The organism is Thalassotalea profundi, from assembly GCF_014653195.1.
In the GTDB taxonomy this organism is placed as follows: Bacteria; Pseudomonadota; Gammaproteobacteria; order Enterobacterales; family Alteromonadaceae; genus Thalassotalea_B; species Thalassotalea_B profundi.
In genome coordinates, this window is the sequence record NZ_BNAH01000002.1 from 173,014 (window position 1) to 288,356 (window position 115,343).

Genomic DNA, 115,343 nt, shown 5'->3' on the forward strand with positions numbered 1-115,343 from the left:
TTCATTATCCTTCATGTCTAAGTCGTACCATAAAGCCACTTGGGTTGCTTTTCGGTTACTGTCTTCTAACCATATTGCAACGTAAGGCTTATGATATTCAGCAACATTCATACGCGGGATTTCAATCTCCATTAACAAGCTTTTATCAGCAGCAAATGTATAATTGCTAAATAAAGTCATTGAAAATAAAGAAAAAGTTAACCAAAACAAACGATTCATTGATATTCCTTTTAAATATTTATTTAGTGTAAATTAGTTAAAATAATAATAAGTGGTAATAACACACCTAATGAGACAAATGGCCAAGTCGACAATCTAAATGAAGCTTGCTTATACAATAGCCATAAACCACTTAAGCAAAAAACAATACAGCCAACAGCAAAAGCATCGATAAACCAAATCCAAGCAGTATTGGTATAACGACCCTTATGTAAATCGTTGAAGAATGATATCCATCCGCGATCGGTGCGCTCATATATAAGTTCTCCACTATCTAAATCAATAGAAAGCCAAGCGTCCACTCCAGGCTCAGGGATTGAGAGGTAAAACTCTCCATCACTTAATTCGCCTTCTGCATATTTTGATATCGAAATATTGTGTTCTGAAATTAAAAGCTGCCTAACATCATCGGGTAATGAGTTAGGCGCTACACTTTCACTTTCATGACGCAATATCCATGCGTGCAACACATTATTAGGCAGTTGAGTTTCAACGGTAGTGATATCATTTTTAGCTGGAATATCACCGGCATGGTTTAACGTAATACCTGTCCAAGAGAAAAACAGCATACCAATACTACAAATACCCGCACTGATCCAATGCCATTGACGTGCGTTACCTAAAGATATTTTCATATACTGCTTAATTTCCTCTTACTGTCGCCTTGTATTAGAAGGAAGCTTTAACACTTACCCAAAAACTACGCGCTTTGTCTTTAATATTGTAGTCATCTGTAAATATGACTTCGTCATTATCAGCTACGTAAATACCGTCATTATCTAGATCTACATAATCGGTTGCATACGAAGTGAAGTCTTCATCAAGTAGGTTGTTTATGCGTAGATTTACAGTTACATTTTCACTAAATTTGTATCTTGCACCCAAGTTTACTGAGTTATAGTTTTTATAATAAAGTGGTTTATCTAAAACACTGTTCCAGTCTCTATAACGATCTGAGCGAATTTCAAGTTGTAAATAAGCATTCAACTCTTCAGTAATTGTCCAATCTGTTGTGATATTTGCCATATGCTCTGCCGTATTCGTTAGAGGTTGGCCAGCACTTGCACCACTTTTTTGCTCGCTGTCTGTCCAAGTGTAGTTAGCACTTGCATTCCAATCTTGCGATATAGCAACTCTACCAGCAATTTCAATACCCTGAAGATCAACTTTATCTATGTTAATTTTTTGGCTATATGTTGTGTAACCTAAAGAATCATAAGCGCCTAAATTAACACAAGGACGAACACCGTTTGTTGCTTCACAACTTTGTACCGTATCGCCACGTGCTATTTTATCTTCAAACTTCGTATTAAAGTACGTGATATTGAAATTATGATCATTTTCATCATCACTCCAATATAATGCAATTTCACTGTTAACACTGGTTTCAGGTGTTAAATCTGGATTACCTGCAAACGGTGAAGTGCCTTGACCACCAAAACCTGTGATACCGTCATAAAGATCTGTGGTTTGTGGGGTTTTAAAGCCGGTACTAACACCACCTTTTATTGTCCAATTATCTGATAAGGTATAAACTGAATATAAACGTGGAGAAACATTGCTTCCAAACACATCATGATTATCGTATCGAATACCTGCTGTAATTGTTAATGGATCAATAATTGTCCAGTTATCTTCAATAAATAATGCATACATTTCTTGCTCTTGTACGCCATTTTCACGAGCATCTTCCATTCCGAAAACGCCATCGAGTAATTCACCTTTAGTAATTTGAGTTCCAATGACTAAATTATGATAGCCAGCTAAATTTTCTAAAGGAATATCTAAACGCGCATCTAATGTATATTGACTACTTTCTAATGGACGCTTATTTCTAGGTAAGAAGGTTTCTTCAGCTAACGCTTTACGAGTGGCTTCATCCATACCTGCATATTCGCCAGTAGCGTAGTACATTTCTCCTAATAACTGACGCTCTGCAACACTTAATGGCATAGTACGGCCATTATTTTGAGTGTCAACATAAGCTAAAGAGATAAATGAACGACCAAAATCCCATTCTGCATTATAGGTGAGTGACCACCATTGACGATCAAACTCTTGATCTGCCGCATAACCGGCGCGAGGGTTAACTTGGCCACTTCTCTCAGCCCAAATAGATTCAATATTATCTTTTGTTCCTAATGGATAGCTTATACTACCGCTCTCAATATCGTAAGTTGGTGTATTATCATATTTTTGATGTGAGTCATCGTAGTCAAAGCGAATGCGGTGAGCTTCACTTGGGGTAAATGATAAAGAAAAGCCATATTGTTGGTTGGTATTATCAACCGTTTTACCACCACGGCCAAAACCCAATGAACGGTAATGTAGCTCACCATTTGGATCTGTTGCTGGTTCAAATTCTGGTGAAGATGCTAGACGTTCATAAACACTACCACGTAAACTTAAATCAAGAACACCTTTAATTAATGGGCCCATGACAGAAAAGTCAGTAGTAATGTCATCACCAAATTGATCGTCACTTTGAAGACTACGACCAAAGCTTACTGAGCCTGACCATTTTCCTTGTGACTTTTTAGTAATAATATTAATTGCACCACCTAATGCATCTGCACCATACAAAGTAGATGCTGGACCACGGATAACTTCAACACGTTCTATTGCATCTAATGGAGGAATATGACCAAAGGCATTGCCACCAAAGTTATTTGGATAAATGTCACCATGGTTATTTTGACGTTTTCCATCTACTAAAATTAATGTGTACTCACTAGTTAAGCCACGCATACTGATAGAACCTTGGCCCGTTTTATCACGGCTAGTTCCTATATCTACACCTTCTTGATATTTGATAGCATCTAACAATGTAGTGAAAGGACGTGATTGAATGTCTTCTTCAGTAATAATTGAAATACTTGCAGGTGCATCTGTTAATTTTTGCTCAAAACCAGTCGCACTGACAACGATACGTTCAATATATTCGCCTGAGGCATCTGGCCCGCTATTAACTTCCGCTGCATTTAAATTTGAGATACATGCCATAGTAATACATGTTGCTAACGCACTATGCTTGAAAAGCTTACCCATTGGAGTTCCTTGTTAACTAATTAAAGTGTTTAAGATATTTTATGGGGCGCACTATATAAAACAACAACACCAATGTCAACACAAATGATAACTGTTATCATTTACGTTTATTGTAATTAAAAATATTTATAGACATTAGAGATTAAAGGCATAGGACTATGGAAGATTAAGTAAGATTGAATATTGGTATTATGAAAGGTTTTAACTAAAGTTTACGTTTGTGTAACGTTACTAACATTTCAGCTTCCGCTTGAGGTAGATCGCACTCAGTCATTAATTCAGCAACATCAGCACCTAATAATACAAGCTTTTGGGCCCTACTATAAAGTTTATCTTCGGGTTGTTGCAGCTTAACTTGCTCTATGGTCTCGCTTTGCTTTTTTATATCTTGATTGAGTATTTTAATTCGGTGTTCTAATTGTTTACTTACTTGTTCATTTTCAACTTGCTGATTAGTTAATGTTTCGTTTAATAAAATTAGTTGTTTTTGTACATCACTTAACGATAAACGTAATTGACTAATTAATAGTTCACTTCCCTCAATTTGAGTTTTAAGTAAGTTAATATTAGCACTTTTAGAGTGGTATTTGATTAAAGCTAATAGCGCTGTAATTAGAGCAGCGCTAGCAATCACTAAACTAATAATAAGGGTGTATTCTTCTTTCATAAAGTCAACTTTAACGACTAAAAGATTCAAGCATTAGTAATGATTAAAATTGCTTAAGTTCATCCCACTCATCGTCAGATAATAATTTATTGAGATCGACCAAAATTAATAATTCACCGTCACGATTCGACACGCCTTGAATAAACTTAGCACTTTCTTCGTTACCAACATTTGGTGCAACGTCTATCTCTGAAGCCTTTAAATAAACAACTTCTGCAACGCTATCAACCAAAATACCAATAACTTGCTTCTCAGATTCAATAATAACAATACGTGTATTATCGGTAACTTCCGAAGAATCTAAACCAAAGCGTGACCGCGTATCAATAACAGTTACAACGTTGCCGCGTAGGTTAATTATACCTAAAACATAAAGTGGTGCGCCGGGTACAGGGGCTATTTCAGTGTAACGTAATACTTCTTGAACTTGCATTACGTTGATCCCATAAGTTTCACAATCAAGCTTGAAAGTTACCCATTGTAATACTTCATCGTTATCTGTTGCTTCTTTTGCATTACGTCTTTCGTCAGACATACAACTCGCCTCTTAAAGTTATTCACTTTTAAATTTAAATTAGTTTATATCTAAATTATCAATAATTACACTATGTTAGGTAATTATTTATCAAGCTGGTTAATATTGGCACCCTGATCTAATAACTTAATTAATGCTTCAACATCAAGTAAGGCACACATTCTTTCTTTTACTAAACCAGCCAACCATGGACGCTTGCTTGTTTGTTCTATCCACTTAACATCTTCTTGCTCTAATGTAACTGTGTCAACTAAGTGTTCAGCCATCAAGCCCCATGAGCTATCACTAAGCATAATAATATATTGATAATTTAGCGAATTTTTTAATGTTTTATTACACTTTTCGGGCATAACCCAGAGTGCGGTATCCACCACATTAATTTTATCTTCGCGATGAACCATTACTCCTTTAAACCAATCAGGTTTTCCCATTAAACTAGTCGTTTTATCAACATTGTGAATACCCCCTAGTTCAATTAACGGTACAGCGATTGTTAACCCTGCAACATCAAAAAACATTGCTTGGAAACTGCCTTTACGGTAATCCTTAGATACTTTAACTTTTAATTCGCCTGAACTCTTATTTGTTCGTATTTCTTCGTTAGCTTCAGCTAAAGGCGTTTCTTCTTTCTCAGGTACTGCGACGGTGCGCGCATGTTCAGATTTTACCGTAGTAACTGTGTTAAAATCTTTCGTTAATGCTTGGGTAGCGCTTGCTTGTTGTAAAAGCTTATTCAGTTTTTCTTTATCTTTATCTACAACGGCAGAGCTCATATGCGAGCTAGCTTCTGTAGAAGGTGTAATAGGCGACTTATCCCCGGGTTCTTCTGTGAGTAATTCCGAGAGATAATTTTGCATTAATTTTTTACTTGCAGCTAATGGGTTTGCCATAAATTATCTATTTTTCACATCAAGTTTTATTAGGTAATCAACTAAATTCCGATATGCTTGTGTCCCTCGAGATGTTGCAGAAAAATCTGACATCACTTTTTGAACAACACTAGCATTTCTAAAATTAGTATCTATCGGAATAACCCCCGGCCAAACGGTTTTTCCATACAATTCTTGCATTTTTAAATACGCTTGTAGCGATGCTTTAGTTCTTTTATCAAACATAGTAGGAACTATGCTAAAAGTAAAAGGTTTATGCTGCTCTCCTTGCATAATCTCCATCGTTTTGATCATACGGTCTAAACCTTTGAGGGCAAGGAACTCAGTTTGAGCTGGAACTATGATGCGATCGCATGCAGCAAGCGCATTTACCATCAACACACCAAGTACTGGAGGACAGTCGATTAAGACATAATCATATTCATCTTTTAATTTTTCAAGTGCCTTTTTTAGCACCAACCCCATGCCACCTTTACTTCCTAGTGAACGATCAAGTGTTGCCAGCCCCATAGTGGCGGGTAAAATATCAATATTTTCATATTTAGTCGGGCATAAGCTCATCATTATTTGTTCTTTGGTTGAAACTTGAACAAATAAATCATAGACACTTAGATCTAAATCCTCTGATTCTATACCAAAATAATAGCTGAGTGATGCATGAGGATCAGTATCAATAAGCAATACTTTATACCCTTGTTCTGCTAACAATCCGCCTAAAGATATAGTAGTCGTTGTTTTTCCAACTCCACCTTTTTGGTTCGCTACTGTCCAAACAATCAAAGATTCACCTATAAATTAATCTATCAGCTTATTTACACTATAACGCTAATAATACGCTATTTAGGAAATAAAATATTATTTAATCACCGCTTTAATAATTGCTTTAGGAAACTCAAGCAAAGGTAAAGCTAATTCTGAAATACCGGCTACGGCAACTGCTTGTGGCATACCGTATACCACACAAGATTCTTCATCTTGAGACCAAATAGTCGCTCCTTTACTTTTTAATAAACGAGAACCTTCCCTGCCGTCAGAGCCCATCCCCGTTAGTATAATACCTAAGACATCCCCTGAATAAATTTTAGCTGCCGAACCAAAACTAATATCAACACTTGGTTTAAATGCAATGCGAGGTGAATCATCTTCAAAAATTTTCAATCTGGCATTAGATGCACTACCTTCTAATATCATCTGTTTTCCACCAGGAGCAAGGTAAGCATGCCCTGGTTTAAGCACATCGCCATTTTCAGCCTCTTTAACTTTAACTTTACATAAGCTATTAAGTCTATTAGCAAAAGCTAAAGTAAAAGCCGCTGGCATATGCTGGATCATAATAATAGGCAGCGGGAAATTTTCAGGCAATTGGGTTAAAACTTTTTGAAGTGCTACTGGCCCACCAGTTGACGTACCTATTGCTAAAAGTTTATAAGCTTTATCCTTGCTAATATGTCCAGTGTTACGAGGAGCAGAGCGAACATTATCAACAGAGCTAGAAACCCTCGCACCGCCTAAGGTTCCTATTGGAGCTTGAGCGACAGTTTTATTACGTAACAATGAATTAGAAACAGGAGATATAGTGCGGCGTGCACTTGGACTTTTTTTCTGAGCTATCTCTAAAACACGTTGTTTAAGGATGTTACCCGCATCACTATTAGTTTTGGCTATTTCATTAAATTTTTTAGGTAAAAAGTCTAATGCACCTGCATCTAACGCCTCTAACGTAGCTTTAGCGCCTTGATGAGTTAATGAAGAGAACATCAAAATTGCTGTTGGTGACTTGGCCATGATTTGCTTCACAGCATCAATGCCATTTAATACAGGCATTTCGATATCCATCGTGATGACATCAGGCCTTAACGTTTTCGCTTTATCGACAGCCTCTTGACCATTGACGGCAAAGTCAATCACAGTTAGGTTTGGATCACTTTCTAATATATCACTAACACGACGACGAAAAAAGCTGGAGTCGTCTACCACCAAAACCTTATAGGCCATTTAACTTCTCTTTGTCTTTTTATATACCACAATAGGAATTATGAGCGAAGTTTCTTATTTACAATAGATTTTTTCGCATAATATTTCAGCATATTTGGTACATCGATAATTAACGCAATACCACCATCACTTGTAATAGTTGCGCCAGCCATTCCTGGTGTTCCATGTAATAATCTATCTAAAGGTTTGATTACAACCTCTTCTTGACCAATTAAGCTATCAACAACAAAACCTACTTGTTGATTTCCTAATTGCACAATAACAACATGCCCAGTATCACGTTTACCTTCCACATAATTTCTCACTAACCATTGATCAAGATAAAACAATGGAATAGCTTTATCTCGCACAATAATGGTTAATTGTCCGTCTACAAGGTTAGTATTGGTTAAATCTAAGTGGAATATTTCATTTACAGCGGCTAGTGGTAATGCAAACGTTTGTTTACCAACAACAACCATTAATGTGGGTAATATTGCTAAGGTTAAAGGTACTTTGATCTCTAGTACGGTGCCAACCCCCATTTCTGAATCAATATTTACAGTACCATTAAGCTGTGTGATTTTAGTTTTAACCACATCCATACCAACGCCACGACCCGATACTTCAGATATTTCAGTTTTTGTTGAAAACCCTGGTGCAAAAATCAAACTAAATGCATCTTTATCTGACATTCTATTTGCCGCATCTTCGTCTAACACGCCACGACTAATCGCAATTTCTTTAAGCTTGTTAGCATTCATACCGGCACCGTCATCGCGGATAGTCAGTAATATATGATCACCTTCTTGAGAAGCAGATAAAGTTACCGTACCTTCTCGATTTTTACCATTAGCCTCACGTACGTCAGGCTCTTCAATTCCATGGTCAACTGAATTACGGACTAAATGGACTAAGGGATCAGCAAGTGCCTCCACTAAGTTTTTATCTAGGTCAGTTTCTTCACCAATCAGAATTAATTTAATATCTTTATTTAATGAGCGTGCTAAGTCACGAACAACACGTGGAAAACGGCCAAAAACTTTTTTAATTGGTTGCATACGCGTTTTCATTACTGCGCCTTGCAAATCTGTTGTCACCGCATCTAAGTTGGAAACCGCTTTAGTTAATTCTTCATCTTCTTTGGTCATACCTAAGCTTGTAAGACGATTTCGTACCAATACAAGCTCACCCACCATATTCATTATTTGGTCTAGTCGTTGAGTGTCAACACGAACCGTTGTTTCGCCTTGAGGTGGCTTTTTCTCAATAGGAGCCTTAGCTACTGCAGGTTTAGGGACTGCAGGTTTAGGATCTGCCGGAGCTGCTTCAACTTTTTTTGCTGCAGCTGGCGTTACTGGCGTTGGCGCAGAATCAACTTTCTCGCTTGTTTGTGGGGATTTTCCTTGACCGTGTAATTCATCTAATAATGATTCAAACTCATCATCTGTAATATCATTCTTATTAGGCGCTACAAGTTCTTTTTTAGCTGTTTCAGAAGAAAATGAACCCTGGCCGTGTAATTCATCAAGTAATGATTCGAATTCATCTTCTGACATCTCATTACTGCTTGATTCCGGTGTAGTTACCGCAGGTTGACTTGGAGCACTGGCCCCATGAAGTTCATCCAACAAACGTTCAAATTCATCTTCAGACATTTCATCATTAGAATCACTACTTGAAGTCGCTTCGTCTGAAATTACAGGTTCTTCAACAACAGGAGCGACGGAATCCTCAACACTTTCAGGAACACTTAAACGATGAAGTTGAGCTAAAAGCTCAGGATCAGCAGCATCTACAGGTTCACGGTTCTGAACTTGAGCAAACATTTCATTAATGGTATCTAGCGCTTTTAAAATAACATCCATTAAATCGGCATTTACCGAGCGTTGGCCAGTACGAAGAATATCAAAAACATTTTCTGCACCATGACAAGCATCAACAAGTTCAGTTAGCGCTAAAAAACCAGCCCCACCTTTTACGGTATGAAAGCCTCTAAAAATAGCATTAAGTAAGTCGGCGTTTTCTGGATCGTTTTCTAACTCAACAAGTTGTTCAGATAAACTCTCAAGTATTTCACCTGCTTCGATTAAAAAATCCTGAAGAATTTCTTCATCTGCTTCATAAGACATCCAACAATTCCTCTTAAAATCCTAGGCTTGATAAAAGATCATCAACATCATCTTGGTCAGAAACAACGTCATCTCTATTTTCGGTATTAACAATAGGGCCTTCTACTAAATTATTGCCCACTTTAGGTTTAGGTTTTTCTGATGCTGAATTAAGACCGAAAGCTGTTAACATATTAATTAAACTATCTTCAACTTCTCTTACAAGTTCTATGACTTTTCGTATCACTTGCCCCGTAAGATCTTGAAAATCTTGTGCCATTAACACATCCGTCATCAATGCGTGCATGTGAGCGGTTTCTCGGTCAGTTGTTGTGAGTAAGGTGTCTATATCAGCACAAAGGCTTTTAAACTCAGGAAGATCTAGTTCATTGTGCATCAATTTATGCCACAAAGGTTTAACTGTTGTAATTTGATGCTGTATGGCATCAACAACAGGAAAAATAGATTCAACCGCATCCATTGTTTTATTCGCCGCTTCTTCCGTACGGGTAATAACGTAGTTCAAACGCTCTTTTGCATCAGGAATATCAGCATTGGCTAAATCGTTGAGGCGAGAATCCACTTGAAAATTCGTTAACGAGTCATGTAATTGACGCGTTAATTTACCAATTTCAGCAAAGAGTGCTGTATTGATCGGATTTTGTATCTCAGCAACGAGATCATCAGCTTTATCTTGTTGATCATTCTCAAGATATTCAACTAATAACTTTGCCTGTTCCAGTGAAACATGGACATTTGTGCTCACACTCATGCAACATCCTTACTAATGATTAGGTTATCCTAAACGCTCAAATATTTTATCAAGCTTAGTTTTTAATGTTGCTGCTGTGAATGGTTTAACGATATAGCCATTAACGCCTGCTTGAGCCGCCATAACAATCTGCTCTTTTTTAGCCTCGGCTGTTACCATCAGAACAGGAATATGAGATAAACTAGCATCAGCTCGAATTGCTTTTAATAAATCAATTCCTTGCATACCTGGCATATTCCAATCTGTAACTACAAAATCAAAATCACCACCTTGAAGCATAGGTAGTGCTGTACTACCGTCATCTGCCTCTGAGATATTAGTGAAGCCCAAGTCACGTAAAAGATTTTTCACTATACGTCTCATTGTTGAGAAATCATCAACAACAAGTACTTTCATATTTTTATCCAAGACACCCTCCGGGGATATAGTTCTAAATTCTAATTGTTATATTGTAATCAACTTTTCCAAGATTGCATACGTGCTTTTAACCGATGCAATGCTTGGCTGTGAATTTGACTTACTCTTGATTCGCTCACATCAAGTACATGACCAATCTCGCGTAAATTCAATTCTTCATCGTAATACAATGACAGTACTAAAGCTTCTCGTTCTGGTAAAGTAGAAATACACTCACTAAGTGATTTTTTAAATACAACTTGCTCAATATTTCCATAGGGATCGCTGTTACATGGATCTTCTAATTGACTTAGCGCGTCTTCACTTACACCTAAGTCTTCAATACCTATTATTCTACCCGTGCTAACTTCATTAAGAATATGATGGTACTCATTTAGCGAAATATCAAGTTTTTCAGCAACTTCAATATCAGAAACATCTCGACCAAGTTCAGCTTCAAGCGTTTTGATTGCTTCATTAATCATTCGACTATTTTTATGAACTGAGCGTGGAGTCCAGTCTCCACGGCGTATTTCGTCAAGCATAGCTCCTCTAATTCTGATCCCCGCGAAGGTTTCAAAACTAGCACCTTTACTATTGTCAAAATTATTGGCTGCTTCTAATAGCCCAATCATACCCGATTGGATTAAGTCATCAACGATTACACTAGAAGGGAGTCTCGCAAGTAAATGATAGGCTATACGTTTAACTAAAACAGTATGCTGCTCAAGCAAAACTGTTTTATCTATCTGATTACTATACGCATTGGCTTTTACCACTATTGCTCACCATTATTTTATGGATTTTGTTATACCAAATGAATTAATTAGTATGATTTTCTAATAACTGTTCAATGAAAAACTCTAAATGACCAGATGCTTGATGCGGTATTGGCCATTTTATAATTTTTGCTGCAAGTTGTTTAAGTGCTTTCGATGCTGGTGAATCTGGAAAGGCTTCAACAATTGCTTGCTGCTTACGCACTGATTTTCTGATATTTTCATCAAAAGGGATCACACCGACTAATTCTAGCGCAACATCCAAAAAGCGCTCACTAACTTTTGATAATTTTCCGAATAATTGCTGCCCCTCTTTTGGACTACGCACCATATTAGCAACTACTTTAAATTTAAAAACCCCATGATCACGACTTAAAAGCTTCATTAAGGCATAACAATCGGTAATTGACGTTGGTTCATCACAAACAACGAGTAATACATCTTGTGCTGCTCTTGCAAAACTAAGCACCATGTCAGAAATACCCGCAGCTGTATCAACAACAAGCACGTCAAATTGCGTTTTCATATCACTAAACGCTCTAATTAAACCGGCATGTTCCGATGGTGTTAAATCTACCATAGATTGCGTGCCTGAAGTTGCAGGTATAATGTTAATTCCCGCAGGACCTTGAATGATAATATCATCAAGTTCACATTCACCCGACAGCACATGGGAGAGATTACGTTGTACTCTTAAACCAAGCATTACATCACAATTAGCTAGACCTAAATCAGCATCTAGAACAAGTACGCGTTTACCAAGTTGAGCTAAAGCAATTGAAGTATTTAGTGATACATTGGTTTTACCAACACCACCTTTACCTCCTGAAACAGCGATAACTTTTATTTGATTGTTACTCTTTCTACTGGCGTGATTAGCATCTTGCATTTTTCTTAAACCACTCGCTTGATCGATCATCTATATTTGTTCTCATTCAATCAGTATTACACAATTGCAGCAGAAGTCATGGACATTGGTCGTGAAAAGTGTTGATTGCTATATTTATTTGTCATTCTTTCTGCAAGAGTAACTAACTTTTCAGCATTTGCAACTTTAATATCTTCTGGTACTCGTTGACCATCCGTAAGATAGCCAATTGGAAGACCATTTTGAATAGCTGTAGTGATTATTTCTCCAACACTTAAACTTTCATCAAGCTTAGTAAAAATACATCCCGCTAATGGTATTTTTTTGAAGCGTTGCACGTTTTCTTGCATTACTCGTTGTTGGGAGTTCGCAGCAAGTACTAGGTAGTTCCTGATTTTTACCCGCGAATTAGTAACTAATGTCGCTAAGTGCTGCGCTAGCCTCATATCTCTTTGTCCCATACCTGCGGTATCTATAAGGACTAATTTCTTCTTAGCATATTGTTGTAATAATAAATCAAGCGATTGTGAATCTTTAGCCATTTTTACTTGGCAACCAATAATTCGACCATAAGTAGAAAGTTGTTCAAATCCCGCAATTCTATAGCTATCTGTTGAAATCATAACCACTTGATCTGCACCGTGTATCTGTGCAAATCGCGCCGCTAATTTTGCAATAGTGGTAGTTTTACCAACACCAGTAGGACCAATTAATGCGACAACGCCTCCTTTATGGATGATGTCATTACTTGTAGTATCAAGCTGTTGGGATAGTAATTTTTTCGCATGCCCCCATGCTTGGTCTTCATTAACCGAGTTAGGAATATAACTGGCTACTTGATCTGAAAGTTTTTCAGTAATCCCCATTTGCATTAAGCGATTAACAAGTACCGCTTTACCGGGATCCTTCTGTGCCATATCTTGCCACATTAATCCAGAAACTTGATGTTCTAGTAATTGACGGATACTTTGCATTTCTTGTCGCATTTGCTCAATGTCAGTATTTGTATTAACAGCATTATTAGCAGCCGAATCACCATTTACTGGTTGTGTATTTTGAGTATTTAAATACCTTGACTGTGACGCTGTTGAATCATTAGATGGCGTTGTTACTCTCGCTTGCTGATTTTGCTGAGCATTTTTTTCTAACCTATCAGTAAAGCTTTTCAGTTGTAGTTCAATATTACTTTCAGCTGCCTGAGGCTGGCTTTGACCATGGTTATTAGCCGTTGAAGGTTGCTGTACGGTACGATTTAACAAGGCCGATAGGCTATCAGCAGGCGGGGGATTATCATTAGGGTTAGAATCAGCTAGTGGTTTAAACGCTTGACTACTAATTGATACCACATCATTTGAAAGATTTTCATCATGACTTATTGAATCGCTAGTAACTGTTGATCTTTGACTATGATCTACCGCTGCCATTAATTCGACGCCTTCAGGAATTTTTTTATTTGACATGATCACAGCATCCGGACCTAATTCTTCCTTTATTTCGATTAGAGCGGTTCTCATATCTTTTGCAACAAAACGTTTAATTTTCATAAAAAACTCCTACACCAACTTACTGATATATTTACCAGATTAATTACATACTCTGTTTGACTACCAGATTACTGGCCAATTGAACTTACAATTTTAATTTGTTTATCATCCGGTATCTCTTGATATGAAATAACTCGTAAACTTGGGATGGTATATTTAACAAATTTAGCCATAACAGATCTTAATATCCCTGAAGTTAATAATATTGCTGTTTCGCCCGCCATTTCTTGTTGTTGAGCGCCTTCAGTTAACGACTGTTGTAAACGCTCTGCAAGCCCAGGTTCAATACCAGCACCATCATCTCCTGCCATCTGCATTGATTGGTGCAACATTTGTTCCAACTCAGGTGACAATGTTATGACAGGTACTTCAATATCTGATCCAATAAGCTCTTGAACTATGAATTTACGTAGGGTTATACGTACAGCGGCAGTTAATACTTCTGGATCTTGGCTCTTAGGACCGTATTCAGCTAATGTTTGAACTATGCTGCGCATATCACGAACTGGTACACCCTCATTCATTAAGTTTTGTAATACTTTAACAATGGTGCCTAACGTTAAGGTATCGGGGATCAAACCTTCGACCAATTTAGGGTAATTTTTGGCTAACAAGTCGAGTAAGTTTTGCACTTCTTCATGGCCAAGCAATTGTGATGCATTGTTGGTTAACACTTGACTCAGATGTGTGGCTAAAACGGTCGCAGCATCAACCACGGTATAACCTAATGATTGAGCTTGTTCCCGTTGATTTTGTGTTATCCATACTGCATCTAAACCAAAAGCCGGATCTTTGGTCGCAATACCGTCAAGTTTGCCATAAACTTGTCCAGGATTGATCGCTAAGTCATGATCATGTCGGATTTCTGCCTCACCAACGGCCACGCCCATTAATGATATTTGATAAGAGTTAGGATCAAGATCTAAGTTATCTCTAATATGAACAGCTGGTACTAAAAAGCCAAACTCTTGTGATAATTTTTTTCTCACTCCTTTTATTCGATTGAGTAATTCACCACCTTGGCCTTTATCCACAAGTGGAATTAGGCGATAACCTATTTCAAGACCAATAATATCGACATGGTTAACATCATCCCATCCAAGATCTTTAACTTCGGCTTCTTGCTGTTGGCTTTCTATTTTATCTGCTTGCTCTTTCTCTACTAATTCAACCGCTTTAGCTGCTTTCAATTTACCACTTAAATAAGCGCTACCCGCAATGAATATACCAAACATAATAAATATTAAGTTTGGCATGCCAGGCACAATACCCATGACAAACATGACACCAGCAGCAATATATAGTGACTTTTCCTGCCCTAACTGATTACTAACTTGCTGCCCCATATCTTGGGTAGTATTTTGACGCGTTACAACAATCGCTGTACCAATAGAAAGTAATAATCCAGGTATTTGTGCAACTAACCCATCACCAATGGTTAATAGCGTATAAATTTCAACCGCGTTATCAAACGACAAATCGTGCTGCACCATACCGATGACTAATCCACCAGTAATGTTAATAAATAATATTAAGATACCTGCAATCGCATCGCCTTTTACAAATTTACTAGCACCGTCCATTGAGCCGTAAAAGTCAGCCTCACTAGTCACTTCAATTCGTCTTTCACGCGCCTGTTCAGCAGTAATAAAACCCGCATTTAAATCAGCATCTATTGCCATTTGTTTACCAGGCATTGCATCTAAAGTGAAACGCGCGGTTACTTCTGAAATTCGGCCGGCACCTTTAGTAACTACCATGAAATTGATAATAATAAGGATTAAAAAGACAACTAAACCAACGGCATAGTTCCCTCCGATAACCACCGAACCAAACGCTTCAATAACTTTACCTGCCGCGCCCGGCCCTTCATGACCTTCTAATAACACAACACGTGTACTGGCTACGTTTAATGCTAATCGTAAAATGGTAGCAATAAGAAGAACGGCAGGAAAAGAACCAAAATCTAACGGTTTTAAGGTGTAAACGGTGATAAGTAAAACAACTAAGGATAAAGCTATGTTAAATGAAAATAATATATCAAGTAAAAATGCAGGCATGGGTAGAATAATCATGCCAAGGACAGCCATCACAAGTATAGGAGTCCCTATTCCTGACAAATAACTGAATTTCTTTTGCTTTAATTGATTAAAATGGGATGCTAGTTGCATTTACTACACACGATAAAATATTGACGCATACTAGTGACCAGCAATTTATGCGCCAAGTATTTAAGGGATGTGCAAATTACTGGCAAGCTTTTAGAACAACAGTTTCGGGCGTTAATGTTTCATATTTTTGTCAGCATAATAACCGACCTAGATTATTAATACTTGAACTCATCAGGGATTGGTAAATTTTTAGATAATGCTTTAGGGCGTTTCGCATGCCCCTTTCTATGTTCAGCTAGTTGAAATACAAAAGCTAAAATTTGCGCGACTGCTGCAAATAACTCTTCAGGAATTTCATCATCGACTTCTGCTGTGTAATATAAAGAGCGTGCCAGTGCAGGTGATGCAATAATTTCGACATTATGCTCTTTTGCAATGGTACGAATATGTAATGCCATTTGATCCACCCCTTTGGCAACAAGAATTGGCGCGCCAGTGCCTTGAGGATCATATTTTAATGCAACAGAAAAGTGAGTTGGATTAGTAATAACCACATCAGAATCAGGCACTTCAGCCATCATTCGTCGCTGCGACATTTCATATTGTGTACGACGAATACGCCCCTTAATTTCGGGACTACCTTCGGTATTTTTATGTTCGTCTTTAATTTCTTGCTTTGTCATTTTTAATTGACGAGTATGGTTCCACTTTTGATAAGGAGCATCAACGATTACAATAATAATAAGTGAGCATGCTAACACTAGAAACATCCATAAAAGCATTTCTACTGCATGAGAAAAATTAAACGGAATAGCCTCAACACTTAAAGAGAGTATTTGATCAAAAAGGTTATCTAATAATAAATATGCAACAATGAAAACAACAAAAAACTTAAGGATGGATTTGATTAATTCAACATAAGCCTGCACGCCAAACATACGCTTAAACCCAGCTAATGGTGACATTTTACTTAGTTTTGGCGCCATAGCTTCCCACGAAAAGCTCATGCCACCTAACATAGTATTTCCGATAAATGCGGCCACCATGATAATGGCAAAAATCCACATCAATGGAGAAAAGACAGCAGAAACACTTTCACTAACCGCTTGATATAATGCATGTATATCCATAGCTTCTCTACGAGATACACTAAATAAGCGTTTCATCATTTTCGTTAAGTTGTCAACTAAGCTACCACCAACCATCATTAATGCGACTGCGCTGCCAACAAGCACAAATAGCGTTCCTAAATCTTTTGAGCGTGCTATTTGACCTTTTTTTCGTGCATCAGCCAGCTTTTTCGCCGTGGGTTCTTCGGTTTTTTCACCACTACTTTCTTCAGCCATTATTAACTCCCCTGACAGTTGATAAGGTAACAGCTAAAGTCTAATGCGCGTTGCCACTGAGCTTCAAAGTGAATAATAAAATTTCCCATCGTTAGCCACATAATAATCAAACCAGAGCACATGGTAATTGGAAAACCAATCGCAAAGATATTTAATTGAGGGGCCGCACGTGTCATGATCCCAAAAGAAAAATTAACTAATAACATCGCGGTAATGGGCGCCATGGCCAATGATAATGCGGTAGCAAACATCCAACTTCCCCATTCTACAATTTCTTTGTACTTAATGGTTTCAAAGCTTTCTAAAGGTATAGGCAGTGTTTCAAAACTAACGACAACATAATTTAAATAGGCTAAATGCCCATCCATCACCCAAAAAAGTAGTGTTGTTAAAATTAAGAAAAATTGCCCTACGGCTGGAACGTTCATACCACTTGCAGGGTCAACTAATGATGCAAACCCTAACCCCGACTGCATTGCAATAATTTGTCCGGCCAAGGTGAATGTATTCACTACAATAATGGTCACAAAGCCAATCATTACCCCTATCAGAGTTTGTTCTGCTATCAATAATGCCGTTTGTAATGAAACCAATTCATCAACCTTTGTTGGAGGAATAGCTGGCATTATTGCAATAGTGATCGCTAAACAAAGAAAGAGTTTCACTCGTGTAGGAATCGTTTGAGCGCCCAAGCCCATCATTGACATAATCAGTGCAGAAACACGTGCAAAAGGCAGTATAAAATCAGCCATGTACTGATTTATGACTGACTGGGTAAACTCCATTAGCTCACCACAGAGGGGATGCTATTAATTAGCCTTATTGTATAGTCCATTAACTGTTGAACCAGCCAATGTCCACCAACAATTAATGTCAGTAAGGTGACAATTAATCGCGGAAGAAAACTCAGTGTTTGCTCATTTATTGAGGTCGCGGCTTGGAAAACAGCAACAACTAATCCAATAATTAAACTAGGAATAATTGTTGCGCTAACAAGTAGTATTACTAGAAATAATGCATCTCGTAATATATCAACAAAGACCTCAGGGCTCATTACACTGCTCCTAATCCATAACTCGTTGCGATAGTACCTATCACTAAGTTCCAGCCATCTACCAGCACAAATAGCATGAGCTTAAAAGGCAATGATACAATCATGGGGGATAACATCATCATACCCATTGCCATTAAAATACTGGCAACCACTAAATCGATAATTAAAAAAGGAATAAATAGCATAAACCCAATTTGAAATGCTGTTTTTAATTCACTGATAATGAAAGCTGGAATAATAACAGTCATTGGTAAATCTTCTGGTTTGTCTGCTTGTGTGATACCGGCCATATTTGCCAATGTATCTAAATCTTTAATACGAGTTTGTTCAAGCATAAAAGTTCGTAACGGAACTTTAGCTTGATCAACCGCTTCCATCGACGTCATTTGATCCGCCATATAGGGTGCAATAGCACGATCATGTATCTGATTATAAACAGGTGTCATAATAAACAAGGTCATAAACAAGGTTAAGCCTATAATCACTTGATTTGAAGGCGTTTGTTGTAAACCAAAAGCTTGACGAAGTATTGCCATAATCACCACAATACGAGTAAAAGACGTCATCATAATCACGGCCGCTGGAATAAAGCTCAGCGCCGTCATAAAAATGAGTATTTGCAGTGTAATAGAATACTCTTGAGAGCCGTCAGGATTAGTGGTTAATTTTAATGCTGACATTGATAAGTCTTGTGCATAAACACTTTGACTCAACAAACCGGCAATTATAATACCCGTCAGTATTAAAAATTTGCTACCTAAACCTGAACGAGTAAAAGGATTATTTTTTATCATTATTTTCACTCGATTTAGTCAAAAACTTTAACCAGGATGTATTAATATTATTAACAGTGTTGTTGTCTACATCTATAGGCTCATCTAGCGTTTTTAATAAGGTGATTTGCTGTCCACTCACCCCTAGTAGCAGTTGTTGGTTTTGCACTTCAACCACTACCAATCGTTCTTTAGGACCTAATGATAAACTGGTGATCACTTTCATTCCTGAAACTGACTTAGTCGTTAATTGAAACTTTTTGAGTATTAAGGCACTGATTACAATTAATACCAATACCATGAGCAAAGAGACAATCATAGAACCGGCATCTAAATTCGTATTCGCATGCTTGCCGACTTGAACACTACTTTCTTGTGCAATGGTTTCTTGAACAATCTGGTTTTTACCAACATCGGTCTGCGCCATAGCCGACAAGGAAAGTATGCTCATTGTTAGGCATATCAGTATACGTTTAGAAAATTTATTTAAGCTTTTTAATACGTTCAACTTGACTAATAACATCCGTTAATCGAATACCAAATTTATCATTAACTACAACCACTTCGCCATGGGCAATTAATGTACCATTAACGAGTACATCAAGCGCTTCACCCGCGACTCGATCTAACTCAACTACAGACCCCTGATTTAGCTGTAGTAAATTACGAATACTAATATGGCTACGGCCTACTTCCATTGCTATGGTAACAGGAATATCTAGAATCGCATCAAGTTTACGTTTTTCTTCACCCGTAATTGGCGCATCTTCTTCTTGTAATTCATCCAACTCAACAGGTTTGGCTTCCTCAGCCTCGGCTTCAGCTTGCTCTTCCATAGCCTCGTCCCACATGCCTAAATCGTCTTCGTTATCACTCATACCTTTAACCTCAGGTTGTTAATACTCTAAATCATCTTCTAATAGATGTAATTCAGCATCACTGTCCAATCGTTTGCCGCCTTTAGTCAAAATCGTAAGTTCAGATTTAACTGACTCAGGGCGTTTAATTTTCTCTTTTATTTGTAATGCAACATTGTCACGACTCTTACCCAATTTAGCTCTAAACGACGGTAAGTCTTCTATTAATACGGTAATATGCTCTGGCATTTCTATTGGAATGATATCGCCAGCTTTTAAGTCCATTACTTGTTGTAATGAAATATCTACTTCCAAAAATTTTGTGGTTAACTCAACAGGAACATCCATGATTTCATCACGAAGCGCCTTTGACCAACGCATGTCAGTGTCTTCTTTATCACTTTGTACGCCAGCATCCAATAATTCACGTATAGGTTCTAACATTGAATATGGTAAGGCTACGTGGAAATCACCACCACCACCGTCAAGTTCAATATGAAATGAGCTAATCACGACGACTTCTGTAGGACTTACAATATTAGCCATTGAAGGATTCACTTCTGAATCTAAATATTCAAATGACACATCCATTACTGGCGACCAAGCTTCTTTATAGTCTTCAAAAATAAGCTTTAATAGCATTTGAATAATACGGCGTTCCGTTGGTGTAAATTCTCGACCTTCTATTTTTGCATGATAGCGGCCATCACCACCAAAAAAATTATCCACTAATATGAAAACCAAACGCGCTTCCATTGTAATAAGCGCGGTACCTTTTAATGGGCGAAAACGTACCATATTTAAGCTAGTTGGTACGAATAACGTATGTACGTACTCGCCAAATTTAATCATTTGTATGCCGTTAATCGAAACTTCCGCCGTTCGACGCATCATATTAAACAAGCTGATTCGCATATGACGAGCAAAGCGTTCGTTCACCATTTCCAACGTTGGCATACGACCACGTACGATACGATCTTGAGAAGAAAAGTCGTAGTCACTAGTGCCCTTCTTCTCACCAGCGTCTTCAACAATTTCCTCTTCTTCAACTTCATCTACACCATGAAGTAGCGCATCGATTTCGTCTTGTGATAATAAATCGCTCACTCAATAATCTCTTCAGTCTTTATCAAAAAAATCGTACTGCCCTGCATATAAATAAGCGTAATGGGCAAAGTGCATTATTGCATTACAAAACCAGTAAACAATACCTGTTCAATAATTTTACCATCTTCAACTTCAGTCATCACTTTTTGCACTTCAGCTAAAGCCTTCTGTTTCAATGAAGTTTTACCAGCACTCGTTGCTAAGTCATCTGCATTGGACTGTGTGAATACAGCAAGTAAGGTGCTTTCCACTAATGGAATATGCTTTTTAGTGGCTTCTTCATTATTACTACCCCGAACTAATAGCTGAACACGTATTTCAACAAATCGATCTCGTGCCGCACCTGGCACATTAAATCGAAAAGGTCTCGGCATAGGAACATATAATGCAGTTCCCATACTCGCCTGTTCAACGGTTGATTCACCACCTTCAGGTGAGGATTGCCCACTACTTAAAACGGCATCTAACTGTGCTTGAGAAACATCTTCACCACCTGACATAAAAAAGAACGCTACCCCACCACCAATCGCTAAAATAGCGACAATTGCGATGATAATAATCATTTTTTTCTTTTTACCTGATTTATCAAGTTCGAGAGCTTTTTCGTCTGCCATGGTTAATCCTTAATTCTCTATTACGAAATGGGGGTCTTATTCTTAGACTATATCCTTGATCCCATACTCAGCAAAAGTATTTTCTAAAATATCTGTCTATTAAGCATAGTAATCAACACCAGTTGCTGAAGCTTTATACAAATTAGCATTTGCAACTAGTGCCTGTTGACTTTCAAGCTCTCCAGAATTACCGTCATCAAAATGACGACCTTGCCCAGAATTTCCACTTTCGCTACTTGTTTGCTGCTGTTGTTGTTCAACATTAGCATCTCCTACGTCAACACCATTTTGTGCTAACATATCTCTTAATTTTCCCATATTTTGGTCTAGGGCATCTTTAGCTTGCTGATTTTGTACAATAAAGCTAACAGCTGCTTGCTCATTTTGCAGATTAACTTTTACGTGCATGCTACCTAACTCAGGGGGATCTAAGCGAATTTCAACTTGTTGCAATTTTTGACTGATCATAACCATCACTTTATCTTTCACTGCAGCGCTAAAATCTTTTCGATAAATTGAAATTGCCTCGTTATGAAGATTTAGTGTTTTTTTCTGTGTCATTGCATCAATAGCATCACTGGCTGCTTTTTCAATAACTTGTGAAGCAGCTTGTGCTTCGGCTTGTACAAAACTCGTTGAGTGAATATTATTATGCGGATTAATTTCTATCGGTTTAAATACAGAAGTTTCTTTACTTGAAAATGCCGATATAGCATGTTTATTATCTGAAACAACAGCTTCTTGTTGAATACGTTTATCCATATTCAGATCTAACTTATCCTCGGATTCCGTCATTTCTAATGTTTCTGCATCCGCTATATTAATAGTTTTTGTCTCACTATTAGGCTTACCTTGATCAGAGTGTCCATTTTTTTGATTATTGGTGTCACTATTATTGTTATTATTCTGACCTAACTGCTGAGTTATGTTTACGCGTTCGGATAAGTTACTACTATCTTTAGTCTGATAGCTGTTAGTAGAAAAATCTTTAATAACTTCAACACCTTTTGCTGATACTGCCGACTGTTCTACTTCTGTGGACGCGAAATCTAAGCCTTCATTATTTTTTTTAGACTCAATAACTACTTTCTCGTTTTGATTATTAGCCGATACTTTTTCATTTTTTTTATCAGTATTTATATCAAGACCTTTATCACTTAATACTTTAGCTTGTTGTGATGTTTTATTATCATTTGCTTCACTTGTAGCAAGATCACTACTCTCGTCTATAGATTCAACATTACTTTCAATTGAACGTGTGTCTGTAATTTTAGCGTGCCCCGCTAACTCACCTTCCTTACTTAAATTTTTGGAAGAAAGAGATACAATATTTTGTCCATTGAGATCTTCTTTATTTTTTCCACTCTTTGCAGACAATGTGCTCTGTTCCATAGTTTCCACAAGCTCACCTTCAAAATCAGTAACTTGGGGTGATATAGAAATCGATTTATTTTTTGCCTCTTTTGACGCTTTAGACTCATATTTAATCGCAGTGTCTAATTGCTTAATCTCTTCGGAAGACGTATCGCCTGAAAACTTTTCTTTTAATTTAGCTAACTCTTTTTCAGATAAAGTACTCATCTGTGCTAACATTTTTGCTAACTTAGACTCCTCAGTTGTAGACATTCTTTTGTCATCTGTCGGGGTATGATCTGTCGATATTCCCTCTGAAGCTTCTAGCATAGCTAAAAGCTTCAGGTGCTCTGCTTGTTCTGTATTTTTTATATTCTCTTGCGTTGTTGCACTTTTATCCAGAGTATTTGATGCCGTATCAGCATTGACTTTATCTTTACTCTCCGTTGTTTGGCTCTCTTTTTCTGTCACTAAGTTATCATTATCTTGGGCTTCAATATCATGTTCAGCACGTTGAGCATCAATTGCTTCACTCTCTATATTTTCATGATTAAGAGATTCATCAGTTTCGGTAATTGATTGACGAGATCCCGTTGTTGAAGCAACTGATGAGTCATTTTTATTGCCGCTTTTAGGATTACTTTTGCCACGAGCAGCTTGTTGATGCTGATTAATTAAGTCTGAAAATTTACTCGAACTGTCGTTCCATGGTCCTAAAGAGGAGTTAGAACTAACTGTTGATTTATCAGTAGCTTGTATACTATCTATGGATAAAACATTCATTGGTGACATAACAAACCTTCTAATGAAGTAAAAACAAAAAGTAACAATATAACAAGTAAAACTCAGTCTATTCACTTGCCTTCCTCACTAGCTATACAATTATCGTTCCATTATTTATTTCCAGTATAAAAAGGTAAGTTATCATTAAGAAATTACTTTAGCGTACACCACGACGAACATACTGTTGGGTTGAAAATTCATCAAGCATGTTCTGTTCACGTTTATTATTAATTTTTTCTTGTACTTTTATTTTTTGTTGTTGTAAATGCTCTACTGCTTTCACTTTTTGTCGCTGTGTTAACCATTGACTTTTACGCTGTTCAACTAATGCTTTAGCCTGTTTTATAGCTATTTCAACTTGCTCAGCGGCGTTATCTAATTTAGCGATAAAAGCATGAAAATGGCGATAGGTTGCACTATCAATTCCTTCAAGCGATCTTTGATCTAGCCTTCTCATATATTCTAAACGGTAATCACCAACATTTTGTAGACGTAATAAGTTCTGTTGATAGTCTTGCTCAGCTATTTGTAATTGCTGTGCAGCTTTTCTTTCTTTGTCGTACTCATATTTATATAAAATATTTAACTGTTGTAATGACATAGTATTCTTAATTTACCGGCTTATTAGCATTGCTTTGGGCATGAGCTTGTGCTGCCTGTAAAATTTCTTGTAGCTGACTAAGACTTTGATCATATGGAATAACTTCATGCATTTTTTGCTGTAAGAAAAAATTAATCACAGGGTTAAGCTCTATTGCATGATCGATTCTAGGGTCATTACCACGTGTATAAGCACCAATTGAAATTAAATCTTTATTTTGTTGATATAACGAATACATTTGTCGTAACTGTCTTGCTAATTGCTGATGTTCTTCACTAGTAACCATTGGCATTACTCGACTAATTGAACCTTCAATATCAACTGCGGGATAATGTCCTGCATCAGCTAAGTCTCGTGATAAAACGATATGACCATCTAAAATGGCACGAGCAGCGTCGGCTATAGGATCTTGTAAATCATCGCCTTCGGTGAGAACCGTAAAAAATGCAGTTATTGAGCCTTGACCAACACCCCCATTTCCCGCTCGTTCTACTAATTGTGGCAACTTTGAAAAGACAGATGGTGGATAACCTTTAGTTGCTGGTGGCTCTCCTACTGCTAAAGCAATTTCACGCTGTGCTTGTGCATATCGAGTTAAAGAATCAATAAGTAGTAATACATTAAGCCCTTGATCACGAAAATACTCACTAATTTGTACTGCCGTTTCACAACCTTTTAAGCGCATTAAAGGAGAATTATCAGCTGGCGCTGCCACAACAACGGAACGAGTGCGTCCTTGCTCTCCCAATATTTCTTCAATAAACTCTTTTACTTCTCGGCCACGCTCTCCCACTAAACCCACTACAATTACATCGGCAGTAGTACCTTTAGTCATCATCCCCAACAAAACACTTTTACCAACCCCCGAACCAGCAAATAACCCCATTCGCTGACCTTTTCCTACCGTAAGAAAGCTATTAATTGAACGTACACCGACATCTAAAGGCTCACTTATTGCTCGTCTAGCTAAAGGATTTATAAGTTGCGTATTGTAAGAAGCTGCTTCATCAATTTTAATAGGTCCTTTACCATCTATAGGTTTACCTACCCCATCAATAACACGACCGAGTAAGTCCATAGACAATGGTACGCGAGATTTACTGCTAACAGGTACAACGCGAGCACCTGGTAATACACCGCGTAAACTTATTTCTGGCATTAAGTAGGTAGTATCACCTGAAAATCCAACCACTTCTGCGATCAAATCGCCTTGCGCAGTTTCCACTAAGCATTGGCTACCAACAGATGCTTTTACACCAACGGCCTCTAATGTTAAACCAACAACTCTCACTAATCGACCAGCAACAGACAGTTGATGCTTATGCACATAACGCTGGCAATTATCAAGTCGGTTAGTCAGTTTTTGGATATCAAACATTAAATTAAGACCGTAGTTTTTTGACGTTTATGTCATTTTTACTGATGTAAAGCATCTTGCAAAAATGAGTCCAACACTTCTTTTAATTTAGTTTCTAAAGTGAGATCGATATTGGATGTGCTGTTTTCTATTTGGCAACCACCTGGGGTAAGTTGAGGGGCTGCTAATAAACGCCAACCTTGCTCAGTAATAACGTCAGCAGGTACTTCTTTTTCAATTAACTTGATATCATCGGGATGCAATAATATTTGAGTTTGCGCTTCTTGAACAGGTAGGGCTTTCATACCTGCTTTTATCGCTGAAAGAATAATTTCAGGGTTCATTTTTGTTTCATGCAAAGTTACAGCTTCTGTTAGTTTGACTACTAGTTGCAATAATTGCTGTTCAACATGACTTTCTACCACTTTCATAGGCTGATGTAACTGCTCTATAAGTTGTTGCCACTGCTGAGTTAGTTTTTCAATTTCTTCTTTTCCTTGCGCTAACCCCTGTTCTAGTCCATCTTCATGTCCTTTAGTCACACCTTCTTCATGGCCCGATTTCAGGCCTTTCTCAAAGCCGGCAGTAAAACCTTCTTCTTTCCCTTGATTAAAGCCTTCTTCATGGGCTGCTTGTCTGATTGATTCAATTTCATCAGCAGTTAACGGAGCAAGTACCGGCTCATCTACTTCTGGTGGTTCATAAACCCAAGTAGATTTTTTACCAAATGCATTGGTTTTTTCATTTTCCACTGATGTCTCTTGAGTGACATCCGGTAACGACCACACATCAAGGTCTTGGTCATCAGATAACTTTACTACCTGTTCTAATGAGTTGTTTGAATTGAAGTTTTTCATTTTCTTAACAACTTTTATTTACGAATAATTGACAGGAGTTATAGGAATTCATCACCACCACCGGCACCACCTAGCATAATTTCACCCGCATCAGATAAGCGACGAGCTATTGACAATATTTCTTTTTGAGCTGCTTCCACTTCACTAATACGTACAGGTCCCATGGCTTCTAAATCATCAGCCATCATTTCCGCGGCACGTTTAGACATATTTTTCATTATTTTTTCTTTCAACACTTCGTCAGCACCTTTGATTGCTTTCATGAGTGCATCTTGTTGAACTTCACGTAAAATCGCCTGAATACCTCTATCATCGACATCTGCAAGGTTTTCAAAGACAAACATTAAATCTTGAATCTGTTGACTCATTTCTTCATCATGTTCGCGAATTGCATCCATTAATACGCCCTCAATATTAGTATCAAGGTAGTTCATAATATCAGCAGCAGCTTTTAAGCCGCCCATCTTCGCTGCTTGCGCACCCGCCTGACCTGCAAATTGTTTTTCCATGATTTCATTTAGTTCTTGTAAAGCGGCTGGTTGAACTTCTTCTAAATTAGCAATGCGCATCATAAGGTCAAGGCGCACTTTATCAGCAAATTGACTCATAATTTCTGCTGATTGTTCTGGTTCTAAATAAGACAGTACAATGGTTTGAATCTGAGGATGTTCATTACGAATGATATTAGCTACTTGCTTAGAGTCCATCCATTTTAATGAATCTAAACCTTTAGCTCCGCCTCCCATTACAATTTGATCTATTAGGTTACCAGCTTTATCTTCACCTAATGCCGCTGTTAAAGCTCGACGAACAAACTCTTCGCTTTGGAACCCTATCGTACTGAAATTTTGAATTTCATTAATAAACAGCTTATGGACTGCGGTGATTTTTTCTTGAGTAAAATCTTCCATAGCCGCCATGACCATACCAACTTGCTGAACTTGCTTTGGCTCAAGGTGCTTTAAAATTTGCGCAGCGTCTTCTTCTGATAAGCTTAATAGCAGAATGGCAGCTTTTTCTGTACCGTCTAATTTATCAACATCAAAACCAACCGGTGCAGTCATTGTTTGGGTTTCATCACTCATCTTCGTTCAACCAACTTTTAACAACTTGCGACGATAATTCAGGTTCGTTAGCCACTAAAGCACGAACCGCTTTTAGTATATCTTCATCTCGATGAAGGTCTGGTAACTGTAAACTACCATCTGGTGCAAAACCAACAGCTCCCGCATCAAACTCTGATGTCAGCATATCCATGGTTTCATCACCTAAATCAATATGACTATCAAGTGATTTGTCACCGTATTCAGATGGCGATTGATCTGGATAAATTAAGCGTTTTAACATCGGACGCACTACAGCTAAGATTAGCACAATGATGACTAAACCGCCCATGCCTAACTTTAAGGCTTTCCAAAACCAAGGTTCTTCATAGAATTCAGGTTCGACAACTTCAGGCTCAGCAATACGAGAAAATGGTAATGTCACCACCTCTAAAGTATCACCTCTTTGCATATTAAAGCCAATACTACCTTGAAGTAAGCGACGTATATTTGACAGTTCTTGTACTGAGCGTGGTGATTGATCTACTTGACCTTCAGCGTTCACATTATTGATGTAATCTAATGCAACCGACACACTAATACGACGAATAACACCTGTTTGCTGTTTAACATAACTAATAGATTCATCAAGCTCGTAATTTTTAGTCGATTCTAAATGATTACTACTGGGCATTGATTTTTGCTGGCCACCACCTGCATTTTCTGGAATATCTGAATCTAAAGGAGGTTGATTAGTTAACGCGCCTGGAATACCACCTAAAGCCCCCCCAATAGTATTATTTTCTACTTTCATTTCACTACGAAGTGCAGGTAAGTCTGGATTATAACGACGTTGTGTTTCTTCAGTATTGGTAAAGTCCATAGTTACATCGACTTGCGCGGTATAATTACCTAAACCTACGACGGGAATCAATATGGTATCAAGCTTATCCATATATTCTTTTTCACGTTTTTGTTCTATTTCAAATTCTTTTCTTGAACGAGATGAAATCGAGTCTTGGGAGCCTGAATTAAGTAAGCGACCATTTTGATCAGTTACCGTCACTCTGTTGGGATCAAGGTTTTGAACAGCTGACGCAACGATATCAACGACAGAATCAACCTCTTCTTCTGATAACAATCTTCCTCTTTGCATAGTTAAAACAACTGTTGCAGAAGGTGAACTTTTACGTTTTGCAAAAACATTTTCACGTGGAATTGCTAATAACACCTTAGCACGTGATACTTTTTGTAGCTCTTCAATTGTTCTTGCTAATTGCTGTTCTCGGGAGTGTTTTAAGCGCTCACTTTCTAAGCGTTGGCTTACACCAAACCCCATATCTTGCATAATAATTTCATTACCTTCTTCAGGTTGTTCATCTAAACCTTCACGAGCAAGTAATAATTTTACATTTTGATATTCATCAACCCGAACTGAAATAGTGTTATTTTCTTGAATATATTCAACTTTGTTGGCATCAAGAAAATCCATGGTTTTGATGAGTTGTTCGGTAGGCTGTTTAGATAAGAAGCGAAATTCAGGCTGATTTGCCCATAAGATAACAAATACAGCAATAGCTAAACATATAGCTAAAGCCATAATTAAAGTTAGCTGACGCAATACATCAACATTGCCCATTGCTGCAGCAAAACCTGATTTTTGCTCCTCAATATCTGACTCGCCATTATCGTTATCATTGACAACTAGATCTGTACTAGTATCTGATGAAACCATTGCTGTATTGGTATCTGCCACGTTACGTCTCCGCTTTCAATTGATGCTTATATATTGCGTTGTTTAGTAACACTAAACTGGCATACTCATTATTTCTTTGTAGGCTTCCACAAATTTATTGCGAACCTGTACTGTTGCGTCAAATGCGACACTTGATTTTGAAGCCGCTATCATAGTGTCAGCTAACGTCACACTACGATCGCCCATTTCAAAGGCGGTGCGTTTAGCCCCAGTCTCTTGTTGAAGTTCATTAACCGTATTAACCGCATCTTTTAACATTGAAGCAAAGTTAGATGTTGAATTATTTGCAGGTGTTACGGCATTGACGAGATCACTATTAGCCTCTACAGGAAAACGTTTTCCTGTTGCTTCTAACGACATGCTTTGCATTTGCGTATAGAGTGAATTTGCTTTGATATCCATAACCTACTCTCTTGTGTCAATTTATTGTTTAATTAACGATTAAGAGTAGTAAAGCAAGCTTGATGCCAAGAAATCCAAATAGTAAAGACAATAAAAAATGACACCTAACCTATTGATTATGTGTCATTTAAAAATTTGAAACATCTCTTAAATATATGTATTTAACTTAAGCTGGGATTTGGATTCCACTATCTCGCATACGTGCAATTTTATAACGTAGTGTTCGTGGGCTAATACCTAATCGTTCGGCTACCGCTTTACGACTCCCATGACAAGCATGTAAAGTATCTAAAATAATTTGATGCTCTTGTAATTTTAATTCACTACCTAATTTATCCTCTGTTAGCTGCGACTCAACAGGATCGGTAACAATTGCAGTATCAAAATTTTCAATTAAAATATCTGCCGCATCAATTTTATGTTCACTATGTAAAATAAGTGCCCGTTGCATTACATTATCAAGCTCACGAACATTACCTGGCCAATGATAAGCCATCAATTTGCTACGTGCTGATGCGGTAAAATCCGGTATAACTTTCCCATTTTTTTGACAAACGCGTTCAATTATATGTTTTGCTAGTGGAAATATATCATCGCGACGCTCTGCTAATGGTAACCAAGTTAAAGGAAATACATTTAGACGATAGTACAAATCTTCTCTAAAAATACCTTCTTTTACTGCTTCACGTAGATCTCTGTTACTAGTTGCAATAACACGCACATCTAATTGAATTGTTTTACGCCCGCCAAGTCGCTCAACCTCACGCTCTTGAAGTACACGTAAAATTTTTGCTTGTAGACCTAAATCCATCTCTGTAATTTCATCAAGTAAAATTGTGCCGCCTTGCGCCTGTTCAAATTTACCCGGACATGCTTGTACAGCTCCAGTAAACGCACCTTTTTCATAACCAAATAACGTGGCCTCTAGCATATTTTCAGGTATAGCTGCACAGTTAATTGCCACAAAAGGTTTAAGTGCTCTAGCTGAGTGTTTATGTACATATTGCGCAAGTACCTCTTTGCCTGAACCACTAGGACCAAGCACCATAACTGAAGCATCCGTAGTGGCCACTTTACGTGCTAAGTTGAGTAATTCAATACTTTGTTTATCTTGTGCAATAGGATCTTCACCATCATTAATATTTAATGGCAAATATTGATTGACCATATTAAGTAAAACTTCAGGTGCAAAAGGCTTTGCCATGTAATTACAAGCACCGTCTTTCATTGCTTGTACAGCATCATCAATAGTGCCGTATGCAGTCATAATTAATACTGGAATTTGTGCATTGGTATTTTTGATGGATTTAAGCAATGAAAGCCCTGACATGCCGCCCATTTGTACATCACTAACAATTAAATCAATCTGATGGTTTTTTAATAAGAGTAAAGCTTCTTCACCAGACTCAGCTTCAATACAGTGGTAACCAGCAATGGCCAAAGTATCAATTAATGCCTCTCTTAATCCGGCATCATCTTCTACCACTAAGATTTTACTTTGATTCATAAGTATTCTCCTACGACGCTGATTTAAACATGTTTTTGTTTATAAATTCATGGGAATGCTGTTGTTCTTCTTGCTTTACCTTTTCAGTAAGCAAGGGAAGCTTCATACAAAAGTGAGCTCCTTCACCAGCATCACTTAGCAACTGAACATCACCTTGATGAGCATTTACGACCGATTTGACCACTGCAAGTCCCAAACCTGTACCATTTACTCTTGAGGTATAAAACGGCTCAAATATTTTATTGGCTAACGCACTTTCTATACCTTTTCCATTATCTATCACGCTGATAAAGGCATGTTCATTATGACAGCGAGATTCTATGCGAATTTCCGCTTGATCTGGGATCACTTGTAAGGCGTTGTGAATTAAATTTACAATAGCGCCACTAAGAGCGCGCTTATTACCTAGTATTTGGCAATCATCAGGGCAAGGTTTAATAATCAGTTTTGCATTAGCTTTTTTAATTAACGCTTCAACACTGTTACTTGACTCTAACACTAATTGATTAATAGAAATGGGCTCAACTACTTGCTGCTTACCGCTTTTAGCAAATAACAACATATCGTTTACTTGCTGTTCAAGATCTTCTAATCTCGACATTAATTTATGCTGAAAGGCTTCCCTATCTTCTGTTTTTAACGTTTTATTTTTTAAGTTAGCTCCATATAGCATTGCCGCGGACAAAGGGGTTCTTATCTGATGAGCAAGCTTAGAGACCATTTGCCCTAAAGAAGACAAACGTTGCAATTGCCCTAACTTATCTTGCAATAATCTAGTTTCAGTTAAATCGGTAATAAGTATTAATTGACCGGGTTGATCAACAAGAGGGGTAATTTCAAGCTTCACTCGACGACCATCTTTTAGTGAAACTTCATGCCAATCATCTGCTCTAGGTTTAAATGAACGACGAATTACATCAAACCACGGCTGTCCTAAAATAGGTTCATCAAGTAACTGACTCGCTATTTTATTAATTTTTATAACAATGCCATCGCCATCAAGCAACACCATACCTGAGGGCATAACATTAATAACTTGTGCCAACTGTTCCGATTGCTGACGTAATAATGCTAATTCACCATGGTAGCTTTCACGCTGTAATGTACAGGTGTCATTATAATATTTGGGCGAACGCATAGACACCTGAGCAGATTTAAGCAAAGGAGATTGATTAATGCTATTGGATTCTGTTGAATATGCCACTGTCATAATTCTTACCTATTTAACGATAACAACCAAACAATGCACTTTTCATACCACAACAAAAACACCTATAAAACATACACTTAAAGTATGAGTTATGAGTAATTGATTATGTCAAATAATTGGCTTAAACAAGCTGGAGTTGTCAATACCCAAGGATAAGAGAGGGGTTAAAACTGTAAGTATAGAGAAACCACTAACGTTTCTTTATATCAGTTTTTTTGTAGATTATATTTACGCATTTTTTCAACTAACGTCGTGCGACGCATACCCAATAACTCTGCCGATCGCGCCACTACCCAATCATTTTTATCTAACGCTTGGGTGATCATAGACACTTCTATATCAGCGAGTAATTCTTTTAAATTAACTCCTTCATTAGGCAGTAAATCAAGCGCTTTATTAGTAGTCTCAGAATTTTCTTCATCATCAAATGCGTCATCTTCAAATGAATCATCGTCGTCATAATCAAAGCCCGCAAATAACTCATTAATAGCTTCACGTTCTTGCAATTCTTCAGGGTATTGCGGCTGATATTCTTCCACATCAATATGACGATATTTAGCGGGCAACTCGCTTACATTAACGATTTGCTCACCAAACATAATGATCATGCGCTCAATTAAATTTGATAGTTCTCTAACGTTACCTGCCCAATCATGTTCTTGTAATGAAGCAATAGCCTGTTCAGTAAACCTGACTGACTTACCCTGTTCATGCTCAAAGCGTGTAATTAACTCCTGTAATAACAAAGGAATATCTTCTTTACGCTCTCTTAATGAAGGTGTTTCTATAGGAAAAACATTCAATCGATAATACAAATCTTCTCTGAATTCATTGGTTTTGATCATGCTTTCTAAATGCTGATGAGTAGCCGCTATAATACGAACATCAGCTTTAATGCTTTTTGCTCCGCCAACACGTTCAAAGGTTCTTTCTTGTAAGACACGTAAGAGTTTGACCTGCATCGGCTGTGGCATATCACCGATTTCATCAAGAAATAAAGTACCGCCTTCAGCTAACTCAAATCGCCCTTTTCTTGTAGAAATAGCGCCAGTAAATGCCCCTTTCTCATGACCAAATAATTCACTTTCCAATAAATCAGGTGGAATTGCGCCACAATTAACCGGAACAAAAGGACCTTTTTGTCGCTCAGATAAATTATGGATATTGCGAGCAACTACTTCTTTACCTGTACCTGACTCCCCCAAAATTAATACATTCGCTTGTGTACTTGCCACTTGCTCAATTAAGAAACGTACTTGTTGCATGGCACTACTAGCACCAACTAATGAGCGAAATAATAAACTATTACCTGCATTTTTAACGCGCTTATTCGGCATTTTATTATGATACTGATGACAATGATGGATCATCTCAGTCAGTTGCGCATAGTTTAAGGGGGTAGTTACATCACCCAACAAATTAACACGATCAATAATTGCATGTTTATCAACCACATCATGGGTGATAAAAGGACAGGCAGGGTGAGCTTTAACTATATCGGCTAAATTATCTGATACGTTACCAGACAGTATCACGGTGAGAATATTTTCATGTCTTGCAAAATATTGCTCAACTTCATCTTCATTACAGCAATAAAAATGCTCTCCAATAAATGCAAGAACGGTTGCTAATTGCTCTTGTCGAGAGCTTTGATTATCAACAACTAAAATATATTTTTGACCTTGCATAATAGATTGAAAAACCGACAATTTATATTAATTATGTAATGATTCTAACCCGTAGAGATAATCTTTCAACAAAAAATTGACACCAATTTGTCATTTATTTGACTAAACAATAGATTTATAACGATAAAATGACGAAATTAACGAATTTATTTATACAACAATTGGCGTGTAATTTGCTTTTACTCATTAATAATAGCGATTTACAATAATCAATATTCTTTTTAACGTCGCAATGCTATATCCTCAGGTTAAGAAGAGAAAGCTGAATAAAGTAATTAGGACTTTTTATGAGCGAAAGACAAGCGCAATTCGAACAATATCAGGTAAGTAAATTCGACGATCCATATTTATATTCAGTAAACCGCAATGTCTTCGAAAAGAATAGTGCAAAAATTATCTTTGATAATTTCTATGACAAACGTCTATGGGATGAAGATTATTTTTATATTATTCTAGGGTGTGATTCAGGTCTCTTAACCAATTATGTATTAGAACATGGCCTTGCAAAAGGTTCTCGCTACCTATTTATTGACTCTGAACACGTTCTTGAAAACCTTAAAAATCAATTAAGCTTTACCGATTGGCATGACAACGTAGCCTTCGCCACACTTAGCACTTGGGAGGTTGAAGCCGAAAAATTTAATTTGCAAGCTTATATGTACACTGACAACGTTAGGTATATAAAATCGTTAGCAGCCAATGACGGCTTTGATGACTATTATTATCAAGCGAATACTGAGATTTCTTTAAAATTAGAAACCCAACAACATTATACAATGGTGAGCTTGTATCGCTCACCATTTGTTATTAAACAAATTATAAATTTAGCTGATAATCTTAATCCCATGATTGCTTTAAAAGATAAATTTAAAGGAATGGATTGTATTATTTTAGGTGGGGGCCCTTCTCTCGACGAAATAATTGATAAGCTGAATTCACTTGAAAATAAAGTAGTAATCATTGCGGTTTCTCGAATTGCTAAGCGTTTGCTTAGCGAGAATATATCACCGCATTTTGTCATTTCAGTTGACCCACACGAAGTTAGTTTTGATGTCAGTAAAGAAATGCTAGAAATGGCCGATGAGTCTATATTTTTACACTCAACTTATGTAGTGCCTGTTCTACTTGGGCAATGGCGGGGTGTAAGCTTTCATGATGGTTTACGAGTTCCTTGGCCAAGTGAGCTATCAAAAGACAATACTCATTTAGCCGGTCCAACCGTGACTAATTCCGCAATTTCTGCGGCTGTTGATTTTGGCTTCAAACGAATTTTCCTTTCAGGCGTTGATTTATGTTATTCCAGCGATGGTAATACCCATGCTAAAGGTAGTAATGAAGCAAAGGTTGGCCCTGTTTTAGGTAAGCGTGAACAATGGGTGCAAACATACAGCGGTAAAATGGCAGAAACCATGTTGACTTTTATTCATGCGACTCAAACCATTGAAGACCAAGCTAAACAAGCCCTTAAAAAAGGTGCTCAACTGTATAACCTATCCCCCAATGCAGCAAAAATAGACAGCATTCTATTAGCAAATTTTGATGATATTAACTTTACTAAAGAAGATTTAATAAGTCCTATCATCAACAAAATAAAAAACAAATACAGTAAAATAAGTACACAACAATTTACTGATGTAACAAATGATATAGATCGTCTAGTAGATGAGTTTGACGAAATAACAGCAATTGTTGAACAAGCAATCATCGACAATAGTAATTTATATAAAACCTACGACAATGAACTCGAAAATGCCAATATCAAACAACGTATTGATGAAGCAGAAGAAACCTTAAATACCACTTATAAAGAAACAAGTACTTTTTTAAAAAAATACGGTATCCATCGTTTTATTCGAATTGCTCGAACTGACGGAGACTTAGAGTGGTCTGATGAAGAAATGGAGGAAGTTGGCAGAGCGTATTATCAATGCTTCATTGACAATATTAATGAGTTAAAGCCTTTATTAACTGCTGCAAAGAAAAAAATTGAATTACGTATAAAAGAAACACAACCTCAATTAGATTACCATGAAATATTCCAACTATGGCGCAGCGAACATCATTTTGGCCGCGCTCACCACTGGAAAATTAAAAATCCAGAACTTTATCAAGAGCTTAATGATATTGATAAGAAAGAACTAGATACTCAAATCGACGAATACTTTAAGGTATTAGAAAATACAGATACATATCATTTAAAACGTACGCAAGAACAAAGTAGTTTAACGGGCATTAACCGAAAAGCTGTTTACATGTTCAATGCAAAAAACAGTGATGGATTAGCATCTTTAGTCGAAAACCTTAAAAAACTAGAATATAATCAAAAACATAATAAGAACACACTACAAAAACATGAAAATTTAGATCAATTGATTTTATTGTGCTCTGGTTATTTAGCTTTATTACAAGGCCACTATCAAGAAGCATTAGACAAATTTTATCTGTTGGATGAACAGCATTTATCTGAAGATGAACTCATCCAAATTTCAGTTTTAGAAATAGATTTAAACCATTATCAACAAGCTGAAAACTCACTTAAAAAATTGGCCGAGTTAACACCCGCATATCAGCCACAATATGCCACTATATTAAAACTTAATAAAAAAATGACGGAAGCTGAAAGTGTTTATTTAGGGTATTTAGAACAACAAAGCCACGATATAAAAGTATGGTTAGCTTTGGCTAATCTCTATTTGGAAAATAATGCAATAGCACCTGCTAAAGAAGCTTTTGAAAAAGTAAAAATACTCGATCCAAGCAATATTGAAGCACAACAGTTTTTCGACAGTTTACAATAGTTATCCCTAATGGAAACATGTAATACGCCGATATAAATTTATAGATTAAAATATTTGACTAAGAATAAGGAATATCCATGAGCAACTTATTAAAAGGTAACTTCACGACAAAAAAAGAAGTTAAAAAGCCTGAAGAAAATACTGAAAAAGACAGCACACAACAAGCATTCAAAAAAGCAGCATTAAATTCAATTGGCGGTTCAATGGTGTATGTTGAACGTACCGATTTAACCTGGGATGGTGAGGAATAATAGGACTAAGTTCTAAACCCTAGTTTAAGAAAAGTAATAATCTAGATTTATACTGGCTAAAGTATTGGCTTTAATTTTCTACTCGTACTAAATCTACATATGGTGATTTATGGATCAGAATAATCTAAATACAAAGTTTGTCGATGTTGTTTCACAAATTACTGATATTGGAAAAAATTGGCATAGTAACGACCTTATCGTCAACGCCAAAAACAATCTGCCTTTTTGTAAAAAAAGTTTTAAAGACTTGCCTCCTTTATCTGAACTAAAACAACGTTCAGCTATTGTTGTCAGTGCAGGTCCTAGTTTGCATAAATATAATGTTTTACAAAAACTTAAAGCATCCAATTATAACGGTAGTGTTGTTGTCGTTGATGGTTCATTGGTTAAATGTTTAAAAAATGGCATCATTCCAGACTATGTACTAACTTTAGATCCACATCCAACTAGAATGGTTCGTTGGTTTGGTGATAATGATTTTGAAGAAAATACCCGCCACGATGATTATTTTTCTAGACAAGACCTCGATGTTGAATTTAGAAATAATTCAATTAGAGAGAACCAAGAAAATATAGAATTGATCAATAAGTACGCCTCTCAAATTAAACTTATTATTTGTTCATCAGCACCAAAAAATGTTGTTGATCGTGCCAGAGAAGCTGGTTTTGATATGTACTGGTGGAACCCTATTGTTGATGCTCCACAAAACCCTGAAAGCTTAACTCGACAAATTTATAATATTAATAAAAAGTCATGTATGAATACTGGTGGTACAGTTGGAACTGCCGCTTGGGTTTTTGCTAACGCCATATTAAAAATACCAAAAATAGGCATAACAGGCATGGATTTGGGTTACCACAGTGATACTCCGATAGAAATGACACAGACGTATTACGAATTGCAAGAGTTTGTTAATTCTCCGGAAGAGCTAGCACAACTATTCCCGCGATTCACTTTTCCATTAACAGGCGAAGAGTTTTATACGGATCCGACTTATTACTGGTACCGTAAAAATTTTCTTGATCTTCATAGTCGCTCAGCAGGCAATACTTATAATTGTTCCGAATCAGGTACGCTTTTTGCTAGTGATAATAGTATTAACTGCATCCCATTTGATGTTTTTTTAAACAAAGGGTTCTAACTCATGGCTAAAATTTTATTTATCAATCCTGTGGTACGTGAAGAAGATGTCCCTCGTCATATTCCTTATGGTATAGCCCTACTTGCAGCAATAGCTATGAAGAAAGGACATTTAGTCCAAGTTTATGATGCAAATGCACATCGTCTGCCTCTAGAAACTATTGTAGAAGTGTGCCAAGCCGATGATTGGGATGCTGTTTGTATTGGGGGCCTTACAACTACTTACAACTATATAAAAAAAGCATGTAAATTAATCAAACAGGCTGCGCCTAAAGCCCAACTAATAGCTGGTGGTGGCTTTCTAACAAGTATGCCTACTGAAATTTTTAAATGGCTGCCTGAAATTGACGTTGGCTGTATTGGAGAGTCATTTGAAACTTTCCCTGCCGTGCTAGAAAAGATAGATAATAAAGATTTCGACTATTCCACTGTCTTGGGTGTTATTCACCGTGATTTAACTGGCAAAAGTTTTTTAACCCCTGTACGCCCTAACATTCATGATTTAGATACCTTACCTTGGCCAGCTTGGGAGTTATTCCCACTTGATATTTATTTTGCAAACTCTGCTAACTTATTCAGTGAAGAATCATTTACATCTAAACGCCGAATGGATATTAATGGTAGTTTTGGTTGTGGATTAACCTGTAAATATTGTTGGCACTTAGGTACAACGGGTGACATGTTAATAGAAGAAAACGAAGAAGGTGAGAATGATGTTGTCTTTACCTATGGTCGTAATATTCGTTATCACAGCCCTGATTATATCGTGAGTATGGTCAAACATTTATATGACACTTACGATATAGATTTTGCCGCATTTATTGATGAAAATTTGATGACAATGGATGTTGCAAGTAAAGGCACATGGCTAAAAGAACTTTGTGCAAAGTGGATTGAAGCAGGGTTACAACCTACTTGTCGTCAAAAAGGCATCCCTCATGATGAAAACTGTAAAGGCGTTCATTGGAATGGCACCTCGCATGCAGGCTTACATCGGCCGGATACCTTAAAATTGATGTATGAAGCTGGTTGTACTCACTTAGTTTATGGACTTGAGTCATTCGATCCTTATATTTTAAGAAATCTAGGTAAAGGCTCTAATGCTCGTAAAAATAAGCAAAGTATTGCTACTTGCTTGGCATCAGGAATCAAACCTATTCCCAATATAATTATTGGCTTCCCTGAAGAAACCTTTGAAAGTGTCCGCAATACGATTAATGCCCTCATCGAATTAGGCATCACCGCTAAGCCTCACTTTGCTACCGCTTATCCGGGTTCAGAATGGTATTACGCTTATAAAGATTCAATTTTAGCGCAATATAATGGGGATTTAGAAGCCTATATTATGGACCTTGGTGATGCGAGTAAAATAACAGCAACTATTTCTCAAAAGTTTTCACCTGTTCAGTTACTTGGTTTACAACAGATAGTCTATTTAAAAGAGTTACGTCTGTTAGACTTGTCTGAGCAACACTGGGCACCGGTACAGCAACACTTATCGCCAGTAGTTGAACCCAAAACCTCATTTAATTTAAGGCCAGTCAAAGAAGCAGGACCACTGGCCATTAAAGTAGGTTAAGTATTTTGACGGTTAAACGGAGAGTTATTCTCTTCGTTTAACCGACTGTTAGTTATATTTTAAGTTAGTTTTTAGCTAAGAGCTGATGAAGATTAGGTTTAAGCTGTTGTTCTATTGATTCAATACGACGTGCTGTGTTTGTTGCATTTTCATCAACTTTTTCTAAGGTTTTAAGTACCTGCGTTAATTGTGTATTTATTATTTGATTCTGCTTAGTCAGTTGTTGGTTATTTAAAAGTAATGATATTACAGCAATCGATAATGCGGTGATGATAGCGATAATAGCTAAATTATTTAACGAGTTGATTTTCATAATTAGTCCTTTAATTTCACCAAAAATAATTTTGCTTCTCGTATCCTATAAACAACTAGAGAATATGTCAATTGTTTAGTTTTCGGTACGTTCTGTTAATAAAAACTCAGCCAATTTAAAATCGAGATGATGATCGATATCGATAGATGATTCTCGACTCATCACATATGAAAACAAGTTTTCTTCAAGAAAAAAAGTCTCTTGTGCTAATAGCGGTTCAACCTTAGCAATATAAATTGCACCATTTAAGCGATAATAAGTGGGTAAGGCTTGGCTACGAGGATTTTTCTTAACAAAATTTGATAAGAAGTTTTTCATGCTGCCATCTTGCGCTAGTGTGTTACTCCACATCGGCGAATGGTCACATTCACACACACTTATCACACCCTCGGCAGATTTAGTTTTTAAGGTTGCTATTGCTTCTTGAATATTAGTACTAGAGCGCAGCGGAGAAGTTGGTTGCAACCATAATACATAATCAAAGGTTCGTCCTATTTTTTGGTAATAATCAATAGTATGTTTAACCACATCGATTGCTGTCGCTGTATCACCTGAAATTTCTTCTGGTCGTAAAAAAGGGACTGGAATACCACTGTCTTTTGCTATTTCTGCGATGGTTTCACTATCTGTACTCACAATAATTTCATCGATGCTTTCGCATTGTTGTGCAGCTTCAATGGTCCATTTTACTAATGGTTTACCGCACAATTGTTTACTATTTTTACCGGGTAAACGCTTACTACCTGCCCTTGCAGGAATTATTGCTAAAATTTTATCAACCATTAAACTGTCCACCTTGCATTACATCTTTTTGCGCTTGATAAAAATCAACCATTTTTCCAATATCTAACCAATATTCATGTACTGGAAACATTGCAACATACTGTTTATTTTGAATATAGCCTTCTATCAACTCTGTCATATCCACTTTTTGATTTTGCTCTACGGCGTTTATCATAGCTTTACTCACAACATAAACACCTGCATTAATGAAATATTTATGTGTGGGTTTTTCTACTAAGCTAGTAATTCTAGCCCCCTCTGCCTCGACCACACCATAAGGAACTTTATATTCATCTTCACGTACACACATAGTACAAACCGGTGAATGTTGATTATGATAATTAAGTAGCTTTTCAAAATCGATTTTTGTTAACACATCACCATTCATCATAATAATAGGAAGATCAGGTAAGGTTTCAGGTAGTAAACCTAAACTTCCACCGGTCCCCAAAGGGTATTTTTCATGTACGTATTGAATTTTTACCCCCCACTTTTCACCATTACCAAAGTGATCGTGAATAGCTTCAGGCATGTAATGAGTAGAAATATAAAACTGATGAAAACCAGAACTAATAAAACTTTCTAGTATGGTTTCTAAAATGGGCTTATCACCAAGTTTCAATAAGGGTTTAGGACAATTATCAGTTAACGGTTTGAGTCGTGTGCCAAATCCACCAGCCATAAGAAACACAGGGTTGTCAAAGCTAGGACGCTCTACAATATGTTGCAACGTTTCTAACCCAACTAATTTTCCATTATCGATTAACGGAATCGCATGAAGACCACGAGAGTTCATTAAATTAAGGAGCTTATTACGAGAAGTCCCTGCATTAGCAACTAAGGGTGTGCTATTCATAACATCGGCAATTAGACAATCCATACCTTGATGCCGAATTAACGCACGGCGAATATCGCCGTCAGTTACAACACCGAGTAACACATTACTCTCATCAACAACTAGAGCCATTTGCATTGCGCCCTTGTCGATTACACTAATGGTTTGTTCCATTGTAGTCGTGGGTGCTATTAATATATTTTGCCAGTTATGACTCATTTAACCCTCTCCAAACTTCATTCAAGGTTCCGCTAACTACAAATTCATGCGCTGCTGCTAACCAATTAACTTATAAACTGTAACAGCGGAAATATCACTAGTTAATCATAGGTTTCAGCTAAAAAAATAACATCATTTTGTAATTTATCAATCAAGCACTTTTATTATTAAAGAAAAGTTGTTAAACGAAAAAATGTCAACTTACTCTATTCAATATTTCTAGCAATTATCAAACCAGTTATTAATAGTCAACGGGTGTTTATAGATTATCGAACTCTATTAAATCACCACGTGCAAATGATCGCTCAGCGGTTTTACCTAAAATCTGCCAATAGTTTGTCGGAGATATACCATTGCCTGGGCGCATAATACCAATATTATGCTCATTAAATGTTTCATTTTTAGCAATAGGCGATATTGCAACGATACTTTTTCGCGCAACATCCCTATTTTTATACTCTGAAGGGCTTGGCTGTTTTATACTACTTCCAAGTGTTTGTTCTGTAACACGAATAGCTTCAACCATTGCCGTCAATTCATGTGGTTCAATTGACGCTTTATGATCAGGTCCTTCAAATTTTCGGCTTAAAGTAAAATGTTTTTCAATAATTTTTGCACCTTTAGCTACTGCTACAATAGGCACAATGATACCTTGGGTATGATCTGAGTAGCCTACGGCTAATTTAAATGTTGTACGTAATGTTTCTAATACATTTAAATTAACTTCATTAAAAGGTGCTGGATATTCAGTTGTACAATGGAGTAAAACGACTTTTTCAGATAATAATTTTTGACCCGCTTCACTTTGATAAGCTTGACTAAACACTTCAAGTGATAATATTTCATTGTCATCCTGGTGAACAGTATCTTGGTCGCCATATAAATAACCATAGGCAATTGCACCTAATGCTTGCTCTATTTCATCTAGAGTTGCCATCCCCGTAGAAACGATCAGATCACAACCAGTTCTAGCATGTTCGAGTACAAATGGTGTATTAGTTAACTCGCCTGATGGGATTTTTAATCGTGTTAACTGCATATCGTCAACTAAAAAGCGTAAGCTATCACTATCAAATGCAGTAGATAAGTATTCGATACCTTTTTCGTCACAATAATGTTTTATCGCTTTATGGCTTTCATAAGGTAACTCTAATTGTTTAAGCAGTTGATATTGGCTCTGTTCTTTCTCGGTATTTTGCTGTTGATAATTAGCTTGTTTTGCGTGTTTGGTAACCAAGTTTTCCGCTTTAAATGTTTGAAATTTTACAATATCAACACCTGCCGAAATGGCAGCATCAACTAATTGGTAAGCTAATTGTTCATCACCATTATGATTGACGCCAGCTTCCGCAATAATTAATGTTCTCGTGTTAATTGATTCATTCATAATTGTTACTCAAGTCATGCGCTTAGACACTTAACGGCTTAAGATCATAAAAACGCTTTATTGTCTTAGGTAGTGGAGTATTTACAATATACGTTAACATCTTTTCACAGGCATTTCCGTTACCATAAGGGTTATCTATATGAGCAATACGTTGGCGAAATTCAGGAGATAACGCTTGTGTAATGCTGTTATAAATTTCGCCGAAGCAATTACCACACTGAATAACACTATCGCTAGCGATCCGCCCTTTTTGACGATCGCCAATATTGATCGTCGGGATGTTAAACGAGGGCGTTTCAATTATGCCGCTAGAACTATTACCGATAACAGCAGCACAGTGCTTCATCGCTGACAAATAATTAAGTTGCCCAATAGAGCGAAACAAAAATATACGCTCTGGTTGAGCTTTAGTATAACTTTCTAATGCTGTCATTATTATCCTACCTTTAGCATCAGCATTAGGGTAAGTAATAATCATGTTATATTTAGGAAATTTATCCAACGCCGTAAATAAATTAGCAATGGCATCTACGGGGTTTTCTGTAGATAACGTTTCTGGATGATAGGTTATTAGAAAATACGGTTTATTTAACTTAATAGCTAAATTTTGTTCTAATTCTTTTAAATTCAATAAAGGCAGTTGCTTTATATTATCAATGCCTGGCGCCCCTACATTAACTACGGTATTTGGCTGTTCACCTAATTGGATAACCCGCTGTCGATAGACTTCTGTTGATGTAAAATGCCAATGAGATAATTTAGTAAGTGCATGACGAAAGACCTCATCCATCGCTCCTTCAGTTAATTCACCACCATGTATGTGGGCAATAGGTACTCCACAAATTGTCGCGGCTTGTGCCACTGCTAACGCTTCAAATCTGTCACCTAATAAAATAAGTAGATCAGGTTGATGTTTTACAAAGCATTCACCAGCAAGCATTTGCGCTTTCGCCATAGACTGATTAACCGCCAAAGGTGTATCTGCAGGGAGTAAATAATCTAATCGCTCTGTAATGTCAAAACCGTCATGAATAATATGTTCAACGGTATAACCAAATTCAGCGATTAAATGTGTACCGCCAACAAACAGCTGAAGTTCAACTTCATCGCTTGCTTGTAACCCCTTAAGCAGTAAAGTTAACAAGCCATATTCAGCTCGAGTGCCGGTAAATACAGCTATTTTTTTCATCGTGCAGCTCGATAATTACACATTATAAATACCGTGTTTATATTTAGCTAAATTTGGGTTTTGAACAAACCATTCGATGGTTTTCGTAAGCCCTGACCTAATATCTACTTCTGGAGTAAACCCTGTTAATTCATGAATACTAGTGTTATCACACCACAAACGGAACACTTCTGATTTATCGGGACGTATACGTTGTTTATCAACAACAAACTCAACATCACTTTGCATAAGTTCTTTAATTAAATGTAAAGTATCACCTACACTAATTTCAAAATTAGAACCAATATTGATGGTTTTTCCTATGGCTTTATCACTCAGCGCTAATGCAAGAAAGCCACGACATGTATCACTCACATAATTAAAGTCACGTGTTGGGCTAACATCGCCCAGTTGAATTTGTTTCTGACCGTTGGCTATTTGAGTGATTATGGTAGGGATCACAGCACGGGCTGACTGTCTTGGTCCATAGGTATTAAAAGGTCTAGCAATAGTTAATGGTAAGTCAAAGGCATTAAAGTAACTCATCGCCATAGCATCAGCGCCAATTTTAGAGGCACTGTAAGGCGACTGTGCTTGCAGGGGGTGTTTTTCATCTATAGGCACATATTGTGCTGTGCCATAAACTTCACTAGTAGATGTATGAATAACCCGAGTAACTTTATTATCGAGACTTGCTTGGCAAATATTTAATGTACCAATTACATTAGTTGAAACATAACTTTCAGGCGCGACATAAGAATAAGGAATAGCAATTAATGCTGCTAAGTGGAAAACAATATCTACCCCTTGCGTAATATGACGACAAAAGTGCGGATCTCGAATATCACCGGTAATAATCTCTAATTTATCGCAGGCTTTAACATCTTCAAGCCAGCCCCAATGATTAAAAGAATTATATTGTGCAAGTGCTCTAACTTTAAAACCTTGTGATAATAATAATTCCACGAGGTGTGAGCCAATAAAGCCATCTGCCCCAGTAACTAAAACTACTTGTTCGTTGTGTGAATGACTCATGTATAAAAACCTTGTTACTGTCAGTTTAATTTCTTAATACAATTAAGAAAAACTAAGCAATATGTCTGCCAGAACGAATTACTCTATATTGTTTTTAATTCTAACTAGGCAATTTAATTAAGCAACTAAATTACATCATTGAATAGCAAAAACCATTACATTAGAATATGTTAATCGTTATAACTTTTGAACATTGGGTTTATGCCAGCAACTATTTTGCCAAAAAACTTTGAAGTAATAAGCCGACGATGGCCAGATTTATTTGATGTATTAATGGCTACAAATGAAAATACAGTAAATGTCGACGTTGTAGAAAGTACGTTAACGATTAATGGTATTCAACTCACTAGCAGTTATGATCGAGTAGCAGAAGCACAGTTACAAATAAAACAAATACCTAGTCATAGTAATGAAGCGACGATATATGGGCCAGCGTTAGGAGATACAGCAACTTTATTACTCCAAAATAAAGCGCTACGAAAGCTATACGTGGTAATACTCAATAAAGCTATTTTTATTCATAGTTTACAGGCTATTGAAGATATGCAATGGTTAGAAGACAAGCGCACACAATTATTGCTAGCAACAAAAAATAGTGAAATTAGCGTTCCTTTTTGTGTTAATCCTGCAGAATTAAAGTTAGCTGATAACGACGGTGAACAACTCGCGGATAAAGTTCAAATTGAACTAAACTATGATTTCGTTAATAAAACGCATCAACAACGACAAAAACATCAATGCGACCCTATTCAAGATAATCTAGCATTCGTTAAGCAAGATGCAGATATTTCTACTTTACCCAAAGCAACTCACTCAGAGATTTTTATTGCCGCCGCAGGTCCTACGCTTGAAAAGCACTTAAATTACCTTGCGTTACACCAACCCTTTATTATCGCTGTTGATGCAAGTGTGAGAGTATTATTAGAACGGGATATTATTCCAAATATTGTTGTATCTATTGATTATACCGCTTATCAGTTTTTTAAAGACATAAATCCTCAGCTCTTAGAAAATACAACACTCGTTTATTTTCCTAACATTGAAAGCCAGGTACTTACTTATTGGCCAGGGCCTAGACTATGCAGTTATAGTCCGACACCTATGTATAAGGAACTTATCGATAAGTATCCTAAAATACAATTATATTGTGCTGGCAGTGTTGTGCATCCAGCCATTGACCTTGCTGTTTATCTACAAGCTAAAACAATTGTATTACTAGGTACTGACTTTGCCTTTACTTATAATCAAAGTCATGCAAAAACGAATAATAAGACTAAAGCTTCACATGAGTTAGCATTAGGCAATGCCCAAGAAAGTGTTATCAACGGCTATGGAGAGCGGATCCCCACAATGGCTAGTTTAAAAAGTTATTTACGAGAGTTAGAACGCTATATTTTAAAACATCCTAAGGTTAATTTTAAAAATGGAAGCTTAGATGGCGCATATATTGAAGGTACTACACTTTGGAACAATTAATTTCATTACCTGATATTATTTTACTAGGGGAAGAACTTACCGAGTGCTTACGTTTAGGACATTTAGCTAAAAGCCATCAATTAACGATTACATTTATCGATATTCTCAACCAATATATAATACAACATTCAATCGATAATCCTCATTTGAATAATATCTTGAATGTTATGTTAGATGCCCAACAACGCGATGATAGGTTGTATTATGCGGATATAATACAGTATGAATTAATGCCTTATATAGCTCAGTTACACTAAATTTAAAAACACTAGAAATTAGGACTCACTAAATTGTTGGTAGGCGTTAACTGCTTGTTTTATTTTAGATTGCTTCTGACTATCAGCTAGTACTTTAGTACGCTCTTCTAGCAAAAGCTTAACCTGTTGTGTATCTTCACTCTGACACTTTAGTAAAAATTGTCGAAGCTTCTCCTTGCTATCATTATTCCCTTGAGATAAGACGTTTTCACTTAACGCTTTCATTAGTGATAAACGTTGAGCTAATTTTTCACTAACAAACTCAAGCTTTTCTTCTTTAATCAAAGCAACAACTTCAGCAGATAATTGTTCTATCTGCTGATATAAGGAAAGTTGAGACGACACATTAAGCTCCTACGCTTGACTGCTCATCTTTTTTCTTGAGTAAATCGAGCCCTTCTTTTTTAGAAGATTCAGGTATTGATTGCCATGCATCTCTTAGGGGTTTTAATAATTCAACCACCTCATCTAATCCTGAAATATCTAACGTAATATTAGTGTCATTTAATCGGTTAATACAATATTGATATAAATCTGAAAATGTCGCTGAAATCTTAGGTTCTGCTTTAGCATCTAAAGAGTTGTCTAAAGCTGACAATATATTGACGGCTTTGGTAATCATTTGTGATTTAACCGCTAAGTCTTTACGTTCAATGGCCCCTTTAACTTTTGCAACACTTTCAAGTAACCCATCATACATCATTAATATCACTTGATGTGGATCAGCAGTTAGCAACGTACTGTTAATATTAACTTGACTATATGCTTTTAAATTTTTTCTCATGATTCGCTCCTAGCGTCTCTCAACGCGAGACACTATTATGAATTTTTCGGTTGCATACTTGCTAAAGTAGAGGCCAACCAAGTACCAGTAGCATTATAAGAAGCAACTGTTGAATCTAAATATGAAAACTGAGATCTAAGTCGGTCTTCATAATCTCGTAGTTTAGTTTCTAATGCCGTATATTCATCTGCTATACCAGAAACTTGTTTACTTAATGCTGTATTTCTAATAGTGAGTGTACCATCACTACCATTATAACTATCAATTAACGTTGTTAATTTTGACGTTACTCCATTAGATGAAGCAAAAATCTCGCCAACTTCTTGTAAATTAAATTTTAAAGCATCTTCAAGTTTCTCAGTACCACTTTTCATGGTGCCAATACCAATAGGATTAATTTCTAATAGCCCTGTTTTATCTATAGTAATACCAATATCTGACAAACTCTTATTACCACCCGTTAGACCACTCACAGTATCTGTAACAATGGTATTTAATTGGGACTTAACTTGACGAACATTAGCATCAAACGCTAAAGCACCATTTTCAGCATTTCCCAATGCATCTAAAGTACCACGTAAGGCATTATAGGCATCAACAAACTCATTAATTAATGTAGATCCGTTCTCTTCATCTTGACTAATTGAGATAACCGCAGGATTCCCCATATTAACAGCTTGTGCAGTGAAAGTGACGTCTTCAATAATATTCTTAAACTCATTAGTGTCTTGTTCAACTAAATTACCGTCAACATAGGCACGCGCACTTTTAGCCACATCATTTGCACTTTGTGTGGTATTAGTTGAAATAGCATCTAAGGAGACATCTGAACTAGAAATGGTTAAATTATTAGCATCACCGGTGGCTGAAGAATTAAAAACAAGATAAGAACCACTTTGTACGTTAATAATATTTGCAGTAACACCAAAATTACTCGATTGCTCATTAATTTTATCACGAATAGCACTTAAATCATCTGCACCATCAATATCAACATCAAAACTATCTGCTCCTGCAGTAAATGTTAAAGTACCAGTACCTACAGTATCGGTTGACGCGGCGAATGCGGTGGATTGTCTACGGCTACCCTGAGCTAACTGCTCAACCTCAATAGAAAAAGAACCATTGCTTGCATAGCCATTGGTTGTTACTGCAACATCTTCAGAGCTTGATTCACTAATTTGTTTATTGAAATCTTCAGGAGAGTTTAATTTTTTTAAGACCGATTCGAAGTTTGAAAGTGCTGATTTAAACTGACCAACACCAGAAAGCTCAGTAGTTAATCGTTCTTCTTTATTTTGAAGTCGAATTTCTTGAGGAATTGCTTCAGCATCAATATATGCCGTGATAATGCCTTCTAAATCTAATCCTGAACCTATGCCTGCTGATGTAATATTCATAACAACACCTTTATTAATACTTTTGTTGCAAATTGATGTTAAACTTTTTCATCAAGAAATATGCCAGATTTCAAGTCAACATCTTGTCTTAATTCTCTAATTTTTTGAGCTAACTTAACGAGATCTTCCGAAGGAAACTGTTTAATTAATTCTTTACTATCAGAATCGAAAACTTTAATAATGGTTCTGTCCGATTTTTCGTCCATCGAAAAATTGACATTACGATTATACATATTCATAAATTCAGATATTTCAGCGAAAGACTCTTCTAGTTCTTCAAGAGATTTTTTTTCTGCTTTTTCAACTTGTATTTCCTGTACATTTTTAAGCGCTACATTTTCATTGTGAGCTGTTGATGCAGCTCTAGTATGATCTTTACTATTATTAACATCGGCCTCTTGAGTTGCTTTAAAAGTATTCGGTGCCATATCCGAAAATTGATTCGTAAGTGGGTTATCCAATGATACAGGCTTAACCATAATATACTCCTACTAAGTTATAAAACAAAATGGCACTCTATAAGAATGCCATTGTAATATTTTATAAAAAACTTTACCGTTATTATAACAATGACAATGCTATCTGAGGCTGTTGGTTAGCCTGAGCTAACATTGAACTAGATGTTTGCTGTAACACCGAACTTCTTGCTAGTCTAGCAGTTTCTGCGGCAAAGTCAGTATCTTCGATACGTGAGCGTGACGCAGATACGTTTTCAGAGGTAATATCGTTACTGCGAATAATTGATGAAAAACGATTTTGTTTTGCACCTAAGTCGGCACGTACACCATTAACTGTTTTTAATGCTGTATCAATAGCCCCTATCTGCGCTTGTGCTTTACTAAAGTTTGACACACCAATATCTGCACTTACACCACCGGCGCTTAAATCGGCACTAATTGCAATAGTAATTAATTGACCTTTATTCGCTCCAATTTGGAACGCCTCTTGGTAAGAGGTATTCAGTAATTTAACACCACCAAATTCAGTATCTTTGGATATACGCGTTAATTCTGATGCTAATTCTGTAAATTCAGCATTAAGTGCCGCACGGTCAGATGAATTGTTAGAACCATTTGATGCCTGTACCGCCAAGGTGCGCATACGTTGTAACGCACCTGTGTATTCATCTAACGCACCCTCAGCCGTTTGCGCTAATGAAATCGCATCATTTGCGTTACGTGAGGCTTGGTTCAAACCATTAATTTGTGCTGTTAAACGGCTTGAGATTTGAAGACCAGCTGCATCATCACGTGCACTATTGATACGCTTACCTGATGATAAACGTTGATAGTTATCTGATAAGTCGTTTGTCGAACGAGACAACTGACGTTGAGAGTTCAATGATGCGATATTACTATTTACTACTAAAGCCATGATAATGCTCCTAGGGGTAACAACCCATACGGTTAGTTAATTTATCAGGCTCGTCTCACAACTCACCCTCTCTTATCCCTTTATCGGACACATCAAACTTTTCTTTAATATTTTTTATAAAAAAAGTTTAATAAATACACAAAAGTTTATAACTATTTGATTAAAAATAATTTATTTTTTATAAAAAAGGCACTCAATAGAGTGCCTTTTTATTTTTATCGTCGTAATTATAACAATGATAATGCTATTTGAGGCTGTTGATTAGCCTGAGCTAACATTGAACTAGATGTTTGCTGTAACACCGAACTTCTTGCTAGTCTAGCAGTTTCTGCGGCAAAGTCAGTATCTTCGATACGTGAGCGTGACGCAGATACGTTTTCAGAGGTAATATCGTTACTGCGAATAATTGATGAGAAACGGTTTTGCTTAGCACCTAAGTCAGCTCGTACCCCATTGACGGTTTTAAGCGCAGCATCAATTTGAACAAGCATAGATTGGGCGTGAGTAAAAGTAGAAATACCTACAGAAACAGCAACACCAGCAGCACTAGCTTGTAAATTATCATCAATCTCAATAGTGATTAATTGTCCTTTGTTGGCGCCAATTTGAAAATCTTCTTTATAACTACTATTAAGTAACTTAACGCCACCAAACTCTGTATCATTTGAAATTCGAGTTAATTCATCTGTTAATTCTTTATACTCGGCATTAAGTGCCGCACGGTCATCTGCGTTGTTTGACCCATTTGATGCCTGTACCGCCAAGGTGCGCATACGTTGTAACGCACCTGTGTATTCATCTAATGCACCTTCAGCCGTTTGCGCTAATGAAATCGCATCATTTGCGTTACGTGAGGCTTGGTTCAAACCATTAATTTGTGCTGTTAAACGGCTTGAAATTTGAAGGCCTGCTGCATCATCACGTGCACTATTGATACGCTTACCTGATGATAAACGTTGATAGTTATCTGATAAGTCGTTTGTCGAACGTGACAACTGACGTTGAGAGTTTAATGATGCTATATTACTGTTGACGACTAAAGCCATGTTAATGCTCCCTGGGCTACATACCCGTTAGGTTAGTAAATCATTGAGTATTTTGTACAACTCACCTTTATAAACACGTTATCGGTTAGACAATGTATTTCTTTAATCTTTTTAGCAAAAAATCAAAAATAATTTTAATTACGCGTTTTTGCTGTTGAACTTAAACCACTTCAAATAATTATTAATTTTTAAGTTAAAAAAAAAATGGCACTCTATTGAGTACCATTATATTGCTCTACGGTTGACTCATTGTAGCTATAATAATGACAGCGCTATTTGAGGTTGTTGATTAGCCTGCGCTAACATTGAGCTTGATGTCTGTTGTAATACTGAGCTTCTAGCTAGTTTCGCTGTTTCCGCTGCAAAATCAGTATCTTCAATACGTGAGCGTGAGGCAGATACATTTTCTGAGGTAATATCATTACTTCGAATAATTGATGAAAAACGGTTTTGCTTAGCACCTAAGTCAGCTCGTACACCATTAACGGTTTTAAGCGCAGCATCTATTTTAGTCAACATTGACTGTGCACCTGTGAAAGTAGCTACACCACCGGCTACACTTACAGCGCCAGCAGTTAAATCTTTACTGATCTCAATAGTGATTAACTGCCCTTTATTGGCACCAATTTGGAAAGCTTCTTTGTAGTTACTATCAAGTAATTTAACACCACCAAACTCTGTATCATTTGAAATTCGAGTTAATTCATCTGTTAATTCTTTATACTCAGCATTAAGTGCTGCACGATCATCTGCATTGTTTGATCCATTTGATGCTTGTACCGCCAAGGTACGCATACGTTGTAACGCACCTGTGTATTCATCTAACGCACCCTCAGCCGTTTGCGCTAATGAAATCGCATCATTTGCGTTACGTGAGGCTTGGTTCAAACCATTAATTTGTGCTGTTAAACGGCTTGAGATTTGAAGACCAGCTGCATCATCACGTGCACTATTGATACGCTTACCTGATGATAAACGTTGATAGTTATCTGATAAGTCGTTTGTCGAACGAGACAACTGACGTTGAGAGTTCAATGATGCGATATTACTATTTACTACTAAAGCCATGATAATGCTCCTAGGGGTAAAGACCCATTCAGTTACTTAAACTATGAGGCGCGTTTAACAACTCACCTTTCTTGAGAACTTTATCGGACAGTAAAAATAAATCTTTAATTTTTTCCCTGAAAAATATGATAAAAAATCAAAAAACAGCTCAATCCGCTGTTTATTAAGATAAAAAAAACCCTCAGAAGAGGGTTTTTTAAGCTAAAAATGTAAATTTATGAACTATTTTTAACTATTGTAATAACTGTAAGGCTATTTGTGGTTGTTGATTTGCCTGTGCCAACATCGAGCTAGAGGCTTGTTGCAATACAGAAGAGCGAGCTAGCTTAGCTGTTTCAGAGGCATAGTCAGTATCTTCTATTCTTGAACGTGATGCTGATACGTTTTCTGATGTATTATCATTACTACGAATAACAGACGAAAAGCGATTTTGCTTAGCACCTAAATCAGCTCGAACGCTGTTAACCGTTTTTAATGCTTCATCGATTTTGGCAATAACAGATTGTGCCTTGGTAAAAGTAGATACACCTTGTGAAACACTCACACCACCTGCACTCAATTTCTTACTAATTGTTATAGTAATTAATTGTCCCTTATTAGCACCAATTTGAAATGCTTCTTGATAACTACTATCGAGTAGCTTAACACCACCAAATTCGGTATCATTCGTTATACGCGTTAGCTCTGTTGAAAGCTCTTGAAACTCAGCATTCAAAGCAGCACGGTCACCAGTGTTGTTTGAACCATTCGAAGCTTGTACTGCAAGTGTACGCATACGGTGTAATGCATTGGTATATTCATCTAATGCACCTTCAGCTGTTTGCGCTAAAGAAATACCATCGTTAGCGTTACGAGAAGCTTGGTTTAACCCATTAATTTGTGCCGTTAAGCGGCTCGAAATTTGTAAACCCGCGGCATCATCTTTTGCGCTATTAATACGTTTACCAGAAGATAAACGCTGATAATTTTCACCTAAGTCATTTGTTGAACGATTCAACTGACGTTGAGCATTTAATGATGAGATATTACTATTTACGACTAAAGCCATTGCTATCATCTCCTAAGTTATAGGGAGTGGCTCAAATCCTGATAACAATCGTTACTTAGAACCACTTATACAAAATATTGTCACTGTGTTGCCACGGTGCAGTCTCTGTATAAAAAGCATACTTTGTGCCAACTTTAATTTTATATGTAATTAAATAGACTTAGGCCTTTTATTTGAATAAAGGTTTGCTGCGCTGCTTGTAAAGCAACTTGTGATTGTTCAAAGGTTGAAATCGCTTTTGCAAAATCTAGATCCTCAATGTTAGATCGTCCAGAAGCTAAGTTTAATGCGGCTTCCGCATGACTGTTATCTTGAGTCTCTATAAGTTTTAAACGTACACCAGCTTCAGTTCTGCGAGAAGTAGTGTGATTCAAAGCTTGGTTAAGTTGTGTCAGAATATCTCCATAATCAACGTTATGTTGTACAGTATTTACTGGTGAAGCCCCTACATTCATCCAATCGATCGCCGCTTTAATAGTATCAAAAATACTAATATCTTTTTCTGGGGTCATATCAAATTCATCACCCGGCAATGGATTGCCACTTAGCTCAACTTCAATACCGTTAAAGGCAATGGTTTGCCCAGCGGTATATGTTGCAGTATTGTATACCACTACACCATTACCATCAGTAACCGTTAAATCAGTGGTTGACGTAAACGAAAACTTATAGTCAGGTGGATTAGTTGCAGGATCATAACTACTTGGAGTAGCAATAACAGCTCGGTTTAACGCAATACCTGAAGTATTATTAATATAATTAGCTTTAAAGTCACCAATAGCATTCTCTACATTTTGAAATGCATCATCACCTGCCTGGTTAATATCAACCATGACATTTTTGGCTATTTGTAACTCACGAGTACCATTGTCTCCTAAATAGCTAACATTGTTACCAGGATGTAAAGAGAAAGGTTTTTGATCTATTTGATAACCAGAAAAAATATACCCCCCCGTTTCATCTTTAGTATTTGCTATATCAAGCATTTGATTCAAGCTATTCGTTGCTAGATCGGCAAGTGATTTAAGATCAGAGTCAGCCAAAGTACCATTATTAGCATTAATAAATAATGTTTTGAGCTCTTGCATTAAACTTTCAGCATTAGCAAACGATGTTTCTTGTAAACTATTACGATTTTTTGCTTGAGTAAGATTTCGCTGATATTTATCAATGTTGGTTAATTCATCTTTATAGCCAGATAATGTGCCGAATGTGACAGGATCATCTTTAGCTGTAAGTACTCGCTTACCTGATGATATATATTTCATTTGATCATTTAGCATCGATTGCTTAGTACTTAACTGCTGACTACTTTGAAAATAAAACTGTTGTGTGGAAACTCGCATTAGTTAACTCCTAGCGTACAGCATTTAATATGGTGTCAAACAGAGTGTTTGCCGTAGATATAATTTGTGAGGCCGCTTGATATGCCTGTTGAAACTTCAACATGTTGGCAGCTTCTTCGTCTAGGTTTACCCCTGAAATTTCTTGATTTCGATTGAAGGCTTGTGTGTATAATGATTCGGCTGTGCTGGCAACCAACTCCGCAGACTTTGCTTTAGAGCCAACCCCCGCAATTGATATTGCCATACCCTGACCAAATGTTTCTTTACCATTATTTAATATGCCTTGCTCTTGAGTTAACGCCATTTGTACTGCGTTATCACCATTACCTATTCCAAAGGCATCGACAATTGTATAGGTTTCACGAGCTAATGAGCCTTGCCCAATAGGATCTCCTCCAATCTCAATTTGAAAAGCAGGGCTCGATGGCAAAGGAGGTAAATCAACTAAAGCACTGCTCCCTGAGGCAAAAGTACCTGTGGAAATAGTAGGAGCTGGTGGTGGGTTACCAGAGTCATACACACGATATGTATAAGTACCAGGGGCACTTTCATAAACATCTACAGTCAATCCTGAATTTAATGTATCTGTAAAATTACGCGCTGCAACAGGGTCATAAACCTCTGAAATACTCATAAAGCCATCGCTAACATTATTTTCAGAGGTTTTAACTTCAACTGCTGAACTGGCTGCAATCCCCAGCTCACTGGTTAAAGTCACTTTCATTAATGCAGAGCTATTTTCACCTGGTCGAATAACAAAGACATCATCTGCCACTGGAGCACCAGAGTCGATAACAAAATCAAACCCTTGTCCTGAATCATATCGATTAGGTGGTGTTAATGTTAGCACTGTAGATGAAAGGGTATTCATATTGGTCATCACGTAGTTAGTACCATCGTATTTAACCTGATACTCATCAGTAGTAAGTAGACCTAAATCGGTAATTTCTACGCTGGCAGATACCGTGCCGTTATTTTTACTAGGGGTCAACACACGTCCTTCCATTAACGCGGTAGTATTAATATCAGTAAATAGGTTTAACCCTTGCTGCTCATTTAAATCTAAACCTTTGTTTTGTGCCGAATTTAATGAGTGAGAAATAGCCATAGCTAAACGGTCTATATCCGCTCTAGTTTCGGCCAAGTGCTCATCTCGAAATTCCATTTTTGCAGCCAACGCCCCACCAAGTACAGCACCATTCAGTGCCACGGTGCTATTAGGACCTGAAATTTGTAATTCTGTTTTTAACGGATCTGGATCGCCAGCACGAACACTTAAAGATAAAGGGGTAATACCAGCGACTAAAGTAGCGCCGCTACCAATCATTACTGTCATCACGCCATTTTGATCTTCAATGGCCGATACATTGGTATATTCACCTAACTCATGAATTAATTGGTCTCTTTTATCAAGTACATCATTAGGTTGGCCATTTGTGGTAATGCCTGAATCTGTAAGTACTTGCTCATTAATTTTAGCTATTTCGAATGATATTTGAGATATTTTCGAAACCATTTGTTCTATTTCGCCATTAACTGATTTTTCAAGTTGATCAAAATTTTGACTCAACGAACGAAAATCACTGGCTAATATATTAGCTTGGCTTAGGGCTATGCTTCTCAGGCCTAAATCACTCGGATTGTCGGCAATACCATTCATAGTTTGATAAAAGCTATCAATACCATTCATCACTGAGGTACCTGCTGTGCTCATCACTTGATTTAAATTGGTTAAATCTTTATGTAATGTGTCTGCGTTGCCTAAGTTACTTTGATTAATTAATTGCTCTTTATAAGCAAATTGATCATATATTCGAACAATATCATCGACATAAGTACCGGTTCCTATGTAATTTCCACCGTAATTATGACCTAATAATGTGTTCTGTTCAGTGCGCTGACGGTTGTAGCCTTCAGTATTCACGTTGGCAATATTATGCCCTGTGGTAGCTAACTGTTGTTGAGCAGCCAATAGCCCACTCACACCGGTTTGATACAAACTAACTGTCATGACTTACACTCCTACAAGCGCACCTAAACTAACTATTTGATAGTAAATAAAATTAATTACTTACTGATTAGGCTGGTCACTGTACGAAGCGTCCCGAGAATTTTATTTGCGTATTCAGGGTCTGTGGCATAACCAGCACCTTGCAACCCTTGCAAAAATTGTTCCACATTACCTGCTTGTTTGAGCGCATCTTGATAACGCTCCCCTGATGAAAGGAAGTTTATATAGTCATTAACACTATCTTGGAGAGATTCATACATACGAAATGGTTCGCGTTTTTTAACCATAGCGCCATTTTCATATTCTAATGTTTCTTTATGGGTTTTGTCGCCGCTCCAACGCTTGTCTGCTTTTATATTAAACAAGTTATTTGAGCTTTCCCCATTACTATTTTTAATAATTTTTTTACCCCAACCAGTTTCTAATGCTGCTTGTGCAATGATGACTTCAAAAGGGACTTTTAATTTTTCCTGTGCTTCTTTTGCCGGTTCTATCATTGCACTGACAAAGTCTTGGGGTTCACTGAAAGACTGAGACTCAATAGCAGGCGTTCTTTGTTTAAGAATAAAGCTAGGATTTAAACTGTTGTCATTAGTTTGACGTTCTTTAGCCCTTTCTAATAACTTGGTTTTCATTGCTTCGAGTTCAGCTGGCGTTGTGTCATAGCGTAAAACGCTTTGCGGCGTAAAGTTATCACTGTCTCCACCAAGTTGACGAACGATTAATTCTGATAAACCTAATGAACCATTGTCTGACATATCTAATGCCATTTGTTGATCATGCATATCACGATAAAACTTGGTAGATTCAGAGTTAAAAGGACTATCCGACTCTAGAACATCTTGTGCACTACGCATACTTTTTAACAGCATCTGCATAAAAATAGCTTCAAATTGCTTTGCTGCTGATTTTAACGCTTCTTCTTTACCTGCTTTGTCACTAGTTTTTGACTGCTGACGAATATTATTTAAGCCATTAACATCTAAAAAGTTTTGGGCATCGGCAATACGAGTACTCATAAAAATATTTAGTCATTAATTAAATAATGACTAAATCTCCACGTAAAGCGCCAGCTTGTTCTAAAGCTTCAAGAATAGCCATTACATCACCAGGTCCAGCACCCACATCATTAATCGCCTTAACTAATGTGTCTAATGTTACCCCTGGATCAAAAACAAACATGCGAGAGTCGTCTTTCCTAACATCAACTATCGACTGATTAGTAGCCGCTGTCACACCTTCTGAAAAAGCATCAGGCTGGTTAATGTTTTCAGTTTCATTGATGGTAACAGTAATACCGCCATGAGTAATAGCTGCTGCCAATAAGCGAACTTCAGAACCTATTACAATCGTACCAGTACGTGAGTTTACAATTATTTTTGCTGACGGAGTGTCTGGTTCAAATTCTAAATTTTCAAGTGTTGATAAAAAGCTAACGCGATCTGCTGCATCGCGTGGCGCATTAACACGTACAGATGTTGCATCTAATGCCCGCGCAGAGCCAGCAATAAAGTCGTTAATCGCGTCTGATAGCCTTTTGGCTGTCGTAAAGTCTGAATTTTTTAAATTAAAAGTTATATAATCGCCACTTGTAAAAGGCGATTGCACTTCACGTTCTACCAAAGCACCATTAGCAATTCTACCCACAGTTGGCGTATTAATAACAACACTAGAACCATCCAGCCCTTCAGCACCTAAACCACTCACCACAACACTTCCCTGCGCTACCGCATAAGCATTACCGTCAAGTCCCATAAGCATGGTTTGCAATAGCGTACCACCACGCAAACTTTGTGCACTTCCCATAGAAGACACTGTAACGTCGATAGTTTGTCCAGGTTTACTAAATGCAGGTAATTCCGCATGAACGGCAACGGCAGCGACGTTCTTTATCTTAGGCTTTAAACTTGCTGGCATAGTAATTCCGAAATTACTCAGCATGGTTTTAAAGCTTTGTTCTGTAAATGGACTTTGTTCACCCGTACCAGGTAAACCAACGACTAAACCATAACCTATAAGCTGATTAGGCCTAACACCTGCGACATCAGCTAGATCTTTAATACGTTGGCCATTAGCTGTTTGACTTGCGAGAAACAGGCATGCCCCTATCAGTATACTGTTGATTAATTTCATCTTAATTTACCGCCTATGCCCGTTTACAATGGCCACCAAGTGCTATTGAAGAATTTTGACAACCAACCTTGCTCATTCACTTCGGCAAAACTGCCGGTACCTGAATATTGAATACGCGCATTGGCAATTTTATTGGAAACAATAGTATTTTCAGAACTAATATCTTGTGCGCGAATAATACCGGTTAAGCGTATATATTCATCACCACTATTTAATGTCATCCATTTTTCACCACGTATCATCAAGTTGCCGTTTGATAACACGCGTAAAACATTCACAGAAATATTACCGCTTAAACTATTTCCTTGATTGGTTTTAGAATCCCCTGAAAAGTCAGAGCTTTGATTTAAACCAAATTGAATGGCATCATTTTTAAAATTAATTGCAGAACCACCTAACCCTATTACAGGATCTAACGTGGCAGAATTGTCTTTTTTCAATTCAGTTTTAGCGTTTTTCTGCGCTTGGGTACTTTCACTTAAGACAACAGAAATAATATCGCCAACTCGATGGGCTTTTGAGTCAGAATAAATATTGTTAACATAATTGGCCTTAAATAAAGATCCGGAAGGTACAATCGACTCTTCTTCCATTTCAGGTAAGATCGGTGCAAAATCAGGATCATTGGGTAATATTTGTGCCGTTTCTGTACTTGCACAGCCAGATAACGTCATCCATACGATTAGTGCTAATAGTGCATATTTCATTTGACGCTCCTTACCGGTTAAAGTTGTTGGTTAATATAACTAAGCATTTGATCAACGGCTGAAATAACTTTAGAGTTCATTTCATAAACACGCTGGGTTTCAATTAAGTTCACTAGTTCCTCAGTGGTATTTACATTTGAAGTTTCCAACATACCTTGCTGCAACATGCCAAAACCTTCTAGTCCTGGTACTCCCTCTTGAGGCGCCCCACTCACTGCTGTTTCTATAAATAGATTTTGACCAATAGGCTCTAAGCCCGTTGGGTTAACAAAGTTCGTAGTGTTAATTTGACCAACTACAGCAGGCTCGGCTTGACCAGCAAGACTAACTGACACTTCTCCATCTTGAGAAATAGTTATCTGCTGTGCATCTTCAGGGATTGTTATCTGCGGTTGCAACAAGTAACCAGCACCCGATGTGACCATATTACCTTCTTCATCACGGGTAAATTGGCCATTACGTGTATATGAAGAGGTACCATCAGGCATTAATATTTCAAAAAAACCATCACCCTGAATAGACAAATCTAATGGGTTGTCTGTATTTAACATATCACCTTGTGAATGTATTTTTTGCGTCGCAACCACTTTAGTTCCGGTGCCAAGCATCAGGCCCGACGGAAGCTTAGTATCTTGCGCACTTCGACCACCAGGTTGATTAATATTTTGATAAAGTAAATCTTCAAAAACAGCACGACTTTTTTTAAAGCCGATAGTACTCGCGTTTGCTAAGTTATTAGAAATAACGGCAATGTCTTTGGTTTGTGCATCTAAGCCTGTTTTACTGATCCATAATGCTGGGTTCATAAGTCACCTCAATAATTAGTTTTAGAAAGCACGCAGCAATGAGCCAGCAGCTGAGTCATTTTCTTCGGCGGTTTTCATGAGTTTTAATTGCATCTCAAACTGACGCTGTAATGAAATCATGTCAGTCATTTCACCAATAGGATTCACGTTGCTTGACTCTAACGTGCCACTGGCCACTTTAACGGTAATATCGGCTTCAGCCAGTTCACCACTTTGTAATCTAAATAAACCGTCATTACCTTTTATTAACGAACGGTTGTCAGGGTTAACCAACTTAATACGGGCCACCTCTTCTTGTACCGTTCCTGGCGCACCCTCAGGTTGAACCATAATAGTACCGTCGCGAGAAATAGTGATTTTGTTTACCGGCAATGGCAATGTTATCGGGCCACCCTCGCCAATAACGGGGTGACCATTAATGGTTTCTAACACGCCTTCTGGTGATAACTTTAGTTGACCAACACGGGTATAAGCTTCATTGTTGTTTGCCGCTTGCCCCAGTTGTTGTCCGCCAACTTGTGTAGCCAAGTCTGTAGAAGGTCCAGGTGCTTGTACTGCAATCCAGCCACTACCTTCAACTGCAATGTCTAAATCTCTACCTGTTGTTAGTAGCGCTCCATTGTCAAAATTTTGGCTAGCTCTTTCTGTCATAGAAAAAACACGAGAAGGTAAGCCCTCTCCAAATGCTTGCATCGCTCTAGCCTGCGCCATATCTTGCTTAAAGCCAGTAGTTTTAGCGTTTGCTAAGTTATTGGCATTCACAGATAAGGCGAGCATATTTTGTTTAGCTCCGCTCATTGCGATATAAAGCAACTTATCCATAATGAATCCTAATAATTAATGTGTAATACAATGAACCTTGCAATATAAATGCCAACAAAAAATGACGGAAATAAGCTTGGTATTGGAAATGATTTGGTATAAAAAAGCCCCAAAAAAGGGGCTTTAGAAAGGTTTAATTGGTCTTATTAATATTAACGAATCTGTAGAATCGTTTGGTTGATGGTGTTATTCACTTCTAATGCACGAGAGTTCGCTTGGAAGTTACGTTGCGCTGAAATAAGATCAATCAATTCTGTGGTTAAGTTCACATTGGATGATTCTAACGCTGAAGAATTAATGGTACCAAAAGTCCCTGAGCCAGCTTCACCAGCTAAGGCTTCACCTGAACTAATACTTGCCTTCCATGAAGTATTACCTATTTGCGATAAACCTTGTTCATTGGCAAAATTAACTAAAGCGATACGTGATAATGGCGCAGATGTACCATTACTGTAGGTAGCTCTTAATAAGCCATCAATGCCAATATCAATGCCAGTTAATCTTCCTACCGCTAAGCCATCTTGTTCTAACGCGGTGACTTCAAAGTTTGACGCAAATTGTGTTGGCTCATTTGGGTTAGGTTGTAATGGGTCGAGATTAAAATCAATTTCAACTGTTTGGGTATCGTCAGCACCATTAGCTAAAATACCCGAGCCAAATTGTTCTGTTACAAAACCACCGCTTGCTAAATCAGGAAGCTGAGAAATAAAATCCCCTGATGAATCAAATACTAATCTACCGCCGATAACACCACCAGCACCTGATAATGGACCAGAAACACTCCCCCCCACACGTCCATCAGCTACTGCATCACCATTTGGATCTTCTAAATTAATTGGCGTACCATCAACACCTGCAAAAACTAACCACTCATTCGGACTGACCGACGGATCTTCTTTTACAAAGTAATAAGTCATAATATGGCTATCACCCAGAGAATCAAAAATAGTCACTGAAGTAGAATAGTTAAAGGTTAATGGATCATCTGGGTCAAAATTGCCTGGAGCAGAAGAAATATATGAGTCACCAGCCGGTAAATTCATACGAATATCCACTTCTGATGTTTTTTGCGGCGCCCCTGAAGCAGTTGGCACTCTAATCGGTTCGGTAGTACTTAAACTAACCGAAGCAGAAGTACCATCAGCATTAACAGGAAAGCCTAATAAATGCTGGCCGTTAGAGTTAACGATAAAGTTACTGTCATTTAACTTAAATTGCCCTGCTCGAGTATATGTTGTTTCTAAACTGTCTATTTCAGGGACAACAGCAAAAAATCCGTTACCGGTAATCGCTAAATCAAGCGCATTTTGGGTAAATTGAATACTGCCTTGAGAAAATTGTTGAGCGACATCAGCCGTTAATACACCATCACCGACTTTAGTTTTACCTGATGATAAAAGTGACGATGCATACACATCAACAAATTCAGCACGCGACTCTTTAAAACCAACAGTGTTAACGTTAGCAATATTATTTGATGAAACATCAAGATCTTTTTGCGCTGCGTTTAAACCGCTTAATGCTATATTAAATGACATAATTACACCTCTTAAAAATTCTGTTTTTACCTTACTAATGTGCTCTGCTAGAAAACGACATTAACGGGTTAACCATCTGATACTTCAACCACATCTGACAATGCCATGGATGTGCCACCATTTAGGTTTAATAAAATTTTACCGCCTGATCCAGCTAATGTAACACTGTCAACTTTACGATAAGTCATTGCCGTTAGCTCAGACGCTTGTCCATCAACTAAGCCACCAATTCGAAATCTGTATGCACCTGCAGCCGCAGGCTCGCCATCTGACGCCATACCATCCCAAGTGAAATTGGACTCTCCAGCAGGTACATTACCAACCGGTACCGTTTGTATAATTTCACCCGCGGTGTTTTCAACATAAATATTAACGTTACTGGCAGCTTCATCAGTCACAAGCTTACCTTTAACACTGTCACCGGCATTCATACCAAAAACATTATCATCTACCAATACACTACGACCGACTAACGAAGATGCCTGTAATGCCTGACTTGAAGACATTGAAGAAGCAAATTCAGTAAATTGATCATTTAACGTTTGCACCCCATCCGTTGTTGAGAATGCAGTCATTTGCGAGATCATTTCATTGTTATCTACAGGCGCTGTAGGGTCTTGATGAGATAATTCTTTAGTCATCAATGCAAAAAAGTCAGCCTGGGTTAACATGCCACGATTGCTTTCTGTTTCTGTGTAATCGGGTTCTTTTTGCCAATGTAAACCGTCGAGTGGATTACTACCTGATACTGTTGACATAATAACTCCTAGTTAACTTTGGCCTAACAATAATGTTTTATTCAGCATGTTTTTAGCTGACTCAGCGAGCTGTATATTGGTTTGATATGACCGTGATGCAGAAATCATATTGGTCATTTCTTCAATAACATTGACATTAGGCTTATAAATATAACCATCCTTGTCTGACATTGGATGCTCAGGCGCATATTCAATATTTAATGGTTTATCACTTTCAACAATACCTAAGACTTGCACGCTGACTGATTCATCTTGCCCAGCTGCGGCAGCTTTTTGCATTTGTGCGGCAAATACTGGGTGACGCGCTCGGTAAGTTTGGTCAATACTACTACTAACACTATCAGCATTAGCGATATTACTTGCTGTAGTATTTAGGCGAACAGATTGTGCACTCATGCCACTGCCCGATATATCGAATACGTTAAAAAGGCTCATTTTTATTGCCCTCCAGTAATTGCTTTCTTTAAGCCTTTTATTTTTCCATTAAGGAATTGTAGGCTTGCTTGGTATTGCATTGAGTTTTCTAAATACAAGTTTCGTTCCACTTGTACATCGACGGTATTACCATCTCCTGTATCTGGTTGATTTGGAACGCGATAATCTACACCATTATTTATTTCGGTGCGTACATCAAAGTGTTTTTCGTGAGTACGTGACATGCCGCTTTGCTGTTTACTTGCCGCTTGGGCAAAGGCTGTTTTAAAATCCATACCTTTAGCTTTGTAGCCAGGGGTATCAGCATTGGCAATATTACTTGCAATTACTTCTGCATTTTTTGCACGTAGTTTTAAGCTGTCGGGGTGAATACCAAATGCTTTGTCAAAACTTATCGCCATAAAAATAACCTCCAAATCAATGGAAGTAATTATTCAATATTTATGCCAATAAATTTATGAGGAGTGTTAGGATTGCTTTTTATAGATGATACCGGGGTTACAACGGACCATATCAAAGTTTTGATTAAGGCCAGACAAAGATTCAGACGCACCTAAAAATAAATATCCCTCTTTATTAAGCACCCCGTGTATTTGAGACAATATTTTAGCTTTAATTTCGGGTGAAAAATAGATCAATACATTACGACAAAAAACGAGGTCGTAGCGTCCCATTAAACTGTAGCTATTTAATAAATTTAATTGCCTAAAACTTACCATTTTTTTGACATGATCTTTTACTTTCATCATACCATTGTCGCCATTTTCAAAAAACTGACGCTTTCGTTCGGGGGATAAACCTCGAGATAAAGCTAATGAATCGTAATGAGCATATTTACAATGCTCTAACATGGTATTAGAAATATCGGTACCAACAATTTGAACGCCACTAGGAAATGAGCCGGGGTTTGTTTGCATATATTCAAGAACAATCATGGCAATTGAATAGGGCTCTTGACCAGAAGAACTCGCCGCCGACCATATTTTTAGTGGTGTTTTTTGCTTTGAATATTCGGGAAGAAGCTTATTTTTTAATAGCGCAAAAGGATAATCATCTCTAAACCATAACGTTTCATTCGTCGTCATGGCATCTATCACTGCGGCACGTAATTGCCGCTCGGTTGGGCTTAAGGTTAATGTCACTAGCATACTTAATGATTGAACATTAAATTTAGCCATAAGCGGAGCTAAACGGCTTTTTACGAGGTATTGCTTATTATTACCAAGCACTATACCGCATTGTTGCTCAAGAAATTCTCGAAACTGATGATAACTTTTATCATCCAGTTCTCTTGCTGACACTATATATTCCTACCTTATTTACTCGTGGTTCTTGAAGAAACACTTAGCTATATTAAGAAATTTCGCCTGGCTTTAGCCACTTTTTCACAGCAGTAGCTAATTCATCAGGGTGAAATTTCGGAATAAAATCTTCAGCTCCTACTTTCTCGACCATTGCATTATTAAATACCCCACTAAGGGATGTATGTAAAATAACTGGCATTTTCTTTAATCTTTCATTACTTTTTATTTCAGCCGTTAATGTATAACCATCCATTTCTGGCATTTCTATATCAGAAATAAGTAATGCAACTTTTTCACAAATAGAGCTAGTGCAAGTTTCATCAACCGCTTTTAATTGGTCAAGCGCATCTTGACCATTTTTAGCCAACATCATATTAAGCCCTAAAGGTTCAAGCGCCCTTTTCACTTGATTACGTGCAACAGTTGAATCGTCAGCGATCATTATAACGCGATCTCCTAACTCTTCGCCAACACTAACATCAGCCACACCTTCACTAAGTTCGGTAGAAACCGGGTTAATTTCATTTAATATTTTTTCAACATCTAAAATTGATACCATTTCGTTATCAATCTCAGTGACTGCCGTAAGATAGCTTGATTTACCTGCACCTTCTGGCGGAGGCATAATATCAGACCAACTTAATGTAACAATACGTTCGACTCCTGCGACTAAAAAGCCTTGAACACTTCGATTGTATTCAGCAATGATAACAAAAGCATTGGTTAGATCCGTTATTTCAGAGCCACCTGTTGCCTTACTTAAATCAATTACAGAAATAGTTTGACCACGGATATGAGCAACGCCTTTAATAAAACCATCTTGCTTTGGTAGGTTAGTTAAACGAGGGCAAGGCATGACTTCCCTCACTTTAAACACATTAATGCCAAAGCGTTGTCGTCCAACTAATTTAAACAACAATAGCTCTAATCTATTTTGCCCTACTAATTGTGTGCGTTGGTTAACTGAGTCTAAAATACCTGCCATATAAACCTCTTTCAATATCGCCTTTTATCAACAACAGGCATAGTTCTTGATAGTATAATGCTATGAAATAAATAAGTGTCTATTTATTGACACTAATCATCAATACGAATGTCTTTACTGTTAAGCATAGACGAGTATTTCAATTTCCCTAGTGCTAGATTACAAAAAATATGAGCAAATTAAAGATTTTTATAACAATTTCATTTATTAGCATATTGCAAGCACCATTAATGGCGCAAAGCTACAGTAGTGAAACGATAAAAAGCTTAGCCAAATCTTTTGTCGAAAAAAATATAGAGACTCCTAAACATGGAAAAGTTGTCATTACGCCTGCAGATATAGATCCACGTATAGAAATTAAACCATGTAAAATCCCCTTATCTTTGAATATACCTGAAAATAATTCTAGTAGAAACGTAAACGTTAAAATATCTTGCGAAGATTCAACATCATGGGTTTTATTTTTACCTGTTAGAGTAGAAACACAAATACCCGTATTAATTGCTAATCAATCAATTAGCAAAGGTTCGTTACTCGATAATACAAATATTGAGCTCACCTATATTGATCAATTTGAGTTACGAGGCGAAGCAATTAAAGATATAAACGAAATTATTGGAGCTAAAGCAAAGCGAACTTTAACGAAGGGCAGACCCATTAGCCCGCGTAGCTTTTGTGTGGTATGCAAAGGCGATAATGTCGATATAATTGCCAAGTCAGCCGTCTTTATGATACAAACAGAAGGTGTAGCACTTAAAGACGCCAATATAGGTGAACAAATCAGAGTAAAGAACAATCGCTCTGGCCGAACTGTTACGGGTACGGTTAGTGATGATCATAAAGTAATAATTAATTGATAATATTTACTCAAGTTTTTGTTATTATTGTCGATAAAATGATAGAAACTCATAACACTTGCCAGTAGGATTTAATTATGGCTATAAATATCAATAACTTGTCTAGCGGCAGTCAAGTCAAACAAAGCGTTGACTTGCAATCACAAGTTAAAGAGAAAGCTGCACAGACCACCGCGTCGGCAGAACAAGCGAAATTTGCTAGTAAAGATTCTGTATCAATTACGCCGCAAGCAAAACAATTTACTGAATTGCAGAAAAAGGCACAAGCTGCGCCTGCAGTCGATGCCAAAAAAGTGGCCCAACTTAAAAAAGCAATTGAATCTGGCGAATATAAAGTTAATCCAGAAAAATTAGCTGCCAGTATTGCTAAATTTGAATTTGATTTAGTTTAAATGAACTTGGCTAAAACTAACCATTAATTAGGAATATTTGTGACAACAGAATTTGATGGAAAACAAGCATTAGAGCAACAATTACATCAGCTGCAACAGTTACTATTAATTCTTGAACAAGAAAAAGATATTTTAATTAAAAGTGATCCTGATCAACTGACCAACATTGGGCTTGTCAAAAATGAATTGTTATTATCTATTCAAACTCTTGACAAGCAAATAGAACAAAGTGTGAAGTTCCGTCAAGGAAAAGCACAAGGTTTATTTGATGAGACATTAGCACAGATAGAAGCTTGTTTATTGAAATGTAAAGATCAAAATCAAATTAATGGACAAATAATAGAACATTCACAATTAGCTGTAGAACGAATGAAAACCTCACTATTACAAAATCATAACAAATCATCTTTAACTTATGATAACAAAGGTAAAACAAGTGGAGGTTTAAGTAGTTTAGACGTAAAAGCTTAGTATTTACCTTATAGTATTTTAAATCAATACGATTCTAATAATAGGTAACATCTTTAATTTCTCTCTGACGTGAAGTTCCTATATAAATATCATAAACTTGTTTGAAATCGAGTTCTAACTCAGTGGTATACGTATCGCCAACAGGATAACTTCTTACAACCCTTGCGCCTTTAATAACCCCGTTAATCGTTGTTTTAAGTTCATTATCCCCCATAACCAAGTTTAGCATGCTAGTTTTACCATTAACTTGTTGACCAAAGACCTGTTCCGCTAGCTCAGCATAAGCTGCTATTTTAGACGCTTTAATTGCCAACAACATTTTTTGAGTATCATTGCTTGAGTTTTGCAAACTAATAGGTGCTTGGCCCACAGCTTTTAATACGGGAAATGTTTCAGGTTTCGCTGTTTTCCATTCAACATGTTTATCATAAACGCTTGAACAACTCATTAAAAAGCAAAGGTTAACGCTTATGAGTAATACTTTTATCAATTGAGCTTTCATTTATCATTTCCTACTTTAGTCATTAGCCCTATCGCCACACGAATAGACTTAATTTTATGATTTACTCTCTACAGGCTTACTTAAAGCATTATTTATGCCTACTTTATTTTGACAGTGTAAAGGCACAGTTCATGCATATAAGATGAAAACACAAGATTAACGCCAACACTTTAAGTTTAGGAACCACCATGCGATTGATTGTTTTATTAATTACAAGCTTATTACTTACTCCAAGTAGTATTGGGCAGTGGTATGAAACGCAAGGCAACGCTTTTATTAATAATGGCGATGAAAAACTAGCTCGCACTAAGGCGATAGAAAATGCTTTAAAAAAGGCCTTACTTGTTGCCGGTGCATCTGTATCAAGTGTACAACAAGTAGTGAATGGTTTACTTACCCAAGATGAAATAAACATTCGAGCAACAGGTAATGTCAACTCTTTTGAACTCGTTTCAGAAACTTATCAAGACAACCTTGTTACCGTTACTATTCGCGCAGATATTTTTCCCCAAGAAAAACAATGTTTTTCTGCTGATTACCGAAAATCTTTATTACTTACAAAAGCACAATTAAAAGATCGAGAGCAAGCAAATATTGGCGGAATATATAATATTGGTAGCAGTGTGATAAAAAAACTCGCCAATAAACTGACGCAAGAAGGCGTATATTTAGACACTAAACTTGCTTTAAAACATAATTCGCCTTTTTCTCGCTATAAAAACAGTATGCAAGAAGAAAATATAAAAACATTATCAATAGCACTTGGCGACTCAACTGATAGTCAATATATTTTATTTGCTGAAATACAGGATGTTTCTTTCGATGATACTAACAATAACACGTGGCAATTTTGGCAAGACAAGATTTACAACCGTTACTTTCAGTTAAGTCTTTATATTTATAATAGTTATGATGGCGAATTAGAATTTACTAAAGAATATCGCAATTCGGCTCCCTGGCAGCATAATAAAAGAAAAGTGGTAGACGTAAATTCTCAAACTTTTTGGCAGACCGATTATGGCTTGATGATTGATAATATCTTAACCCAAGCGATTACAGATGTTGACGAGAATATGATGTGTCAACCAACTCGAGGGAAAATTTTAAGTGTTAATGGTAACCAAATCAGATTAAATTTAGGTAAACGCCACGGAGTAAAACTAGGAGATGAATTTACACTACTGCATTTAAATAACTTTACTACAGATACTGGGAAAATTTATGCGGGTTACAACGTTAGTAATTTCAAAGTTAAAATTACTAACTTAACCAGAGATAGTGCAACAGCAATAACGCCAGAAGAAAATATCATTGATAGTATTCAAGTTAATGATTTAGCCGTTAGGTATTAATGCTATATTAATTATGTTCATTGTCCATTCACGTCAAGTAGCGTTTTAGGGGGCATCATAGTGAATGAGCGAGCTAAACGGTAAAATGAGTAAATAAAAAACCTCGCTAAGGCGAGGTTTCTTCTTATAACAACATCAACTAAGTTGTTTGTTCTTCTGCAACTTCCCTGTTACCAGCAACAGAGCTATTACTCATTACTGCTGATAGCGCTAATATTATTACTGCAAATATTACCGTCGTCAGTTTAATTCCGCGTGATGACGATTTATTCATTATATATCCAAATAACAGCTGCCATATCAAGAAAACTGAACAATTGCTAATAGCACAATAACTTAGCCCACTCGATAATTTATTCATGTAACTTTAGTACAAAAAATACGTTATAGTATTAATATTAAAAAATCAATGCTTTAACTTAAAATTGTATGTTTTTTAACTAAAAAATATGAATTTTAAATGCGTCTTGTCATAAAAATGCAATATTTTATCAAAAAAGATAGGGACACTTTTCAATATAAATGATAGTGACTTAAATAAAACTTCCTCGATTAGCCCTAAGATCATGAAAACGCTTGTTTGTTATTATTAAAAATTTATGCGCTATGATCACGTTATATGCAGTGTATTTACATCAGGTTCTCTATTTAGGCGTCACTTTAGCTAAAACACTTTGTAAACTCTCTGCTGAGATTGGGTACAATAAACAGTCGCTCATGATATTTTTGAATGATGAACTTAACTGCCTATACTCGATACCTCTATAAATCCCTATTACTTTAGGTGCATCCTCCTCATTCATTTTATTTAAAGAGGCTTCAATTTCGCTCACATATGGTTTTGATGTAACATTATCAATAATAATAATACTCGAATTAAGATTGTGTATCGCATAAGACAATTCAGAAACGTCATCAATTATTTCAACTTGGTAATCAAGCCCTAATAATAAAGGTGTTGTTTCAAAGTTAGTAGATAAGGGTTCTTCTATAAGTAAAACTTTAGCTTTATGGTTAAGCGGTATAACATTCATTTCATCTATTTTATTCAGCCCGCTTTCCTGAAAGTGAGTACCAATAGGTAATGAAATTGTCATGACAATATCCCCTGTCGGTACTAATATCAGTTTAATATTGCCTTTTAATATATGTACAAGCTCTGTTGCTAAAGCCATACTTGTACTGAAATTTGCAATGTCTTTCTTTAACCATGAAGTAACAGGCATATTTGTATTTGGTGTTAAAGCACTACAAGTAAAAAATAATGTTGCAAAATCTTTATGGTAATGTGCTTTTATAGACATTTGTACATCACTTCCTAAAAATAGTTTCAATATATTTTCTTGCAATACCAAAAGTAATTTTTCTAGACGTGTTTGATCTGCTTCTACAAAATTTGGGAGTTCACAATCAAATAAAAACTTTATTTTATTACTAGCAACTAATGCTTTTTCTTGATACTTATTTTCAATTTGATTAAGAAAATAAGAAAAATCAAAAACTTGATTATCAAGCTTATTATTACGACTTTCGAGAGTAGATAAATCACTAACACTCGTTAATATATGTTTAAGTTGCTCGGTTACGTCACTAAATTGCTGTAATTTTTTATAACCAATATCTACATGTTGGTTGTGAATTAAACGTTCAGCTAATTTTATAGGTACACTTAACTCTATAGTTAGCATTTGTAAAAAGTGTGCCTTTGATAAATTTTCTTTTTCTGAAAGTTCATTTGCCTTAATCAATTCACGCGTTTTTTCAGCCACTTTGTAACTTAGCTCTATGGAATAAGCAGCCATCATCAATATTAATAACTGAAAAACAAATCCACCAATTACCCCACCAAATAACATTACCCAAGTTTGCCAACTTTTATTTTGTGAAAGCCATGTTGATTTTTCGATAATTTGCAACTGCCACTTTCGTCCAAAAAAGTTAATAACTTCAACATCTTCTAGCCTATTTTGAACATCTAATTTATCACCATAAATGAGATAACGTTCGCCTGAGGTCACATCAATAATATTCATAGAAATATTTTTTGATGACGTTGAGTTGATTAATTTATTTACAAAAGTTTCAAGATCTACAGCTGCACTTAAAAAACCAACAGCAATTTCACCAGAAGATGATTTCATTTCTCCAAACGTGTTAAGCGCACGTCTATTATTTACTGGATGAGTGAGCATAACATGTGGTGCCAACTCATTTTTTTGATTAAGTGAGAATGGTGCTGATGCGATTGGTTCTTGCTGGTTTAACGAAAGTGTTATTGTGTTAGTAATTGCATTATTTGCATATAAATCAATGCCATAATAGGAATCATTATATTGTTCAGGATAGATATAAAGTACAGGAGTAAATGGTGTAAAATCATTTTGTTCAACGTGAAGTTCAACATCCGACGCTATCACAGAATACTCAATACCGAGCTGTATCTTCGCATATTGCTCAAAAGCTAACTTTTCTTTTATTGATACTACTGGCGACCACTGAAAAAACTTAACACTACTATCAGCTTGATATATTTCATTAGCATAATTTGTAAACTCAATTAAATTTACTTCTACTGAACTATTGAAGTAAGCAGTCATAGCCTTGATTTTGGCTGTTATGTCAGAAATCTCTTTCACTAAAGCATGATTTAATTCATATAAAGACTTTTTATATAAATCATTGCGGATATGCTGTTGTTGTTGTTGAGAAATAAGAAATAACAAACCAATGGCAATACAACCTAACACAGATGAAACAATAACGAAAACTCGTTTTGAAACGTTTAAATTCTGTTTTCCTACAATAAAAAGTAATGAAGGAATTGCAAATACTGAAACTAAAACGCTTGTCGACCATCCGCGAAAAAAGGCATAACCTAATGATGTATTAAAAGTATTATTATCAAGAATTGCGACAATAATACCGCACACAGCGGCAACAAGCCCCACTAAAGGACCAATTTTCATCATAAATGAAATAAGTGTTGAACGACTTGCAACCCACTTTTGCTTATTTATTAATTTATAAGTAAGTTGCTTTGCCCAAAAAGATTGAAGCAACGCCGCTAAATAAATCAAAATAACAATCGCTAAATTAAAATCCAGTTCCCCATACCAATTAAATAAAAGTAAAATTAATAAAGAACTCGCCAAAACACTTAGTAATGCAAAATTGCCCCATACCAGTAAAATTGCCGTACTAATACCAGCTACAGGACCAACAAAATTTATTAATGAGAAAGGTTTTATTGTGTAAGCAACCAACAAACAAACAGCAATAAAAGTAACGCTTGAATAAAAAAGCGGTTTGAGAATTTGCCGCATAAAGTTCCTATTATGAATGAAAGTAAATCATTGTTGGTTATGTCCTAAACCCACTATATCGAAAAGTACAAAAAACACCAATAGGACCTATTAACCGTTGATATTGAGATTTACCGTAAATAATGTGGGAAAAATATAATAAATAGCGTAATAACATTTGCAGTTAAGCAGTCGCTAGGCGAAAATAAGCGCAATTTACGCCCTCAAAATTCAAGTACAAAAATATACTGGAGCTATTATGCCGTCGCGTCAACAACTCGCCAATGCAATTCGTGTGTTAAGTATGGATGCAGTTCAACAAGCAAAATCTGGCCATCCTGGTGCCCCAATGGGTATGGCTGATATTGCCGAAGTTCTCTGGAGAGACTTTTTAAAACACAATCCTACAGATCCTAATTGGGTAGATCGCGATAGGTTTATTTTATCAAATGGCCATGGTTCCATGTTGATCTATTCTTTATTGCATTTGACTGGTTACGACCTATCAATTGATGAACTTAAAAACTTTCGTCAATTACATTCAAAAACACCTGGACACCCTGAATATGGTTACACTCCCGGTGTTGAAACAACCACAGGTCCATTAGGTGCAGGTGTTTCAAATGCCGTAGGTATGGCAATTGCTGAAAAAACTTTAGCGGCACAATTTAACCGTGAAGGTCATGACATTGTTAATCATTTTACTTATTGCTTCTTAGGTGACGGTTGTTTGATGGAAGGTATCTCTCATGAAGCCTGTTCACTTGCTGGTACTTTAGGTTTAGGGAAGCTAATTGCATTTTGGGATGACAACGGCATATCAATTGATGGCCATGTAGAAGGCTGGTTTACCGATGATACCCCAGCTCGTTTTGCAGCCTATGGCTGGCATGTAATTGCCAATGTAGATGGCCATAATTCACAAGCTATCGCTGCAGCAATAGCAGAAGCAAAGTCTGTCACTGACAAACCGACAATGATTTGTTGTAAAACTGTTATTGGTTTTGGTTCTCCTAATAAATCTGGTAGTCACGATTGCCACGGCGCTCCATTAGGTGATGAAGAAGTAGCAGCAACTCGTGAGTTTTTAAACTGGCCACACGCTCCTTTTGAAATACCTGCTGACATATACAGCGAATGGGATCAAAAAGCTAAAGGTAAAACAAGTCAAACAGCTTGGAACGAAAAATTTTCTGCCTATCAATCGGCTCACCCTGAACTCGCCGCTGAATATGAGCGTCGTGTAATCAAAGGTGACTTACCTGCCGAGTTTGAAGAAAAAGCCAATGCTTACATTCAAGAGTGCCAATCAAAAGGCGACAATATTGCCTCTCGTAAAGCGTCACAAAATACAATTGAAGCTTTTGGGAATATATTACCTGAATTATTAGGCGGTTCTGCTGATTTAGCTGGCTCTAACTTAACATTATGGTCAGGTTCAAAAGGAATTCAGGACGACGCTGCTGGTAACTACATTTTCTATGGTGTACGTGAATTCGGCATGAGCGGAATAATGAACGGTATATCATTACATGGTGGCTTTATTAACTACGGTGCAACTTTCATGATGTTCATGGAATATGCACGCAACGCAGTTCGTATGTCAGCACTAATGGGCATCCAAAATATTTTTGTTTATACCCATGACTCTATAGGTCAAGGTGAAGATGGTCCTACACACCAGCCAATTGAGCAGCTAACAAATTTGCGTACAACACCCAATATGGTGACATGGCGCCCAGCTGATGCAACTGAAGCTGCCGTTTCATGGAAAAGTGCTATAGAACGTCAAACTGCGCCAACGTCGTTAATTTTTTCTCGCCAAGGTTTACCAGCATTGAATCGAGACGACGCACAGCTCAAGAATATCGCTAAAGGCGGTTATATACTTAAAGATAGCGACGGGACACCTGAAATTATCTTAATTGCTACAGGCTCAGAAGTGTCATTAGCTTTAAAAGCGGCCGAAGTATTAGGAAATAAAGTTCGCGTAGTCTCTATGCCTTCGACAAATATATTTGACCAACAAGATGCTCAGTATAAAGATGCTGTTTTACCTGCCGAAGTCACTAAGCGCGTAGCTATTGAAGCTGCACATACTGACTTTTGGTATAAATATGTTGGTTTAAGCGGTAAAGTTGTCGGTATGACCACCTTTGGTGAATCTGCGCCAGGTAATGTTTTATTCGAACACTTTGGCTTTACAGTAGAGAACGTAGTCGCTACGGTTAATAGCCTAAATTAATAGGCTATTTTTAATAGTAATTCAATATCATAAAATTATGCGCCATCTAATTAATGGCGCATTGTTTGAATTATCATTCAAATAACTGCTTAACACTAAATTTTAATTAACCGTTTCAAAAAATAAAAGTTATATTATGCCTATAAACATTGCTATTAACGGGTTTGGTCGTATTGGCCGAAGTGTTGCCCGCGCACTTTATGAAAATGCGCAACTAGAACATTTGAAATTAGTAGCAATAAATGAAGTGGCTGATGCGAAAGGGATTGCACATTTATTAAAATACGACACTACCCATGGTCGTTTTTCTTTTGACGTACAACTTAATGACGAAACGTTAGCCATAGCTGGAGATGAAATAGCATTAAATCATTGTGATGAATTATCACAACTCCCTTGGAAAAAGCATAATATAGATATTGTGCTTGATTGTACGGGGAAGTATGGCAGTAATGCCGAAGCGATGATTCATGTTCAGCAAGGAGCTAAAAAAGTATTACTTTCACATCCTGGCGAGCAAGATGTTGACGCTACCATAATTTACGGGGTGAATGAGCAATTACTTACCAAAAATGATGTTATTGTAAGTAATGGTTCTTGCACTACCAACTGTATTGTTCCTGTAATTAAGGTAATTGATGATGCTTTTGGGGTAGAAAGTGGCACCATCACTACAATTCATTCTTCAATGCATGATCAGCAAGTAATCGATGCATATCACCCTGATTTACGTAGATCACGAGCAGCTAGCCAATCAATAATTCCTGTTGATACTAAACTCGCTGCTGGTATTGAAAGAATTTTACCTCAGTTTGCTGGGCGTTTCGAAGCGATAGCGGTACGTGTACCTACAGTGAATGTTACCGCAATGGACTTAAGTTTAACGGTAAGTAGTGATGTAAATATTGAAGCAATTAATCAAGCAATCGTTGCCGCTCAACGTAATGGTTTGCAAGGTATTCTTGGCTATAGCGAAGCTCCACTAGTATCAATTGATTTTAATCACGATCCACATTCATGTATTGTTGATGGTAATCAAACCCGAGTAAGCCATAAACGATTAGTGAAAATGCTTATATGGTGTGATAACGAATGGGGGTTCGCTAATCGAATGATAGATACTGCAAAAGAAATGGCGAAGTTACTGACTTAGCATTGCCAATGTAACCACTTAACAATTGTACCATTGGGTATAACTCATTAATAAAAATAGGAAGCAAATTAATGTCTGTAATTAAAATGGCTGAACTTGCACTTAAAGATCAACGCGTACTTATCCGTGAAGATTTAAATGTTCCAGTTCAAGATGGAAAAATTACTTCTGATGCACGCTTGAAAGCTGCTTTACCTACGATAAAATTAGCGCTTAACGCTGGTGCCAAAGTCATGGTTATGTCGCACTTGGGCCGACCTACAGAAGGTGAATTTAATAATGAATTTTCGTTACAACCTGTTGTTGATTATCTTGAAAAAGCATTAGATGCCCCTGTCAAATTAGTATCGGACTACTTAGACGGTGTTGACGTAGCTGCCGGTGAGTTAGTGGTATTTGAAAATATTCGCTTTAATATTGGTGAAAAGAAAAATGATGATGCACTAGCGAAAAAACTCGCTGCACTTTGTGATATTTTTGTAATGGATGCATTTGGTACCGCTCATCGCGCCCAAGCAAGTACTCATGGCGTCGCTAAATTCGCACCAATAGCTTGTGCCGGACCTTTATTAACAGCTGAGTTAGACGCCTTAGCCAAAGCACTTGATAACCCTGCCCGACCACTTGTTGCCATAGTTGGTGGCTCAAAAGTATCAACAAAACTTACCGTACTTGACTCTCTATCAAAAATTGCAGACACCTTAGTGGTTGGTGGTGGTATATCAAATACTTTCGTAGCCGCTGCAGGTAATGAAGTAGGTAAATCATTATATGAGCAGGATTTAATTCCAGAAGCACAGCGTTTATGTAAAGAAACCCAAGTGATTTTTGCTGATGACGTTACCGTAACTCGCGATGGTTTTAGTGATTGGAAACATGATTCTATTACTGAGATTAAAGCATTGTCAGATGTATCAGCTGAAGATGACATCATTGATTACGGTCCACAAACAGCAGAGAAAGTAGCGCAAATAATAAAATCAGCAGGCACAATTTTATGGAACGGCCCAGTAGGTGTTTTTGAAATAGATGCCTTTGCTAAAGGTACTGAAGTTATTTCACATGCCATCGCCGAAAGCTCAGCCTTTTCTATCGCTGGCGGCGGTGATACTTTAGCTGCAGTAGATAAATATAACATCGCAGATAAAGTTTCCTATATTTCAACTGGCGGTGGTGCTTTCTTAGAATTTTTAGAAGGTAAAAAATTACCTGCCGTTGAAATTTTAGAACAACGCGCAAAATAAACATACCGCTAACACTTAACCTAGCAGACTCCGTTTAGTTAGGTTAAGTGCAATTCCCATCTAATAAGTTTCGTTATAGTTTATAATTTTTTATTAAAAGAAACTATCGAACAACTCTAGATAAAAGAAAATAAACTTTAGAAACAACCACTTAATTGGTTTTTGATTTTATACTATTAAACCTCTAATAAAAATTAAGCTAAAATCTGAGTGCAAAGGCTATTTTTTTTCTGATATAATTACGTTACGAAACAAAATAAGTTTCACTTTGAAAGATATTAACACCAACTTTATTAATTATAGTTTCGCTTAGCACTTTAGAAACACTCGCATAATTAGTTTAATTGGTATAACAATTGAACATTGTATAAACGCAACCTCAGGAGTAAATCATGGCATTAGTTTCTATGCGCCAAATGTTAGATCACGCTGCAGAGCATGGATACGGGATCCCCGCTTTTAATGTTAATAATTTAGAGCAAGTACGAGCCATTATGCTGGCAGCAAAGGATACCGATAGCCCTGTAATATTACAGGCTTCTGCTGGTGCAAGAAGTTATGCTGGTGCGCCTTTTTTACGTCATTTAATTTTAGCCGCAATTGAAGAATTTCCAAATATACCTGTTGTTATGCATCAAGATCACGGCACCTCTCCTGCTGTTTGTCAGCGTTCTATACAGTTAGGTTTTTCATCAGTAATGATGGATGGCTCTCTAATGTCTGATGGTAAAACCCCTGCCAGTTATGAATACAATGTTGATGTAACACAACGCACTGTTGAAATGGCCCATGCTTGCGGTGTATCAGTTGAAGGTGAACTTGGTTGCTTAGGTTCTTTAGAAACGGGTATGGCTGGTGAAGAAGATGGTGTGGGCGCTGAAGGAGTTTTAACTGCTGAACAAATGCTAACAGACCCTGAAGAAGCTGCTGACTTTGTTAATAAAACACAAGTCGATGCCCTAGCAATTGCATGTGGAACTTCACATGGTGCATACAAATTTACGCGCCCACCGACTGGCGATATTCTTGCTATAGATAGAATTAAGGCGATTCACACTCGTATTCCCAATACTCATCTAGTTATGCATGGCTCTTCTTCGGTACCACAAGACTGGTTAGCAATTATCAATGAATTTGGCGGAAAAATTCCTGAAACTTATGGTGTACCGGTAGATCAAATTCAAGAAGGTATTAAAAATGGTGTTCGTAAAATCAATATAGATACTGATTTACGCTTAGCATCAACAGGTGCAATTCGTCGATTCCTAGCAGAAAACCCTAGTGAATTTGATCCTCGTAAATATTTAAAAACATCTACACAAGCTATGTATGAAATTTGTAAGGCCCGTTATGAAGCCTTCAATACAGCAGGTAATGCCAGCAAAATAAAACCGATTTCTCTTGAAAGTATGTTTATGCAATATGAAAAAGGTGAACTGCGTGCTGTTGTAAAATAACAACATTAAGCTAAAATATATCAAATAAAAGAGCTTCGGCTCTTTTTTTGTTGTAAAGACTAAAAAGAATAGGTTTCATTTGAATTATTGACTATAATTCAAACTTCAAAAAAATGGGAGCATGATCATGGAACAAATAACCAATTGGCTAGCCACCAACCAAGATTTAATTATTAGTTTTGGTATAAAATTAGCCATAGCTTTAGCTATCTTATTTATTGGTAAACTTATTGCTAAAGTTATCAGTAATACAACCAAAAAAGTATTAACAAAGAAAAATTTCGATAAAACAGTCGTCAGCTTTATTGGCAGCCTTGTTTACGGCATTTTCATCATTATTACTTTTATCGTAGCAATTTCTCATTTAGGCTTTAATACTTCATCCTTAGTAGCTATCGTTGGTGCTGCCGGATTAGCAATTGGTTTAGCACTTCAAGGATCTCTATCAAACTTTGCTTCAGGTATCTTGTTAATAACACTTAAGCCTTTTAAATCAGGTGATTTTGTTGAAGTTGCCGGTACTGCAGGTATTGTTGAAGAAATTAATGTTTTCGCTACACAACTTCGTACTGGCGATAATAAAACCGTTATTATTCCAAATGGTGGCATTACCAGTAGTAATATTACTAACTTTTCAGCAAAACCTATGCGCCGTATCGATTTAGTTATTGGTGTTGGCTATAGTGCTGACTTAGCACAAGCTAAAGCAATTTTAACCAAGGTGGCAAATGCTCATGAGTTAGTGTTAAAAGACCAAGAAATTACTGTTGGCGTTAGCGAATTAGCAGATAGTTCTGTTAACTTTGTTGTTCGTCCTTGGGTTAAAACATCTGATTACTGGCCAGTATATTTTGATTTACTTGAAACAATTAAAGTTGAATTAGATAAAGCAGGTATTGAAATCCCATTCCCACAAGTTTCTGTACATGTTAATAAAGAGGATTCCGATGAATCGTAACATTATTGCAATGGCGTTATGCTTGACGCCATTTTTATCTTTTGCTGAAGAAGCTAAAGAAAAATCAGCTATTACCTCGTCTGCTGAATTAGGTTTTTTATATAAAACAGGGAATACTAAAAGCGCTGACGTAAAAGCTGGCTATGATTTTAAATATGAAAAAGATTTATGGCGTTCAACTTTAGCATTAGATCTGTTAATTAAAAAAACAGATGTTGAAAATGATAATGGTGAGAAAGAATTAGAAACTACAGATCAAAAGTGGACTGCAGAATCTAAAACCAATTATACATTAAGCAAAAAAACTAAAAGCTACGTATACGGTGATGTCTATTATGAAGATAGCCGTTTTACTGGTTTTGATAACCAAAGTACTATTTCCGCAGGTTGGGGGCGTGAGTGGTATAAGACTGAAGTCGCTTCATTTTTTGCTGATATTGGACCAGGTTATAAACGCGATGTAACGATGGCAACAGAAACAGTACCGAGTGAAACAAGCACTGCTTTTATTGTACAAGCACAAGCTTTATATCTACGAAAGATAAATGATCATGTTGATTTTAAACAATCTTTTACCGTTAAATACGCACCTAAAAGTGGTGAAAGTAGTCGTTATAGAGCGGAAACATCTGTAACAACTAAGTTGATTCAAACATTACAATTAAAGTTTTCATTCAAAGTAGAGCATAATACTGACGTTGATGATGGTTTTGAAAGAACAGATACTCAAACGGCAGTTACATTAGTTTATAGCTTCTAATTCACAAAACGCTTTTTAATAAAAAAACCACGTTGTATATACGTGGTTTTTTATTTACGCTGATATAAATTTCACTGCTAGTTAATTTAACTATTTTTTAACATATGTGATTTTTATATTTTATTAAAGTATATAGAATGTTCACTATTCATCCTAAATCAATTATTCATAATTAATTTGACACACAAAAGGACACTTATGAAAACTATTTTAAAGCAGCTTGCTACCTTAAGTTTTCTACTGGTTTTATTACCTATTCATGCTAATGATGATCCCTATCTATGGCTTGAAAACGTAGAAGGTGACAAGCAACTATCTTGGGTTAAAAACAAAAATAAAAAAGCACTAAAAACATTTAAAGCACACCCTAAATTTGAAACACTTAAAAATAATGTTTTGTCACTTTATAAAGATAAGGATCGAATCCCAAGTGTAAATAAACAGGGAGATTATTATTATAATTTTTGGAAAGACGATACTCATGTTAGAGGCCTTTACCGACGTACTACACTAACAGAATATAAAAAGGATAATCCCAAATGGGAAACGGTACTAGACATTGATGCGCTCAGTAAAGAAGAAGGGGTAAACTGGGTTTACAAAGGAATGTCTTGTTATTACCCTGCTTACAAACGCTGTTTAGTTTCCCTTTCACGTGGAGGGGCTGATGCAACTCAAGTGCGTGAATTTAATTTAGTTGATAAACACTTTGTTAAAGATGGATTCTTTTTAGCTGAAGCAAAAAACAGTGTTGGTTGGTACAACGCCGATACTATTTGGGTAGCAACAGACTTTAACGATGGTGAAAGTATGACGGATTCTGGCTACCCTAGACAAGTTAAACTTTGGCAACGTGGTACGAGCCTTGAGCAAGCAAAATTATTATTTAAAGGCAATCAATCATCTGTAACTATTGGCGGTTTTACTGCAAGAGATGGAGAGAATAAGCATCACTTTATTTATGAAAGCGAAAGCTTCTATACCCAAACCTTATACCTTTATGATCAAGGAATAAAAACAAAACTTCCAATGCCCGCGGATGCAAGTTTAAAGGGGATTTACAAAGGTAATATTTTTATTGAACTGAAAAGCAATTGGGAATTAACTGATAAAACCTATACTCAAGGCAGTGTTGTTTATACTAATTTTTCAGACTTTATTAACAATAAATTTGAATTAAAAACCTTTGTTCAACCAAGCGATACGGCATCAATAGATAACTTTGCGATGACAAAATCTTATATCATCATTAATTGGTTAGATAATGTTAAAAACAAGCTCGTTAGATATAGCTTAGATAAAACTGGTACTTGGCAGCAAGAAGCTTTTGACTTCCCAACGAGTGGCTCTATTAGTGCTTATAATATCAACACAGAAAGCGATAGCTTTTTTGCTTCATATACCGATTTTTTAACACCATCAGGGGTTAATGAAGTCAACGCAGAATCCTTAAATATTAATTTACTTAAAACAAAAAAAGCAAAATTTGATACCTCCAAATTTAAGTTTGAACAGTTTATGGCAACCTCAAAAGACGGCACTAAAGTTCCATATTTTGTTGTTAGTCATAAAAATTTAAAAAATAATGGCAAGAACCCAACCTTACTTTATGGTTATGGTGGTTTTGAAGTAAGTTTAACGCCATTTTATTCTGAATCAGTTGGTCTAAACTGGTTAGAGCAAGGCGGCGTTTATGTATTATCTAATATCCGTGGTGGTGGCGAATATGGCCCCAAATGGCATCAAGCGGCTTTAAAAGAAAACCGACAACGTGCCTATGAAGATTTTGAAGCTATTGCGGAGGATCTAATCGCTAAAAAAATAACTTCTAGCAAATATTTAGGCATACAAGGCGGTAGTAATGGTGGATTACTGGTGGCTGCCGCATTTACACGAAGACCCGACTTATACAATGCCGTTATTTGCCAAGTACCACTGTTAGATATGAAACGTTTTAATAAACTTTTAGCGGGTGCTAGCTGGATGGGCGAATACGGTAACCCTGATATAGAAAGTGAGTGGAAATATATTAAAGAATATTCTCCTTATCAAAACGTGAAAAGGGATCAAGCCTACCCTAAAGTTTTATTTACGAGTTCTACCCGAGATGATCGTGTTCATCCTGCACATGCCAGAAAAATGGTCGCTAAAATGGAAAATATGGGCTATGACGTTTTATATTATGAAAATATTGAAGGAGGTCATGCAGGTGCTGCAGACATTAATCAGTCAGCAGAAATTGCAGCGATGAATTACATCTATTTATTACAACAACTTAGTGATAAGTAACCCGCTTATACACTTATCTCAATAGGAGTAATAACAAATAAAAAAGCCGAATAACTCAGTTATTCGGCTTTTTAGTTGGCAGTGAGACTGCTATTGTAGAGTCATTTTTCAAATAAACATAACGTTAAACGTTAGCAAATTGATTCATAGTATTATCTTTACCACCGGCCTTAAGCGCGGCATCACCAGCAAAATATTCTTTATGATCATCACCCATATCTGAACCTGCCATATTTTGATGTTTAACACATGCTATTCCTTGACGAATTTCTTTACGCTGAACACCTAATACATAACCTAACATCCCTTGGTCACCAAAGTATTCTTTTGCCAAATTATCAGTAGATAAAGCAGCTGTATGATAAGTAGGTAATGTAATTAAGTGGTGGAAAATTCCTGCGCCTACTGCCGCATCGGCTTGAAAAGTACGGATTTTCTCATCTGCAGTAATAGCTAATTCGGAGTCATCGTAATCAGCACTCATTAATCGGTCACGATCATAACCTGAAACATCTTTACCGGCTTCTTTCATAGCATCAAATACTTGCTGACGGAAGTTCAGAGTCCAGTTAAAGGAAGGTGAATTGTTATATACTAGTTTAGCATTAGGTACTTCTTTGCGAATCTCATCAACCATAGCACCAATTTGCCCGATATGCGGCTTTTCAGTTTCAATCCAGATCAGATCAGCCCCATGCTGCAATGAAGTGATACAATCCAAAATACAACGAGCTTCACCTGTACCTGGTTTAAATTGAAATAAATTACTCGGCAAACGCTTAGGACGCACTAATTTTCCATCACGATTTATTACCACATCACCGTTGTTCATATTTTCAGGGGTTACTTCTTCACAATCTAAGAAAGAGTTATATTGATCGCCTAAATCACCTGGTGTTTTTGTCACTGCAATTTGTTTGGTTAAACCGGCACCTAATGAATCGGTACGGGCAACAATAACACCGTCATCAACACCTAACTCCATAAATGCATATCGTACAGCATTAATTTTAGCTAAAAAGTCTTCATGTGGAACAGTTACTTTACCATCTTGATGGCCGCATTGTTTTTCATCTGATACTTGGTTCTCAATTTGGATACAACAAGCGCCAGCTTCAATCATTTGTTTCGCCATCAGGTATGTTGCTTCTGCGTTACCAAAACCAGCATCAATATCAGCGATAATTGGTACAACATGAGTTACATGTCCATCAATTTGTGCTTGTACTTCTTGCGCTTTAGCTGCATCACCAGCTTCATTAGCCGCATCTAATTCACGAAATAACCCACCTAACTCACGTGCATCCGCTTGACGTAAAAAGGTATATAATTCAGCAATCAAACTAGCAACTGACGTTTTTTCATGCATTGATTGGTCAGGCAGAGGACCAAACTCAGAACGAAGTGCTGCAACCATCCAGCCCGAAAGATACAAGTAACGACGATCGGTGTTTTCAAAATGTTTCTTAATTGAAATCATTTTCTGTTGACCAATAAAGCCATGCCAGCAACCTAAAGACTGAGTGTACTTTGTTGGATCATTATCGTATGCTTCCATATCTTTACGCATAATGGCAGCAGTATATTTTGCGATATCTAACCCTGTTTTAAATTGATTTTGCAAACGCATGCGAGCAACTGATTCAGCATTAATTGCTTGCCAGTTATTTTTTGATTTCAGTTGTGTTGATAACGCATCTATTTCTTGGCGGTAGTTACTCATAGCTTTTTCTCCAGGCGATTAAATTATGTAAGTCGACTTGTAAACAAACAAATCGAATAACAAAATACTAATTCACCTCACAACTATTTATGAAATATATATTATTTATCACTACCATTCATAAAATATATACCCCTAGTTTTTATATAATTCTTGATATAAATTTTTCAATTTAATCAACTAGTAATCGATTTATTAGCACTCTCCAATAACTAGAATTATTGTACTTTTCTCTATTTAGTCGACTAAAAGACACTTGCGTTAAGTGCCAAGTCATGACATATAGTTAACTTATAATTTTTATTATGGCCATTAGTTACATGAATATATCTAAAATCGACTTAAACTTACTTATTTACCTTGATGTTCTATTACGAGAGAAGAATGTAACTAGAGCAGCAAGCCGTTTAAATATTACCCAGCCAGCAATGAGCAATGGTTTAAAGCGATTAAGAACCTTGTTTAATGACCCTATATTAGTACGCACCTCTGACGGAATGGTACCTACCGAACGTGCTCGTTCTTTAGCACCTGTGATAAGGAAAATATTACTCGAACTTGAAGAGGCCCTTCAGGGCGAAGAAGAGTTTAATGAAAAAAATAGTCAGCGTGTTTTTCGCATAATGGCAAGTGATTATGCGGCCTCAACGCTTTTCCCTAGCTTATTACGCAAAATAAATCAGCTTGCTCCTAACATTACTATTGATTTTATGACTCCAAGTGATGTTACCTTTCATGATGTTGAGGCGGGTAAGATAGATATGGCAATTAATCGTTTTGATGAGTTGCCCCAATCTTTTCATCAAAAAACTATTTGGCGAGACACTTTTTCATGTTTACTTAGTACAGAAAACGAGATTGTGTCTGATTTTAATTTAGCTACATATCTAGCCTCTAAACATGTTTGGGTATCTAAAACTGGCTTTGGTGTTGGTGTTGGCATGGATCCCAAAGACGTACAAAAATTAGGCTGGGTCGATGAAGCACTTGCCCGAATAGGCAAGAAGCGAGACATCAAAGTATTTACTCGTAACTACCATGTTGCTATGCAACTTGCTTATGAAGATGCATTAGTAGCAACATTACCAACAAAAGCGGCCTTACTACATAAAAATGATGCAAATTACACCATATTACCCCCCCCTTTTGAGATCCCAGATATAGAATTGAAAATGATCTGGAGTCCCTTGTTACATCATGATGCTAGCCATATTTGGTTTAGACAATTAGTGATTGAAGCTGCAAAAGAAAGTAGTTAACAAGAATTATGACAAAAATTATAAAACATCAATGGATAAATATAGCATATGCCATTGTTTCTTTATTAATTTGTCTAGGATTAGGCTATGGCATTAGTGCAATAACGGGAGGCCTTCCGCCTAGCCTTTATGGTATGGCTATATTAACTTTATCATTACAATTAAAGTGGATAAGTGCCGAAAGAATCAGTGTATTCACTACTTGGGCCATTCGTCACATGGGAGTATGTTTTGTACCTGCTGGCGTAGGAATTATTGAGCATAAACAATTAATACAACAACATGGATTAGCTATTGTGGCTATTACTTTTGTCACTACATTTTTAGTACTCACTTTTGTAGGGCTTATTTACCAAAAGCACGAAGAAAAATCGCAAACAAAACCTACCAATAATGATACTAGTAGGCATAGTTAAAAATGGAAAGTCGTCTAATGTTAATAGCGTTAACTTGTATCCTGACAATACTGACTTATCAAAGTTTTGTAAAACTACAAGCTAAACTCAACAAAGTATGGCTTAACCCTATGCTGTTAACTATTCTATTTCTAATCTTAGGCTTATATAATTTTCAAATAGATTATGAATTTTATGATAACAACACTGAACCTTTAAATTTTTTATTAGAGCTCTCTGTAGTCACTTTAGGCTTTCCTTTATATCAACAATTACATGCTATGAAAAAACAATGGAAAGTTATTGTCCTATTACTCATATTGGCATCATTACTAGCGATTATAAGTAGCTTTGCACTTACCTGGATAATAATCTCTCAGCAAGAAATTGCAATTTCACTTTCTCTAAAGTCCATCACAACGCCTATTGCGATTGCTATTACAGAACAATTAAACGGCAATATTGCAGTAACAGCTTTTACTATAATTATTGCTGGATTATTTGGGGCTATTTGGGGGATCAAATGGTTAACTTTGCTTGGTGTTAACTCCGCCAATGCTCAAGGATTAGCTATCGGCACCGCAAGTCATGCTTTAGGTACTGCAACTATTAGTCAAATAAGTTACCAACACGCCGCATACAGTTCACTAGCATTAATATTATCTGCCTCAGTTACAGCTATAATAGGTCCTGTATTGATACCAATAATGATTAATCTAATAGGTGGTTAGATTATGTTTACACGTAATATTCATAATAAAGTAAAAACAACACATACATATTCACCATATGAATAATACATATCTATCAATACAATAGTGTTATAAAAATCACAAAAAACAATAATTATTACTTAAAAATCAAAAAGTTAAACAAACATTAACCAGACAACACTGATCATGTGAAATTAATCTCTATTGCAGACAAAATCAATTACATTTACATTCCAACTATCAGATAATGTGCTTTCAATTAAAAGCTTCCATTAAACACAACATTCTTCGAGGTTCTCATGACAAACAGAATTAATATTGCACAAATCCAAGTAGCTGAATGTTTATATGACTTTGTTGAAAAAGAAGTTATGCCAAATCTGGGGTTAAATAAGCAAGACTTCTGGCAAGGATTCTCAGATATTATTAATCAGTTTAGTGTGGTAAATGAAGAATTACTAGAAACTCGACAATCGCTTCAACATCAGATCGATCAATGGCATAACCAGCATCAAGGTGATTTATTTAACTTCGCAGATTACAAAGCATTTTTAACAGAAATCGGGTATTTGGAGCCAAAAGTTGACGACTTTAAGATTTCAACCGTAAACGTAGATGCTGAATTAGCATCGATGGCAGGCCCTCAATTAGTTGTCCCTATAATGAATGCTCGATTTGCTCTAAATGCGGTTAATGCACGTTGGGGGAGCTTATATGACGCACTGTACGGTACAGATGCAATTAGTAGTGATAATGGTGCTGAAAAATCTAACCAATATAATCCAATTCGTGGACAAAAAGTAATTGAATTTGCTCGTGATTTTCTTGATCAAGCTATTCCCTTAGCTTCTGGTAAACATGAGCAGGTTAAACGTTATCAAATACTCGATAATAGCCTAGTAGCTACTTTGATAAATGGTGACAAACAACAACTTGATGATCCTAAACAATGCTTAGGCTATACAGGAACTGTTGAGCAGCCTGATTCAATTATTTTTAAACACAACGAATTACATTTAGAAATATGTTTTGACGCCAATAATCCTATTGCAAATTCAGACATCGCTGGTGTTAGTGATGTTTTGCTTGAGTCAGCATTAACAACAATTATGGATTGTGAAGACTCTGTTGCCGCTGTTGATGCTAGCGATAAAGTTATTGCATACCGTAATTGGTTGGGACTTAACTTAGGAACATTATCCGAAAAAATACAAAAAGGTTCAAAAACATTTACTCGGACAATGGCTAACGATAAAACCTATCATGACCTTTTAGGAAATACCAATTCGTTATCAGGACGCAGTTTAATGTTTGTACGTAATGTAGGTCACTTAATGACCAATAATGCTGTACTAACGCAACAAGGGCAATCTGCACCCGAAGGGATTATTGATGCCGTTATAACATCTTTAATTGCTCTTCACGACATAAAAGGTTTAGGAAGCAAAACCAATAGCAAAGCCGGTTCAATTTACATAGTAAAACCTAAAATGCATGGTTCTGCGGAAGTGGCCTTTGCAAATTTATTATTTTCAAAAGTTGAAGCCTTGCTTAAATTGCCTGCTAACACGATAAAAATGGGCATTATGGATGAAGAACGACGTACCAGTGTTAATTTAAAAAACTGTATTTATGCCGCAAAAGAAAGAGTGGTGTTTATTAATACTGGCTTCTTAGACAGAACAGGCGATGAAATTCATACTTCGATGAATGCTGGAGTTATGGCAAAGAAAGCGGATATAAAATTAACGCCGTGGATAAGTGCCTACGAAGACAACAATGTGGATATCGGATTAGCTTGTGGTTTTAGTGGCAAAGCGCAAATAGGAAAAGGGATGTGGCCAATACCTGATCAAATGTCGAATATGCTTGCTAACAAAATAAACCATGTACTAGCAGGCGCTAATACGGCATGGGTTCCCTCTCCTACAGCCGCTACATTGCATGCTATTCACTACCATCAAACCCATGTATTAAGTTTACAACAACAGCTGAGTAAAAGGTCACCAGCTAACGTTGATGATATTCTAACAATTCCTTTGGCAGAAAATACCAATTGGAGTACTGAGGAAATCAATAACGAACTAGACAATAATGCTCAAGGGATATTAGGATATGTAGTTCGTTGGATAGACCAAGGGATTGGGTGCTCAAAAGTACCAGATATTAATAACGTTGGCTTAATGGAAGACCGCGCTACATTACGTATATCTAGTCAACATATTGCCAATTGGCTCAAGCATGGAATTTGTACTAAGTCGCAAGTATTAGCTAGCATGAAGAAAATGGCAAGTATTGTAGACGAGCAGAACAAAGGTGATAATCAATATCAACCAATGGCTACTAACTTTGACACTAATATTGCTTTTAAAGCCGCTTGTGACCTTGTATTTAAAGGAACTGAGCAGCCCAGCGGTTACACTGAGCCTCTATTGCATCAATACCGTTTAAACTATAAAGATTCGCATTAAGAATGGTTTTACCTCAATGTAAAATTATTTTATACTTTTGCCGCTTTTACAATGGGTAAGTAATCTGCTTATAAAAGCAGCTAATCTTATATTTGCTACTGTTTAACCTAATTTATTGGTATTAATATAGGTTAAACAGTAAACTAGTTATTATATTAATGTAAATAAAAGTAACTTTGTTAAAAGTATGTCTTATTTAACTGTGAACTTTTGAGAAGGGGACTGCTCAATGAAATCACTTATAAATTTAATTATTTTAATCTGTTTGATCAGTCTAACAAGCTTTACTGTACTTAGAACTCAAGCAGAAGATATTAAAAGAAATTCACCTTTAATTCTTAAAAATAAAAATTTTGTTCTCATTTATGCACTACCTCAACATTCTAATGGTGGTAACTCAAGGTACACTAATAATTTAATGGTACCCATTGCAGATGACTTTCTAACACATGAGCAGAATGAAGGTGCTGAGCAACAAAATATTTGCCCAAGTAAAAAAGGGAATGAGGTTTATGAATTAACCGCTTTATTTAATGATAAGTTACAAGTATTACTATCCTTTTTTACTCCACCAAAAAATCAAGACGACTTAAAAGAAGTGGTTGAAGATAAAGATAATATCCAACTTGTTTCTTACCAATAGTAAGTTAACAGCTGAATCAATCTCCATGTTTAACGCTACACCAAATAAAAAGCCACATTATGTGGCTTTTTTTCTGATATTTAACGAGAGTAAATGTATTAAATTTAAAACTGATATCCAAAGCCTTTTGTTAATAACTGTTCAGCTGATATTTTATCTGCAGAGCAACTACTAATATCTTGTTTACTGAAAACATAAATTTTATCTTTAAAGCGGCTTTTATCTTGATCACCTCCAGACTTTAATATAACGCTTACATTTTCATTTTTGGGTAATGCTTTCAAACCATTACCATATAAGCAAAAAGTATCTGCTAATGATAAAGCTAATTTTGAATAATAAGTACCACGCTCCTCTAATTGTTTTTGTCTTTTTTGATCTTGTGCTTTTTTCAACGCTACTGCTTTCTTGCGTAACTCTTTAGATTTCTTTTCTAAAGCATCACGTTTCTCAGAGAACTTTTCCTTTTTTGAAAGTAATTTTTCTTTTTCATCTTTTTCAGCAAGCCTTAATTGGTAGTCTATATCTCGAGTTTCACGCTCAATTTCTCTTGCACGATAGTGTAATTCTCTTTGAGATTCTCTTAACTCACGATATTTCTCTTGCTGACTTTCCATTGATTCTATCGCCAGCTCATAGCTTTCAGCCGCTTCTTCTAATGCATTTGTTGTAAGTTCAGCAAGGGCTTTTTCATTCATAGGTAAATCGAAATTTGAAACATTAGGAGTACCAAATGACACCTCTGGAAATTCAGGAACTTCGGGTAATGAAAAGTTAAAGCTTTGATTTCGCCAAGTACTATAACGGGAGCTTGAATTGATCGTAAAAACAATACCTTGCCCCTTCAAATAAGTACTATTAACGCTTGATAGTTCCACTACATTTGATTTTGAACGGTCAACCGCAGAAGAGCGAATAATATTATTCATAATCTTCAATTGCTTATACATGTCATCAAGCTCTGGAGTCGCTGAATGTACAGAAAGTGTGGTTAAGCTCATGGCGATTGAAACCATAATTGGTTTAATATTTGTCATTGTACTACTCCTCAGTTATCCAATTTGCCGGGGTACTATTTGGCTCATCGTAATGCGATTTTTTATAAAATAAAGCTTGTTCAAGCTGTTTAAATTTCATCTGGTTATTAAATTGTTCATCAGCCCGTTGTTCGTTAATATATTGAACAAAATCACCTATATCTTCTTTACGTTCTTTTCTTGATGCATTTAGTATATAGCTTGCTAATTGCAGGTTATTGTCTTGCTGCTTCACTTTAATATCAGCCGCATAATTCGCTAATAACACCTGTTGTTCACTTGCAAAGCTTTGTAATTTTTGGTCAATCATTAACTCAATATCAGCTTGTTTTTTTATCGTTTCATTGCCAGAAAAACTAATCATCATTGCCCCATCTTTTATCGTGAAATCTACTTTAAAAATAACAAGAGACAATGCAAATAGAGAAAATGCCATCGACATTGCAGGTAATCCATGCCACTGCCACCAAGGTGATTTATCTTGTACAAATGCACTCCCCCGATTCCAGTTGGGTACATCTTCTTCGATATCAGTTTCTATTTGATGAGCAATATATCTGGCTGTATTTTCACGCTCGTGCCACTGACTATGTTTTTCAAAGGTGAACTCATCAATCGTTGTATTTTCTTGCTGTTGATCTAACCACTGACTAAATTGTTGCTCTATATTCTTATCATTAGGTGCTTTCATGTTCTAACTCCAGATGACCTTTTAATTTATCTAATGCACTATATAATCTTGATTTAACTGTGTTTACAGACAACCCAAGTTGCCTGGCAATGTCATCAAAGGTACAGTGTTGAAAAAACTTCATTTCCACCACTAGTTTTTGATTAATAGGTAATAGTGCTAATGCTTTGTGTAACTTTTGGGATTGTTGACTCGAATTCATTAAATATTCAGGACACGTATCAGCTATGTCACCTGTTTGTTCCGGTAAATCATCCAAACCTTGCATGGGACGTTTCCTGCGGTAGAACTCAATGCAACGATAGTGAGCTATTTTAAATAACCATCCTTTAAATGGACTATCCCCTCGAAATGACGATAAATTTCGAAATATAGCAACAAATACATCTTGCATAAGATCCAATGCATCTTCTCGGTGATTAACCATCCGTAACGCATAGTTAAACAATGGTTTTTCATAGCGTTTAACCAATGTGATCCAAGCAGCCTTTTTTCCTTTGAGTACTTGTTTAATCAGCGTTTCATCGCTTCGTTCAAACACATATTTTCCTAAAAGTTTAATGAAATAAATAATTACCGACATTAATAAAGTCGTCAGTAGCCTTAAAAAAGTTTGAAAATTAATGGTAAAAAATCGAAATATTTTATATTTCTTTATTTATCAAAATGTTAAGAATATAAATACTCTTATGTAAGTATTTATAAGTTAATAAACATCCACATTGGGTATTTATTATTCACATCATAACCAATTGATATAAACTCTATGTGATATATATTATTTTAGAATTTTTAAATTTTTGTAAATGAGTTACTGTTGCTGCGAGTATTAATTATAGAGAAGTAAATTAACTTATGGTTACAGCATCAGCCCGACACATATTAGTCGATAGCGAAGAACAGTGCTTAGCACTAAAATCAGATATCGAAAATGGTAGTGATTTTTCGAAAGTAGCAGAAGAACATTCAAATTGTCCATCAAAAATGCAAGGTGGCGCTTTAGGTTCTTTTGGAAAGGGACAAATGGTTAAGGAATTTGAGGACGTAGTATTTACAGCTCCTGTAAACACAGTTCAAGGACCAGTGAAGACACAATTTGGCTATCATCTGATCGAAGTTACCGCTCGCAACGATTAAATAATAGAAAATGACCCGTCCTAACATGGGTTGACACATTTTGGATTAAAACGCCTGATGCACTTCATCGGGCGTTTTGTATTTTAAAGCCGTATGCGGCCTTCTTTGATTATAGATAGTGACTGATTGTTCCACCATTTTTCTTGCCTCCTTTAAATCCTTAGGTTTTATCAATAAATATTCATTCTTCAAGATACCGTTGATTCGCTCAGCCAACGCATTTTGGTAGCAGTCGTAACCATCAGTCATCGAACACTTAGTTTGGTAATGCCTATGAAGCTGTTGATATTCACTTGAGCAATACTGCACACCTCTGTCTGAATGGTGTACTAAGATGTTGTTTGATTTTCTTTGCTTTAATGCTTTAGCGTAAGCGAGCTTAACCGAGTCTGTTTTCATATTGTCATCAACATGATAACCAACGATTTTTCTTGAAAAAGCATCGGTGACTAGGCTCAAGTAAGTATTACCCGTAGCTGTTGGCAAATAAGTAATGTCTGCTACCCAGAGTTGCTCAGGCTTTTCAGGCACTAAACCTGCTTTGATTAGGTTTGGATGACAAGTAAAATGATGATGGCTGTTCGTTGTTTTATGATAAGCACGTTGCCGTGATACGAGCATTTGATGGGATGCAAGTAAGCTAAATAATCTGTCTCGACCAATGAACAATTGCTGTAATGACAATAAATATTTAAGCTTACGCGTACCAATCCTTGGTTGATTCATACGTTCAACCATTATAAAACTGAGTACTCGTTGCTCATGTATGTCACGCTTTACTTGAGCTATACATTGTTTGTAATAGGCTTGGCGAGTAATACCAATAAAGTGACATGCCTTAATAACCGATAGCGTCGCTATGGTTTTTTGTTCGATAACTGCTCTTTTTGCTTTTTTGTGATGCGTACACCGTAGTCAGTTTCTAGTACATTAACAACCGCTTCGAAGAATTGAGCTTTAAGCTGACTATCCGCTAATTCTTTTTCTAATGCTTTAATACGCTGCTCAGGTGTTTGAGGTAATTGTGACTTAGCCATAGCAAAACCTTGGGTTAAGAAAATAGGGGTTCCTTTAGACCAATCTAGTCGACCATGCTTGCGAAGCCAAGTTAATACGGTAGAACAACCTTGTATTCCATATTTATCTTGCGCTTGCTTATAGGTTAACTCACCTCGTTCTACTTGCTCTACAACACCTAATTTAAAAGCGATTGAATAATCTTTTTGAGTACGTTTAGTGGTTGATTTCATGACTCTCTCCAATTTGTTGTTGGAAAAGTGTCAACCTTATTTAGGACGGGTCAAAATATATAATTAAAAAGGCCAATCAATGATTGGCCTTTTTATGTTCAGGACGAACGGTATGTCGCGGTGCCATGGATGGCAAAAAGCGACAATGTTCAGGACGAACGGTCAAATTTATAGTTCCTGACAAAATCTAAGTACCTGCATCCTTGCAGGCAATGTCGCGGTGCCATGGATGACAAAAAGCGACAATGTTCAATATGATTTAAAAACTAAATGAAGATCGCTTTCATCATCCAGAAAAATAAAATTGATAAGCCAGCACCAACTGGGAGTGTAATAACCCATGATATTACAATATTACGCACTACACCTAAATCAATAGCAGCAATCCCTCGAGCCATACCTACACCTAAAACAGCGCCTACTAAAGTTTGCGTTGTAGAAATAGGTAAACCTGTACCCGAAGCAATAACAACGGTACACGCCGCAGCTAGTTCAGCCGCAAAGCCTCTACTCGGTGTTAAGTGAGTAATACCATTACCAATAGTGGCAATTACACGATGTCCGAATAACGCTAATCCTGCAACAATACCGAACCCACCTAAAGGAAGAATCCACCACGCTAACGCAGCTTGCTTAACAATTTCACCACCATTACTGACAATACTAGCTACAGCAGCAAGAGGTCCAATAGCGTTAGCTACGTCATTAGAGCCGTGGGCAAACGCCATACAACAAGCCGTAATAACCATTAAAATTGCAAATACTTTTTCCACATTAGCATAGTGTGTTGATTTTTTAACTTTTTCATCAAACTTAATGCGATTAATAAAAATTTTACCAATAATAGCCACTATAACTGCAACCACTATCGCATAAACAAAGCCATCAGCAGATGGAATATTTAAACCAATATGTTTTAAACCCTTTTTAATTGTTACTAGCGATAATACAAAGCCCGCTAAAAACATATACAAAGGCACATAACGTCGAGCATTATCTAAAGGTTTATCTGTATCAAAAATAAGTTTCTGAGCACTATTAAAAATGAGAAATGAGATCACACCAGAAATAAGCGGGGTAATTATCCAGCTACCGACAATACCACCAACTTTTCCCCACTCAACCGCATCAGCACTCACACCAATAGCAGCAAATCCAATAATAGCGCCTATAATAGAATGCGTTGTAGATACAGGCCAGCCTAGCATTGAAGCTACAAGCAACCATGTGGCTGCAGCAAACAAGGCAGAAATCATACCAAATACAAGAAGTTCAGGCGTATCAACAAAAAAAGACGCATCTATAATGCCTTTACGGATGGTAGATGTAACCTCACCACCAGCTAAATATGCACCCGCAAATTCAAACACCATTGCGATAATAATAGCTTGTTTAATGGTTAAGGCTTTTGAGCCTACAGACGTTCCCATTGCATTAGCAACATCATTTGCACCAATACCCCAAGCCATAAAAAAGCCGACAACTGCGGCTAGCATGACTAAGATTGAGCCATGTGATAATAATATTTCCATGAGCGACCCTTATTTTCTAGCCAGTAAAATTTCTAATCGAGCACCGACTCTTTCGGCTAAATCAGCTAGGTCTCCTACCCAATCAATTATTTGATACAAAAACATAACATCAACCGGATTCATATTAGCTTCAATTGCAAGTAAATCCTTACGAATATCAACTTGTAAGATATCGGTTTCGTTTTCAATTTCATCTAGTTGATGAATAATTTTATCAACTAATTCTACTTCTCTTCCACGAAACCCTGTTTGTAATAAATCATCCAATTCATTTATTGCTTCTGCCGCTTTGGCAATCGCATCGATATTTCGCTTCACATACTTAGCAAACGCTTCTTGTAGTGCCTCAGGTATTTCAAGGTTACGCCCTACAATGCGCCCTGCAATATCTTTCGCTTTATTGGCAATCTTGTCTTGTTGTGATAACAATTCAAGAATATCGGTACGATCAACAGGCATAAATAGACCACCAGGCAATTCCATGCGTAGCTGTCTTTTTAAATCATCTGCATCACGTTCAAGTTTTGAAATATGAGTTCTAATTTTTGCAGCTTCTGTCCAATTTTTTGCATAAACAGCGTCAAAAAATGGTACTAACTGCTTAGAACATTTGCTTACCATTCGAATATGTTTTTCTAATGGTTTGATAGGTGATTTCGCAAAAACACCTAATATTGAATTACTGGCCATATTGTTATTTCCAGGAGTAGTTAACTCTTTATTGTCTTCGCGGCGGATATTAACTTATTTAACCGCATTAGAAAATGACTTTATGCACTATCATTAAGCATCAACCTAATCATAGTGCATATGAGGATAATTTGACGAATTAATTGATTAGACTTTCTTGATATCATCGGCCGTGGTATGACGTACCACCTTACCTTTAACAAAATAAATAATATATTCACATATATTTTGGCATCGATCACCAATACGCTCTAAAGCTCTAGCTGACCAAATAACGCTCATAACTTGTGGAATGGTGCGAGGCTCTTCCATCATATAGGTCATTAATTGACGCATAAGCGCTTCATATTCTCTATCAATTTTAGTATCACTTTGATGAGTCGCTATTGCAGCTTCAACATCCATACGTGTAAAAGCATCGAGCGTTGCCTGTAAAAACTCAAGTACTCTTCGACCTAAGTTATCTAAATTGATTAATAAGTCTTTTTGTTGTCCAGAAAGGCTTTCTAAAGCAACTTGTGCAATTTTTTTTACTTCATCACCAATTCGCTCAAGGTCTGCAATCGTTTTCACGATCGCCATAATTAACCTTAAATCGCCTGCTGTTGGCTGACGTTTTGCAATTATTCGCGTACATTCATCATCAATACTTACTTCGAGGCTATTGATTTGATAATCATTTTTATGCACTTTACGCGCTAGTTCCTCATCTGCATCATGTACGGCTAATAAAGCATCTGACAGCTGTTTTTCAACTAATCCACCCATCTGCATTACATGATTGATAACACGTTCTAAATCTTCATTAAACTGGCCGGATATATGACGACCAAGATTTAAATTATCCATTAAATTCTCCTATTTATTCCAATTGGTTTTATCGTCGTGATTAACCATAACGGCCAGTAATATAATCTTCAGTTTTCTTTTGGTTTGGTGTCGTAAATAAGGTGTTTGTATCGTTATATTCGATCAAATCTCCCATATACATAAATGCGGTTTGATCTGAAACCCGTGCCGCTTGCTGCATATTATGAGTCACGATCACCACTGTAAATTGTTTTTTAAGATCGTTGATCAACTCTTCAATTGTGAGAGTTGATATAGGATCCAATGCAGATGTAGGCTCATCCAGTAGTAATACCTCGGGTTGAATCGCAATGGCACGTGCTATAACTAAACGCTGCTGCTGCCCACCCGATAAGCCCAATGCGCTTTCATGTAAACGGTCTTTTACTTCATTCCACAAAGCAGCACTTCGTAAAGATGTTTCAACTGCTTCATCTAACACTCTACGATTATTTTCACCTGTAATTCTCAAACCATAGACTACATTTTCATAAATACTTTTAGGAAAAGGATTTGGGCGTTGAAATACCATACCAACTTTACGGCGCAGCGCCGCAACATCAACATGCTTTTCATAAATATTTTCACCATGGAGATTAATTTCCCCTTTTATACGGCAAATGTCGACCAAGTCGTTCATGCGGTTTATACAACGTAATAATGTTGATTTACCACAACCACTAGGTCCAATAAATGCAGTTACTTGACCTTTAGGGATCGACATTGAAATGTTTTGCAATGCTTGCTTTTCGCCATAATATAAATCTAAATTTTTAATTTCTAATGCCACCTGATCAGGTGATAAGTTATTCAGATCTAATTTCGTCTGTGATTGTAAAATCGCTTTCGGGCTAACAGAAATCATATTGTTCTCTTTTTACATTTAATTTTGTTCGTTTGATTAAAACACTCGGTATATTATTTATTACCTAAATTAATGTTCTAACATTCGGTATTTTTCTCTTAAACGGTTTCGTATCGACACTGCAGTCATATTTAATGCAACAATAATTGTCACTAGTAGTAATGCGGTTGCATACACTAACGGTCTTGCCGCCTCAACATTGGGGCTTTGAAACCCTACATCGTAAATATGGAAACCTAAATGCATAAACTTACGGTCTAAATGCAGAAATGGAAAGTTGCCATCAAGCGGTAAATTAGGCGCCATTTTAACAACACCGACCAACATAAGTGGCGCAACTTCACCTGCTGCACGAGCAATAGCTAAAATAATTCCAGTCATAATAGCAGGACTAGCAATAGGCAAAATAATGCGCCATAAGGTTTCAGCTTTAGTAGCGCCTAAAGCTAAACTACCATGCCTCATTGCAGAAGGTATACGCGCTAATCCCTCTTCTGTTGAAACAATAACCACAGGTAACGTTAAAATAGCTAATGTAATCGCTGACCACATAACCCCTGGTGTTCCAAATGTAGGGCTTGGTAATGTTTCGGGGTAAAACAATTGGTCTAAATTGCCACCAACCATATAAACAAAGAAACCTAAACCAAATACCCCATAGACGATTGATGGAACACCCGCTAAATTTATCACGGCTATGCGTAATAATTTCGTTAATGCATTATTACCCGCGTATTCATGCAAATAAATGGCAGCAACCACACCTAAAGGTGAAACAATAACCGTCATCAGTAACACCATTAATACTGTACCGAAAATAGCAGGAAACACCCCTCCTTCGGTATTAGCTTCACGTGGATCATCTGTAATAAAGTTACCGATTTGTACAAAAAACAACTTTAACTTTTCCAGCACGTTCATTTGGTTATTAAAGTTAATTTGTAGAATATCTTCAAAACCAATCGTTACTAGTGTGCCGTCCATCGCTTTAACAACGAGCTGATCTCTTGACACTGTATCTCTTAATGACATTAATTTAGCTTCAAGTACTTTATATTCATCTTTTAAGATTTGAACTTGAGTATTAATTTCATTAGCTATTTCGTCAGTTAAATTATTACCTAGCTGATGCTTACGCTCAGTTAACCTTAAGCGTTCTAATTTATAATTAATTGCACCAATATCAACTTTTTGAAGTGCTTCTATTTCTTCTTGAAATGCTTCAACTCTTTCAAGTAATTCAGGCATTTTATCTAGCGATACCGAGTTACCATCTAATACTAACGATTCAATAACACCGTAAAAATTACCATTAGTTCGACGCTCAATTACCGCGATATTTTCAGGTGTAGATGTTTTTCTAATTTGCGGTACTAAAATCCAACGAAAATCTAAACTCACCAATTCACGGTTTCCGGTTTTTACAAGATAGCGTTCTATTGTTTCTTGACCAGGTTCAAGCTGAATATCAAGATGTACTAATTGTTTTGCTGGAATTTCTTCACGGTCATAAACTTCTCCAATAACGGTTGAAGTACGACCTTGTTCATCAAGCATTTCAAATTGATAAAGGTCTGCTGGCCAAAAGTATGATAACCCTCTTGACGCAATTAACCATAGTAAGCCTAATACTGAAATTAAACTTATACTTACGCCGGCCGCTGATAACCAAATCCATGGGGAACCCGATTTAAACCACTTATTCATTCTTAGTTCCTCAACTTATAACGAGCTGTATTTTTCACGTAAGCGCTGACGTATAAATTCAGCCGCCGTGTTGAAAATAAAAGTAAATACAAATAAAACAAAAGCCGCTAAAAATAGAATTCGATAATGAGTACTACCCACTTCAGATTCTGGCATTTCAACCGCTATATTTGCCGCTAACGTGCGCATTCCTTCAAAGAAGTTCCAATCGAGTATTGGTGTATTACCTGTAGCCATAAGTACTATCATGGTTTCCCCAACTGCGCGACCTAGCCCCATCATTACTGCAGAAAAAATACCTGGGCTAGCGGTCAGTAATACAACTTTTACTAATGTTTGCCATTGGGTTGCGCCTAAGGCTAATGAACCACTCGTTAAATGCTTAGGTACACTAAAAATAGCATCTTCAGCCATAGAGAATATCGTAGGAATAACGGCAAACCCCATAGCAATCCCCACCACTAACGCATTACGTTGATCAAAGTCGATATTTAAATCATTGGTGATAAATTGCCTAACATCTCCGCCAAAGAAATAATGTTCAAGCACAGGAGATAAGCTAAAGGCTGAATAGGCTGCTAATAATAAAGCAGGGATTAGCAATAATGGCGCTAATGTTTCGGGAAGCTTAATTTTAATTTCTTTTGGTAACTTAAACCATAGATAAGCAGTTAAGAATACTGACAAGGGTAAAAACAATAAAAGTAAGGCAACAGCAGGTAAATACTTTTCAATGATTGGAGCTAACCAAAGACCGGCTAAGAAACCTAAAATAACTGTAGGTAAAGCTTCCATCAATTCAATTGTTGGCTTAACCTTTCTACGCATACTAGGGGTCATAAAGTAAGCCGTATAAATTGCCGCAGTTAATGCAATAGGTACAGCAAATAACATAGCGTAAGAAGCTGCTTTTATGGTACCGAACGAAATAGGTACTAATGAAAATTTTGCTTCAAAATCATCTGAGCCTGATGTAGATTGCCAAATATACTCGGGTTCAGGGTAACCTTCATACCACACTTCTTTCCATAAAGCGCTCCAAGTCACTTCAGGGTGTTCATTCTCAACAGTAAATATTGAGAAGCTTTTCCCACTTAATGAAATTAACGCATCCGCACGCGGAGATATTGATAAGTGCACAGGCTCTATTGAATTTAACTGTCCACGCCACAATTCAGCTTCACTAGTTGTATAAAATAAGCCAAGCTCGCCTGTAGCAGTCATGGTATAAAAGCTTTTACGAAATTGCTCAGTATATATCGCGGTTATCTTCTGATTATCGGCCGCTTGAAAAGTTCTGACTTGTTTAAATTCACGCCCCTCTTCACCTGCAACTTCAAACCATTGGCTTACCTTTCCGCTACTATCACCAAGTAATATTGAGCTACTACCAGAAAGTAACGCCATTGACGTTATATGTAATGACTTAGTTCTATTTTGAGATAATTGCGGAATAATAGTCGCTTTTAATTCAACATCATAATCATCTGACAGGTCATAAACAAAAACTTGATCACCAGAACGCGCAAACACCATAGCTAAATCAGGGGTCACTAAAATGTCATCAAAATGTGAAGATTGCGTATCAATTTCTTGGTATACCGCTTCATGGGCGGCATCGTAACTAAAATCATCTTCAGCAATTAAAGTTGTTTTTATCAAACGATTATCTTTCGTAAATGCAACAAAGACAGCTCGCTCATCATTCATAGCAAACGATACTAAGGACAATGCCTGCCCTTCCTGATCAATTGTAATTGGATCTTCACCGAGTGGATAAGTAATATTCGGTACTATGGTACGGATATCTTTAGCAAACTGAGACATGAATTTAGGTGAAACTAATTGAACTTGACCATTTTCACCCACTAATAGCTTTTCTTCGATACTAATATCAATAATTTGATCAAGTGTTATATCTTCAGCTAATAAGCTTTGTGAATAAACTTGCTCGCCTACTTGATGTTGATTAGTTTCAACTAATTGATAGTAGTCTATTTGACCATCATCAGTGATTACGTAACTAAGTTCTTTAAGCTCATCAATACCAATTGATGCAACATTTTCGCTAGTTGTAATCTCAAACGCTTGTTTTTTATCTATTTCCGCAGATACAAAAATAGGCTTAATTACATAAAGTAAATACATAAAAATTAGCACTAGGGTAAATAACACACTTATACCGCCAAGTGTTATCAGCCATTTTGCTAGTGAATTTTTCAACTGACGAGGTCCAGTTGATTTCAATGCAATTGTCACTTAAAAATCCTAAATAGCTATTTTAATTAATTGCAGTAATTATAAGACAGTTGTATGACACTTTTGTGACAGAGTAAAATACGCCTTAAACTATTTTGAATTGAACTAGGTTTAAGATTAGTAAGCTATTATACTAAGAGGGAAAATGACTTCATTCTTCATTAATTAATAATGAGTAAATATTAAGCCCGCTTTTAAATCCAAAATATTGAAGGACTTTATGAATACAATAAAAACAAATTTAATCCCATTATTATTTATATTACCCGCACCAATCTTTGCTGCTCAAAATGACATAAATATAAAGGCTATACAAGCATGTAGTTTTATTGAAAATAATGATAATCGTCTACATTGTTACGACAAAGTGGTGGCTGGTTCATCATCACCCCAACCTACAGCAAACCAAAAACATAAACCAATGGCTGAAACTGTAGCAACACAAAAAGTACCTGATGATTTTGGTATTGAGTATAAAGAAGTCGATAAAGATAAAGGTATCGTAGTAAAAGCAAAAATCACTTCAATAACGAAAACACTTCGCGGAAAGTTCATTATCACACTAGATAATAGCCAAGTATGGAGCCAAACTAACTCAGAAAAAATTTATTTAAAAGAAAATGATACTGTTTTAATAAAACGTGGATTATTGAGTTCGTATAAATTAAATAAAGAAGGGCAAAGCAGATCTGTTCGAGTAACGCGAACTAAATAAATATACTTTAAGCTATTTTACTAATAATGCAATGGGAATTAAATGGGGGTAACTTATCATGAGTATCAGTCAAATAATGTCAAAAAAATTAATTACTCTCGATATAGATGATGATTTAAATAAAGCTAAAAATATTTTTGAACAACATAATATCCATCATATATTAGTATTAAATAATAAAGAGCTTGCTGGTGTTATTACTGATAGAGATCTTTATAAACACCTAAGTCCTTATATTGGCACCAGTAAAGAAACCCCAAGAGACAGTACATTACTACATAAAAAAGTGCATCTAATCATGTCACGCGACTTAGTTACCACCAACGAAAACAGCACAATAAATGAAGCGGTGCTATTATTTTATAAACATCATATTTCTTGCTTACCTATAATTAATGATGAATATCAACCTGTTGGGATAATTTCTTGGCGAGATATTATTAAAGTAGCCGCGTTGCAACACTTAAAGAAAATAGCGCAAACTAACAGTTAACCTTTGCAAAGATATAAAGAGACTAAGAGCTGCAAGAGAGCATGGAACAGCCGGCTTTATTTTTTGCCCACTGCGGACGCTTAGCAGCAAACTCTTCAAACTCTGGTTGCTCGTCATAAGGCCTTTTAAAGACTATTTGCAAGGTATTGAGTAGCTCATAATCTCCTTGTTCTGCTTGCTCAATAGCTTGTTGCGAAATGTAATTTCTCAGCACATATTTAGGGTTAACACTATTCATATTTTGTTTACGCTGGTTGTGATCTTCTTTATTTTTTTCTAGTCGTTTAAAGTAATTCGCCAACCATTCAACAAACCGTAGTTTATCAGTTTGCTCTAATTTCTCCGGTTGGTAGAAGCAATCATTAAAAAAACGTAAAGCATCAATACTATTTTCAGCAGTTGCTGTTGCTAGTACGCGATAAAACAATGTCATATCTATTTCTAATGATGTCATTATTTTTTCTAGTTCAATAAACAAAATGTCATCTTCGTCATTTATATAACACTCAAAACCTAGCTTAGATGCCATCATATTTCTCCAACGTTGTTGATAGCGTTCTGCATAGTCATTAAGTATTTGATTAAGTGGTTCGGCGTCTCCAATTAAAGGATAAATAGCATTGGCTAATTGAAACAAATTCCATTGGCCGATTTCAGCCTGAGCGCCAAAACAATAACGTTTACCTTGTGAATCAGTGGTGTTCGGAGTCCAATTTAAATCAAAATTATCTATCCAACCATAAGGGCCATAATCTATCGTTTCACCAATAATAGATAAATTATCGGTATTCATCACGCCATGTACGAAACCAACCCGCATCCAATGAACTATTAACTGGCAAGTACTCTCACTCACTTCCTTAAACCACTCTATGTATGTAGCTTTACAAGGCTCCCCTATATGAGGAAAGTTTTGCGTTATAGAAAAGTCAACGAGCTGTTTTAATAACCTGGTATCTTTTCGTGAAGCGGGTAATTGAAAACATCCAAAGCGTAAAAAACTTTTTGATACACGACATACAACTGCACCAGGTTCAGCTTTAGCATTTCCGTTATAAAACATATCGCGGATAACATCATCGCCCGTTAAACATAAACTTAACGCACGCGTTGTTGGTATTCCTAAATGATACATAGCTTCTGAACACAAGAATTCACGTACCGAAGAACGTAATACCGCTAAACCGTCAGCTGTTCGCGAATAAGGTGTCGGCCCAGCACCTTTTAATTGTAATGTTAACAACCCTGATTTTTGCGTTTTCACTTGGCCTAAATTAATTGCTCGACCATCACCCAATTGCCCCGCCCAATGCCCAAATTGATGACCTCCGTAATTCATTGCATAAGGTTGCATGCCCTCTAATAACGCATTACCTGAAAGCACATCAGTAAATAACGCTAAGTTTTCATCAAGATTAAAGCCAATATCCGAAGCTAACGTTTGTGTAACCGCAATAAGTTTTGGTTCAGCCGTTTTTTTAGGTGTTGCCCACGAATATGCCTGACTGACTTGTCGCGGGTAGTTTTCAGTAACTTCATCAACAGGGAAATGTTTTAAAAACTGATTATCAAAAACAAGATTTATAGTGGTCACATAAGGCCTATAATTAGTTAATTCAAATTAGGTAATACCCAAACTAAGTTAAACAAATGGGGATACGGCAGTACAATTAAGTTAGGGTAGTTTAACATAGACAGATTGGTTCAAATAAGGTTATGTCTGTGAAAGTTTAATCTAGTCTTGTTGGGCTTTAGTCAAATGTATCGGGGATGCTGTTAAATATAAATAAGATCAATACGTTATCCCTTAGTCTTATTATTTAGTTATATTGTCGCTGTGCCGACAATATAATTCGAATAATTAACAGAAAGGAAAGTATTTAAACTATCTATTTTCTATTATCTTAATAATCCGACTATAAACCGTATTTGAGAATAACAAGGTGTTTTCACCCACAGTATTGACAAACTGAATCACTACAGCATCAATATCTTTATGATAACGCGCGATACTATAATAGCCAATGACCCAACCTGTATGTTCATACTCATAAATTGCACTATATATTTGCTGCTCTTTATCGGTAAATAATGAGCCATCATTTAACGCGCGTATAAATACCCCAACATCTTCGGCTGTCGCAATAAAACCTTGATCAAGTGCTTTAAAATCACTGTCATATCCAACATAATAACCGCTCATCAGCTCGTCTAAGTTAATATCCTTTATCGAAAGAAAGGTATGTGAAAGCGCAAGTGGGGCTAATATTTCTTGCTTAATAAATTCTTCATTTGCATAACCCAGAACCCTGTCCATGATCATGCCAAGGAGTAAATAATTCGTATTTGAATATCCGTAGTCACTTCCCGGTTCAAAATCTGCGGGTAAATCTACAATCAATGCTAAATTAGCGTTAACACCAATTCCATGCTCTGACCAAGAAAAACCGTCTTGATCGGTATAATTTGGTATACCACTTCGATGTTGTACAAGCATTCGCAAGGTAATGTCATCGGCATTTTCAATACGCCCTTGCATTGAAGGCAAATACTCAGCAAGCGTACCATCGAGAGACAAAGTACCGTTAGCGACAAGTTTCGCTATTGCTGATGCCCGATATAATTTTCCAATACTAGCAATTTTGAATAATGCATTAGGATCTGCTGGAATTTCTTCAGCTCTGTTATGCCAACCACTAGCATAAAATTCAGGTTGTTTCTCTCCTTGTTGAACATACACAATAATGCCATCTAAACCTTCATTTACGGCATCATCAACTTGCTCTTGCACAGTTGCCGGCAAAGGATAAAAATAATAAATAGCCGCTTTCCAAGGCGCAAAAACATAAATACAACCAATAGTTACTATTGCTGCAAGCAATCTTATTAATAATATTATTTTTTTATTCATATCAATTCGTCTTTAGCTAGTTATTTATAAACCATTAAAATACTGAATATTAGTCTGCTCTGGTACCATAATGCTTAATGTTTCTTTAACAGGTGAATCATCTGTTAATTCACCACTAAGTAGTTGTTCAAACTGTTTAATAAGCATAACTTTGTCTGGAGACTTTTTGTCACCTGCACCAATATTGGTGAGATCTATCATAAAATCATCAAACATATCAGCTAGATCATCTATCACATCAGTATTTAAAAATTGATCTTTATTATAAATACTCGGATAACCCGCTTTTTGTTTATCGATAGCAAAGGATACGCCCTTAAGATTAGTAATACTGGTTGATTTATCACAAGAAAGCATACAGCCGTTATCAATACGTGGTTTTTCACAGCCAACACTTTGCTGAAAGAAGCACTGACGACTCGCCATTAATAAAATAGGATGATAAATACTGTACATCATTTTAAAGTTTTTAGGGCGAGCAATGGTTTTAATCTGTTGCTTGTTAATTTCATTAGAAATAAACGCACCATTGCAATTGAATTGTTCTTGCAACGCTAATAATGCATATGAATTAGTGGTATTTAAAAAGGGGCCTGCTATCCATTTAATACCCAATTCATAAGCGCGATAGGCAATGCCCGTGTTATTAGTGACAATCAGCTCTGGTTTAACCTGCTCTAAAATATTGAGTGCCACGTCGTAGTCTTTGCCAATTAACACTGACGGGAACCAAGGAATTAAACGCGGGTTTTCACGAAAAAAATCGACGTATTTAGTGCAACCTCGTTTATAAGCATCGGGCAATTTAAAAAAGATAGCGGCATCAGTTTCATCGGCTAAAGCAATATCGGCTTCATCACAAATTAATACAGAAAGGTTAGCTCGTTTTTGTGGCTTATTCTCATCAGCTATTACTTTGGCATGACGTTCAAGTTTAGGCAATTCGATACTTGGTACGATATCTTGCTTAATTAAAGTAGAGGCAATTTCATTTTTCAAGAGAGTTAATACTTTAAATGGAATACTGACATTACTGGCTAACGCATTAATGTTTAATGCTTTTAAATCATACTCAGCGCTCGCTAAACTCTTAAAGCGCTTTTCAATAGCCGCTTGATCAATACCAAACTCTTCACTTAGTGTTAATAACTGTTCAGAATTGACCACAAAACTTTTTTGCGTTTGCTCATCTGCGCTATTTACCCCAAACCCACTAGTTTCTGTAGTTACTGTAATTGATAACGGTTGCCCTACATCGCCTGAAAAAGTTAAATATAAGGGAATTTTATCGATACTAAGGTGTTTAATTTTATCAAAAACACTGGCGGTTATTTGATCTTTTTCTTTATTTAAACCTTGCTCTACTTCTTGAATTTGTACTACGGAAATCGAATTGCTCGCGTCCGTGCCATAGGTTTTTAATGAATGGTTTTTAATGGCATGATTTTTTGAGTTATCGCGTGGGTTTTCAATAAACATTGATTGATTTAAATCGCCACGTAAAAACGCATTAGAAAAGTCGCGGTTAAACACTTTGTATAAGCGTTCACCGTCTTGTGTTAACTCACCTGTTTTAACGAAGCCGTCGATTTGCTTACGAAAACTATCAACCACTGTATGCACATAACTTGCGCCTTTAATACGCCCTTCAATTTTAAACGAATGTACACCCGCTTCTATTAACGCAGGTAAGTCAAAAAAGGCTGAATTATCTTTAATATTTAAAGGAAAATTATTACCTGATTCCGTCGTTTCGTATTCTTCACGACAAGCTTGGCTACAACGCCCACGATTACCCGAGTTACCCACACTCGCTGAAGTTGAATAACATAAACCTGAAAATGCAACACACAGCGAGCCGTGCACAAACACTTCAGTTAGCACATTATGCTCGTGACCCACTTTTGCCATAGCGGTAATTTCACGTAAATTGAGTTCTCTTGATAAATTAACGCGAGATGCGCCAAGTTTTTTTAGAAATGGAATTTGGCCAATATTATGAGTAGTAAGCTGTGTTGAAGCATGGATATCTAAAGTAGGATAATATTTTCTCAGCACGTAACATAAGCCGATATCTTGTACTATGACACCATCTAACGTGGTATTAACCAGTTTATTTAATAATGTCGTTAAGGTTTTAAATTCACGTTCTAAAATAACAATGTTAAGTGTTAAAAATATTTGGCACTGATATTCATGCGCTAGTCGAATAATACCGACAAGCTCATCAAAAGAAATATTAGAGGCTCGGTTACGAGCATTAAAGGTATCTAAACCACAATAAACCGCATCAGCACCCGCAATAATTGCCGCTTTAATGGCATCAACATCGCCGCCTGGCGCTAATAGTTCAATCTTAGGATTCATTTATACAACTTATTTTTGTCAATTTATTCATCTCTGTATTTATTGACCGTGATCTTACCCGTATATTTGCCTGCTGAACACCGCTAAAGTAAGCTTAGTCTTGAAACAAATTGAATAAGTGCCTTAGCATAAATGACTTTACCTATATTATATTCATTACGAAACTGCCCTTACGCCATGCGCGCACGACTCGCAATCTACAAATCAACTATTGCCATTGAATTACGCGATGTCGTATTAACGGATAAGCCAACGGCCATGTTAGCCGCTTCCCCCAAAGGCACAGTACCTATTGTTGTATTACCTTCAGGGCAAGTAATTGATGAAAGTTTAGATGTAATGCTGTGGGCGTTAAGCGAAAAAGATCCTAATAATTTACTCCTCTCTACGACCGAGAATTTAGATGAAATGTTAGTACTAATTAATCAATTTGATCAGGAATTTAAACAAGCATTAGAACAATATAAATGCGCAAAACGTTATCATGAATCAAATCTTGTACAATATCGCCAAGCCTGTGAAACTTATATTCAACAGTTAGAAAAACGCTTAACCACTTACAAGTATTTTTTTGGTGACCAAGAAAGTTTAGCTGATATCGCCCTTTTGCCTTTTATTCGCCAATTTGCAAGAGTAGAACGTCAATGGTATTTACAATCTCCCTACCCGAAGCTTAAGCAATGGCTCAATCGTTATTTACAAAGTCCTATGTTTACAAAAATAATGACCAAGTATCCATTATGGACTGAGCAAAGTGATCAAATTATTTTTACAGAAAAAAAATAAGGCCGCTGTTATGGCTTTTAAGCTTTTACTAATACTTAATTTTACTATTTTCTCGCGACCAAATGTACAGCACTCGTAGAACGTTCTAAAAAAGCACCTTCGCAATAAGCAAAATAATAGAGCCATAAGCGCTTAAAAGTTTCGTCATAATGATACTGCTTAATTTCAGGCCAAGCGGCTAAAAAATTATCTCGCCAATCAGCTAAGGTCTTCGCGTAATCAAGACCAATGTCATCGAGTGTTTCAACCACTAATTCACTATGGTCTGTTAAATGTTGTGTAAGTACATTAACAGAAGGTAAGAACCCACCAGGAAATATATAACGCTGAATAAAATCAACATTGTTTTTGTAATAATCAAAACGTTGATCTGCAATGGTTATCGACTGTATCAATAGTTTTCCCCCTTTTTTTAAGCGATCATTACATTGCTTAAAAAAACTAGGTAAAAATTGATAACCCACCGCCTCAATCATTTCTATAGACACAACTTTGTCGTAACACCCCGTAAGATCACGATAATCTTCTTTTAATAAGGTGATTTTGTCGGTTAAACCTAATTTTTCAATGCGGGTTTGAGCATAATGGTATTGTTCTTCAGAAATCGTTGTCGTAGTCACTTTACAGCCATAATGTTGCGCCGCATAAATAGCTAATCCGCCCCAACCTGTTCCTATTTCTAATAAGTGGTCAGTTTCATTAAGTTCAAGGCGTTGACAAATTGTTTCAAGCTTATATAGCTGTGCTTGATCTAAATTTGAGCTTTCTGAAGGGTATATAGCTGAAGAATACATCATTTCTTTATCTAAAAAACGCGTATAAAGTTCATTGCCTAAATCATAATGCGCTAGAATGTTTCGTTTTGAACCTGATTGAGTATTTCTATTTTGCCAATGAATCAATGTATTTTTTAGCGTGTTTAACCATGATTTATTAGCTTCTAAATTATCTGTTTGTTGCTGTGCTTGCGCAAATATTCTGATCACTTGCGTCAGGTTTGGACTACTCCATTTTCCTGCTATAAAAGCCTCTGCCACGCCAATACTTCCGCCTTTAACAAAGTCACGATAGACACTCAGATCATGAATCAGTATTTTAGCTTTTATAGAAGAACCATTAGCATATTGTGGGAAATAGTACTGATTAGCACCTTCGACTACTTCTAACTGACCATAGCTGAGCTTTTCAAAAACAGAATGAACTAAAGAGCGACAACGCTTATCAAACCATTTAGCTGACGCTAGTACGCTCATACTTTCAATTTGTTCCATTGTTCACTCCTAAATTCTTCTACTATCTAATGCCATACTTGAGTTTTTAAATTAATCTACTTTTTTTGGTAACCTAGAAATGGCACTCGTTTAATAAAAAGCCTTAATGCCTGCCAATAAATACCTAGAATAACTTTTAGTGTCATTACCGGTAATTGGCACCAAATACGCAATAAATTACGTTGGTTAAAAGGTTGTTTACGCATTATTAAACTTGCATCAAACAGCTTTTCAAAAGCACCATTGTCTTCATTTATTTGCTTATTTTCGATGGTCACCACTAACTTATCGTTTATAGTCGTTGGTGGTTTTATATGCCAAAAATACGTCATGTCTAAATCCATAAAAGGCGACACCTGAAAAACTTTTTTAGTAGTCAACTCGCTAGATTCTTCTGATAAATCAACTAAGTAATAATGCCTTTCATTCCAAGGTGTATTACTTACCTCAGCTAACATTTGCGTACAGTCACCTGATTGGTCATAACAAAAATAAAAGTTGGCTGGGCTAAAATAAATACCAAAACACCTAACTTGCACCAACATGACTATGCGACTTATATCTTGATGGCCATTTAATGAACGTACTTTGCTAGTTATACGTTGAGATAATGAATAAGGTTCACTTTTAATTTTATTATTTACGTTATTGTCAAAATTTTCTTTTAAATAGTCTTTTTCAACAAATCGTAATGGATAAAACCACGAAAACCCAAAAATACCTTTATTGAAAGATGCTTTTTCAACATCGGAAACATCGAGTGCCAACATAAATAATCGATAGTCAAAGCTATGCTTTTTGGGGCTAAAACGCCGATGTATAATATTTCCTTGGTAAATACTACTGTTGGTAAATGAATCAGGCATAGCTAATATTCATTTGATTTATTTAAAAAACAATCAAAGCGTTTGGCTACTTCAACAGCGCTTCTAATGCCGTCTTCATGAAAACCGTTATGCCAATACGCCCCAGCGAAATGGGTATGTTGTTTGCCACAGATAAGGTCTCGTTGCTGCTGCGCGTTAATTGATTCAGTGGAAAAAATAGGATGATGATAAATAAATTCTTTTAATATTTTATTAGGATCAATTGCCTCTTTCTGATTTAACGTGACACAAAAGGTATGTTCGCTTTTAATGCCTTGTAGAATATTCATATTATAAGTCACACTGGCGGCTTTCGTACGATCTTGACTTAGTTGATAATTCCAACTCGCCCACGCCTTTTCTCTATGAGGTAGTAAGGCAACATCTGTATGCAGCACGACAGAATTTTCACTGTAAGGCATCGCAGATAAAATATTTATTTCATCCTCAGTCGCATCATTGAGTAATTCAAGCGCTTGATCAGAGTGGCAAGCTATTATCACTTCATCGAAGGTTTCACTTGGCATATCATTAAAATGAATGTGCACTTTATCGTTGTTTCGCGTAATACCACTGATATTAGCGTTCACTTTAATATTATCTGAAAATGACTGGCACAGTGGTGCTAGGTAACTACGTGAGCCTCTTGGAATAACATACCACTGTGGCCGATCAGCAATATTCAGTAAGCCATGATTATGAAAAAACTGTACAAAGAACTTAAATTCAAAATCTTCCATTTGGGCTAATGAGCTTGACCAAATGGCAGCCCCCATAGGTAAGATATAATGCTCAGCAAAAAATGAACTGAAACTATTTTCTCGAAGGAAGTTCCCCAAGGTATAGCCACTTTTAAAGTCCTGCTGATGATAAATCGCTTTGCAGCGTTTATTAAATCGTAATATTTCTTTGACCAACAGCCAGAATTTAGGCTTGAATAGGTTACTACGCTGAGCGAATAAGGTATCAAGATTATGACCATTATATTCCAAGCCAGTATGGCAATTATGCACTGAAAAGCTCATCTCAGTGGCTTGTTTTCCGACTCCTATCTCATCAAGTAAAGCTAAGAAATTAGGATAGGTTTTATCATTAAAGACAATAAAACCGGTATCAATGGCGAAATTTTCACCCGATTTTTCAATATCAACCGTTGCGGTATGCCCCCCTATTCGATCATTTTTTTCAAATACACTTACTTTATGTTTTTTCGATAATAAATAAGCGGCTGATAATCCGGAAATGCCCGAACCAATCACTGCAATATTTTTCATGTTTTATTTCCTCGTGATCAGTGCTTGCCATAATGACGATGGAAGAAATGAAATGAATTTTAAAAGAAACGTTAATCGTTTCGGGAAATGCAGATATTTCTTGCGTTTATCAATACCTTTAATCATTCGTTTAGCTGCTTCTTCACTCGTTATTAAAAATGGCATGTTAAACGTGTTTTTATCTGTTAAAGGTGTTTTAACAAAACCCGGATGAATTAGTGTCACATCTATCTCTTCCTCTACTAAGTCAAAACGTAAACTATTAGCCAAGTAATCAATACCGGCTTTAGATGCGCCATAAGCTTCGCTTCGAGGAAAAGGTAAAATCGTTGCACTAGAGCTGACAAAAACCACTTGTCCTCCAGAAGATACTTTAGGCAATAAATATTGTAATAACCAACCTAAGGCAGTTAAGTTAGTTGAAATAACATCAGAAAATAGTTCGCCATCAAATGCTTTAGCATTGTCGATATAACGACAATTACCTGCATTTAAAATCAGAATATCTATTAGATTAATATGCTGAGTTGCGTCAGCGATCTCATGAGGCACTGTCATATCAAAAGAACATGTTTGATATGCTCGTTCCGCTATTGCTGCTAGCTTTGTTTTATCTCTACCACATGCAATTACCTGTTCACCATTTTGAGTGTACTGTTCAAATAATGCAGCGCCTATTCCTGAAGTTGCTCCGGTAATTAATACGGTTTTAGTTGACATTAATTTGCCGCCCTTGTTTTTATCCATTTAGTTAATTGACCAAAAACAGGAAGTTGTTCGTATAACATTGCACCTAAGTCTAGATAATCCCGATGATAAATAATTTTATCTTCTTGCGACTTGATATGAGAGCTACCTTGAACCTCTACTATTTTTCCTTTATTTAGCTTTGGATGTTGATACGACATTTGCCAATAAATTGCAGCCTCTTTTTCTTGAGATATGACATGCTCAATAACGAAATCACAACTAGATAAATTTTCATATAAATGTTGAAAATAACGATGTAAATTATCTAAGCCTTCAATTTGATGAATAGGATCAATAAAGGTCACTTCCTTATGATAAATCGTCTCTAATAAACCTAAGTTTTTTGTAGAAAGCGTTTGATAAACATCAATAAAATCTTTTAGCCACAATTCCGATTGTGACGATAATTTACTATCTACATTTCTTTGCATGATAATTACCGTAATGGCTTTTCTGCCAACCTATTTATAAAAATTAAGTGCTTTTAATCGAGCTTCTTTATGATCTACTATCGCAGGCCAATACACATTGAGTTGATTACTTTTAATGTACTGGTGCGGAAAATGAATATGCTTACCCACAACATCTTTAAGCTCCGGTATATACTTACGTATAAACTCGCCATCAGGATCAAATCGTTCACTTTGTCTTATAGGGTTAAAAATTCTAAAGTAAGGTT

Annotated in this window: 109 protein-coding genes (2 of these 109 only partly in view); 26 read left to right on the forward strand and 83 right to left on the reverse strand. The window is 36.6% G+C overall.

What is annotated here, in order from left to right; translation table 11 throughout:
• From IE155_RS02915 to IE155_RS03075, 33 genes are all read right to left on the reverse strand, one after another.
• A protein-coding gene (locus IE155_RS02915) for a DUF2271 domain-containing protein (protein ID WP_189376608.1) crosses the window boundary here: on the reverse strand, positions 1-219 show its 5' portion. It extends 309 nt beyond the left edge of the window; 219 of the gene's 528 nt are visible here — the first part of the coding sequence; the start codon lies at positions 217-219; its stop codon lies beyond the left edge, outside the window.
• Positions 220-242: 23 nt separating this feature from the next.
• Complete coding sequence (locus IE155_RS02920) at positions 243-854, reverse strand: PepSY-associated TM helix domain-containing protein (protein ID WP_189376609.1); 612 nt, start codon at positions 852-854, stop codon at positions 243-245.
• A 34-nt stretch (positions 855-888) separates the two neighbouring features.
• Positions 889-3,267 carry a TonB-dependent receptor domain-containing protein gene (locus IE155_RS02925; protein ID WP_189376610.1) on the reverse strand — a complete coding sequence of 793 codons (2,379 nt, stop codon included), beginning with the start codon at positions 3,265-3,267 and terminating at the stop codon, positions 889-891.
• A 205-nt stretch (positions 3,268-3,472) separates the two neighbouring features.
• Positions 3,473-3,934 carry a DUF2802 domain-containing protein gene (locus IE155_RS02930; RefSeq protein WP_189376611.1) on the reverse strand — a complete coding sequence of 154 codons (462 nt, stop codon included), beginning with the start codon at positions 3,932-3,934 and terminating at the stop codon, positions 3,473-3,475.
• Between the two features lie 43 nt (positions 3,935-3,977).
• Complete coding sequence (locus IE155_RS02935; RefSeq protein WP_189376612.1) at positions 3,978-4,469, reverse strand: chemotaxis protein CheW; 492 nt, start codon at positions 4,467-4,469, stop codon at positions 3,978-3,980.
• Between the two features lie 83 nt (positions 4,470-4,552).
• Positions 4,553-5,359, reverse strand: coding sequence for a chemotaxis protein CheW (locus IE155_RS02940; protein ID WP_229816991.1), 807 nt, complete (start codon positions 5,357-5,359; stop codon positions 4,553-4,555).
• Positions 5,360-5,362: 3 nt separating this feature from the next.
• Positions 5,363-6,139 carry a ParA family protein gene (locus tag IE155_RS02945; protein ID WP_189376613.1) on the reverse strand — a complete coding sequence of 259 codons (777 nt, stop codon included), beginning with the start codon at positions 6,137-6,139 and terminating at the stop codon, positions 5,363-5,365.
• Positions 6,140-6,214: 75 nt separating this feature from the next.
• Positions 6,215-7,354, reverse strand: coding sequence for a protein-glutamate methylesterase/protein-glutamine glutaminase (locus tag IE155_RS02950; RefSeq protein ID WP_189376614.1), 1,140 nt, complete (start codon positions 7,352-7,354; stop codon positions 6,215-6,217).
• Positions 7,355-7,392: 38 nt separating this feature from the next.
• Positions 7,393-9,465: a chemotaxis protein CheA gene (locus tag IE155_RS02955; protein WP_189376615.1), complete on the reverse strand. Its 2,073-nt coding sequence runs from the start codon at positions 9,463-9,465 to the stop codon at positions 7,393-7,395.
• Positions 9,466-9,478: 13 nt separating this feature from the next.
• Positions 9,479-10,216 (reverse strand): protein phosphatase CheZ, encoded by a 738-nt coding sequence (locus IE155_RS02960; protein ID WP_189376616.1) that lies wholly within the window; start codon positions 10,214-10,216, stop codon positions 9,479-9,481.
• A 24-nt stretch (positions 10,217-10,240) separates the two neighbouring features.
• Positions 10,241-10,624 carry a chemotaxis response regulator CheY gene (gene cheY, locus IE155_RS02965; RefSeq protein ID WP_184426359.1) on the reverse strand — a complete coding sequence of 128 codons (384 nt, stop codon included), beginning with the start codon at positions 10,622-10,624 and terminating at the stop codon, positions 10,241-10,243.
• Between the two features lie 47 nt (positions 10,625-10,671).
• Positions 10,672-11,391: an RNA polymerase sigma factor FliA gene (locus IE155_RS02970; RefSeq protein WP_373295348.1), complete on the reverse strand. Its 720-nt coding sequence runs from the start codon at positions 11,389-11,391 to the stop codon at positions 10,672-10,674.
• Between the two features lie 43 nt (positions 11,392-11,434).
• A complete protein-coding gene (locus tag IE155_RS02975) occupies positions 11,435-12,310 on the reverse strand; it encodes a MinD/ParA family protein (RefSeq protein WP_189376617.1) in 876 nt (291 codons plus the stop codon).
• A gap of 26 nt (positions 12,311-12,336) precedes the next feature.
• Positions 12,337-13,803 carry a flagellar biosynthesis GTPase FlhF gene (gene flhF, locus IE155_RS02980; protein WP_189376618.1) on the reverse strand — a complete coding sequence of 489 codons (1,467 nt, stop codon included), beginning with the start codon at positions 13,801-13,803 and terminating at the stop codon, positions 12,337-12,339.
• A gap of 68 nt (positions 13,804-13,871) precedes the next feature.
• Entirely contained in the window at positions 13,872-15,974 is a 2,103-nt protein-coding gene (flhA, locus tag IE155_RS02985) for a flagellar biosynthesis protein FlhA (RefSeq protein ID WP_189376619.1), read from the reverse strand.
• Positions 15,975-16,129: 155 nt separating this feature from the next.
• On the reverse strand, positions 16,130-17,260 hold the full coding sequence (gene flhB, locus IE155_RS02990) for a flagellar biosynthesis protein FlhB (RefSeq protein WP_189376620.1): 1,131 nt from the start codon (positions 17,258-17,260) through the stop codon (positions 16,130-16,132).
• 2 nt (positions 17,261-17,262) lie between these two features.
• Complete coding sequence (fliR, locus tag IE155_RS02995; RefSeq protein WP_189376621.1) at positions 17,263-18,045, reverse strand: flagellar biosynthetic protein FliR; 783 nt, start codon at positions 18,043-18,045, stop codon at positions 17,263-17,265.
• Positions 18,045-18,314: a flagellar biosynthesis protein FliQ gene (gene fliQ / locus IE155_RS03000; RefSeq protein WP_189376622.1), complete on the reverse strand. Its 270-nt coding sequence runs from the start codon at positions 18,312-18,314 to the stop codon at positions 18,045-18,047. Before fliQ ends, fliR begins: the two co-directional genes overlap by 1 nt.
• Positions 18,314-19,108 (reverse strand): flagellar type III secretion system pore protein FliP, encoded by a 795-nt coding sequence (fliP, locus tag IE155_RS03005; protein ID WP_189376623.1) that lies wholly within the window; start codon positions 19,106-19,108, stop codon positions 18,314-18,316. The genes fliQ and fliP overlap by 1 nt, the downstream gene beginning before the upstream one ends.
• A complete protein-coding gene (gene fliO, locus IE155_RS03010; RefSeq protein ID WP_189376624.1) occupies positions 19,095-19,538 on the reverse strand; it encodes a flagellar biosynthetic protein FliO in 444 nt (147 codons plus the stop codon). The genes fliP and fliO overlap by 14 nt, the downstream gene beginning before the upstream one ends.
• 31 nt (positions 19,539-19,569) lie before the next feature.
• Entirely contained in the window at positions 19,570-19,965 is a 396-nt protein-coding gene (gene fliN, locus IE155_RS03015) for a flagellar motor switch protein FliN (protein ID WP_189376625.1), read from the reverse strand.
• Between the two features lie 18 nt (positions 19,966-19,983).
• Positions 19,984-21,051, reverse strand: a complete 1,068-nt coding sequence (fliM, locus tag IE155_RS03020) for a flagellar motor switch protein FliM (protein ID WP_189376626.1) — start codon at positions 21,049-21,051, stop codon at positions 19,984-19,986.
• 74 nt (positions 21,052-21,125) lie between these two features.
• Entirely contained in the window at positions 21,126-21,665 is a 540-nt protein-coding gene (fliL, locus tag IE155_RS03025) for a flagellar basal body-associated protein FliL (RefSeq protein ID WP_189376627.1), read from the reverse strand.
• Positions 21,666-21,764: 99 nt separating this feature from the next.
• Complete coding sequence (locus IE155_RS03030; protein WP_189376628.1) at positions 21,765-23,810, reverse strand: flagellar hook-length control protein FliK; 2,046 nt, start codon at positions 23,808-23,810, stop codon at positions 21,765-21,767.
• Positions 23,811-23,958: 148 nt separating this feature from the next.
• Entirely contained in the window at positions 23,959-24,402 is a 444-nt protein-coding gene (gene fliJ / locus IE155_RS03035; RefSeq protein WP_189376629.1) for a flagellar export protein FliJ, read from the reverse strand.
• A 7-nt stretch (positions 24,403-24,409) separates the two neighbouring features.
• Positions 24,410-25,780, reverse strand: coding sequence for a flagellar protein export ATPase FliI (gene fliI / locus IE155_RS03040; RefSeq protein ID WP_189376630.1), 1,371 nt, complete (start codon positions 25,778-25,780; stop codon positions 24,410-24,412).
• Between the two features lie 38 nt (positions 25,781-25,818).
• Positions 25,819-26,616 (reverse strand): flagellar assembly protein FliH, encoded by a 798-nt coding sequence (fliH, locus tag IE155_RS03045; RefSeq protein WP_189376631.1) that lies wholly within the window; start codon positions 26,614-26,616, stop codon positions 25,819-25,821.
• A gap of 38 nt (positions 26,617-26,654) precedes the next feature.
• Positions 26,655-27,701 (reverse strand): flagellar motor switch protein FliG, encoded by a 1,047-nt coding sequence (fliG, locus tag IE155_RS03050; protein ID WP_189376632.1) that lies wholly within the window; start codon positions 27,699-27,701, stop codon positions 26,655-26,657.
• Positions 27,694-29,394, reverse strand: coding sequence for a flagellar basal-body MS-ring/collar protein FliF (gene fliF / locus IE155_RS03055; RefSeq protein ID WP_189376814.1), 1,701 nt, complete (start codon positions 29,392-29,394; stop codon positions 27,694-27,696). Before fliF ends, fliG begins: the two co-directional genes overlap by 8 nt.
• Positions 29,395-29,466: 72 nt before the next feature.
• Positions 29,467-29,817 (reverse strand): flagellar hook-basal body complex protein FliE, encoded by a 351-nt coding sequence (gene fliE, locus IE155_RS03060; RefSeq protein ID WP_189376633.1) that lies wholly within the window; start codon positions 29,815-29,817, stop codon positions 29,467-29,469.
• Between the two features lie 166 nt (positions 29,818-29,983).
• Positions 29,984-31,324 carry a sigma-54-dependent transcriptional regulator gene (locus tag IE155_RS03065; RefSeq protein ID WP_189376634.1) on the reverse strand — a complete coding sequence of 447 codons (1,341 nt, stop codon included), beginning with the start codon at positions 31,322-31,324 and terminating at the stop codon, positions 29,984-29,986.
• 10 nt (positions 31,325-31,334) lie between these two features.
• Positions 31,335-32,462 carry a sensor histidine kinase gene (locus IE155_RS03070; protein ID WP_189376815.1) on the reverse strand — a complete coding sequence of 376 codons (1,128 nt, stop codon included), beginning with the start codon at positions 32,460-32,462 and terminating at the stop codon, positions 31,335-31,337.
• 278 nt (positions 32,463-32,740) lie between these two features.
• Positions 32,741-34,222 (reverse strand): sigma-54 dependent transcriptional regulator, encoded by a 1,482-nt coding sequence (locus tag IE155_RS03075; RefSeq protein WP_189376635.1) that lies wholly within the window; start codon positions 34,220-34,222, stop codon positions 32,741-32,743.
• 287 nt (positions 34,223-34,509) lie between these two features.
• On the opposite strand from IE155_RS03075, the gene IE155_RS03080 reads away from it, so the two are divergent.
• The 4 genes from IE155_RS03080 (at position 34,510) to IE155_RS03095 (ending at position 39,990) form a co-directional block, all read left to right on the forward strand.
• On the forward strand, positions 34,510-37,020 hold the full coding sequence (locus IE155_RS03080; RefSeq protein WP_189376636.1) for a 6-hydroxymethylpterin diphosphokinase MptE-like protein: 2,511 nt from the start codon (positions 34,510-34,512) through the stop codon (positions 37,018-37,020).
• Positions 37,021-37,097: 77 nt separating this feature from the next.
• Positions 37,098-37,271, forward strand: a complete 174-nt coding sequence (locus IE155_RS03085) for a hypothetical protein (RefSeq protein WP_189376637.1) — start codon at positions 37,098-37,100, stop codon at positions 37,269-37,271.
• Positions 37,272-37,380: 109 nt separating this feature from the next.
• Entirely contained in the window at positions 37,381-38,412 is a 1,032-nt protein-coding gene (locus IE155_RS03090; protein ID WP_189376638.1) for a 6-hydroxymethylpterin diphosphokinase MptE-like protein, read from the forward strand.
• A 3-nt stretch (positions 38,413-38,415) separates the two neighbouring features.
• Complete coding sequence (locus tag IE155_RS03095) at positions 38,416-39,990, forward strand: B12-binding domain-containing radical SAM protein (RefSeq protein WP_189376639.1); 1,575 nt, start codon at positions 38,416-38,418, stop codon at positions 39,988-39,990.
• Between the two features lie 64 nt (positions 39,991-40,054).
• Here the strand turns inward: IE155_RS03095 and IE155_RS03100 are convergent, their stop codons facing one another.
• The 6 genes from IE155_RS03100 to IE155_RS03125 all read right to left on the reverse strand — a co-directional run bounded on the left by IE155_RS03100 (position 40,055) and on the right by IE155_RS03125 (position 45,730).
• Positions 40,055-40,303, reverse strand: a complete 249-nt coding sequence (locus tag IE155_RS03100) for a hypothetical protein (RefSeq protein WP_189376640.1) — start codon at positions 40,301-40,303, stop codon at positions 40,055-40,057.
• Positions 40,304-40,378: 75 nt separating this feature from the next.
• Complete coding sequence (locus tag IE155_RS03105; RefSeq protein WP_189376641.1) at positions 40,379-41,086, reverse strand: acylneuraminate cytidylyltransferase family protein; 708 nt, start codon at positions 41,084-41,086, stop codon at positions 40,379-40,381.
• Entirely contained in the window at positions 41,079-42,140 is a 1,062-nt protein-coding gene (locus IE155_RS03110) for a nucleotidyltransferase family protein (RefSeq protein WP_189376642.1), read from the reverse strand. Before IE155_RS03110 ends, IE155_RS03105 begins: the two co-directional genes overlap by 8 nt.
• Before the next feature lie 259 nt (positions 42,141-42,399).
• Positions 42,400-43,527: an N-acetylneuraminate synthase gene (gene neuB / locus IE155_RS03115; RefSeq protein ID WP_189376643.1), complete on the reverse strand. Its 1,128-nt coding sequence runs from the start codon at positions 43,525-43,527 to the stop codon at positions 42,400-42,402.
• 22 nt (positions 43,528-43,549) lie between these two features.
• The gene (neuC, locus tag IE155_RS03120; RefSeq protein ID WP_189376644.1) at positions 43,550-44,716 is read right to left on the reverse strand and encodes a UDP-N-acetylglucosamine 2-epimerase; all 1,167 of its coding nucleotides are present in this window, start codon (positions 44,714-44,716) and stop codon (positions 43,550-43,552) included.
• A gap of 15 nt (positions 44,717-44,731) precedes the next feature.
• Complete coding sequence (locus IE155_RS03125) at positions 44,732-45,730, reverse strand: NAD-dependent 4,6-dehydratase LegB (RefSeq protein ID WP_189376645.1); 999 nt, start codon at positions 45,728-45,730, stop codon at positions 44,732-44,734.
• Positions 45,731-45,931: 201 nt separating this feature from the next.
• Between IE155_RS03125 and IE155_RS03130 the strand changes: the two genes are divergently transcribed.
• Together IE155_RS03130 and IE155_RS03135 are read left to right on the forward strand one after the other, a co-directional pair.
• Positions 45,932-47,206 (forward strand): motility associated factor glycosyltransferase family protein, encoded by a 1,275-nt coding sequence (locus IE155_RS03130; RefSeq protein WP_189376646.1) that lies wholly within the window; start codon positions 45,932-45,934, stop codon positions 47,204-47,206.
• Complete coding sequence (locus tag IE155_RS03135; RefSeq protein ID WP_189376647.1) at positions 47,194-47,463, forward strand: hypothetical protein; 270 nt, start codon at positions 47,194-47,196, stop codon at positions 47,461-47,463. Before IE155_RS03130 ends, IE155_RS03135 begins: the two co-directional genes overlap by 13 nt.
• Positions 47,464-47,481: 18 nt before the next feature.
• Here IE155_RS03135 and fliT read toward each other — a convergent pair whose 3' ends face one another.
• The 21 genes from fliT to IE155_RS03240 all read right to left on the reverse strand — a co-directional run bounded on the left by fliT (position 47,482) and on the right by IE155_RS03240 (position 67,028).
• Positions 47,482-47,808 (reverse strand): flagellar protein FliT, encoded by a 327-nt coding sequence (fliT, locus tag IE155_RS03140; protein WP_189376648.1) that lies wholly within the window; start codon positions 47,806-47,808, stop codon positions 47,482-47,484.
• Between the two features lies 1 nt (position 47,809).
• Positions 47,810-48,247 carry a flagellar export chaperone FliS gene (fliS, locus tag IE155_RS03145; protein ID WP_189376649.1) on the reverse strand — a complete coding sequence of 146 codons (438 nt, stop codon included), beginning with the start codon at positions 48,245-48,247 and terminating at the stop codon, positions 47,810-47,812.
• 35 nt (positions 48,248-48,282) lie between these two features.
• A complete protein-coding gene (gene fliD, locus IE155_RS03150; protein ID WP_189376650.1) occupies positions 48,283-49,647 on the reverse strand; it encodes a flagellar filament capping protein FliD in 1,365 nt (454 codons plus the stop codon).
• A gap of 38 nt (positions 49,648-49,685) precedes the next feature.
• Positions 49,686-50,126: a flagellar protein FlaG gene (locus IE155_RS03155; RefSeq protein ID WP_189376651.1), complete on the reverse strand. Its 441-nt coding sequence runs from the start codon at positions 50,124-50,126 to the stop codon at positions 49,686-49,688.
• Positions 50,127-50,208: 82 nt separating this feature from the next.
• The gene (locus IE155_RS03160; RefSeq protein ID WP_189376652.1) at positions 50,209-51,021 is read right to left on the reverse strand and encodes a flagellin N-terminal helical domain-containing protein; all 813 of its coding nucleotides are present in this window, start codon (positions 51,019-51,021) and stop codon (positions 50,209-50,211) included.
• Positions 51,022-51,248: 227 nt separating this feature from the next.
• Entirely contained in the window at positions 51,249-52,067 is an 819-nt protein-coding gene (locus IE155_RS03165; RefSeq protein WP_189376653.1) for a flagellin N-terminal helical domain-containing protein, read from the reverse strand.
• Between the two features lie 255 nt (positions 52,068-52,322).
• Positions 52,323-53,135: a flagellin N-terminal helical domain-containing protein gene (locus IE155_RS03170; protein ID WP_189376654.1), complete on the reverse strand. Its 813-nt coding sequence runs from the start codon at positions 53,133-53,135 to the stop codon at positions 52,323-52,325.
• Positions 53,136-53,367: 232 nt separating this feature from the next.
• Positions 53,368-54,183: a flagellin N-terminal helical domain-containing protein gene (locus IE155_RS03175; protein ID WP_189376655.1), complete on the reverse strand. Its 816-nt coding sequence runs from the start codon at positions 54,181-54,183 to the stop codon at positions 53,368-53,370.
• Between the two features lie 140 nt (positions 54,184-54,323).
• Complete coding sequence (gene flgL, locus IE155_RS03180) at positions 54,324-55,529, reverse strand: flagellar hook-associated protein FlgL (protein WP_189376656.1); 1,206 nt, start codon at positions 55,527-55,529, stop codon at positions 54,324-54,326.
• A gap of 10 nt (positions 55,530-55,539) precedes the next feature.
• A complete protein-coding gene (gene flgK, locus IE155_RS03185) occupies positions 55,540-57,540 on the reverse strand; it encodes a flagellar hook-associated protein FlgK (RefSeq protein ID WP_189376657.1) in 2,001 nt (666 codons plus the stop codon).
• Positions 57,541-57,596: 56 nt separating this feature from the next.
• Positions 57,597-58,559 (reverse strand): flagellar assembly peptidoglycan hydrolase FlgJ, encoded by a 963-nt coding sequence (flgJ, locus tag IE155_RS03190; RefSeq protein ID WP_189376658.1) that lies wholly within the window; start codon positions 58,557-58,559, stop codon positions 57,597-57,599.
• A 19-nt stretch (positions 58,560-58,578) separates the two neighbouring features.
• Positions 58,579-59,679 (reverse strand): flagellar basal body P-ring protein FlgI, encoded by a 1,101-nt coding sequence (locus IE155_RS03195; protein WP_373295350.1) that lies wholly within the window; start codon positions 59,677-59,679, stop codon positions 58,579-58,581.
• 17 nt (positions 59,680-59,696) lie between these two features.
• Positions 59,697-60,380, reverse strand: coding sequence for a flagellar basal body L-ring protein FlgH (gene flgH / locus IE155_RS03200; protein ID WP_189376660.1), 684 nt, complete (start codon positions 60,378-60,380; stop codon positions 59,697-59,699).
• A 17-nt stretch (positions 60,381-60,397) separates the two neighbouring features.
• Positions 60,398-61,186 (reverse strand): flagellar basal-body rod protein FlgG, encoded by a 789-nt coding sequence (flgG, locus tag IE155_RS03205; protein ID WP_189376661.1) that lies wholly within the window; start codon positions 61,184-61,186, stop codon positions 60,398-60,400.
• A gap of 21 nt (positions 61,187-61,207) precedes the next feature.
• Positions 61,208-62,008 carry a flagellar basal body rod protein FlgF gene (locus tag IE155_RS03210; protein ID WP_189376662.1) on the reverse strand — a complete coding sequence of 267 codons (801 nt, stop codon included), beginning with the start codon at positions 62,006-62,008 and terminating at the stop codon, positions 61,208-61,210.
• Positions 62,009-62,160: 152 nt separating this feature from the next.
• Positions 62,161-63,546 carry a flagellar hook protein FlgE gene (flgE, locus tag IE155_RS03215; RefSeq protein WP_189376663.1) on the reverse strand — a complete coding sequence of 462 codons (1,386 nt, stop codon included), beginning with the start codon at positions 63,544-63,546 and terminating at the stop codon, positions 62,161-62,163.
• Positions 63,547-63,614: 68 nt separating this feature from the next.
• Positions 63,615-64,304: a flagellar hook assembly protein FlgD gene (locus IE155_RS03220; RefSeq protein ID WP_189376664.1), complete on the reverse strand. Its 690-nt coding sequence runs from the start codon at positions 64,302-64,304 to the stop codon at positions 63,615-63,617.
• A 12-nt stretch (positions 64,305-64,316) separates the two neighbouring features.
• Positions 64,317-64,739, reverse strand: a complete 423-nt coding sequence (gene flgC, locus IE155_RS03225; RefSeq protein ID WP_189376665.1) for a flagellar basal body rod protein FlgC — start codon at positions 64,737-64,739, stop codon at positions 64,317-64,319.
• A gap of 2 nt (positions 64,740-64,741) precedes the next feature.
• Positions 64,742-65,140: a flagellar basal body rod protein FlgB gene (flgB, locus tag IE155_RS03230; protein WP_189376666.1), complete on the reverse strand. Its 399-nt coding sequence runs from the start codon at positions 65,138-65,140 to the stop codon at positions 64,742-64,744.
• A gap of 66 nt (positions 65,141-65,206) precedes the next feature.
• The gene (locus IE155_RS03235; protein ID WP_189376667.1) at positions 65,207-66,040 is read right to left on the reverse strand and encodes a CheR family methyltransferase; all 834 of its coding nucleotides are present in this window, start codon (positions 66,038-66,040) and stop codon (positions 65,207-65,209) included.
• A 52-nt stretch (positions 66,041-66,092) separates the two neighbouring features.
• On the reverse strand, positions 66,093-67,028 hold the full coding sequence (locus IE155_RS03240) for a chemotaxis protein (protein WP_189376668.1): 936 nt from the start codon (positions 67,026-67,028) through the stop codon (positions 66,093-66,095).
• 170 nt (positions 67,029-67,198) lie between these two features.
• Here IE155_RS03240 and flgA point away from each other — a divergent pair, with 170 nt between their 5' ends.
• From flgA to flgN, 3 genes are all read left to right on the forward strand, one after another.
• Positions 67,199-67,885, forward strand: a complete 687-nt coding sequence (flgA, locus tag IE155_RS03245) for a flagellar basal body P-ring formation chaperone FlgA (RefSeq protein ID WP_189376669.1) — start codon at positions 67,199-67,201, stop codon at positions 67,883-67,885.
• A gap of 77 nt (positions 67,886-67,962) precedes the next feature.
• Positions 67,963-68,277, forward strand: coding sequence for a flagellar biosynthesis anti-sigma factor FlgM (gene flgM / locus IE155_RS03250; protein WP_189376670.1), 315 nt, complete (start codon positions 67,963-67,965; stop codon positions 68,275-68,277).
• A gap of 39 nt (positions 68,278-68,316) precedes the next feature.
• The gene (gene flgN, locus IE155_RS03255; RefSeq protein WP_189376671.1) at positions 68,317-68,748 is read left to right on the forward strand and encodes a flagellar export chaperone FlgN; all 432 of its coding nucleotides are present in this window, start codon (positions 68,317-68,319) and stop codon (positions 68,746-68,748) included.
• A gap of 34 nt (positions 68,749-68,782) precedes the next feature.
• On the opposite strand, the gene IE155_RS03260 is transcribed toward flgN, so the two are convergent.
• On the reverse strand, positions 68,783-69,250 hold the full coding sequence (locus IE155_RS03260) for an LPP20 family lipoprotein (RefSeq protein WP_189376672.1): 468 nt from the start codon (positions 69,248-69,250) through the stop codon (positions 68,783-68,785).
• Between the two features lie 188 nt (positions 69,251-69,438).
• Here IE155_RS03260 and IE155_RS03265 point away from each other — a divergent pair, with 188 nt between their 5' ends.
• Complete coding sequence (locus tag IE155_RS03265; protein ID WP_189376673.1) at positions 69,439-70,602, forward strand: flagella assembly protein FlgT; 1,164 nt, start codon at positions 69,439-69,441, stop codon at positions 70,600-70,602.
• 139 nt (positions 70,603-70,741) lie between these two features.
• On the opposite strand, the gene IE155_RS18060 is transcribed toward IE155_RS03265, so the two are convergent.
• Together IE155_RS18060 and IE155_RS03270 are read right to left on the reverse strand one after the other, a co-directional pair.
• On the reverse strand, positions 70,742-70,876 hold the full coding sequence (locus tag IE155_RS18060) for a hypothetical protein (protein WP_268245235.1): 135 nt from the start codon (positions 70,874-70,876) through the stop codon (positions 70,742-70,744).
• A 370-nt stretch (positions 70,877-71,246) separates the two neighbouring features.
• Positions 71,247-73,925 carry a CHASE domain-containing protein gene (locus IE155_RS03270; RefSeq protein ID WP_189376674.1) on the reverse strand — a complete coding sequence of 893 codons (2,679 nt, stop codon included), beginning with the start codon at positions 73,923-73,925 and terminating at the stop codon, positions 71,247-71,249.
• 238 nt (positions 73,926-74,163) lie between these two features.
• Between IE155_RS03270 and tkt the strand changes: the two genes are divergently transcribed.
• From tkt to IE155_RS03305, 7 genes are all read left to right on the forward strand, one after another.
• Positions 74,164-76,149 carry a transketolase gene (tkt, locus tag IE155_RS03275; RefSeq protein WP_189376675.1) on the forward strand — a complete coding sequence of 662 codons (1,986 nt, stop codon included), beginning with the start codon at positions 74,164-74,166 and terminating at the stop codon, positions 76,147-76,149.
• A gap of 136 nt (positions 76,150-76,285) precedes the next feature.
• A complete protein-coding gene (gene epd, locus IE155_RS03280; protein ID WP_189376676.1) occupies positions 76,286-77,302 on the forward strand; it encodes an erythrose-4-phosphate dehydrogenase in 1,017 nt (338 codons plus the stop codon).
• 71 nt (positions 77,303-77,373) lie between these two features.
• Positions 77,374-78,546, forward strand: coding sequence for a phosphoglycerate kinase (locus tag IE155_RS03285; RefSeq protein WP_189376677.1), 1,173 nt, complete (start codon positions 77,374-77,376; stop codon positions 78,544-78,546).
• Between the two features lie 392 nt (positions 78,547-78,938).
• Positions 78,939-80,003, forward strand: coding sequence for a class II fructose-bisphosphate aldolase (gene fba / locus IE155_RS03290; RefSeq protein ID WP_189376678.1), 1,065 nt, complete (start codon positions 78,939-78,941; stop codon positions 80,001-80,003).
• A gap of 127 nt (positions 80,004-80,130) precedes the next feature.
• Positions 80,131-80,961, forward strand: a complete 831-nt coding sequence (locus IE155_RS03295) for a mechanosensitive ion channel family protein (RefSeq protein WP_189376679.1) — start codon at positions 80,131-80,133, stop codon at positions 80,959-80,961.
• Positions 80,951-81,721, forward strand: coding sequence for a DUF481 domain-containing protein (locus tag IE155_RS03300; RefSeq protein ID WP_189376680.1), 771 nt, complete (start codon positions 80,951-80,953; stop codon positions 81,719-81,721). Before IE155_RS03295 ends, IE155_RS03300 begins: the two co-directional genes overlap by 11 nt.
• 198 nt (positions 81,722-81,919) lie before the next feature.
• Positions 81,920-84,010: a prolyl oligopeptidase family serine peptidase gene (locus tag IE155_RS03305; protein WP_189376681.1), complete on the forward strand. Its 2,091-nt coding sequence runs from the start codon at positions 81,920-81,922 to the stop codon at positions 84,008-84,010.
• A gap of 124 nt (positions 84,011-84,134) precedes the next feature.
• On the opposite strand, the gene IE155_RS03310 is transcribed toward IE155_RS03305, so the two are convergent.
• Entirely contained in the window at positions 84,135-85,733 is a 1,599-nt protein-coding gene (locus tag IE155_RS03310; protein ID WP_189376682.1) for an isocitrate lyase, read from the reverse strand.
• A 320-nt stretch (positions 85,734-86,053) separates the two neighbouring features.
• On the opposite strand from IE155_RS03310, the gene IE155_RS03315 reads away from it, so the two are divergent.
• The 5 genes from IE155_RS03315 to IE155_RS03335 all read left to right on the forward strand — a co-directional run bounded on the left by IE155_RS03315 (position 86,054) and on the right by IE155_RS03335 (position 91,214).
• Positions 86,054-86,992 (forward strand): LysR family transcriptional regulator, encoded by a 939-nt coding sequence (locus tag IE155_RS03315; RefSeq protein ID WP_189376683.1) that lies wholly within the window; start codon positions 86,054-86,056, stop codon positions 86,990-86,992.
• A gap of 8 nt (positions 86,993-87,000) precedes the next feature.
• Positions 87,001-87,408, forward strand: coding sequence for a CidA/LrgA family protein (locus tag IE155_RS03320; protein WP_189376684.1), 408 nt, complete (start codon positions 87,001-87,003; stop codon positions 87,406-87,408).
• Between the two features lie 2 nt (positions 87,409-87,410).
• On the forward strand, positions 87,411-88,118 hold the full coding sequence (locus tag IE155_RS03325) for an LrgB family protein (RefSeq protein ID WP_189376685.1): 708 nt from the start codon (positions 87,411-87,413) through the stop codon (positions 88,116-88,118).
• Positions 88,119-88,399: 281 nt separating this feature from the next.
• Entirely contained in the window at positions 88,400-90,571 is a 2,172-nt protein-coding gene (locus IE155_RS03330; protein ID WP_189376686.1) for a malate synthase G, read from the forward strand.
• 229 nt (positions 90,572-90,800) lie between these two features.
• On the forward strand, positions 90,801-91,214 hold the full coding sequence (locus IE155_RS03335; protein ID WP_189376687.1) for a hypothetical protein: 414 nt from the start codon (positions 90,801-90,803) through the stop codon (positions 91,212-91,214).
• A 104-nt stretch (positions 91,215-91,318) separates the two neighbouring features.
• Here the strand turns inward: IE155_RS03335 and IE155_RS03340 are convergent, their stop codons facing one another.
• From IE155_RS03340 to IE155_RS03350, 3 genes are read right to left on the reverse strand one after another with little or no spacing between them, the layout of a single operon-like run.
• Positions 91,319-92,251, reverse strand: coding sequence for a hypothetical protein (locus tag IE155_RS03340; protein ID WP_189376688.1), 933 nt, complete (start codon positions 92,249-92,251; stop codon positions 91,319-91,321).
• Between the two features lie 4 nt (positions 92,252-92,255).
• Complete coding sequence (locus IE155_RS03345) at positions 92,256-92,942, reverse strand: hypothetical protein (RefSeq protein ID WP_189376689.1); 687 nt, start codon at positions 92,940-92,942, stop codon at positions 92,256-92,258.
• Positions 92,929-93,483 carry an RNA polymerase sigma factor gene (locus tag IE155_RS03350; RefSeq protein WP_189376690.1) on the reverse strand — a complete coding sequence of 185 codons (555 nt, stop codon included), beginning with the start codon at positions 93,481-93,483 and terminating at the stop codon, positions 92,929-92,931. Before IE155_RS03350 ends, IE155_RS03345 begins: the two co-directional genes overlap by 14 nt.
• A gap of 314 nt (positions 93,484-93,797) precedes the next feature.
• Here IE155_RS03350 and IE155_RS03355 point away from each other — a divergent pair, with 314 nt between their 5' ends.
• Positions 93,798-94,079 (forward strand): peptidylprolyl isomerase, encoded by a 282-nt coding sequence (locus tag IE155_RS03355; protein WP_189376691.1) that lies wholly within the window; start codon positions 93,798-93,800, stop codon positions 94,077-94,079.
• A gap of 45 nt (positions 94,080-94,124) precedes the next feature.
• Here the strand turns inward: IE155_RS03355 and IE155_RS03360 are convergent.
• The 7 genes from IE155_RS03360 to IE155_RS03390 form a co-directional block, all read right to left on the reverse strand.
• Positions 94,125-95,329, reverse strand: a protein-coding gene (locus IE155_RS03360; RefSeq protein WP_189376692.1) for an IS3 family transposase whose coding sequence is annotated in 2 segments (ribosomal slippage) — positions 94,125-94,978 and positions 94,978-95,329 — 1,206 coding nt in all. Because the reading frame shifts where the segments join, the coding sequence is not laid out codon by codon here.
• Between the two features lie 266 nt (positions 95,330-95,595).
• Positions 95,596-96,861, reverse strand: coding sequence for an inorganic phosphate transporter (locus IE155_RS03365; RefSeq protein WP_189376693.1), 1,266 nt, complete (start codon positions 96,859-96,861; stop codon positions 95,596-95,598).
• Between the two features lie 9 nt (positions 96,862-96,870).
• Positions 96,871-97,551, reverse strand: a complete 681-nt coding sequence (locus IE155_RS03370; RefSeq protein WP_189376694.1) for a TIGR00153 family protein — start codon at positions 97,549-97,551, stop codon at positions 96,871-96,873.
• 147 nt (positions 97,552-97,698) lie between these two features.
• A complete protein-coding gene (gene phoU, locus IE155_RS03375; RefSeq protein ID WP_189376695.1) occupies positions 97,699-98,400 on the reverse strand; it encodes a phosphate signaling complex protein PhoU in 702 nt (233 codons plus the stop codon).
• Positions 98,401-98,440: 40 nt separating this feature from the next.
• On the reverse strand, positions 98,441-99,265 hold the full coding sequence (gene pstB / locus IE155_RS03380; RefSeq protein ID WP_189376696.1) for a phosphate ABC transporter ATP-binding protein PstB: 825 nt from the start codon (positions 99,263-99,265) through the stop codon (positions 98,441-98,443).
• A 69-nt stretch (positions 99,266-99,334) separates the two neighbouring features.
• On the reverse strand, positions 99,335-100,972 hold the full coding sequence (gene pstA / locus IE155_RS03385) for a phosphate ABC transporter permease PstA (protein ID WP_189376697.1): 1,638 nt from the start codon (positions 100,970-100,972) through the stop codon (positions 99,335-99,337).
• A 15-nt stretch (positions 100,973-100,987) separates the two neighbouring features.
• On the reverse strand, positions 100,988-103,231 hold the full coding sequence (locus IE155_RS03390; protein WP_229816994.1) for an ABC transporter permease subunit: 2,244 nt from the start codon (positions 103,229-103,231) through the stop codon (positions 100,988-100,990).
• Positions 103,232-103,451: 220 nt separating this feature from the next.
• Between IE155_RS03390 and IE155_RS03395 the strand changes: the two genes are divergently transcribed.
• Positions 103,452-103,946, forward strand: a complete 495-nt coding sequence (locus tag IE155_RS03395) for a hypothetical protein (RefSeq protein ID WP_229816996.1) — start codon at positions 103,452-103,454, stop codon at positions 103,944-103,946.
• Positions 103,947-104,004: 58 nt separating this feature from the next.
• The gene (locus tag IE155_RS03400; protein WP_189376698.1) at positions 104,005-104,439 is read left to right on the forward strand and encodes a CBS domain-containing protein; all 435 of its coding nucleotides are present in this window, start codon (positions 104,005-104,007) and stop codon (positions 104,437-104,439) included.
• A gap of 22 nt (positions 104,440-104,461) precedes the next feature.
• Here the strand turns inward: IE155_RS03400 and IE155_RS03405 are convergent, their stop codons facing one another.
• The 3 genes from IE155_RS03405 to IE155_RS03415 all read right to left on the reverse strand — a co-directional run bounded on the left by IE155_RS03405 (position 104,462) and on the right by IE155_RS03415 (position 109,717).
• On the reverse strand, positions 104,462-106,033 hold the full coding sequence (locus IE155_RS03405; RefSeq protein WP_189376699.1) for a protein adenylyltransferase SelO: 1,572 nt from the start codon (positions 106,031-106,033) through the stop codon (positions 104,462-104,464).
• Between the two features lie 291 nt (positions 106,034-106,324).
• On the reverse strand, positions 106,325-107,350 hold the full coding sequence (locus IE155_RS03410; RefSeq protein ID WP_189376700.1) for a serine hydrolase domain-containing protein: 1,026 nt from the start codon (positions 107,348-107,350) through the stop codon (positions 106,325-106,327).
• A 24-nt stretch (positions 107,351-107,374) separates the two neighbouring features.
• On the reverse strand, positions 107,375-109,717 hold the full coding sequence (locus tag IE155_RS03415; protein WP_189376701.1) for a peptidase U32 family protein: 2,343 nt from the start codon (positions 109,715-109,717) through the stop codon (positions 107,375-107,377).
• Positions 109,718-109,849: 132 nt separating this feature from the next.
• On the opposite strand from IE155_RS03415, the gene IE155_RS03420 reads away from it, so the two are divergent.
• A complete protein-coding gene (locus tag IE155_RS03420; protein ID WP_189376702.1) occupies positions 109,850-110,503 on the forward strand; it encodes a glutathione S-transferase in 654 nt (217 codons plus the stop codon).
• A 44-nt stretch (positions 110,504-110,547) separates the two neighbouring features.
• On the opposite strand, the gene IE155_RS03425 is transcribed toward IE155_RS03420, so the two are convergent.
• The 6 genes in view from IE155_RS03425 to phrB are tightly spaced (at most 56 nt apart) and all read right to left on the reverse strand, a layout consistent with a single transcriptional unit that may run on beyond the window.
• Complete coding sequence (locus IE155_RS03425) at positions 110,548-111,774, reverse strand: SAM-dependent methyltransferase (protein WP_229816998.1); 1,227 nt, start codon at positions 111,772-111,774, stop codon at positions 110,548-110,550.
• A 56-nt stretch (positions 111,775-111,830) separates the two neighbouring features.
• Positions 111,831-112,640 (reverse strand): DUF1365 domain-containing protein, encoded by an 810-nt coding sequence (locus IE155_RS03430; RefSeq protein WP_189376703.1) that lies wholly within the window; start codon positions 112,638-112,640, stop codon positions 111,831-111,833.
• Between the two features lie 2 nt (positions 112,641-112,642).
• Positions 112,643-113,914 carry an NAD(P)/FAD-dependent oxidoreductase gene (locus IE155_RS03435; RefSeq protein ID WP_189376704.1) on the reverse strand — a complete coding sequence of 424 codons (1,272 nt, stop codon included), beginning with the start codon at positions 113,912-113,914 and terminating at the stop codon, positions 112,643-112,645.
• Positions 113,915-113,917: 3 nt separating this feature from the next.
• Positions 113,918-114,634: an SDR family NAD(P)-dependent oxidoreductase gene (locus tag IE155_RS03440; protein ID WP_189376705.1), complete on the reverse strand. Its 717-nt coding sequence runs from the start codon at positions 114,632-114,634 to the stop codon at positions 113,918-113,920.
• Positions 114,634-115,095 (reverse strand): nuclear transport factor 2 family protein, encoded by a 462-nt coding sequence (locus IE155_RS03445; protein WP_189376706.1) that lies wholly within the window; start codon positions 115,093-115,095, stop codon positions 114,634-114,636. Before IE155_RS03445 ends, IE155_RS03440 begins: the two co-directional genes overlap by 1 nt.
• A 30-nt stretch (positions 115,096-115,125) precedes the next feature.
• Positions 115,126-115,343: the end of a deoxyribodipyrimidine photo-lyase gene (gene phrB, locus IE155_RS03450; protein ID WP_189376707.1), read on the reverse strand. The gene runs 1,156 nt beyond the window's last position; 218 of the gene's 1,374 nt are visible here — the last part of the coding sequence; its start codon lies beyond the right edge, outside the window; it ends in the stop codon at positions 115,126-115,128.

Bases quoted from the DNA above. Each gene is read 5' to 3' on its own strand.
- IE155_RS02920 (WP_189376609.1), bottom strand. From the start codon at position 854: ATGAAAATATCTTTAGGTAACGCACGTCAATGGCATTGGATCAGTGCG.
- IE155_RS02925 (WP_189376610.1), bottom strand. From the start codon at position 3,267: ATGGGTAAGCTTTTCAAGCATAGTGCGTTAGCAACATGTATTACTATG.
- IE155_RS02930 (WP_189376611.1), bottom strand. From the start codon at position 3,934: ATGAAAGAAGAATACACCCTTATTATTAGTTTAGTGATTGCTAGCGCT.
- IE155_RS02935 (WP_189376612.1), bottom strand. From the start codon at position 4,469: ATGTCTGACGAAAGACGTAATGCAAAAGAAGCAACAGATAACGATGAA.
- IE155_RS02940 (WP_229816991.1), bottom strand. From the start codon at position 5,359: ATGGCAAACCCATTAGCTGCAAGTAAAAAATTAATGCAAAATTATCTC.
- IE155_RS02950 (WP_189376614.1), bottom strand. From the start codon at position 7,354: ATGGCCTATAAGGTTTTGGTGGTAGACGACTCCAGCTTTTTTCGTCGT.
- IE155_RS02955 (WP_189376615.1), bottom strand. From the start codon at position 9,465: ATGTCTTATGAAGCAGATGAAGAAATTCTTCAGGATTTTTTAATCGAA.
- IE155_RS02960 (WP_189376616.1), bottom strand. From the start codon at position 10,216: ATGAGTGTGAGCACAAATGTCCATGTTTCACTGGAACAGGCAAAGTTA.
- IE155_RS02975 (WP_189376617.1), bottom strand. From the start codon at position 12,310: ATGATCGATCAAGCGAGTGGTTTAAGAAAAATGCAAGATGCTAATCAC.
- flhF (WP_189376618.1), bottom strand. From the start codon at position 13,803: ATGAAAATTAAACGTTTTGTTGCAAAAGATATGAGAACCGCTCTAATC.
- flhA (WP_189376619.1), bottom strand. From the start codon at position 15,974: ATGCAACTAGCATCCCATTTTAATCAATTAAAGCAAAAGAAATTCAGT.
- flhB (WP_189376620.1), bottom strand. From the start codon at position 17,260: ATGGCTGAAGAAAGTAGTGGTGAAAAAACCGAAGAACCCACGGCGAAA.
- fliR (WP_189376621.1), bottom strand. From the start codon at position 18,045: ATGGAGTTTACCCAGTCAGTCATAAATCAGTACATGGCTGATTTTATA.
- fliQ (WP_189376622.1), bottom strand. From the start codon at position 18,314: ATGAGCCCTGAGGTCTTTGTTGATATATTACGAGATGCATTATTTCTA.
- fliP (WP_189376623.1), bottom strand. From the start codon at position 19,108: ATGATAAAAAATAATCCTTTTACTCGTTCAGGTTTAGGTAGCAAATTT.
- fliO (WP_189376624.1), bottom strand. From the start codon at position 19,538: ATGAGCATACTTTCCTTGTCGGCTATGGCGCAGACCGATGTTGGTAAA.
- fliN (WP_189376625.1), bottom strand. From the start codon at position 19,965: ATGAGTGATAACGAAGACGATTTAGGCATGTGGGACGAGGCTATGGAA.
- fliL (WP_189376627.1), bottom strand. From the start codon at position 21,665: ATGGCAGACGAAAAAGCTCTCGAACTTGATAAATCAGGTAAAAAGAAA.
- IE155_RS03030 (WP_189376628.1), bottom strand. From the start codon at position 23,810: ATGTCACCAATGAATGTTTTATCCATAGATAGTATACAAGCTACTGAT.
- fliJ (WP_189376629.1), bottom strand. From the start codon at position 24,402: ATGTCATTACAACAGTTAAATATTTTATATAAATATGAGTACGACAAA.
- fliI (WP_189376630.1), bottom strand. From the start codon at position 25,780: ATGTTTGATATCCAAAAACTGACTAACCGACTTGATAATTGCCAGCGT.
- fliH (WP_189376631.1), bottom strand. From the start codon at position 26,616: ATGAAAAACTTCAATTCAAACAACTCATTAGAACAGGTAGTAAAGTTA.
- fliG (WP_189376632.1), bottom strand. From the start codon at position 27,701: ATGAGTGATGAAACCCAAACAATGACTGCACCGGTTGGTTTTGATGTT.
- fliF (WP_189376814.1), bottom strand. From the start codon at position 29,394: ATGGTTTCATCAGATACTAGTACAGATCTAGTTGTCAATGATAACGAT.
- fliE (WP_189376633.1), bottom strand. From the start codon at position 29,817: ATGGATATCAAAGCAAATTCACTCTATACGCAAATGCAAAGCATGTCG.
- IE155_RS03065 (WP_189376634.1), bottom strand. From the start codon at position 31,324: ATGAATCAAAGTAAAATCTTAGTGGTAGAAGATGATGCCGGATTAAGA.
- IE155_RS03070 (WP_189376815.1), bottom strand. From the start codon at position 32,462: ATGCGTTCGCCCAAATATTATAATGACACCTGTACATTACAGCGTGAA.
- IE155_RS03075 (WP_189376635.1), bottom strand. From the start codon at position 34,222: ATGCAAGGTCAAAAATATATTTTAGTTGTTGATAATCAAAGCTCTCGA.
- IE155_RS03080 (WP_189376636.1), top strand. From the start codon at position 34,510: ATGAGCGAAAGACAAGCGCAATTCGAACAATATCAGGTAAGTAAATTC.
- IE155_RS03085 (WP_189376637.1), top strand. From the start codon at position 37,098: ATGAGCAACTTATTAAAAGGTAACTTCACGACAAAAAAAGAAGTTAAA.
- IE155_RS03090 (WP_189376638.1), top strand. From the start codon at position 37,381: ATGGATCAGAATAATCTAAATACAAAGTTTGTCGATGTTGTTTCACAA.
- IE155_RS03095 (WP_189376639.1), top strand. From the start codon at position 38,416: ATGGCTAAAATTTTATTTATCAATCCTGTGGTACGTGAAGAAGATGTC.
- IE155_RS03100 (WP_189376640.1), bottom strand. From the start codon at position 40,303: ATGAAAATCAACTCGTTAAATAATTTAGCTATTATCGCTATCATCACC.
- IE155_RS03105 (WP_189376641.1), bottom strand. From the start codon at position 41,086: ATGGTTGATAAAATTTTAGCAATAATTCCTGCAAGGGCAGGTAGTAAG.
- IE155_RS03110 (WP_189376642.1), bottom strand. From the start codon at position 42,140: ATGAGTCATAACTGGCAAAATATATTAATAGCACCCACGACTACAATG.
- neuB (WP_189376643.1), bottom strand. From the start codon at position 43,527: ATGAATGAATCAATTAACACGAGAACATTAATTATTGCGGAAGCTGGC.
- neuC (WP_189376644.1), bottom strand. From the start codon at position 44,716: ATGAAAAAAATAGCTGTATTTACCGGCACTCGAGCTGAATATGGCTTG.
- IE155_RS03125 (WP_189376645.1), bottom strand. From the start codon at position 45,730: ATGAGTCATTCACACAACGAACAAGTAGTTTTAGTTACTGGGGCAGAT.
- IE155_RS03130 (WP_189376646.1), top strand. From the start codon at position 45,932: ATGCCAGCAACTATTTTGCCAAAAAACTTTGAAGTAATAAGCCGACGA.
- fliS (WP_189376649.1), bottom strand. From the start codon at position 48,247: ATGAGAAAAAATTTAAAAGCATATAGTCAAGTTAATATTAACAGTACG.
- fliD (WP_189376650.1), bottom strand. From the start codon at position 49,647: ATGAATATTACATCAGCAGGCATAGGTTCAGGATTAGATTTAGAAGGC.
- IE155_RS03155 (WP_189376651.1), bottom strand. From the start codon at position 50,126: ATGGTTAAGCCTGTATCATTGGATAACCCACTTACGAATCAATTTTCG.
- IE155_RS03160 (WP_189376652.1), bottom strand. From the start codon at position 51,021: ATGGCTTTAGTAGTAAATAGTAATATCGCATCATTGAACTCTCAACGT.
- IE155_RS03165 (WP_189376653.1), bottom strand. From the start codon at position 52,067: ATGGCTTTAGTCGTCAACAGTAATATAGCATCATTAAACTCTCAACGT.
- IE155_RS03170 (WP_189376654.1), bottom strand. From the start codon at position 53,135: ATGGCTTTAGTAGTAAATAGTAATATCGCATCATTGAACTCTCAACGT.
- IE155_RS03175 (WP_189376655.1), bottom strand. From the start codon at position 54,183: ATGGCTTTAGTCGTAAATAGTAATATCTCATCATTAAATGCTCAACGT.
- flgL (WP_189376656.1), bottom strand. From the start codon at position 55,529: ATGCGAGTTTCCACACAACAGTTTTATTTTCAAAGTAGTCAGCAGTTA.
- flgK (WP_189376657.1), bottom strand. From the start codon at position 57,540: ATGACAGTTAGTTTGTATCAAACCGGTGTGAGTGGGCTATTGGCTGCT.
- flgJ (WP_189376658.1), bottom strand. From the start codon at position 58,559: ATGAGTACTCGTATTGCCGATGCCCAAAACTTTTTAGATGTTAATGGC.
- flgH (WP_189376660.1), bottom strand. From the start codon at position 60,380: ATGAAATATGCACTATTAGCACTAATCGTATGGATGACGTTATCTGGC.
- flgG (WP_189376661.1), bottom strand. From the start codon at position 61,186: ATGAACCCAGCATTATGGATCAGTAAAACAGGCTTAGATGCACAAACC.
- IE155_RS03210 (WP_189376662.1), bottom strand. From the start codon at position 62,008: ATGGATAAGTTGCTTTATATCGCAATGAGCGGAGCTAAACAAAATATG.
- flgE (WP_189376663.1), bottom strand. From the start codon at position 63,546: ATGTCATTTAATATAGCATTAAGCGGTTTAAACGCAGCGCAAAAAGAT.
- IE155_RS03220 (WP_189376664.1), bottom strand. From the start codon at position 64,304: ATGTCAACAGTATCAGGTAGTAATCCACTCGACGGTTTACATTGGCAA.
- flgC (WP_189376665.1), bottom strand. From the start codon at position 64,739: ATGAGCCTTTTTAACGTATTCGATATATCGGGCAGTGGCATGAGTGCA.
- flgB (WP_189376666.1), bottom strand. From the start codon at position 65,140: ATGGCGATAAGTTTTGACAAAGCATTTGGTATTCACCCCGACAGCTTA.
- IE155_RS03240 (WP_189376668.1), bottom strand. From the start codon at position 67,028: ATGGCAGGTATTTTAGACTCAGTTAACCAACGCACACAATTAGTAGGG.
- flgA (WP_189376669.1), top strand. From the start codon at position 67,199: ATGAGCAAATTAAAGATTTTTATAACAATTTCATTTATTAGCATATTG.
- flgM (WP_189376670.1), top strand. From the start codon at position 67,963: ATGGCTATAAATATCAATAACTTGTCTAGCGGCAGTCAAGTCAAACAA.
- IE155_RS03260 (WP_189376672.1), bottom strand. From the start codon at position 69,250: ATGAAAGCTCAATTGATAAAAGTATTACTCATAAGCGTTAACCTTTGC.
- IE155_RS03265 (WP_189376673.1), top strand. From the start codon at position 69,439: ATGCGATTGATTGTTTTATTAATTACAAGCTTATTACTTACTCCAAGT.
- IE155_RS18060 (WP_268245235.1), bottom strand. From the start codon at position 70,876: ATGAATAAATCGTCATCACGCGGAATTAAACTGACGACGGTAATATTT.
- IE155_RS03270 (WP_189376674.1), bottom strand. From the start codon at position 73,925: ATGCGGCAAATTCTCAAACCGCTTTTTTATTCAAGCGTTACTTTTATT.
- tkt (WP_189376675.1), top strand. From the start codon at position 74,164: ATGCCGTCGCGTCAACAACTCGCCAATGCAATTCGTGTGTTAAGTATG.
- epd (WP_189376676.1), top strand. From the start codon at position 76,286: ATGCCTATAAACATTGCTATTAACGGGTTTGGTCGTATTGGCCGAAGT.
- IE155_RS03285 (WP_189376677.1), top strand. From the start codon at position 77,374: ATGTCTGTAATTAAAATGGCTGAACTTGCACTTAAAGATCAACGCGTA.
- fba (WP_189376678.1), top strand. From the start codon at position 78,939: ATGGCATTAGTTTCTATGCGCCAAATGTTAGATCACGCTGCAGAGCAT.
- IE155_RS03295 (WP_189376679.1), top strand. From the start codon at position 80,131: ATGGAACAAATAACCAATTGGCTAGCCACCAACCAAGATTTAATTATT.
- IE155_RS03300 (WP_189376680.1), top strand. From the start codon at position 80,951: ATGAATCGTAACATTATTGCAATGGCGTTATGCTTGACGCCATTTTTA.
- IE155_RS03305 (WP_189376681.1), top strand. From the start codon at position 81,920: ATGAAAACTATTTTAAAGCAGCTTGCTACCTTAAGTTTTCTACTGGTT.
- IE155_RS03310 (WP_189376682.1), bottom strand. From the start codon at position 85,733: ATGAGTAACTACCGCCAAGAAATAGATGCGTTATCAACACAACTGAAA.
- IE155_RS03315 (WP_189376683.1), top strand. From the start codon at position 86,054: ATGAATATATCTAAAATCGACTTAAACTTACTTATTTACCTTGATGTT.
- IE155_RS03320 (WP_189376684.1), top strand. From the start codon at position 87,001: ATGACAAAAATTATAAAACATCAATGGATAAATATAGCATATGCCATT.
- IE155_RS03325 (WP_189376685.1), top strand. From the start codon at position 87,411: ATGGAAAGTCGTCTAATGTTAATAGCGTTAACTTGTATCCTGACAATA.
- IE155_RS03330 (WP_189376686.1), top strand. From the start codon at position 88,400: ATGACAAACAGAATTAATATTGCACAAATCCAAGTAGCTGAATGTTTA.
- IE155_RS03335 (WP_189376687.1), top strand. From the start codon at position 90,801: ATGAAATCACTTATAAATTTAATTATTTTAATCTGTTTGATCAGTCTA.
- IE155_RS03340 (WP_189376688.1), bottom strand. From the start codon at position 92,251: ATGACAAATATTAAACCAATTATGGTTTCAATCGCCATGAGCTTAACC.
- IE155_RS03345 (WP_189376689.1), bottom strand. From the start codon at position 92,942: ATGAAAGCACCTAATGATAAGAATATAGAGCAACAATTTAGTCAGTGG.
- IE155_RS03355 (WP_189376691.1), top strand. From the start codon at position 93,798: ATGGTTACAGCATCAGCCCGACACATATTAGTCGATAGCGAAGAACAG.
- IE155_RS03365 (WP_189376693.1), bottom strand. From the start codon at position 96,861: ATGGAAATATTATTATCACATGGCTCAATCTTAGTCATGCTAGCCGCA.
- IE155_RS03370 (WP_189376694.1), bottom strand. From the start codon at position 97,551: ATGGCCAGTAATTCAATATTAGGTGTTTTTGCGAAATCACCTATCAAA.
- phoU (WP_189376695.1), bottom strand. From the start codon at position 98,400: ATGGATAATTTAAATCTTGGTCGTCATATATCCGGCCAGTTTAATGAA.
- pstB (WP_189376696.1), bottom strand. From the start codon at position 99,265: ATGATTTCTGTTAGCCCGAAAGCGATTTTACAATCACAGACGAAATTA.
- pstA (WP_189376697.1), bottom strand. From the start codon at position 100,972: ATGAATAAGTGGTTTAAATCGGGTTCCCCATGGATTTGGTTATCAGCG.
- IE155_RS03395 (WP_229816996.1), top strand. From the start codon at position 103,452: ATGAATACAATAAAAACAAATTTAATCCCATTATTATTTATATTACCC.
- IE155_RS03400 (WP_189376698.1), top strand. From the start codon at position 104,005: ATGAGTATCAGTCAAATAATGTCAAAAAAATTAATTACTCTCGATATA.
- IE155_RS03410 (WP_189376700.1), bottom strand. From the start codon at position 107,350: ATGAATAAAAAAATAATATTATTAATAAGATTGCTTGCAGCAATAGTA.
- IE155_RS03415 (WP_189376701.1), bottom strand. From the start codon at position 109,717: ATGAATCCTAAGATTGAACTATTAGCGCCAGGCGGCGATGTTGATGCC.
- IE155_RS03420 (WP_189376702.1), top strand. From the start codon at position 109,850: ATGACTTTACCTATATTATATTCATTACGAAACTGCCCTTACGCCATG.
- IE155_RS03425 (WP_229816998.1), bottom strand. From the start codon at position 111,774: ATGGAACAAATTGAAAGTATGAGCGTACTAGCGTCAGCTAAATGGTTT.
- IE155_RS03430 (WP_189376703.1), bottom strand. From the start codon at position 112,640: ATGCCTGATTCATTTACCAACAGTAGTATTTACCAAGGAAATATTATA.
- IE155_RS03435 (WP_189376704.1), bottom strand. From the start codon at position 113,914: ATGAAAAATATTGCAGTGATTGGTTCGGGCATTTCCGGATTATCAGCC.
- IE155_RS03440 (WP_189376705.1), bottom strand. From the start codon at position 114,634: ATGTCAACTAAAACCGTATTAATTACCGGAGCAACTTCAGGAATAGGC.
- IE155_RS03445 (WP_189376706.1), bottom strand. From the start codon at position 115,095: ATGCAAAGAAATGTAGATAGTAAATTATCGTCACAATCGGAATTGTGG.